The sequence below is a fragment of the Clostridium merdae genome (assembly GCF_900176635.1).
GTDB classification, from domain to species: Bacteria; Bacillota; Clostridia; order Oscillospirales; family Acutalibacteraceae; genus Faecalispora; species Faecalispora merdae.
On sequence record NZ_FXLN01000003.1, the window covers coordinates 576,715 to 692,057 of the forward strand.

Annotated in this window: 110 protein-coding genes, 5 tRNA genes and 1 riboswitch (2 of these 116 only partly in view); of the genes, 36 read left to right on the forward strand and 79 right to left on the reverse strand. The window is 46.7% G+C overall.

All coding sequences use genetic code 11. The annotated features are described in order from the left end of the window. Together CAN90_RS04530 and CAN90_RS04535 are read right to left on the reverse strand one after the other, a co-directional pair. Window positions 1-1,373, reverse strand: partial view of a flotillin family protein gene (locus tag CAN90_RS04530; protein ID WP_085832641.1) — the 5' portion only. Its footprint begins 55 nt before the window's first position; 1,373 of the gene's 1,428 nt are visible here — the first part of the coding sequence; its start codon is at window positions 1,371-1,373; its stop codon lies off the left edge, out of view. A 126-nt stretch (window positions 1,374-1,499) separates the two neighbouring features. Then, complete coding sequence (locus CAN90_RS04535) at window positions 1,500-2,216, reverse strand: hypothetical protein (RefSeq protein ID WP_085832642.1); 717 nt, start codon at window positions 2,214-2,216, stop codon at window positions 1,500-1,502. Between the two features lie 188 nt (window positions 2,217-2,404). Here CAN90_RS04535 and CAN90_RS04540 point away from each other — a divergent pair, with 188 nt between their 5' ends. The 4 genes from CAN90_RS04540 to CAN90_RS04555 all read left to right on the forward strand — a co-directional run bounded on the left by CAN90_RS04540 (window position 2,405) and on the right by CAN90_RS04555 (window position 5,781). Then, complete coding sequence (locus CAN90_RS04540; RefSeq protein WP_085832643.1) at window positions 2,405-2,893, forward strand: helix-turn-helix domain-containing protein; 489 nt, start codon at window positions 2,405-2,407, stop codon at window positions 2,891-2,893. 174 nt (window positions 2,894-3,067) lie between these two features. Then, the gene (locus CAN90_RS04545) at window positions 3,068-4,075 is read left to right on the forward strand and encodes a CPBP family intramembrane glutamic endopeptidase (protein WP_085832644.1); all 1,008 of its coding nucleotides are present in this window, start codon (window positions 3,068-3,070) and stop codon (window positions 4,073-4,075) included. Between the two features lies 1 nt (window position 4,076). Further along, window positions 4,077-4,568 (forward strand): tRNA adenosine(34) deaminase TadA, encoded by a 492-nt coding sequence (gene tadA / locus CAN90_RS04550; protein ID WP_085832645.1) that lies wholly within the window; start codon window positions 4,077-4,079, stop codon window positions 4,566-4,568. Between the two features lie 214 nt (window positions 4,569-4,782). Further along, a complete protein-coding gene (locus CAN90_RS04555; protein WP_085832646.1) occupies window positions 4,783-5,781 on the forward strand; it encodes a linear amide C-N hydrolase in 999 nt (332 codons plus the stop codon). Between the two features lie 181 nt (window positions 5,782-5,962). Here CAN90_RS04555 and ilvD read toward each other — a convergent pair whose 3' ends face one another. The 19 genes from ilvD to CAN90_RS04650 form a co-directional block, all read right to left on the reverse strand. Then, window positions 5,963-7,618, reverse strand: a complete 1,656-nt coding sequence (ilvD, locus tag CAN90_RS04560; protein ID WP_085832647.1) for a dihydroxy-acid dehydratase — start codon at window positions 7,616-7,618, stop codon at window positions 5,963-5,965. Window positions 7,619-7,707: 89 nt separating this feature from the next. After that, window positions 7,708-8,463, reverse strand: a complete 756-nt coding sequence (locus CAN90_RS04565; protein ID WP_085832648.1) for a hypothetical protein — start codon at window positions 8,461-8,463, stop codon at window positions 7,708-7,710. A 6-nt stretch (window positions 8,464-8,469) separates the two neighbouring features. Further along, entirely contained in the window at window positions 8,470-9,975 is a 1,506-nt protein-coding gene (gene lysS, locus CAN90_RS04570) for a lysine--tRNA ligase (RefSeq protein ID WP_085832649.1), read from the reverse strand. A gap of 184 nt (window positions 9,976-10,159) precedes the next feature. Next, entirely contained in the window at window positions 10,160-10,642 is a 483-nt protein-coding gene (greA, locus tag CAN90_RS04575) for a transcription elongation factor GreA (protein WP_085832650.1), read from the reverse strand. Window positions 10,643-10,787: 145 nt separating this feature from the next. Further along, entirely contained in the window at window positions 10,788-12,113 is a 1,326-nt protein-coding gene (locus tag CAN90_RS04580) for a S41 family peptidase (RefSeq protein ID WP_085832651.1), read from the reverse strand. A 122-nt stretch (window positions 12,114-12,235) separates the two neighbouring features. Next, on the reverse strand, window positions 12,236-13,420 hold the full coding sequence (locus CAN90_RS04585; protein WP_085832652.1) for a murein hydrolase activator EnvC family protein: 1,185 nt from the start codon (window positions 13,418-13,420) through the stop codon (window positions 12,236-12,238). Next, complete coding sequence (ftsX, locus tag CAN90_RS04590; RefSeq protein WP_085832653.1) at window positions 13,410-14,318, reverse strand: permease-like cell division protein FtsX; 909 nt, start codon at window positions 14,316-14,318, stop codon at window positions 13,410-13,412. Before ftsX ends, CAN90_RS04585 begins: the two co-directional genes overlap by 11 nt. Next, window positions 14,308-15,000 (reverse strand): cell division ATP-binding protein FtsE, encoded by a 693-nt coding sequence (gene ftsE / locus CAN90_RS04595; RefSeq protein ID WP_085832829.1) that lies wholly within the window; start codon window positions 14,998-15,000, stop codon window positions 14,308-14,310. The genes ftsX and ftsE overlap by 11 nt, the downstream gene beginning before the upstream one ends. A 196-nt stretch (window positions 15,001-15,196) precedes the next feature. Beyond that, window positions 15,197-16,282 (reverse strand): PucR family transcriptional regulator, encoded by a 1,086-nt coding sequence (locus CAN90_RS04600; RefSeq protein ID WP_027103879.1) that lies wholly within the window; start codon window positions 16,280-16,282, stop codon window positions 15,197-15,199. A gap of 207 nt (window positions 16,283-16,489) precedes the next feature. Beyond that, window positions 16,490-17,677 carry a diaminopropionate ammonia-lyase gene (locus CAN90_RS04605; protein ID WP_085832654.1) on the reverse strand — a complete coding sequence of 396 codons (1,188 nt, stop codon included), beginning with the start codon at window positions 17,675-17,677 and terminating at the stop codon, window positions 16,490-16,492. 153 nt (window positions 17,678-17,830) lie between these two features. Beyond that, window positions 17,831-18,493: a formate/nitrite transporter family protein gene (locus tag CAN90_RS04610; RefSeq protein ID WP_085832655.1), complete on the reverse strand. Its 663-nt coding sequence runs from the start codon at window positions 18,491-18,493 to the stop codon at window positions 17,831-17,833. 541 nt (window positions 18,494-19,034) lie between these two features. Next, window positions 19,035-19,919, reverse strand: coding sequence for a cysteine ABC transporter substrate-binding protein (locus CAN90_RS04615; RefSeq protein ID WP_085832656.1), 885 nt, complete (start codon window positions 19,917-19,919; stop codon window positions 19,035-19,037). A 41-nt stretch (window positions 19,920-19,960) separates the two neighbouring features. Then, window positions 19,961-20,710 (reverse strand): amino acid ABC transporter ATP-binding protein, encoded by a 750-nt coding sequence (locus CAN90_RS04620; protein WP_085832657.1) that lies wholly within the window; start codon window positions 20,708-20,710, stop codon window positions 19,961-19,963. Between the two features lie 92 nt (window positions 20,711-20,802). Next, entirely contained in the window at window positions 20,803-21,480 is a 678-nt protein-coding gene (locus tag CAN90_RS04625) for an amino acid ABC transporter permease (RefSeq protein WP_085832658.1), read from the reverse strand. Then, entirely contained in the window at window positions 21,461-22,120 is a 660-nt protein-coding gene (locus CAN90_RS04630; RefSeq protein ID WP_085832659.1) for an amino acid ABC transporter permease, read from the reverse strand. The genes CAN90_RS04625 and CAN90_RS04630 overlap by 20 nt, the downstream gene beginning before the upstream one ends. A gap of 266 nt (window positions 22,121-22,386) precedes the next feature. Then, entirely contained in the window at window positions 22,387-22,851 is a 465-nt protein-coding gene (locus tag CAN90_RS04635) for a GNAT family N-acetyltransferase (RefSeq protein WP_085832660.1), read from the reverse strand. A 339-nt stretch (window positions 22,852-23,190) separates the two neighbouring features. Continuing rightward, complete coding sequence (locus tag CAN90_RS04640; RefSeq protein WP_085832661.1) at window positions 23,191-24,246, reverse strand: hypothetical protein; 1,056 nt, start codon at window positions 24,244-24,246, stop codon at window positions 23,191-23,193. Beyond that, window positions 24,233-24,784, reverse strand: coding sequence for an RNA polymerase sigma factor (locus tag CAN90_RS04645; RefSeq protein WP_085832662.1), 552 nt, complete (start codon window positions 24,782-24,784; stop codon window positions 24,233-24,235). Before CAN90_RS04645 ends, CAN90_RS04640 begins: the two co-directional genes overlap by 14 nt. A gap of 246 nt (window positions 24,785-25,030) precedes the next feature. Further along, the gene (locus CAN90_RS04650) at window positions 25,031-25,435 is read right to left on the reverse strand and encodes a hypothetical protein (protein WP_085832663.1); all 405 of its coding nucleotides are present in this window, start codon (window positions 25,433-25,435) and stop codon (window positions 25,031-25,033) included. A 362-nt stretch (window positions 25,436-25,797) separates the two neighbouring features. Here CAN90_RS04650 and CAN90_RS04655 point away from each other — a divergent pair, with 362 nt between their 5' ends. Both CAN90_RS04655 and CAN90_RS04660 read left to right on the forward strand, forming a co-directional pair. Beyond that, window positions 25,798-26,001, forward strand: a complete 204-nt coding sequence (locus tag CAN90_RS04655; RefSeq protein WP_085832830.1) for a helix-turn-helix domain-containing protein — start codon at window positions 25,798-25,800, stop codon at window positions 25,999-26,001. Window positions 26,002-26,131: 130 nt separating this feature from the next. Next, window positions 26,132-26,371 (forward strand): helix-turn-helix domain-containing protein, encoded by a 240-nt coding sequence (locus CAN90_RS04660; RefSeq protein ID WP_085832664.1) that lies wholly within the window; start codon window positions 26,132-26,134, stop codon window positions 26,369-26,371. A 54-nt stretch (window positions 26,372-26,425) separates the two neighbouring features. On the opposite strand, the gene CAN90_RS04665 is transcribed toward CAN90_RS04660, so the two are convergent. From CAN90_RS04665 to ruvC, 17 genes are all read right to left on the reverse strand, one after another. Further along, window positions 26,426-26,501: transfer RNA gene (locus CAN90_RS04665), tRNA-Gln, on the reverse strand. A 63-nt stretch (window positions 26,502-26,564) separates the two neighbouring features. Beyond that, window positions 26,565-26,641, reverse strand: a tRNA-His gene (locus CAN90_RS04670). 6 nt (window positions 26,642-26,647) lie between these two features. Further along, window positions 26,648-26,724: transfer RNA gene (locus tag CAN90_RS04675), tRNA-Arg, on the reverse strand. A gap of 8 nt (window positions 26,725-26,732) precedes the next feature. Further along, window positions 26,733-26,806: transfer RNA gene (locus tag CAN90_RS04680), tRNA-Gly, on the reverse strand. A 379-nt stretch (window positions 26,807-27,185) separates the two neighbouring features. Further along, window positions 27,186-29,468, reverse strand: a complete 2,283-nt coding sequence (locus tag CAN90_RS04685; protein ID WP_085832665.1) for an ATP-dependent Clp protease ATP-binding subunit — start codon at window positions 29,466-29,468, stop codon at window positions 27,186-27,188. Between the two features lie 82 nt (window positions 29,469-29,550). Next, the gene (locus CAN90_RS04690) at window positions 29,551-30,189 is read right to left on the reverse strand and encodes a CDP-alcohol phosphatidyltransferase family protein (RefSeq protein WP_242953571.1); all 639 of its coding nucleotides are present in this window, start codon (window positions 30,187-30,189) and stop codon (window positions 29,551-29,553) included. Between the two features lie 14 nt (window positions 30,190-30,203). Then, entirely contained in the window at window positions 30,204-30,890 is a 687-nt protein-coding gene (locus CAN90_RS04695) for a CvpA family protein (RefSeq protein WP_085832667.1), read from the reverse strand. 204 nt (window positions 30,891-31,094) lie between these two features. Then, a complete protein-coding gene (locus tag CAN90_RS04700) occupies window positions 31,095-32,393 on the reverse strand; it encodes a DUF5711 family protein (protein ID WP_085832668.1) in 1,299 nt (432 codons plus the stop codon). Beyond that, the gene (gene truA / locus CAN90_RS04705; protein ID WP_242953572.1) at window positions 32,393-33,151 is read right to left on the reverse strand and encodes a tRNA pseudouridine(38-40) synthase TruA; all 759 of its coding nucleotides are present in this window, start codon (window positions 33,149-33,151) and stop codon (window positions 32,393-32,395) included. The genes CAN90_RS04700 and truA overlap by 1 nt, the downstream gene beginning before the upstream one ends. 9 nt (window positions 33,152-33,160) lie before the next feature. Then, on the reverse strand, window positions 33,161-33,973 hold the full coding sequence (locus CAN90_RS04710) for an energy-coupling factor transporter transmembrane component T family protein (protein ID WP_085832670.1): 813 nt from the start codon (window positions 33,971-33,973) through the stop codon (window positions 33,161-33,163). Beyond that, window positions 33,970-34,842 (reverse strand): energy-coupling factor transporter ATPase, encoded by an 873-nt coding sequence (locus CAN90_RS04715; protein ID WP_085832671.1) that lies wholly within the window; start codon window positions 34,840-34,842, stop codon window positions 33,970-33,972. Before CAN90_RS04715 ends, CAN90_RS04710 begins: the two co-directional genes overlap by 4 nt. A gap of 27 nt (window positions 34,843-34,869) precedes the next feature. Then, on the reverse strand, window positions 34,870-35,718 hold the full coding sequence (locus CAN90_RS04720) for an energy-coupling factor transporter ATPase (RefSeq protein WP_085832672.1): 849 nt from the start codon (window positions 35,716-35,718) through the stop codon (window positions 34,870-34,872). A 156-nt stretch (window positions 35,719-35,874) separates the two neighbouring features. Next, window positions 35,875-36,738 (reverse strand): class I SAM-dependent methyltransferase, encoded by an 864-nt coding sequence (locus CAN90_RS04725; protein ID WP_085832673.1) that lies wholly within the window; start codon window positions 36,736-36,738, stop codon window positions 35,875-35,877. A gap of 12 nt (window positions 36,739-36,750) precedes the next feature. Beyond that, window positions 36,751-38,103: a phosphoglucosamine mutase gene (gene glmM, locus CAN90_RS04730; RefSeq protein ID WP_085832674.1), complete on the reverse strand. Its 1,353-nt coding sequence runs from the start codon at window positions 38,101-38,103 to the stop codon at window positions 36,751-36,753. A gap of 108 nt (window positions 38,104-38,211) precedes the next feature. Then, on the reverse strand, window positions 38,212-39,270 hold the full coding sequence (gene ruvB, locus CAN90_RS04735) for a Holliday junction branch migration DNA helicase RuvB (RefSeq protein WP_085832675.1): 1,059 nt from the start codon (window positions 39,268-39,270) through the stop codon (window positions 38,212-38,214). A gap of 3 nt (window positions 39,271-39,273) precedes the next feature. Then, a complete protein-coding gene (ruvA, locus tag CAN90_RS04740; RefSeq protein ID WP_085832676.1) occupies window positions 39,274-39,873 on the reverse strand; it encodes a Holliday junction branch migration protein RuvA in 600 nt (199 codons plus the stop codon). Continuing rightward, complete coding sequence (gene ruvC, locus CAN90_RS04745; RefSeq protein ID WP_085832677.1) at window positions 39,874-40,383, reverse strand: crossover junction endodeoxyribonuclease RuvC; 510 nt, start codon at window positions 40,381-40,383, stop codon at window positions 39,874-39,876. A 335-nt stretch (window positions 40,384-40,718) separates the two neighbouring features. On the opposite strand from ruvC, the gene ypeB reads away from it, so the two are divergent. Continuing rightward, on the forward strand, window positions 40,719-42,056 hold the full coding sequence (gene ypeB / locus CAN90_RS04750; protein ID WP_085832678.1) for a germination protein YpeB: 1,338 nt from the start codon (window positions 40,719-40,721) through the stop codon (window positions 42,054-42,056). A gap of 60 nt (window positions 42,057-42,116) precedes the next feature. Here ypeB and CAN90_RS04755 read toward each other — a convergent pair whose 3' ends face one another. The 5 genes from CAN90_RS04755 to CAN90_RS04775 form a co-directional block, all read right to left on the reverse strand. Next, window positions 42,117-43,118: a DUF4349 domain-containing protein gene (locus CAN90_RS04755; RefSeq protein ID WP_085832679.1), complete on the reverse strand. Its 1,002-nt coding sequence runs from the start codon at window positions 43,116-43,118 to the stop codon at window positions 42,117-42,119. Window positions 43,119-44,075: 957 nt separating this feature from the next. After that, window positions 44,076-44,288 carry a hypothetical protein gene (locus CAN90_RS13455; protein WP_143750797.1) on the reverse strand — a complete coding sequence of 71 codons (213 nt, stop codon included), beginning with the start codon at window positions 44,286-44,288 and terminating at the stop codon, window positions 44,076-44,078. Window positions 44,289-44,489: 201 nt separating this feature from the next. Continuing rightward, complete coding sequence (locus CAN90_RS04765) at window positions 44,490-44,930, reverse strand: Hsp20/alpha crystallin family protein (protein ID WP_085832681.1); 441 nt, start codon at window positions 44,928-44,930, stop codon at window positions 44,490-44,492. A 175-nt stretch (window positions 44,931-45,105) separates the two neighbouring features. Next, the gene (locus CAN90_RS04770; protein WP_085832682.1) at window positions 45,106-46,425 is read right to left on the reverse strand and encodes a YjiH family protein; all 1,320 of its coding nucleotides are present in this window, start codon (window positions 46,423-46,425) and stop codon (window positions 45,106-45,108) included. 223 nt (window positions 46,426-46,648) lie between these two features. After that, window positions 46,649-47,161 (reverse strand): flavin reductase family protein, encoded by a 513-nt coding sequence (locus CAN90_RS04775; protein ID WP_085832683.1) that lies wholly within the window; start codon window positions 47,159-47,161, stop codon window positions 46,649-46,651. 264 nt (window positions 47,162-47,425) lie between these two features. Here CAN90_RS04775 and CAN90_RS04780 point away from each other — a divergent pair, with 264 nt between their 5' ends. The 7 genes from CAN90_RS04780 (at window position 47,426) to argF (ending at window position 55,539) form a co-directional block, all read left to right on the forward strand. Beyond that, the gene (locus CAN90_RS04780; RefSeq protein WP_085832684.1) at window positions 47,426-48,643 is read left to right on the forward strand and encodes an argininosuccinate synthase; all 1,218 of its coding nucleotides are present in this window, start codon (window positions 47,426-47,428) and stop codon (window positions 48,641-48,643) included. Window positions 48,644-48,744: 101 nt separating this feature from the next. Next, complete coding sequence (gene argH, locus CAN90_RS04785; protein WP_085832685.1) at window positions 48,745-50,121, forward strand: argininosuccinate lyase; 1,377 nt, start codon at window positions 48,745-48,747, stop codon at window positions 50,119-50,121. A 107-nt stretch (window positions 50,122-50,228) separates the two neighbouring features. After that, a complete protein-coding gene (gene argC, locus CAN90_RS04790; RefSeq protein ID WP_085832686.1) occupies window positions 50,229-51,263 on the forward strand; it encodes an N-acetyl-gamma-glutamyl-phosphate reductase in 1,035 nt (344 codons plus the stop codon). Between the two features lie 28 nt (window positions 51,264-51,291). Next, on the forward strand, window positions 51,292-52,509 hold the full coding sequence (gene argJ / locus CAN90_RS04795; protein ID WP_085832687.1) for a bifunctional glutamate N-acetyltransferase/amino-acid acetyltransferase ArgJ: 1,218 nt from the start codon (window positions 51,292-51,294) through the stop codon (window positions 52,507-52,509). Between the two features lie 56 nt (window positions 52,510-52,565). Beyond that, complete coding sequence (argB, locus tag CAN90_RS04800; protein WP_085832688.1) at window positions 52,566-53,423, forward strand: acetylglutamate kinase; 858 nt, start codon at window positions 52,566-52,568, stop codon at window positions 53,421-53,423. A 32-nt stretch (window positions 53,424-53,455) separates the two neighbouring features. Beyond that, entirely contained in the window at window positions 53,456-54,640 is a 1,185-nt protein-coding gene (locus CAN90_RS04805; RefSeq protein ID WP_085832689.1) for an aspartate aminotransferase family protein, read from the forward strand. Further along, complete coding sequence (gene argF, locus CAN90_RS04810) at window positions 54,637-55,539, forward strand: ornithine carbamoyltransferase (RefSeq protein WP_085832690.1); 903 nt, start codon at window positions 54,637-54,639, stop codon at window positions 55,537-55,539. Before CAN90_RS04805 ends, argF begins: the two co-directional genes overlap by 4 nt. Window positions 55,540-55,818: 279 nt before the next feature. Here argF and CAN90_RS04815 read toward each other — a convergent pair whose 3' ends face one another. From CAN90_RS04815 to CAN90_RS04830, 4 genes are all read right to left on the reverse strand, one after another. Then, window positions 55,819-56,613: an ABC transporter ATP-binding protein gene (locus CAN90_RS04815; protein ID WP_085832691.1), complete on the reverse strand. Its 795-nt coding sequence runs from the start codon at window positions 56,611-56,613 to the stop codon at window positions 55,819-55,821. Between the two features lie 12 nt (window positions 56,614-56,625). After that, a complete protein-coding gene (locus CAN90_RS04820; RefSeq protein WP_143750798.1) occupies window positions 56,626-57,630 on the reverse strand; it encodes an ABC transporter permease subunit in 1,005 nt (334 codons plus the stop codon). 141 nt (window positions 57,631-57,771) lie between these two features. Then, window positions 57,772-58,815, reverse strand: coding sequence for an ABC transporter substrate-binding protein (locus CAN90_RS04825; RefSeq protein ID WP_085832692.1), 1,044 nt, complete (start codon window positions 58,813-58,815; stop codon window positions 57,772-57,774). Between the two features lie 238 nt (window positions 58,816-59,053). Further along, window positions 59,054-60,076 (reverse strand): ABC transporter substrate-binding protein, encoded by a 1,023-nt coding sequence (locus CAN90_RS04830; protein WP_085832693.1) that lies wholly within the window; start codon window positions 60,074-60,076, stop codon window positions 59,054-59,056. Between the two features lie 279 nt (window positions 60,077-60,355). Here CAN90_RS04830 and trxA point away from each other — a divergent pair, with 279 nt between their 5' ends. The 3 genes from trxA to CAN90_RS04845 all read left to right on the forward strand — a co-directional run bounded on the left by trxA (window position 60,356) and on the right by CAN90_RS04845 (window position 63,260). Further along, entirely contained in the window at window positions 60,356-60,670 is a 315-nt protein-coding gene (gene trxA / locus CAN90_RS04835; protein WP_085832694.1) for a thioredoxin, read from the forward strand. Window positions 60,671-60,715: 45 nt separating this feature from the next. Further along, window positions 60,716-62,410, forward strand: coding sequence for an FAD-dependent oxidoreductase (locus CAN90_RS04840; protein ID WP_085832695.1), 1,695 nt, complete (start codon window positions 60,716-60,718; stop codon window positions 62,408-62,410). A 175-nt stretch (window positions 62,411-62,585) separates the two neighbouring features. Then, window positions 62,586-63,260, forward strand: a complete 675-nt coding sequence (locus tag CAN90_RS04845; protein WP_085832696.1) for a Crp/Fnr family transcriptional regulator — start codon at window positions 62,586-62,588, stop codon at window positions 63,258-63,260. A gap of 108 nt (window positions 63,261-63,368) precedes the next feature. Here the strand turns inward: CAN90_RS04845 and CAN90_RS04850 are convergent, their stop codons facing one another. Genes CAN90_RS04850 through CAN90_RS04865 form a run of 4 tightly spaced genes read right to left on the reverse strand, consistent with a single transcriptional unit; the run spans window position 63,369 to window position 65,214 of the window. Next, window positions 63,369-63,770, reverse strand: coding sequence for a DUF2500 domain-containing protein (locus tag CAN90_RS04850; RefSeq protein ID WP_341456296.1), 402 nt, complete (start codon window positions 63,768-63,770; stop codon window positions 63,369-63,371). Between the two features lie 33 nt (window positions 63,771-63,803). Next, window positions 63,804-64,391, reverse strand: a complete 588-nt coding sequence (locus CAN90_RS04855) for a DJ-1/PfpI family protein (RefSeq protein ID WP_085832697.1) — start codon at window positions 64,389-64,391, stop codon at window positions 63,804-63,806. 41 nt (window positions 64,392-64,432) lie between these two features. Beyond that, window positions 64,433-64,885 carry an N-acetyltransferase gene (locus CAN90_RS04860; RefSeq protein WP_242953573.1) on the reverse strand — a complete coding sequence of 151 codons (453 nt, stop codon included), beginning with the start codon at window positions 64,883-64,885 and terminating at the stop codon, window positions 64,433-64,435. After that, the gene (locus tag CAN90_RS04865; protein ID WP_242953574.1) at window positions 64,882-65,214 is read right to left on the reverse strand and encodes a hypothetical protein; all 333 of its coding nucleotides are present in this window, start codon (window positions 65,212-65,214) and stop codon (window positions 64,882-64,884) included. Before CAN90_RS04865 ends, CAN90_RS04860 begins: the two co-directional genes overlap by 4 nt. A gap of 369 nt (window positions 65,215-65,583) precedes the next feature. Between CAN90_RS04865 and adhE the strand changes: the two genes are divergently transcribed. After that, complete coding sequence (gene adhE / locus CAN90_RS04870) at window positions 65,584-68,226, forward strand: bifunctional acetaldehyde-CoA/alcohol dehydrogenase (protein ID WP_085832699.1); 2,643 nt, start codon at window positions 65,584-65,586, stop codon at window positions 68,224-68,226. 46 nt (window positions 68,227-68,272) lie between these two features. Here adhE and CAN90_RS04875 read toward each other — a convergent pair whose 3' ends face one another. The 6 genes from CAN90_RS04875 to CAN90_RS04905 form a co-directional block, all read right to left on the reverse strand. After that, complete coding sequence (locus tag CAN90_RS04875; RefSeq protein ID WP_085832700.1) at window positions 68,273-68,605, reverse strand: DUF3784 domain-containing protein; 333 nt, start codon at window positions 68,603-68,605, stop codon at window positions 68,273-68,275. A 293-nt stretch (window positions 68,606-68,898) separates the two neighbouring features. Beyond that, window positions 68,899-70,200 (reverse strand): NAD(P)-dependent oxidoreductase, encoded by a 1,302-nt coding sequence (locus CAN90_RS04880; RefSeq protein WP_085832701.1) that lies wholly within the window; start codon window positions 70,198-70,200, stop codon window positions 68,899-68,901. A gap of 627 nt (window positions 70,201-70,827) precedes the next feature. After that, window positions 70,828-71,778: a 2-hydroxyacid dehydrogenase gene (locus tag CAN90_RS04890; RefSeq protein ID WP_085832703.1), complete on the reverse strand. Its 951-nt coding sequence runs from the start codon at window positions 71,776-71,778 to the stop codon at window positions 70,828-70,830. A 321-nt stretch (window positions 71,779-72,099) separates the two neighbouring features. Then, entirely contained in the window at window positions 72,100-72,534 is a 435-nt protein-coding gene (locus CAN90_RS04895; protein WP_085832704.1) for a hypothetical protein, read from the reverse strand. Between the two features lie 229 nt (window positions 72,535-72,763). After that, window positions 72,764-73,576 (reverse strand): saccharopine dehydrogenase NADP-binding domain-containing protein, encoded by an 813-nt coding sequence (locus CAN90_RS04900; protein WP_085832705.1) that lies wholly within the window; start codon window positions 73,574-73,576, stop codon window positions 72,764-72,766. A 575-nt stretch (window positions 73,577-74,151) separates the two neighbouring features. Further along, window positions 74,152-74,228 (reverse strand) — tRNA-Arg (locus CAN90_RS04905). 130 nt (window positions 74,229-74,358) lie between these two features. On the opposite strand from CAN90_RS04905, the gene CAN90_RS04910 reads away from it, so the two are divergent. From CAN90_RS04910 to rbr, 9 genes are all read left to right on the forward strand, one after another. Continuing rightward, on the forward strand, window positions 74,359-75,060 hold the full coding sequence (locus tag CAN90_RS04910) for an HD-GYP domain-containing protein (protein ID WP_085832706.1): 702 nt from the start codon (window positions 74,359-74,361) through the stop codon (window positions 75,058-75,060). 117 nt (window positions 75,061-75,177) lie between these two features. Beyond that, the gene (locus CAN90_RS04915; RefSeq protein WP_085832707.1) at window positions 75,178-76,512 is read left to right on the forward strand and encodes an aminotransferase class I/II-fold pyridoxal phosphate-dependent enzyme; all 1,335 of its coding nucleotides are present in this window, start codon (window positions 75,178-75,180) and stop codon (window positions 76,510-76,512) included. Between the two features lie 59 nt (window positions 76,513-76,571). Then, a complete protein-coding gene (locus CAN90_RS04920) occupies window positions 76,572-76,895 on the forward strand; it encodes a cyclic-di-AMP receptor (protein WP_085832708.1) in 324 nt (107 codons plus the stop codon). Further along, on the forward strand, window positions 76,892-77,764 hold the full coding sequence (locus CAN90_RS04925; protein WP_085832709.1) for a DNA polymerase III subunit: 873 nt from the start codon (window positions 76,892-76,894) through the stop codon (window positions 77,762-77,764). Before CAN90_RS04920 ends, CAN90_RS04925 begins: the two co-directional genes overlap by 4 nt. A gap of 129 nt (window positions 77,765-77,893) precedes the next feature. Next, window positions 77,894-78,763: a PSP1 domain-containing protein gene (locus tag CAN90_RS04930; protein WP_085832710.1), complete on the forward strand. Its 870-nt coding sequence runs from the start codon at window positions 77,894-77,896 to the stop codon at window positions 78,761-78,763. Window positions 78,764-78,860: 97 nt separating this feature from the next. Beyond that, window positions 78,861-79,034 carry a 4Fe-4S binding protein gene (locus CAN90_RS04935; protein ID WP_074432630.1) on the forward strand — a complete coding sequence of 58 codons (174 nt, stop codon included), beginning with the start codon at window positions 78,861-78,863 and terminating at the stop codon, window positions 79,032-79,034. 158 nt (window positions 79,035-79,192) lie between these two features. Beyond that, window positions 79,193-79,966 (forward strand): tRNA1(Val) (adenine(37)-N6)-methyltransferase, encoded by a 774-nt coding sequence (locus CAN90_RS04940; RefSeq protein ID WP_085832711.1) that lies wholly within the window; start codon window positions 79,193-79,195, stop codon window positions 79,964-79,966. A gap of 56 nt (window positions 79,967-80,022) precedes the next feature. Next, complete coding sequence (gene rsmI / locus CAN90_RS04945) at window positions 80,023-80,847, forward strand: 16S rRNA (cytidine(1402)-2'-O)-methyltransferase (protein WP_085832712.1); 825 nt, start codon at window positions 80,023-80,025, stop codon at window positions 80,845-80,847. A 173-nt stretch (window positions 80,848-81,020) separates the two neighbouring features. Continuing rightward, window positions 81,021-81,560, forward strand: a complete 540-nt coding sequence (gene rbr / locus CAN90_RS04950) for a rubrerythrin (protein WP_085832713.1) — start codon at window positions 81,021-81,023, stop codon at window positions 81,558-81,560. Between the two features lie 1,625 nt (window positions 81,561-83,185). Here the strand turns inward: rbr and ychF are convergent. Beyond that, window positions 83,186-84,280, reverse strand: coding sequence for a redox-regulated ATPase YchF (gene ychF, locus CAN90_RS04955; RefSeq protein ID WP_187138305.1), 1,095 nt, complete (start codon window positions 84,278-84,280; stop codon window positions 83,186-83,188). A 77-nt stretch (window positions 84,281-84,357) separates the two neighbouring features. Then, window positions 84,358-85,143, reverse strand: a complete 786-nt coding sequence (locus CAN90_RS04960) for a heparan-alpha-glucosaminide N-acetyltransferase (RefSeq protein ID WP_085832715.1) — start codon at window positions 85,141-85,143, stop codon at window positions 84,358-84,360. A gap of 250 nt (window positions 85,144-85,393) precedes the next feature. Between CAN90_RS04960 and CAN90_RS04965 the strand changes: the two genes are divergently transcribed. From CAN90_RS04965 to thiT, 3 genes are all read left to right on the forward strand, one after another. Next, on the forward strand, window positions 85,394-85,789 hold the full coding sequence (locus CAN90_RS04965; RefSeq protein WP_085832716.1) for a thioesterase family protein: 396 nt from the start codon (window positions 85,394-85,396) through the stop codon (window positions 85,787-85,789). Between the two features lie 23 nt (window positions 85,790-85,812). Continuing rightward, complete coding sequence (locus tag CAN90_RS04970; RefSeq protein ID WP_085832717.1) at window positions 85,813-86,475, forward strand: HAD hydrolase-like protein; 663 nt, start codon at window positions 85,813-85,815, stop codon at window positions 86,473-86,475. Window positions 86,476-86,500: 25 nt separating this feature from the next. Beyond that, window positions 86,501-86,613, forward strand: a riboswitch (TPP riboswitch). A gap of 152 nt (window positions 86,614-86,765) precedes the next feature. Further along, window positions 86,766-87,335, forward strand: a complete 570-nt coding sequence (gene thiT / locus CAN90_RS04975; protein WP_085832718.1) for an energy-coupled thiamine transporter ThiT — start codon at window positions 86,766-86,768, stop codon at window positions 87,333-87,335. Window positions 87,336-87,695: 360 nt separating this feature from the next. On the opposite strand, the gene CAN90_RS04980 is transcribed toward thiT, so the two are convergent. The 12 genes from CAN90_RS04980 to CAN90_RS05035 all read right to left on the reverse strand — a co-directional run bounded on the left by CAN90_RS04980 (window position 87,696) and on the right by CAN90_RS05035 (window position 99,910). After that, window positions 87,696-89,144, reverse strand: a complete 1,449-nt coding sequence (locus tag CAN90_RS04980; protein ID WP_085832719.1) for an MFS transporter — start codon at window positions 89,142-89,144, stop codon at window positions 87,696-87,698. A gap of 154 nt (window positions 89,145-89,298) precedes the next feature. After that, complete coding sequence (locus tag CAN90_RS04985) at window positions 89,299-90,063, reverse strand: DUF975 family protein (protein ID WP_085832720.1); 765 nt, start codon at window positions 90,061-90,063, stop codon at window positions 89,299-89,301. Between the two features lie 360 nt (window positions 90,064-90,423). Beyond that, entirely contained in the window at window positions 90,424-91,431 is a 1,008-nt protein-coding gene (gene ilvC / locus CAN90_RS04990) for a ketol-acid reductoisomerase (RefSeq protein WP_085832721.1), read from the reverse strand. Between the two features lie 67 nt (window positions 91,432-91,498). Next, complete coding sequence (ilvN, locus tag CAN90_RS04995; protein WP_085832722.1) at window positions 91,499-92,002, reverse strand: acetolactate synthase small subunit; 504 nt, start codon at window positions 92,000-92,002, stop codon at window positions 91,499-91,501. 16 nt (window positions 92,003-92,018) lie between these two features. After that, a complete protein-coding gene (gene ilvB, locus CAN90_RS05000) occupies window positions 92,019-93,638 on the reverse strand; it encodes a biosynthetic-type acetolactate synthase large subunit (protein WP_085832723.1) in 1,620 nt (539 codons plus the stop codon). Window positions 93,639-93,941: 303 nt separating this feature from the next. Beyond that, window positions 93,942-94,340 (reverse strand): cupin domain-containing protein, encoded by a 399-nt coding sequence (locus CAN90_RS05005; RefSeq protein WP_085832724.1) that lies wholly within the window; start codon window positions 94,338-94,340, stop codon window positions 93,942-93,944. 15 nt (window positions 94,341-94,355) lie between these two features. Next, entirely contained in the window at window positions 94,356-95,288 is a 933-nt protein-coding gene (locus CAN90_RS05010; RefSeq protein ID WP_085832725.1) for a transketolase family protein, read from the reverse strand. Beyond that, window positions 95,281-96,096 carry a transketolase gene (locus CAN90_RS05015; protein WP_085832726.1) on the reverse strand — a complete coding sequence of 272 codons (816 nt, stop codon included), beginning with the start codon at window positions 96,094-96,096 and terminating at the stop codon, window positions 95,281-95,283. The genes CAN90_RS05010 and CAN90_RS05015 overlap by 8 nt, the downstream gene beginning before the upstream one ends. Before the next feature lie 19 nt (window positions 96,097-96,115). Next, window positions 96,116-96,952, reverse strand: a complete 837-nt coding sequence (locus CAN90_RS05020; RefSeq protein ID WP_085832727.1) for a carbohydrate ABC transporter permease — start codon at window positions 96,950-96,952, stop codon at window positions 96,116-96,118. Window positions 96,953-96,956: 4 nt separating this feature from the next. After that, a complete protein-coding gene (locus CAN90_RS05025; RefSeq protein ID WP_085832728.1) occupies window positions 96,957-97,835 on the reverse strand; it encodes a carbohydrate ABC transporter permease in 879 nt (292 codons plus the stop codon). Window positions 97,836-97,919: 84 nt separating this feature from the next. After that, the gene (locus CAN90_RS05030) at window positions 97,920-99,206 is read right to left on the reverse strand and encodes an extracellular solute-binding protein (RefSeq protein ID WP_085832729.1); all 1,287 of its coding nucleotides are present in this window, start codon (window positions 99,204-99,206) and stop codon (window positions 97,920-97,922) included. Window positions 99,207-99,217: 11 nt separating this feature from the next. Continuing rightward, a complete protein-coding gene (locus tag CAN90_RS05035) occupies window positions 99,218-99,910 on the reverse strand; it encodes a FadR/GntR family transcriptional regulator (RefSeq protein ID WP_085832730.1) in 693 nt (230 codons plus the stop codon). 661 nt (window positions 99,911-100,571) lie between these two features. On the opposite strand from CAN90_RS05035, the gene CAN90_RS05045 reads away from it, so the two are divergent. Both CAN90_RS05045 and CAN90_RS05050 read left to right on the forward strand, forming a co-directional pair. Next, window positions 100,572-101,753: an iron-containing alcohol dehydrogenase gene (locus CAN90_RS05045; RefSeq protein ID WP_085832732.1), complete on the forward strand. Its 1,182-nt coding sequence runs from the start codon at window positions 100,572-100,574 to the stop codon at window positions 101,751-101,753. Window positions 101,754-101,829: 76 nt separating this feature from the next. Further along, window positions 101,830-102,195, forward strand: coding sequence for a VOC family protein (locus tag CAN90_RS05050; protein ID WP_085832733.1), 366 nt, complete (start codon window positions 101,830-101,832; stop codon window positions 102,193-102,195). A gap of 1,213 nt (window positions 102,196-103,408) precedes the next feature. On the opposite strand, the gene CAN90_RS05055 is transcribed toward CAN90_RS05050, so the two are convergent. Genes CAN90_RS05055 through CAN90_RS05065 form a run of 3 tightly spaced genes read right to left on the reverse strand, consistent with a single transcriptional unit; the run spans window position 103,409 to window position 107,123 of the window. After that, a complete protein-coding gene (locus tag CAN90_RS05055) occupies window positions 103,409-104,659 on the reverse strand; it encodes an ABC transporter permease (RefSeq protein WP_085832734.1) in 1,251 nt (416 codons plus the stop codon). Then, window positions 104,656-105,390: an ABC transporter ATP-binding protein gene (locus CAN90_RS05060; RefSeq protein ID WP_085832735.1), complete on the reverse strand. Its 735-nt coding sequence runs from the start codon at window positions 105,388-105,390 to the stop codon at window positions 104,656-104,658. The genes CAN90_RS05055 and CAN90_RS05060 overlap by 4 nt, the downstream gene beginning before the upstream one ends. Then, a complete protein-coding gene (locus CAN90_RS05065) occupies window positions 105,390-107,123 on the reverse strand; it encodes an HlyD family efflux transporter periplasmic adaptor subunit (protein WP_085832736.1) in 1,734 nt (577 codons plus the stop codon). Before CAN90_RS05065 ends, CAN90_RS05060 begins: the two co-directional genes overlap by 1 nt. Window positions 107,124-107,490: 367 nt before the next feature. On the opposite strand from CAN90_RS05065, the gene CAN90_RS05070 reads away from it, so the two are divergent. Beyond that, window positions 107,491-108,234: an MBL fold metallo-hydrolase gene (locus tag CAN90_RS05070; protein ID WP_085832737.1), complete on the forward strand. Its 744-nt coding sequence runs from the start codon at window positions 107,491-107,493 to the stop codon at window positions 108,232-108,234. A 79-nt stretch (window positions 108,235-108,313) separates the two neighbouring features. Here CAN90_RS05070 and CAN90_RS05075 read toward each other — a convergent pair whose 3' ends face one another. From CAN90_RS05075 to CAN90_RS05090, 4 genes are all read right to left on the reverse strand, one after another. Then, window positions 108,314-109,522 carry a cofactor-independent phosphoglycerate mutase gene (locus CAN90_RS05075; RefSeq protein WP_085832738.1) on the reverse strand — a complete coding sequence of 403 codons (1,209 nt, stop codon included), beginning with the start codon at window positions 109,520-109,522 and terminating at the stop codon, window positions 108,314-108,316. Between the two features lie 89 nt (window positions 109,523-109,611). Further along, complete coding sequence (locus CAN90_RS05080; RefSeq protein ID WP_085832739.1) at window positions 109,612-110,100, reverse strand: hypothetical protein; 489 nt, start codon at window positions 110,098-110,100, stop codon at window positions 109,612-109,614. Between the two features lie 1,143 nt (window positions 110,101-111,243). Then, window positions 111,244-112,938, reverse strand: a complete 1,695-nt coding sequence (locus CAN90_RS05085; protein ID WP_085832740.1) for a phospho-sugar mutase — start codon at window positions 112,936-112,938, stop codon at window positions 111,244-111,246. A gap of 133 nt (window positions 112,939-113,071) precedes the next feature. After that, a complete protein-coding gene (locus CAN90_RS05090) occupies window positions 113,072-113,545 on the reverse strand; it encodes a YfcE family phosphodiesterase (protein ID WP_085832741.1) in 474 nt (157 codons plus the stop codon). Between the two features lie 194 nt (window positions 113,546-113,739). Between CAN90_RS05090 and CAN90_RS05095 the strand changes: the two genes are divergently transcribed. The 3 genes from CAN90_RS05095 to CAN90_RS05105 are packed head-to-tail and all read left to right on the forward strand — an operon-like array spanning window position 113,740 to window position 115,001. Next, window positions 113,740-113,985: a hypothetical protein gene (locus CAN90_RS05095; RefSeq protein WP_242953575.1), complete on the forward strand. Its 246-nt coding sequence runs from the start codon at window positions 113,740-113,742 to the stop codon at window positions 113,983-113,985. Window positions 113,986-114,002: 17 nt separating this feature from the next. Then, window positions 114,003-114,608 (forward strand): hypothetical protein, encoded by a 606-nt coding sequence (locus CAN90_RS05100; RefSeq protein WP_085832743.1) that lies wholly within the window; start codon window positions 114,003-114,005, stop codon window positions 114,606-114,608. Window positions 114,609-114,626: 18 nt separating this feature from the next. Continuing rightward, window positions 114,627-115,001, forward strand: coding sequence for a hypothetical protein (locus tag CAN90_RS05105; protein ID WP_085832744.1), 375 nt, complete (start codon window positions 114,627-114,629; stop codon window positions 114,999-115,001). 101 nt (window positions 115,002-115,102) lie between these two features. Here the strand turns inward: CAN90_RS05105 and CAN90_RS05110 are convergent, their stop codons facing one another. Continuing rightward, window positions 115,103-115,343, reverse strand: partial view of a hypothetical protein gene (locus tag CAN90_RS05110; protein ID WP_085832745.1) — the 3' portion only. It continues 884 nt past the right edge of the window; only the last 241 of its 1,125 coding nucleotides appear in the window; the start codon falls outside the window, past its right edge; it ends in the stop codon at window positions 115,103-115,105.

Consider the following 115,343-nt stretch of genomic DNA (forward strand, 5'->3'; position numbering starts at 1 on the left):
GCTTCACCCGCAGATGCATCTGTTCCAAGAAACTCCGGTAAATTCATGCCTGCCTGCTGGAATAGCTCATTCATCGGGGGAATGGATTTGAGCATACCAGAGAGAAAGTTCGCTGTGGTTGGCGTACCATTTTCTCCACCGCCCATGCTGTCCCACACAGTGACCTTGTCAATTTTAATATTCTTAATGGCATCCACCTGAAGCTGAACCAACTGCTCCAGTTTATCTGCAATAATAAATTTGACTGCCGCATCCGGGTCACCGCCTGCCGCATTCACAAGCTGCCTCATACCGGTCGCCTGTCTGGTTAAAATCTCTTCCACGCCTCGTGCCTGTGCTTCCATTTTTGCATAGATTGCATCCGCTTCACCTCTGGCTCTGCGGCGGGTTACCTCTGCTTCTGCCTCAGCAGAAATTTCTTTCTGCTGCTTATCGATTTCAGCGTTAACCACAATATCTGCTCTTTGGGAAGCCCTGACAAGCTCGGCACGTTGCTGCTCGGCACGCTCCTGTGCACCATAAGCCTCCTGCAATGCCATAGCCGCCTGCACCTTTTCAGCTGCGGTTGCCTGCCGCAGTGCCTCGGCTTCCTTTTCACGTCGATTTGCCTCTGATTGTGCCACTTCTATTTTTGCATCATTTTCGCCCTGAATAGCAGTAGCATCTGCCGCTGCCACCTTAATACGCTGATCCATAAGCGCATTTGCATGGCCAATTTCACCATCGCGGTTCTTCTCCGCCACGCTCTTTTTCGCATCGTTAATTGCTTTGGCAGCGGCTTCCTTACCCAGAGCGTCAATATAGCCGGATTCATCGTTAATATCCGTCACGTTTACGTTAATCAGGCGAAGACCGATTTTCTTCAGCTCAATTTCCACGTTGTTTGAAACTGCAAGCAAAAACTTATCACGGTCGGTATTAATCTCTTCTATGTCCATAGTTGCGATGACCAAACGCAGCTGACCAAAAATGATGTCCTTTGCCAGCTCTTGAATTTCAGCCATCTTCAACCCCAGTAGCCGCTCTGCCGCATTTTGCATGATTCCCGGCTCTGTTGAAATACCTACTGTGAATCTAGATGGTACATCGACTCGTATGTTTTGTTTTGATAAGGCGCTTTTCAAATCAACATTGATGGAAATCGGCGTTAAATCCATATATTGATACGCCTGAATAATCGGGATGATGAAAGAGGCACCACCATGAATACATTTTGCAGACTTTGTCTGCCCCGATTTGTCATTGCCAACTCTTCCGTAAATGACCAAAACCTTGTCGGACGGGCACTTGCGGTAGCGCGAAAGTACACCAAGCAAAGCGGCAAACAGCACAACCACAATAATTGTAATTGCTACAATAAGTTCCATTCCCATAAAAAAGCCTCCCATTAATCATTTTATTTCTACTTAAACTGGTTTTTCGCCAAAAAAGAATCCGCTAAAATATTATTAGTTTTCTTAGCGACTGTAAGGTGAAGTAGCATTAAATCTCACACCGTCTTAAATATCCTCTGTGCTTCCTTCATTAACGAAAGAATCTAAGGGTTGTTCCTCCGGTTCCACTACAAGAACATTATCGGCGCGAACATCAATCACACGTACAAACGCGCCACTGGGTATATTCATTAACCCATCTGTAATGGCAGAAGCTTCAATAAAGCGCTCCTGTATGGTTAGGTTTACTTTTCCCTGCCCCGCACCCCGTGCCGGTATCATCAAATAAACCGTTGCCGTCTCCCCGAGAGCGTTGCGCATTTGCAGTGTACCATTAGAGGCAAGGCGTGACGTTAGCTGAATAATCTTCGCAACACCGAACATGGCAGCCGAGCCCAAAACAGCTCCAATCAATACCGCAATTGTACCCGCAGTTCCAGATTGATACGCAAGAATAGCCGTCCAACTGAAAACCGTGAGGAATGCCACGATTCCTTCTAAGGTAAACAGGTGAAGGGCTCCCAAATCACCGGGACTTCCGCCATCCCCTGTGCCAATATCGCTGGAATCGAAGTTTCCATCTCCGCCCAAATCCAAATCAAAATCGGTCGAATCTCCAAAGCTATCAAATCCAGAAAGGTCATCAGGGTTCACCCCCGGACCACTTTGCCCAAAGCCAACAATTGTCATAATAATCTGGATGAATAAAATTAAGCTCGAAGGTACGGCAATACAGTATAATACCTGCGATAATAAATCCAGAGTTCCCCACCACTCCTGCATATTCCTCACCTCAATGTAAATGTAATTTACTTTTAGTATATCACCCCATATGGTCTATGTCAATTGATTTTCCTGTTATTTGTTAAAGATTGCTATTCTCTTTCAAATAGTTTTAGTTGAAAAATAAAACAGAAGTTGCTATACTAGTGTAAATTAAATTTACATAGCAATGCGGAGGTGAATTGGGAATGGATGCACAGAAACTTGGCCGAAAGATACGGGAAGCCCGCCTAGCCAAGCGTTTAACACAAAGTGAGGTGGTCGGCGACTTTATTACACGCAATATGCTAAGTCAAATTGAAAGCGGAACCGCTACCCCCTCTATGAAAACGCTGGAGTATTTATCTAAGGTTCTGTCTATTCCCATGGTTCAGCTTGTTGCGGGAGATGATCCAATTGAAACATTGGTTCAGGCTAAAAATGCGTTGGCGCAAGGCCAGGCTGATTCCGCCATTCTCCTTGCGAGCAACTTAACGCACGACCTGCACGACGAAAGCGATGCGATTGCCGCCCGTGCACACCTAGTGCTGGCACGGCAGTATGCGCAGCAGCAAGAATATGCAAATGCCACCACTCATGCACGTCTCGCGGCGGAGCATGCACAGCGCGGTGTTTACGCATCCGTAGATATTCGCGCCAACGCACTTTTGTTGCTGGATGAAATCGAAAACTCTTGAGGGAATGTGGCAACCGTGCTGCGTTCCCTCAAATTAATTGCTTCGGTTCCCATTTGACTTTTCGTGTGTTATAATTGCTTTAAACTAAGAATTATTCCATTCCATCCGCAGTTTCACGGCAAACACACTCTATAACTTGCCGCAGAGCGTTTTGTATTGAAAAGGAGATTTCGCATGAAGCATCCAGTAACCGGCATACCATCCGATTTTAGCCGGTACCCCGCCGAGCAAGAAAAAAAGGCTCTTCGCTGGGAGGCGAATCGTCTTTGTGTTGTTTTAATCGTAATTCAAGTACTTGTTATGGTACTGTCTCTTTCCTCGCGCCTGTATTTGAAGGAATTGGGGCTTGTGGGTTTCCCTCTGGATGCTTTTCAGGGAATACCGCCCATTCTATACTTTTTTTCTTACTCCTCGGTGTATTTAATTGGGCTAACCCTACCCGTATTTTTTTATATGGGTATCCGCCATATTTCTCCCTCCAACGCGCTTCGGTTCGAACCCGTTCAGCCTCTATTCGCTCTGGGAATCGTAGTATTTGGGGTAGGAATTTGCACAACGGCAAATATTCCGTCTAGCATGCTGGTCTCCTTCTTTCAATCCATGGGGTACAGCGGAAAGGTACCTGAGCTGCCATTAAATGAAGACCCCTTGGTACAGGTGCTCTTTTTTGTGACACTCGCACTCATTCCCGCTTTAACCGAAGAGCTTATCTTTCGTGGCGTAATTTTAAGCGGTCTGCGACAATTTGGAGATACCATTGCCATTTTCAGCTCTGCCTTTTTATTTGCACTCTATCACGGAAATTTCGCGCAGATGCTGTTTGCGTTCCCGTGCGGTTTGGTTCTAGCATTTGCCGTAATCAAAACTGGGAGCCTGTGGGTATCTATCCTCATCCATTTTATTAATAATGGTACTTCCGTTCTCTTCCAGCTATCTCAATTTTACACGGATCAAGCCACTGCCAATTCTGCGTACGTCATTTACTTTTTCGGCTCAGCCATCGCTGGCGTCGTAGCATTGGTTTTGCTTTCCCGCCATAACAAAAACTTATTCGAGCTCAATGAAAATAATTCTCTGTTATCACCCTCGCAAAAATTCATTACTACTCTTTGGAATCCTGCATCCGTTGCTTTGATTCTGATTTCGCTTTCCACCGCAGTTTATACGCTGGAGAATTTTTAATATGAGAAATGCGGAACAAGATGAGAAAATGATGCACCTCGCGCTGGAGCTGGCACAAATTGCTGCTCAGGAGGGTGAAGTTCCCGTTGGTGCCGTCGTGGCAAAAGGCAATGAAATTATTGCAGTAGGTAGAAACCGCCGGGAACAACAAAAGAACGCTCTCTGCCACGCAGAGATTGAGGCGATTAACGCGGCCTGCCAGGCATTGGGCGGTTGGCGGCTTTGGGAATGCGACCTTTATGTTACGTTAGAGCCCTGCCCCATGTGTACCGGGGCAATCATCAACTCTCGCATTGCCCGGGTCGTGTATGGCGCAAGCGATGCAAAGGCGGGCTCGTGCGGCTCTGTGGTGAATTTGTTTGAGCTGCCGTATAACCACCAACCAGAGCTCGTCTCTGGTGTTTTACAGGAGGAATGCGGCGCTGTGCTTACCCAGTTTTTTCAAAGCCTGCGCGACAAACGCTCCAAAAAGAAAAAGGAAGTCGTGGAGTAACCCATTTTATTTTACAATACACCAATTCTCGTATAAGGGATTATAATAGCAACAGGGTTTTCACCGGTTATTATTATAAAACATAACCGCAGCCTGCTAAGCAGGCTGTCCTTTTTTATTCACACGATTTAACTCGAAGAAACCCTGTGCTACGCTTTCATTTCCCTATGGGAAATATAAAATTTATAATAAATGAGAGGATGGGTTCGCCAACATGTGTACATCCATTACACTCCTCAACGCACAAGGGGAAAACTTTTTAGGCCGTACATTAGATTTTTCATATGATATTGAGCCAGAACTCTTTATACTGCCACGCAATTATGTATGGTATGGTGCCTATGGCAGCCAAAAAATGCACAATCTCTACGCAATCATGGGGGTTGGGCAGGAGGAAGGCCCCCTTTTGGCGTTTTTTGATGGTGTAAATGAAAAGGGGCTTGCCGGAGGAGCGTTGTATTTTGCTGGTTATGCAGCGTATGAATCCAAACCTACCCCGGGGAAAATGCCGGTAGCCGCAATGGATTTTCTTCATTTCCTTCTTGCTAACTGTGCCACCGTGGAGGAAGCAGAAAAACTGGTTCCGCAGGTTTCTATTTTAGGATTCACCGACCCGGTTACCGAATCAGAAGCCCCTCTGCACTGGATTATGACAGACCGCAGCGGGAAAAGCATTGTCATTGAACGCACGGTTCAGGGCACTAATGTGTACCAAAATCCCATTGGAGTATTGGCAAACAGCCCGGACTTTCCTTGGCATTTAACCAACCTAAAAACCTACTCACAGGTATCACCCAGACAAACATCAAAAAGCCAGTGGGGCGACCTTACGTTAAAGCCCTTTGGGCAGGGAGCGGGAACCTCCCTACTCCCTGGCGGCTATACTGCCCCGGAGCGCTTTGCACGAACCACATATCTAAAAACACACCTGCCTGTGCCTCAAGCCAAGGATGAAACCGTAATGGCTGGTTTTCATGTGTTAGAAAGCGTCTCCATCCCCAAGGGAGCTGTCATCAGCAACCGGGAAACCTTTGATTACACAAGATACACCATGTTCCTAAACACCAAAACCTGCGAATACTATTTTAAAACCTATGAGAATTCACAGATTCAAACTGCAAATATGTGGGAGAATTATCGCGAGGGGCAATCACCCATTCGCCTTGGCTCCTTAAGCCGTCCTATCCAGTTTGAAAAAATTACTGCCATTTAACTTCCTGTTTATCCGTAATAATCGCCCAATTGAAATACTTGGAGTAAAAATAAAAGTGTTTTCAACAATCAGTTAACAAATTGTTGAAAACACTTTTCATTTATCAGCTAATTAAAATAAACCTCTAAATTGTTAAAAAATGACTGTCCGTTACAACGGACAGTCATTTGCTTATATCTCTTTATTTCTCGAATACTGCGCCGCGTGAACCGGAGGTTACATGCTGTGCATAACGCTTAATGTAGCCAGTAAGCTCCTTTTGCGGTGCTTTCCATTCCTTGCGGCGGCTTTCCAGCTCCGCTTCATCCACATGCAGGTTCAGCACACGATTGGTGATATCCACATCGATCATATCGCCCTCATGAATCAGCGCGATGGGGCCACCGACAGCGGCTTCCGGAGACACATGGCCTACCGCCGCACCACGTGTTGCACCGGAGAAACGTCCATCCGTAATCAGTGCTACGCTTGAACCAAGACCCATACCTGTTAACGCAGAGGTGGGAGTTAGCATTTCACGCATACCGGGGCCGCCTTTCGGGCCCTCATAGCGAATCACAACGACGTCACCCACATGGATTTTACCAGAGAGAATTGCCTCTGAGGCATCCTCTTCGCAATCAAAGCAGCGAGCCGGGCCGGTATGCTGCATCATTTCAGGGGCAACCGCACCTTGCTTTACCACCGCGCCATCCGGTGCGATGTTGCCTTGCAGAACAGCGATGCCGCCATCCTTGCGGAATGGGTCTTCCAACTTGCGGATAATTGTTCCATCCGCTGTGGGAGCATTGCTGATGCGGTCTGCTACCGTACCCAATACCGTTTTGCAATCTGTGTTGAGCTTACCGGCGCGTGCCAGCTCTTTCATCACAGCGGGAATGCCACCCACCTGATTCAGGTCGGTAATAAACACCTCACTGGCGGGGTTCAGCTTGCAAAGCTGCGGGGTATCTTTGCTGATGCGGTCAATATCGGTAATATCAAGCTTTACGCCACGCTCATAGGCAACGGCGGTCAAATGCAGCACCGAATTGGTGGAGCAGCCAAGAGCCATCTCCGAACGAAGCGCGTTCTCAAAGGATTTCTCTGTTAAAATATCGCTAGGACGTAAGTCCTCACGGTACAGTTCCAAAATGCGTTCGCCCGCCGTTTTGGCAAGCTGAATGCGTTCCGACATAACAGCAGGAATACTGCCATTACCGGGCAGCGCCAAACCGATTGCCTCGGTAAGACAGTTCATGGAGTTTGCAGTGTACATTCCAGAGCAGGAGCCACAAGTAGGACATGCGGATTTCTCCAATGCAGTCAGCTCGGCTTCATCAATTTTACCGGCGACGTAGCTGCCAACAGCCTCAAACATTTCAGAAAGGCCAAAGCGAACACCGTTATGTAAGCCCGGCAGCATGGGGCCGCCACTCACAAAAATGCTGGGTAAATTCAGTCGGCAAGCAGCCAAAAGCATGCCCGGTACGACCTTATCGCAGTTGGGGATAAACACGACGGCATCCAGCGGGTGTGCGGTAAGCATTACTTCCACAGAGTCTGCAATCAGCTCGCGCGAGCAGAGCGAATACTTCATTCCCTTGTGGTTCATAGAAAGCCCATCACAAACGCCAATGGTATTGAACTCAAACGGTACACCACCTGCGTTGCGAATACCAGCCTTTACTGCCTCACTAATGTCTTTTAGGTGGCGATGCCCGGGAATGTAGTCACTGGCGGAATTCACTACTGCAATAAAGGGTCTCTTCATTTCGTTTTCTGTTAGACCCAATGCGTAAAGCAAAGAGCGGTGTGGTGCGCGTGCGGCGCCCTCTTTCATTAAATCGCTTCTCATCGTGTTTTTCCCTCCTAATACTGCCTATCGGCTTCACTAAAATGAAACAATTGCCGCCCAAGCGGCATTCTGTTTCACGCTTTCCTCATTTATTTCCCATACACCAAACGGTCAAACAGAGCACGGTTTTTTTCATAATAAGATGCCTTTTCTGTGTTCTGCTCCAGTGGTGTTCCCTGAAATACTCGCATAGAAACGCCAAGGCCATCCAATTGCTCGAGCACCGATTTCCGGCTGTCTGCATCCAAATTACGCAAATCCTCTTCTGTAATCAAAGAAGAAAGGGGCTTTGCGTCCTTCCACGGCACACGCATTTCGGCTTCTTTCTCTTCCCCATGCTTTGGCACTGTGCCATTCAGGTTCGAGAACATTTGCCGTGTTTTTTGGTGCGATTCAAAACTCGCTTGATCTGTTAAAAAGATGATACTGTCTCCCGTTTCCAGGTCAGACAGGAACTTCGCTACACTTGCCATTTGCAGGTTGGGGTCGCTTACCGGCTTATTCTCACCCATCACAATCATGTATGAATTCACACGCACAACTACGCGGCCATCCCCATTTCGGTCTTCCCCGTACTGGGCTAATTTTTTCTCCAGCACCGAGGCGGCATCATCTGAGAACTTTGTTTCTGTCAGAACTCCAATTTGATAATCCGGCTCCACCTTTGTTGACAGCTCATACACAAAGCCTGCAACCAAAGCAAACAGCACCAGAACAATCAATACGTGAAATTTATGGTAATACCAAAAATTTTCCCATTTCCCTTTGGGGCTTTGGGGAGACGCTTCACCATTTGAGTGAATCGAATCATCCCCTGCATTCCACAGATACCGATCTCTTGCCAAGCGAAATCACTCCCTGGGTTTCATAGTGGGGAACAAGAGTACGTCACGAATGGAGGCACTATCTGTGAGTAGCATTACCAAACGGTCAATGCCCATGCCCATTCCTCCGGTTGGCGGCATACCATATTCCAAAGCGGTAATAAAGTCATCATCAATCATATTCGCTTCTTCGTCTCCCGCTTCTCTGAGCTCCATCTGGCGCATAAAGCGTTCACGCTGATCGAGGGGGTCATTGAGCTCTGAGTACGCATTTGCAAATTCACGGCGGGTAGCAAACAGCTCAAAGCGCTCAACCAATTCGGGAACATCCTTTTTGCGCTTTGTCAGCGGAGATACCTCTACCGGGTAATCGTAAATAAAGGTGGGCTGTATCAGCTCGCCCTCCACCTTTTCTTCAAAGAAAAGGTTCATAATGTCGCCCCAGGAGTCGGTTTTCTTTGTTTCGAAATGGAACTTCTTCGCTTCTTCCAGTGCACGGGCGGTATCTCCCTTAAACGAGAGAAAATCAATACCGGTGTACTTTAGAATGGCATCGTTCATTGTCATACGGCAGAAAGGCAGCTTCAAGCTAACCTCTTCCCCTTGGTACGAAATCTCCTCAGTACCGCACACCTCTTTTGCGCAAGCATTAATGAGGCGCTCGGTCAAGTCCATCATACCGTTGTAATCGGTGTAAGCTTCGTACAGCTCAATGGTCGTAAATTCCGGGTTGTGCTTTACGTCCATACCCTCATTACGGAACAAGCGGCCAATTTCATAAACCTTTTCCATGCCACCTACAATGAGGCGCTTCAAATAAAGCTCCGGTGCAATACGCAGGTACAAATCAAGGTCGAGTGTATTGTGGTGGGTAATAAACGGGCGAGCAGAGGCGCCACCGGGAATCAGGTTCAAAACAGGGGTCTCTACCTCAACATAGTTACGTTCATCTAATATACGGCGAATTGTCGCAATGACACGGCTGCGCTTCTCAAAGGTGTTTTTCACTTCAGGATTTACGATCAAATCCACATAGCGCTGGCGGTACCGCAAATCAGTATCCTTTAGGCCGTGGAATTTATCCGGAAGCGGAAGCAACGATTTTGCCAAAAGAGTAATGCTTTTAGCGTGAACCGAGATTTCGCCTCTGCGAGTACGGAATACAAAGCCGCTAACGCTCGCAAGGTCGCCAATATCCCAGTTTTGCAGACCACGGTATGTTTCTTCGCCAATATCATCTATTTTCAGGTAGACCTGAATACGGCCTGTACGATCCTGAATATCCATAAAGCTGGCTTTGCCCATATCGCGCCAGCTCATAATACGGCCGGCAATCACTACATCCTTGTTTTCTAGCTCTTCAAAACGGTCGCGAATGTCTTGTGCAAAGGCATCCCGCTCACAAACTGTAATTTCGAATGGGTCTTTGCCGCTCTCCTGTAATGCAGTGAGCTTGTCCCTACGAATTTGAAGGAGTTCGCTAATATCCTGTTGCTGTTCCTGCTCCACAGGCTCTGTTATCTTATCACTCATAACTAATTCTACTCTCCCTGTTTACTGTATTCCTCCGCAATCGCGGTATATGCTATAAAATGAAATGGTTTTCACCTGCAAAAAGAAAGGCACTCTAAAAATCGTATGCAGTTCTTTTATGTGCAAAAACGGGGCAGGGTGAAAATTTTCACTCCCGCCCCGTGTGTGTACTGTTCCGGAATCCTTATTTCGAAATGGTAAGAATCTCATAATGGATAATTCCTGCCGGAACCTCCACCTCAATTTTATCACCCACACCGTGGCCCAAAAGAGCCTTGCCAACTGCGGATTCATCCGAAATTTTGCCGTTAAGAGGATTCGCTTCGTTGGAACCAACAATTTTATATTCCTTAATAGAAGAATCTCTTCCTTCCGGAGTTACGCGAACCTCAACCTTAGAGCCAATGTGAATATTTTCGTTTCCTAATTCACTTTCGTCAATCACGACTACGTTTTTCAGCATTACCTCAATATCGGCAATACGTGCTTCCATAATCGCCTGGTCGTTTTTCGCTTCATCGTATTCACTGTTTTCGGACAAATCACCGAAAGACAAAGCGACTTTAATTTTTTCGGCTACTTCTTTTCGTTTTACCGATTTTAAATATTCCAACTCCTGCTCAAGGGCTTCTAAGCCTTCTTGGGTTAAAATGACCTGCTTTGCCATCAGTTGTTTACCACCTTTTTCAGAGTGAACTTATTCGCCAGACCTTAACTAGCCAACCAATGCAAAAATACAACGGGTTACCAGCAGTCTGACGGTTCTTCGCAATATATCTATTATAGTGAACAAGTATGAGTCTGTCAACGTATTATTTGGCCTTTGCGGAAGAGGTCGCGGGTGCTTTTGCACCGGTTTGAGCCGCACTGTTGTCTAAGTTACCACTGTCAGTACCGGGAATCTGCTGAACATCTGCTCCTTGCTTTACCAGTGCCGTTACAGAAGCCTGAATTTGCGGGTCTTCCATCATTGTAAGGGAGCGGCGCAGCAGCAAATCCTTTTGTTCGGGGGTCATTTCAACCTCCATGTCTACATTCACGCCGACTCCATGAAAGGTCTTACCATCAATTCGGGTATAGTTACCAACAGAGAGCTGTATTGCAGACCCATCCGACAAAGGAATTACATCTTCCTTCATGCCGCGGCCTGCGGTTTTCTCACCAATCAGTTTTCCCTTCTTATAGTCCTTCATATCCGCAGCAAATATTTCCGCCGCACCGTAGGTGCTGGAATTCACAACAACACTAATGGGCAAATTAATTTCACCAGATTTTGAGCTGTACTCCACCGTAATTTTCCCGGCTCTGTCTGCATAGCTAACAAGGCTAACCGCAGGCAAAAATTCATCCAGCACAGAGGCCATAACCTCTACACTACCACCAGAATTATTACGCAGGTCAACTACAAAGCCGACTACCTTTTTCTCTGTTAAATTATTAATTGCCGCTACAAACTGATTTTTGGTCGTACTTTGGAACTCCGAAATAGCAATGTATCCTACATTCCCATTAATAATCGAGGAAGAGACCGTAATGCGCTGGTATTCCGCGCGGGTAACTGTCACATCCATCTGTTTTGTGGCAGTCTTGCCATTCTCCGTCGTTTTGCGCAGTAAGCCAAGCTTTACCGTAGTACCCACCGTGCCATCCAGCTTATTCACGGCCTCACCGTAGCTCAGGCGAATCACCTCTTTGCCGTCAAGTGAGAGAATAACATCACCCTTTTGCAAACCAGCCTTACTGGCGGAGGAGTTCGGCAAAACCTCAATTACTTCCATATTACCATCCGCATCCTGTACGGTGCGAATTCCAACACCAACCGCCTTTTTCGAATTGGAGCTCAGGTAATTCTTATATTTTTCGGCAGAAAGATATTTCGCACCAGCATCGCCCAGCCCTGCCATATACCCGGCGGCAATGCCGTCGTTTAAATCGGTTTCTCCAATTTTCCCAATATAATCTTGCCGTACCTTTTGGTCGATTTCACTGAGCTTTGTGTACATGGCCTGACGCTCGTTTACATCAGCCACTTTCTCGTTAAAGCGTCCCATCGCATAGGTATACGTCAAAGAAACCGTGATTGTGGCGGCTACCAAGGACATAGCTGCCGCTGCACCGAGCGATATTTTTTTGCTCATATACTTTCTCTCCATCTTTTCATATCGTCAAACTGCTCAACGGTTATTTTCGATAAAAGCAGCAATTTCTTCCCCCACCTGCGGCAAGGGAAGAAATTAAACATCTTGTCTAGTAAGCGGCGTTATTTGCCAAACCACTTCATGGGGTTTTGTGCAACACCATTTACACGAATTTCGAAATGCAGGTGGGGGCCGCTGGAATCTCCCGTGCTGCCCACATAGCCAATAACCTGCCCTTTTTTCACCACATCACCAGTATTCACAACAATTTTGCTCGCATGCCCATAACGGGTGGAATATCCGCCGCCGTGGTCTATGTACGCGCAAAGACCGTAGCCGCCGCCCCAACCGCTGTGGTTGGCAAGAATGACCTTGCCGCTGTCGGCTGCAACAATTGCTTTCCCGTAAATACCAGAACCCGCAATATCAATTCCCTTATGGTTACGGCCGTCACCCCAATACGAAGTGAGCTTAGTATACCCAGGAACCGGCCATGTAAACTGGCCTTTACTCACATAACCGCCGCTGGCCTGATTATTGTTGTTATTATTCTTAATACTGGCGTAGTAATCTTTATACCATTGGTCAACTTCGGCATCCACTTTCTTGCGTTCCGCCGCCAATCGGTTATTCTCGGAATTGGTGGTAACCACATTAGCAGAAATCTCGGTTAATATACGTGAGCTTTCGGATAAGAGACCCGACAGCTCCGTGTTTTTACTGTCCAGCTCTTTTCTGGCCTGAGCGGCACTCTCGCGATTCTCTTCAATCTGCTGTTTTTGTGTTTTAATCGCCGCCATATCCGTTTTCAGTGTGTCAATTACCTGCTTATCGTGCTGTGAAATGGAACGCACGAGCTCAGTTTTATCTAAGAAATCGGTAGCATCCCGCGCACCTAAAATCAGTTCCAGCTGAGAGGATTCCCCCAGCAGGTAGATCGCGCGAACGCGCTGCTTGAGCTGCTCTACGTTGGCATCAATGCTACTTTGCTTTTCTTTAATCTTCGATTCTTTATCCTTTATATCAGCATTCAAAGCCCTTATTTGTTCACCCAACGTGTCAATTTGGCTTTGCACTGTTTGCACCTGAGTGTCCAGTGCGTTTTTGTACTCCTGCTGCTTTGCCCGGTCCGCCTTTAGCTGACGAAGCTTGGCGGCAGTCGCCTCTTGCTGCTTTTTCAGGCTATTTTGCTTATCCTGCAATTGTTTGATGGATGAGCTGGCCTGCACCCCGTACGGTACACTTGAAAAAACGAGAGTGACCGCTAAAACGAGTGCCACAATGGAACGCTTGCCTTTACCAGCCAATGGAACTGCCTCCCTTCAAATATTTACCGATTGATATACCCCCGCCCAGTGCACCAAAAAAGGCACCTGCAGCAATGAATAACAATATAATCTGCCCCATTACACTCCCCAGCGGAAGAGGCTGGAAGAAAGGAACAATTCCCGTAATGGTTTTCAGGGTTTTATCATAAATAAGCGCGAGCAACCCACTCGCCAAAAGACCGGATAACAGACCGATTAAAATACCTTCTACCACAAACGGAACGCGAACAAAGCTATTCGTTGCACCTACCGATTTCATCACGCTTATTTCGCGCCGGCGCGAGAACATGGTAATGCGAATGGTATTTGAAAGAATAAAAATAGAAACCAGGCTAAGAATCAATATAATCCAAGAGCCTGCCGTTGTTACCAGGTGGTCAAGGCTTGTCAGCTTTGCAGCTACATCCGAATAATCGCGAACCTTATAAACACCCTCCAGCGAGCTGATTTTACCTGCTGTCTCTTTGTAATGAGCAAGGTCTTTCATCTTTACCTTGAACACATCATTGAGGGGGTTGTCATCCCCCAACAGGGTGGTAAACACGCTGCCGTCGTCCCCCATTGATTTCATCAGCGCTTCAAGCGCCTCACCTTTAGGAACAAACTCACAGCTTTCTACATTTTCCAGTTTTTTAATCTCTTCCCCTACTTGTACCGATTTCAGGGTAGGGAGGTCGTTTGCCATATATACGGTAATGGAGTTATCGCTTTCCAGCGACTGCATTGCCATATTCAAGTTCATAGAAAAGAGTGTGGCGGCGCCCGTCATCAATAAGCATGCCACCAATACACCAATGGAGGCGAAGGCCATCATTCGGTTTACCCAAATGTTTTTTACACCTTCTTTGAGTAAATATTTGATACTGCTAATTCTCATCGGGTACCTCCAAAGCAAGATTGCAGCTGTCGGCCACAACCAGCCCGTCGTTAATCTCCACCACTCGGCGGCGGAAATGCTTAACTAGCCGGTGTTCATGTGTGACCATCAGTACGGTAGTGCCCCTGCGGTTAATCTCACTTAAAAGGCCAACAATTTCAAACGAAAGCGCGGGGTCTATGTTACCGGTAGGCTCGTCCGCAATAATCATGCTGGGGTTGTTTACCAGCGCGCGTGCAAGCCCCACCCTCTGCTGCTCTCCGCCGGAGAGCTCCTTCGGGCGGCAATTCGATTTTTCTTGCAAACCAACCAAATTCAATATGTAAGGGACTCGCTTCTTTATTTCTCTTTGCGATGCACCAACAACGTGCATTGCAAATGCCACATTATCAAACACCGTCATTTTATCAATCAAGCGAAAATCCTGAAACACCAATCCCATCGTTCGGCGAACATAGGGAATGTCTCTGCGCTTTACCGTAGAAAGCTTTCGCCCATTTACAATAATCTCACCGCTATTCGGCGATTCCTCACAGGTAATCAGCTTTAAAAAGGTACTTTTACCGGCTCCGGAAGAACCAACGATAAAAACAAATTCCCCTTTTTCTACTTTTAAATTCACGCCTCGGAGCGCTTCTGTACCGTTCCCGTAGGTTTTGCAAACATCTATAAATTCTATCAATGTCATCGCTCCAAAAAAATAAATTTCCCCGCTTTTACTGTCTGCGCATACACCAAAGCACACGAAAAATCGACAGTATTTCTCCCTAAAAACCAACACCCACTGGTATGTTTACATAATACCAATGGGCGAAAGATTTATAGTTCTTAAAAAGAATAAATTTGTAATTTTTCTGTAACGTATTTATTCTTTACTATCAAAATTTAACTGGGTTCGAGGAGAGATATTTCTTAACCATTAATGCTACTTTAAATACGATGGCATCCTCGAACTCACGCAAATCCAACCCGGTAATCTTTTTGATTTTTTCCAAACGATACACGAGCGTATTGCGGTGAACAAATAGTTTACGTGAGGTTTCCGAAACGTTCAGGTTATTTTCAAAGAAACGCTGAATGGTAAACAGAGTTTCATGGTCGAGCGATTCAATGGAACCGCGCTTGAATACCTCTTTCAGGAACATTTCGCAAAGAGTTGTGGGAAGCTGATAAATTAGGCGGGCAATACCCAGGTTGTCGTAGCTGACAATGGATTTCTCCGTGTCGAACACCTTGCCAACCTCAAGAGCAACCTGCGCTTCTTTAAAAGAACGTGCCAAATCTTTAATACCAACCACAATGGTACCAATACCAACCACGCAGTGGGTATAGAACTCACTCGAGAGCGTATCCACAATGGAGCTGGCAAGCTTATCCAAATCCTTTGGCTCAATGCCGGTACGAATTTCTTTAATCAATGCAATATCGGTTTCATTGATATTGATGATGAAATCCTTGTTTTTATCGGGGAACAAATTCTGAATCACATCATAAGCAGAAATGTCTGATTTGTTCGAAATCTTAATGAGCATACAAACACGGCTTACGTCCGAGTTAAAATGCAGCTCACGGGCTTTGAGGTAAATGTCTCCCGGCAGAATATTATCGAGAATTACATTCTTAATAAAATTGCTGCGGTCGTATTTCTCATCGTAGTATTGCTTTATGCTGCTCAGCGATATGGAAAGCAGGTTAACATATTTCATCGCTTCGCTGTCGCTGCCCGAAACGAATACAGCGTATTCGGGACGGGGACGGCTGCCAAAAGACTTGTAGGTATAGCCTCCTACCACAAAGGGATTGGGCGAAGCAATGGTGTCCGGAGTAATGCTTTCGTTCACTTCACCGATCCGACCCAGCTCGCTGCAGGCAATAATAACCGAGGTCTCGTCAATGACGCCGATTGTTCTGTCAATCGCGTCGCGCATTTGGTGAATAACTCCCTGAAACAGTCTATTTGACATGATGCTCCCTCACTTTATCAGTTTTCCAGATGAACTGGATAATACAAGTAAAATTAAATTGGTATTGTCCAATATATTTTACACAAATTTTCACTAAATTTCAAGCTTGGAACCGATTATTTGTTAAAAAACTTTCTGCTAAGGAATTGAATAGCGTTTTAAAGTGAAAAATGGCACGCTTGTATGACAAACGTACCATTTTATCATTCATTTTTCCTCACGAATTATACTTTGGTAAGCCTCCGGGTCGGTATCCCCTTCCGTGCTAAACAGCAAAACAGAAGCGTTTTCATCCAGACCCATTTGCAGCCGCTGTTCCCGCATTTCCGGTGAAAGGCATAAATGCACCAACAATCCTAAACCCACCGCACCGGATTCGCCTGAGATAATTGCTTCATCCCCTTGAGCAGGATGTGCCAGTGTCCGCATGCCAAGCTCAGTAACCCAGTCTGGGCATGCGGCATAGCAGGACGCCACATCACGCAAAATAGGCCAAGTAAGTGGGTTTGGCTCTCCACAGTTCAGCCCCGCCATGATAGTTTCGGGATTCCCACCAATCGCTACGGGTGCACCTGCTTTTGCCGATTCAAACACACATGCAACGGTATCCGGTTCCACAACAACCGCATAGGGAGGATTTTTTATCAATTTTTGCTCCAAATAGGCCAGAACCCCACCTGCCATAGACCCCACACCTGCTTGAAGAAACACATGAGTAGGAGCTTCGTTCCCGGCAGTCTTCATCTGCTCCAACGTCTCTGCCGCCATGGTAGTATACCCCAAAGCTATATTGCGGGGTATTTTTGCATACTCTGCAGTACCGGTATCCTGTACCAAGGTTTGGCCATTTTTACTTGCCCAGCTTGCCGCAAGTCGCACCGCATCGTCGTAATTGAGCTCGGTCACTTCAACCGGTGTATCATTGATGCTGCGAATCGCCTGCACGCGGCTCTCTTTTGAGCCTTTTGGCATGTACACCCTCGCTTTACAGCCAAACAAAGCGGATGCCCACGCCACACTTTTGCCGTGGTTGCCATCCGTTGCAGTAACAAATATGCGCTCACGAGCTTTCTCCTTGGCCTCTGGAGCTGTTAACACAGCGTAATCTGGTGCACCAGAAAAACCGGCGTCTTCCCATAAAATCTTAGCAATCGCATAGGAGGCACCCAGCCCTTTAAACGCATTCAGGCCAAACCGCTTGGATTCATCTTTAATAAAGATGTTCCCAAGCCCTAGCTTTTGTGCTAAGTGAGGCAATGAAACGAGTGGTGTTTCTTTATACTGAGGTATGGAGCGGTGAAACGCATGTACAAAAGACAATTCCTCATCCGTAAAATACCTAAAATCTTCATGGTGCACGGGAGCACCTGCCAACAGAGCCACTTCTCGAGCCATAAAAACTCTCCCCTCAACTCAAATCTTTACAAAAAAAGCCGTGCGTAAAAAACGCATGGCTTTTTCTTTTTCCATAGAGGTGCTTAAACTCAAACGGAAAAACTATGTTAAATTGAGTATATCAGCTTACTCCCGCAAATGCAAGGGGGGCGCTTACTCCGCCTTAGCGGGCTGCTGCTCTTCAATTAAACGGCCACCTAACCGGTGCAAAGCAGCACAGCCTGCACCGCCAACAATATTGCCAAGTGAAATTACCACCAAGCTCAACAGGCCTTTTCCAAGTGCGCCTGCCATCCAAAAATAAAACATATCGGCAACGCAGTGCTCAAATCCGCAAAGAATAAAGACCATTACGCTAAAGACGATTCCTAAATACTTTGCAACCGGGTGCGGATTCTCACGGTAGCCATCCACCGCTACATACATAAGCAGGCCGCAGAAGATGCCAAGGATGAAAAGGCTCAAAAGATTGTCACCCAGCTTAATTTCAGCCAGATGCAATGCTTTTTCATGCAGCTTTCCGGCCTGGCGTGTAGCAGACATTGCCACGCTCAATAAAAAGGTTCCCAACAGGTTGCCGAGCCAAATTACAAGCAGCCAAAACACTTTTTTCGGGTCGCGGTACGAAATGTATGCCAGCTTACCGGTAAACAAGTTCCAGCGGAACACGCAAATCGTCATTAATCCAACAGAAAACAGGAAGGAGCCAATAACCGGATTTTCTTGCAGCATGTAAATCACACAGCCTATGCCAATGCTGATTCCCGCCAGAATGGCCAGTACGAACGTTCCCGCCCAAGTTCTAATTCTATCCATTATAAATCCTCTTTTCCCCAGCGGGCCGCACCCGCAACATTAGTTACTAACACCCGCCTATTTTAGCACAGATGCTTTTTCAATCCAACGTCAGCGCGTCTTATATTCGTCTACGCTTCTCTGAATAGCAAGAAACGCAAATCTATAGCTTTTCGGCACAAAAGTGCGACTCTTCCCCACTTACTTTCTAATATCCCATTCATAGTGTAATTGTGTTGATTTTTTTAAAATTAAAAATAGAAAACATATCCACTTATTTATCATTGATTTTCAAAATAACAGATATAAAAAACAAGAAATAACAATGGTGTTTTTGAAAAATATAGCATTTTGAATCTAATTTACAGTCTTTTGTTATAAATTTCCCCAGTTTTTAAGACGATATAAAAGACTCCACTGCCCGAATTAGCAACAAACCAGTCTCTGCTACTCGTGTAAAACGTAGTTAACACTTACTTTTTTTGCAAAGCCGGTATCTTAAATATAAGATGATAAAAAAAGAGGTATGCGGTAAACACCGCATACCTCTCATTACATTCAATTATTTCACTTCTCCGCCTTCGACCACAAGGCTTTCGGGCTTAACGGCATCGCCGTACACAGGTTTTAAGGTCTCTTCAAAGTCCTTATGGAAGAAATTCTCTTTGCCCAGTTCCTTAATCTCATTGTTGAGCCAATCGAGCAGGTCTTTGTTACCCTTCTGTACAGCAGGAGCAATGGTATCTACATTGCCAAGGCTTTCGATTCCTACTTTAAAGCCGGGATTCTTGAGTGCCCAAGCCAAAACCTCTGTATTATCGGTCGAGAAAGCATCGCCGCGACCATCCAAAAGGGCATTGTAGGTTTCGGTATACTGGTCAAACTTCACCAGGTTAATTTCCGGGTGGTTTGCTGTAAAATACGTTTCAGCGGTTGTGCCCTTTGCTACAATCAGCTTCTTACCGGCAAGCTGCTTTGCATCGGTAATCAGGTTCTTCTCGGGGCTTACAACACCCAGAGAGACTTTCATGTAGGGCAGTGCAAAATCAACAGTTTCGGCACGCTCTTTTGTTACGGTAAAGTTTGCTAGCACAATGTCAACCTTACCGGTTTTTGCATATTCCACGCGGCTGGCAGGCTCTAACGACACATACTCCGGCTTTACACCTAAGTCCTTTGCAATTCGTTCCGCAAAGTAAACATCGTAGCCTTGGTATTTGCCGTTGGCATCTACGTAGCCAAAGGGGTTTTTGTCGCTGAATACGCCAATAATGACCTTACCGCTTTTCTTAATCTCTTCTACGGAGCGAGCCGTGCCGGTACCCTGTGCAGGAGTAGATGCCTCTGCGCCGGAGGACGCCGCTTTATTGGAGGAGCAGCCCGCGAGCACCCCAACGGACAATGTAAGAGCAAGAGCAAAAGATAATGCTTTCCATCTGTTTTTCATCAATAATTCCCTCTTTCTAAGCTAATTTACTTTTTGCTAAGTCATTTTTCGAACGTAAAAATATTTAAAAATCTTTGTAGTCGTTCTGTTTCCGGTTTTGTAAAGAATTCTTCCGGTTCACCAGATTCCACAATTTCACCGCGATCCATAAAAACCACTCGGTCCGCTATCGCTCTGGCAAACTGCATTTCGTGTGTTACAATCACCATGGTCATCCCACCCTTGGCAAGCTCGAGCATAACGTCGAGAACCTCGCGTACCATTTCAGGGTCAAGTGCTGCCGTTACTTCATCAAACAGCATAATTTCCGGCTGCATCATCAGTGCGCGCACAATCGCAACCCTCTGCTTTTGGCCACCCGAGAGCTGGCGGGGAAAGGAGCTCTTCTTTTCCAGAAGTCCCACACGCTCCAGCATGCTTTCCGCCATTTTTTCGGCTTCCTCCCGCTTGCGCCCCTGCACCTTAAGGGGGCCAAGGAGTACGTTTTCCATTACCGTCATGTGGGGAAACAGCTCATAGCTTTGAAACACCATTCCAATTTTCTGGCGAATCTGGCTCCAATCGGCGGAACCATCCGTCAGTACCTGCCCGCTGAGCACAATTTCTCCGGACTGGATGGGCTCCAGCCCGTTGATACATCGCAGCAAGGTGCTTTTCCCGCAGCCGGAGGGGCCAATCACCACAACTACCTCACCACGGTTTACGGTAAGAGAAACATCCCGCAATACATCTGCAGAGCCATAATCTTTTTTCAGCTGGCGTATTTCCAGCAGAGTTTCTGTTTTACCCATCTATGTTCTACTCCTTCCAGAGCCTTATTTATTCAAAACATTCAAGTGCTTCTTTCTCTGTCCCGTCACAAAAAAGCGGGACTATGAAAGAATTATTCCTGCCACTTTTTCTCTAGTCTTCCCGCCAAACGAGAGATGGGGAAGCAAACAATAAAATAGAGGAAGAAAATCGCGCCGTAAATCCACAAAGCTGCGCTGGGCGCCGTGTAACGGTTTGCCTCAATAATCTGCTGGCCAACCTTGAGCACCTCTACCACACCAATCAATACGATGAGAGAGGTCGTTTTCACCATACGCGTTGCCAAATTGATGGCAAGTGGTAATAACCGGCGGAACGTTTGCGGAATAATGATATAGCGGTAAATCTGCACACCGGTCAGGCCGATCGCCCGCCCGCTTTCGTATTGATGCTTTGGTATAGAGATGAGCGCACCACGCACCAAATCTCCCATTTCGGCAGTGCCCCAAAATACAAATACAATAATAGCAGATATTTCACCCGAAAGATGAATTCCAAAGGTTTTGGCAACGCCAAAGTACACGAGGAACAACAGCACCAACTGCGGCATAATTCGAACCGTTTCCAAATAAATGCGAGAAAGTGCTTTTGTTATCGGGTTTTTGAGCGTCATCACCATGCCGAGTAAAACGCCCAACACCATCGAAATGGCAACGGAGAGCATTGCAATGCGCACTGTGACCCAAAGGCCCTCCAGTAGGCGCACCATATTGCGCCCGTCTAGCAGTATACTAATTCCCAAATCCGGCATAGCGCAGCCTCCTTTCCAAAAGCGAAGAGGCTATCGAAATCGGCAGCAGGATAATGAGATACGAGGTTACCAGCAAGAACAGTGCTTCATCCGTTTTATAGTATAGGCCGATTAAATCCTTCGCAACGTACATTAGGTCTGCCAGAGCCACCACGCTGAATACCGATGTCTCCTTAATTAAAAAGATAACGTTGGCACACAATGCTGGCACGGAAACAGAAAGTGCCTGCGGCAAAACTACATAGCGAATAATTTGTGAATGTCGCAGCCCAATGCTGAGCCCTGCCTCGAGCTGACTCTTTTCCACTGATTCAAGCCCACTGCGGAATGCTTCTGCCATATAGCTGCCACCCAAAAAAGCCAGGCCTAGAACGGCACAGCTCTCAGAACTGATGACAACACCAAGCTTCGGCAGCCCAAAATACAGAAAAAACAGTTGAACCAACAGCGGCGTATTGCGAGAAAGCTCAATATACACGCCCACAATTCGGCGCATTACGGGTACTTTATAGTATTGAATCAGGCTGCAAAACAGCCCGACAAAAAATGAAAACAAAACGCCCCACAGCGCAATTCGCAGTGTAAGCAGTGCCGCCGTTTGGTACATTGGCACGTTTTGTTGTATAAATTCAAAATCCAAAATCCAGTTCCTTCCTCATATGTGATCTCAGATAGATAAATCATTATTATAAAATACTTTTTCTATGATACGGCGTTCGCAAAAAAGAGTTCCACCTATATCGTAGTAATCATATATGAATTTGTGTTTACATATTACTACATCTGTTCCACCGTGTCAACTATCTGATTTATATTTTTGAAAAGCTGCAAAAATCGCACGAAAGTTGCCCAAATTCGGGAGCGGCAAGTGCTTTTCTTTCGTGCAGCAATACAGTTTTAATCTATTTACAGCTCAAACACCATTGGGGTATAGTGAGACTCCACCTTTTGGAAGCCAAGGTATTCGTATAATTTTTCCCCTTGCTTGGTCGCGTCTAGCTCTACATGGCATAAGCCTCTCTTGCGAGCATCCTCCAACGCCATATTCACAAGCTTTGCGCCCAAACCCAGCTTACGGTACTCAGGGCGAACGTAAACGTTCATCAGAGTGCCTACCTTTCCATTTAAAAACGCCGGGCTTGCCGGTTTATCCGTCATCAGCATGAATACGGTACCCGCCAGGCGACCGTTTTCTTCCGCAACATAAGCAGCCAGAGTATCCCCCAAAATTCGCTGAAAACAGCTGGGTAGCTGTTCTCGAATTGCCGCTTCCTGTTCTTTTGTCAGAGTTCCCCAATCCGCTTTGAGGTATTCCACGCGCATCTCGGTTAGTTCTGCGCAATCGGCGTATTCACCGTTTCGGAATCTCATTTTGTATTCCCCTTTCCTCTTCTGCATCCGCAATAAAAGTGGTACGATTGTGCACTGTTTCTTTTACCGTTTCTGGCTTTATCCCATTCATAAAGACCAGTATATCATAGAATCTGGTTGAAAAAAAGTTTTTAAGAAAAGTACATTTCTATAAATGGAATCGTTCTCCTGCATCGCTCTGTTAGCAAGGCTTTCTTCCGATTATAATCGCAATTTACTTATTCCATTCAATCTCTTTTGCTCTTCCAAATGGCTTTAAAGAGTATAACCTATACGTATAAATATGACAAAAAAAGAAGCCCCTGAACAACAGGCGCTTCTTTTGGTTTATTGTATTACTTATTTATCCGAATGCTTTACTTCATATTCCACGCCGCCAACTACCACTTTCTCAATGGTGGCAGGGTTTATTATACGGGAGAATTGTCCGCTAAGCACAAGCTCCCCATTGGGATTGCGCTCCCCTTGGAATTTACCTACGAGAGGCATATCTTTGGGGTCATCGGTCAAAACCGCTCCGCCACCGCCGCCAACGGTACGGTCACTGGCGGCAAAGCTCATCTCGATTTCTTCCGTTTTCCCGTTTGAGAGCTTTAGCAACATACTAGTTGGGGGTAAGCCACCCTGCGGATTCTTCTCATGACAAATGAGCAGTAGACCCATAGGCGATATTTGCAGCTGTTTGAGCTCTGTATTCTGCACCTGCATGTTTTCCGGGAAATAAACAACGGCATTCCCAAGCTGATTTTCCAAAGAGACGGAAAGTGAAATGGGGGCTACCTGTCTATTTAAGGAAAGTGAGACGTCGGCAGCCGTAAAGTGCTGCTTGCTTACAAGGTCTAAGGCATAGTAGGTCTTACCCGGTACGGTAAATTCCTCCAGAACATGCCAGCCGTTGGAGCGAATGCCGGTATTTGAGGTTACGGTAAATAAGTCTTTGTCATCTGGTTGATTGCCAGTTACAGAAACAACCATATTCGTGACAAAGCCATCGGTTACCATAGCTTCCACCGCCATACTGCGCCCGTTGTCGGTGGCCTTTATTCGCGGCGTCACAATTTCATTTTGAACGGAGGTGGCACTGCTGCCAAAAATGCCTTTCATATAATCCAGCCCGCCCAATGCAACCGTGGCAAACACAGTAACGCTTAACAGGCTTGCAATTACAGCAGCAAGCACGAATCGACTCGAAACTTTTTTCACGCTTTTCTCCTCTTTTCCATACAAGTGTTCCTTGCGCTTTTGAAGCGCAAGAGATTTGATGCGGTCATAGGAGGGGGAAACAGAAGAATCGCCCTGTGGCTCTACCGGCAATATCATGTCTTCGGGTATCTGTGAAGCCATATTCGAGATTATCCAGAACTCTTCTCTCTCGTCCTTTCTATTCACAGTCATATCCCCTTTCCTGTAAAATTACCTTTAATCTGGAACGGGAGCGGTGCAGCTTTGTTTTAGTGGTACTGGCGTTTAATTGGAGCTGTTCAGCAATTGTCTTCAACGGTTCTCCAAAATAATAGAAGCGGATAAAAATTTCTCTTTCCGGTTCACCAAAGCACTCCACAGCCGTTTTTATAATCTCCTCTTGCTCCCGCCGAATCGCTAGTTCATCCAATTGTTCTTGGAACACAACCGGAAGAATATCGTCATCGTAAGAAAGAAATTCATTACCAGATTTTCTGAGCATGTCGATGCTGGTACTTCGCGTCACCTGCGCGATAAACGCTTTCAGGCTTTTTACACGGATTTGATCGCGCTTCAACCATATTTTGAAGAAAACATCTGCGGCTACCTCTTCTATATCGGCATCCGTGAGGGCTCCCCGGGAGATTCCGCTGATGATTGCCGTTACATAACGAGAGTAACGGTCAATTAACGCAGAATACCAAAGCTCCTCGTCATCATTGAGCATAGCCATCATAGTTGTATCATTCAAAATATCCCTCCTTAAGGCACTTTCCGGAAAGCACCTAACAATACGGAAGAAGTTACCATATGGTTTCACGTTTTCCAATTATCATTTATTTTTTTATAATTTACATAAAAGTATGGAATGACTTTTAAACGGCGGAGGCTATTTTCATGCAAACCTGCTCCCAAAACGCAGAAAGCGCACTCCATGAAAAGGAAGCGCGCCCGAAAGTCCTATTTCTTATATAATAAGAGCATTCCCATACTATTTTCATTCTCTAACTTGTTTTGGAAAAGTAAGGGCGAACAAACCACCCATCACAAAATACACCGCGCAATAACCAGTGCCAAAAAGAATGGGTAGCAGAACAATTATGCCAAACCTCTTCAATAAAACAAATACCACATAAACCAAGAGAATGGCAGCAATGAATGGTTTTGATTTACGCGCAAGCCACGGAATTCCACGAAACGGAAACAAAGAGCATAGAAGCGTCACCATAAAAGCGGCCACAAAAAAGTAGAACGCTGGAACTGCTATAAACTCATACAGAAAATCGAGAGCTGTACCAATAGACCGATAATAGAAAACCGTTGTGTAATAATAAACATAGAGTAAGCTTAAGATGCTAAAAAGAGCGAAAATCGATTCTGGACGAACTGCATTTTTTCTCATGGGACTTCCTCCTTACTTCGATTCATCTTCACAACAAGGAGTATCTATGTTCTTTTCTAATATATATTATAGCAGATGATAAGCAAAAATCAAAAGAACTTACTTTCCCTTATTTAGGGCATTTGCACATAGCTCCCCAGCAAATTTATATAGGGTATCCGCAATCACTTGTTCGGGTTTTAGCCCTCCTGCATGTTCTCCAATCTTCTTGTAGAACGTATACAGATAATCTTCCATCCTAATAGTAACCTTTTTCACACAGCTTGTCCTCTCTTTCTATGTATACTCTTATCAAGAGTATACTCAATATATTGGTCATAGTCAATCTATTGAGGCGTGCTATGCTAAATTGGGTGATAAAAATGATAAGCTATGAACCGTTTTATAAAACACTCATTGAGAAAAATATAACTGAGTATTATCTAATTTATAAGCAAGGAATATCCGCCAACATTTTGCACCGGATGAAGCACGGCAAAAATATTACACTAAAAACGCTAGACACCCTGTGCTTTATATTAGATTGCGATGTGTCAGATATTATCGAGTACAAAAAAGATATGTGAAGTAACTAGAATTTCGCTCAGTTTTATTAACTGCATTCTCAATTTGAATCGGTCGCTCCTGATTTTGGGGCAAAAATAACCGACCGAGCTAACAAGCGGCTCGATCTGTTGTAGAATGGACGGCACAATCATGAGCAGTCAAAAGATAAAGCAAGATGATGAGATTCCCATCGGCAAAAACATTCAAGAGATACGGCTGAAAAAGAAAATTGGGCAAACCGAACTCATCCGCCGGCTTCAGCTTGCAGATGTAGAAATGACGAGAGAATCCCTAGTAAAAATCGAACGAGGAATTCAACATATTTACGCAACACAGCTGCGAGCCATTCGAGATGCACTCGAAACCTCTTACGATGAACTGCTCAAATAAAAAGTTTTAGAATAAAATAATAAAAGACCGTCGATATAAATCGACGGTCTTTTATGGCTGGGCTGGATGGATTCGAACCATCGGGATGACGGAGTCAAAGTCCGTTGCCTTACCGCTTGGCTACAGCCCATTAGACATGTGATAACGAATAAGAACGAGGCAAAAATTTTCATCTTTGCCTCGCCTTCTTCAGTGGGGTGGAAGATGGGATTCGAACCCACGATCTCCAGTGCCACAAACTGGCGCTTTAACCGGCTAAGCTACATCCACCATATATGGCGCGCCAAAAGGGATTCGAACCCCTGGCCTACTGCTTAGAAGGCAGTTGCTCTATCCTGCTGAGCTATTGGCGCGAATATCTTGGAGCGGGTGATGGGAATCGAACCCACACGACCAGCTTGGAAGGCTGGAGTTCTACCACTGAACTACACCCGCAATCAAAAGCGACGTTATGAATTATAACATGTCCTCGTGCCAATTGTCAAGATAGGTCACTAAATTATTTGCATTCACGGTAAACTCTTTCTCAATAGAAACACAACCAATATCTAAGCTTTTAAACCGTTTTGCAACTGCTCCATACAATTGATTTCTTCTCTCGCTCAGCTTCTCACTAAATCTTACATTTATTAAGTTCATTATACCCGAATTAAGTTCCAAAAAGCAACCGATATTAGCCTTTGTTAATTAATAAATCAATTTATATATTTAAATTGATATTTAATAAAAGCGCCTTGAATCAGATTACAAAACTGGTTCAAAGCGCTTCTTATTCTGCATGAGCTGGTAACACAAATACATCAAACCATAGTGATTAGATAATATCCAGCTTTATTTCATCATTTTCTTCCGTTACAGCAATACCAGACAACGGCGTATCGCTATGCTCCACAATTTCAGAGGTAATGCGATCCTCTACCTTACGGCGAATCAGGTTGCGCAAATCACGCGCACCACTCTTACCTCCAATGGCATGCTCCGCAAGCCATTTTATCGCCTTTTCATCGTAAGCAAAACGAATTCCACGCTCTGTGAGTGCGGCTATATACTCTTCCAGCATCAATGCGGCAATCCTAATAAAGTCCTCCACCTTGAGCTTGTGGAACACAATCACTTCATCCACACGACTTAAAAACTCCGGCCGCAGGAATTCCGAAAGAGCCTTCATTGTCTTTTCACGGGTTACGTCAGCATCCGTTTTGGCAAAGCCTAAGGCACCCTCACGCTTTTCACTGCCTGCGTTAGAGGTCATGATAATGATCGTATTTTCAAAATTGACCGTGCGCCCCTGTGCGTCTGTAATGCGCCCTTCATCCAAAATTTGAAGAAGGATGTTCATTACATCGGGATGCGCTTTTTCAATTTCATCAAATAGCAAAACAGAATACGGGCGACGGCGCACCTTTTCAGTGACCTGCCCAGCCTCGTCGTACCCCACATAGCCGGGGGGTGAACCAATAATACGCGAAACCGAGTGCTTCTCCATAAACTCAGACATATCGAGTCGGATGAGCGTTTCCGGCGTATCAAACAGCTCTTTTGAGATCACCTTCGCCAACTCCGTTTTACCCACGCCGGTTGGGCCGACAAAGATAAAGGATGCGGGGCGGCGGCGAGGACTAATTTGCACCCTGCTGCGGCGAATGGCTGCCGCTACAGCAGTAACAGCTTCTTCCTGCCCAATTACTTTTTTATTCAAAAGCTCCTCGAGACCAGCAAGCTTTTTCAGCTCACTTTCCTCTACACGGCTGGCGGGAATACCCGTCCACAATTCGATGACATGAGCCAAATCATCAAGCCCCACATCAGCGCCGATTGCTTCGGGCATGAGTACGCGGGTCTTTTCCTCAAGGCTTGCAATTTCATAACGAATTTGCGCTAGCTTCTCATAATCCGGCTCTACACCATCGGCAGTCAGGTCGGTTTCCTCCTGGCGCAGTGTATCTAAGCGGAAGGTTGCAGCATCATAATCCGCCATCTTCTGGTTGCGGAGCGCGGCACTGGCACAGGCCTCATCCAAAAGGTCGATTGCCTTATCCGGCAAAAAGCGGTCGTTAATATAGCGTTCCGACAATACCACCGCACGACGAACCACGTGATCCGGTAAATGCACACGGTGGAAATCCTCATAATAGTTTTTAATTCCAAGCAAAACATTGGTTGTTTGCTCTATGGAAGGCTCTCCAATTTTTACCGGCTGAAATCTTCTTTCCAGCGCACTGTCTTTCTCAATATACTTGCGATACTCGGTAAAGGTGGTCGCACCAATCACCTGAATTTCACCACGTGAAAGAGCGGGCTTTAGAATATTAGCAGCGTTCATGGAGCCCTCTGCATCACCAGTACCAACTAGGTTATGCACCTCGTCCACAAACAGAATCACATCGCCGTCAGCCTTCACTTCATCTACCAAGCCCTTAATACGGCTTTCAAACTGGCCGCGGAACTGTGTACCGGCTACCAGTGCGGTAAGGTCTAGTAAATGAATCTCTTTTTTACGCAATCTTGCGGGTACATCTCCCTGCGCAATGCGAATTGCAAGACCCTCTGCAATGGCGGTTTTACCAACACCCGGCTCACCAATCAAGCACGGGTTGTTTTTGGTTCTGCGACACAGAATCTGAATCACACGGGCAATTTCCTGATCGCGCCCCACAATGCGGTCTATTTCGTTGTTTCTGGCTCTTTTTGTGAGGTCCGTGCAGTAGGTATCAATATTGCGTCGTTTCTTCTTATTCTCGGTCTTCTTATGCTCTACCGTTTGCGTGGCTTCTGTACTGCCGGAGGAAGCCTCCGGTGCAGGCTTATTATTGCCGCCAAACATACTTTGAATGAGCGGGAACGTGGCTGCGCCGCCGGGCACAAAGCCGTCGCCGTCCTCTGTGGTCTCTGCCAGCTCTCCCATCATCTCGTCGAGCTGATCCTCCATTGTCTCCAATTGGTCCTCTGTAATGCCCATCTGGCTCATCATATCCTTAACAGGCTGAATACCCATTTCTCTGGCACATTTGAGGCAATATCCTCTGGCATCCTTTGCGTCTGCACTGGAGGCAACAAACACAACGGCTGGGCGTTTTTTGCATCTTGAACAAATCATCTTGTGAATTCTTTCCTCCGCTGCCGCTACGGGTAAAAATAGGGTGCTGCCCTGCGGCGAAATTGGGGCAAACCGGCACCAGTCAACTCGATTTGCGGTTGATGGTGCGTCTGGCCTTCAACTCTAAATCCACCGTGTCTTTGGGGTCTTCAGAGTGAAGAGTCGACCAGAATATTCCAAAATATCTTAAAAAGGCGTATACCATCATACCGACGGTCGCCGACAAAAGCGTAATTGTTAGGTAAAAGTTCTCGTAGTTAAAAAATCCTTTTAATACATAAATAACGGCAAACGAAACGTAGAACATGGCTGTTGCTACCTTGCCGTACCATTTTGCAGCTGTTGGTCTTTTTTTGCGTTTTAAAAGCACACAGGCCGCTATAATCATCACGGTCTCTTTTACTACAAACACTGCCAAAAAGGGTACCAGCACCGGCTCTACAATTGCCATGCAAACCGCTACCGCAGCTTGCGTTAGCTTATCTGCTAATGGGTCAAGCAGCTTGCCAAGCTCCGTAATTTGGTGAAAGCGGCGGGCAATGTACCCGTCTACCAAATCCGTAAGGCCAGATACCACCAGTACGACTCCCGCTGCCTTCCACTGCTGGCCTAAAAAATACAGCACAAACGGTGGAATTAAAAGAATGCGAAAAACAGAAAGCGCATTCGGAATCGTAATGTTTTTGTTAATGTCCTTCATTTCTCCACTCCCATCAGCCACAGGGCTATCCCCCATTATTCCTCAGGGAACAGGAAATTAACCGGGCTTTTTTCATAAAGCGTTTGGTAAACCCAAGAGGTTTTAAATTCACTCTGTGTAATCCCAAACAACCCATCCTTCATCATGGGCAAAGCAAGCTGAAGCAGCATGCAAACCAGCAGTACAATTGCACAGCCACTGAAAAAACCAACCACACCGCCGGCTGCCATATCAATTTGGTGTAAAATTGGCAGACGAGATAAAGAATTTAGCATGCGCAGTACAATACGCACTACAAAATAGATTGCTGAAAATAAAACGACCGTAACTACCAATCGGGTGAAGCCGATGACGGACGGAGAAAGCAGGTTCGCAATTTGCGGTGCCGCTTTTTCAATGGAACCGTTTAGCGCAGACAAAAAGCCTTCGCCCGAGATATGGCTGCCTAAAAAGGACGGCAAAGAACCTTGCAGTGCCTGCACTTGCTGCTCTGCACCTTGCCCTGCTGTTTTTTGCAGAGTCTCCGTAATTTTGCCCACCATATTGTCGTAAATAAAGTTTTGGTACAATGCGCCTGCCGCCATGCGCCCAATCACCGCCGCCGCTACGGAAGCAACTACATAGCCAACAAACCCAGCCAGGGAACGAATTAACCCCTTTTCACAGCCTACAATCGTAAACCAAGTGAGAATTCCAATTAAAATTAAATCAATAATGGTCACCAGGCAACCTCCCCAATTTCTGAACCCGCCGTGCGGGCATAATAAAATGATACAGGCTGTCGAGCGAGCCTTTCTAATAATATATCACAAAGCAAATAGTACGGCAAGGTAAGAAAAAAAACAAAATGTAAACAATGCGCAACATAGTTACGAACAAAAAACAGCACTTTCCCCTAGTCCAATACCGGTGAAAGCGCCGTTTGTTTACTTGCCGGAAGAGTTAAGCGCAGAAGCGCTTCCTGTTGCTTGCTCCTGCTGTTCACCAAAATTTTCTAAGCGGATTTCATTAAAGCCTAACACATATACCGAGCTTTCGTCCCGTAATGTAATGGCTCGGGCATCCTTTCCGCCACTGCATATTCCCTTTTGTGAACCACTGGATGCAGTATATGCGTGAATGCTTTCGTCACTCAGCAGCACCGCAGCCGTATCACCATATAGTGATACATCTGTCGCAGTCTCCCCCAGCGGCACCGAAGCCACTTGCTTTCCCTTTACATCCAGCAGCACAAGGCTTGCAGAGGCCGCATTGGCGTAAGGCGACAGCAATAGTGCCGTTCGACCATTGTCTACCGAACTGCCAATATAGGTCTGTGAGCCATAGCTGTAATCGGTTTTGCCCCCATTTTCAGAAATCACACTGGTAAGGCGGTCGCCAACAGCAACAACAGCTCCATTTTGCCCATAATTGAGCGATAATATTAAATTATCTTGAAACGTAAGCTGAGAAAGCGGCTTGGGACTGCTAAAGTCAAATAAATAAACAGCTGAAACCATCGCTCCGTTTTTACTGGCTACGCCAGCTACTGCGGCACGGGTACCACTGCGATTCAGGGCTATATGAGTAATGTAATATCCTGAGAAATCGTAAGTATAAAACGGTTTACCGGTCTCACCGTAGACCGAAAGGCGCGAGTAATACCCTTGGCTTTCCGTTGCCAGGGCAACACGTCCGTTACCAGCAATTGCACCGGCAAGAATATCTGCCTCCGCAATGCGTCGTTCTCCCGGCTTGGAAATGCTCTCCACCTGAAAGCCGGTGCCGCCTAGGTTATACACCAGCACGCGCTGACCCCATGCCTTTGCAACGGGGTTCGAAAAGCTGTGCTGTCGGCGCGTGAGCTCTTTTGCAGTGGAGTTTAAAACAGTAATGGAGGTATCGCTCACCACGAACACATTTTTATCTGTGGCAAAAAAATTGCCGGGAGAAATGTTGCGGCCGTTGTTCAACGAAGCCGGGTAGCCGTCCCCCATACCCATGCCCACTACCTTGGACTGAATCCAGCCTCCAATGTTTTGCGGGGTAAGGTTATCGAGATTAAACCACACCAAAAGGCCGGCAACTGATAGAAGCAATATAAGTATCACCCGGTACAGCCAACGGGGCATCTGCGGGAATACGACTCGCTCACGGTGCTCCCGCACATTTGGGTTGCCCTCGCGGTCAAGCTCTTCCAAATCACTTTCGTCATCTGCAAAGCGCTTTCCCTTTCTCTTTGGCATTATCCCATCACTCCCTCATCGTAAAAGACTCGGTTTAAATACAGTCCGCATGCGGGAGCGGTTGGTCCTGCCGCATTGCGGTCACAGCACTCCAATATTTGCGGAATCTGCTCCGGCTCAAATTTCCCCTGGGCGACACGGAGCAGTGTGCCCACCATAATGCGCACCATATTATACAAAAAGCCATCCGCCGCTACGGTAAAGGTGACCATGTCTCCGCTGCGGCTTAGCTCCGCTTTCGTCACAGTACGAACCATGTCACCTCGGTCACGTAAATCCAGTGTACAAAAGGATGTAAAATCGTGTGCACCCACATAATGAGCCGCCGCACGATTCAGCTTCTCCAAATTCATTGGGTACCAGTAATGCAGCGCATATCCATTTAAAAATGGGTTACGAACCTGCGTATTCCAAATTTGGTATACATACTCTTTACCACGGCAAGAATACCGCGCATGAAATTCCATTGGAACCTCCCGGCAGGAAAGCACCGCAATATCTGGCGGTAGAAAATGATTCATCGCTGCCGTCAGGCGCTCCAGTGGAATATCGCGCTCAATGTGTACGCTAATACAAAACTGGCGAGCATGTACACCCGTATCGGTTCGGCTACACGCTTTTAAATCGGGAGTACTGCCCAATACCCGACCCATCGCCTGTTGAAAAACCTCTTGCACAGCAAGGGCATTCTTCTGCACCTGCCAGCCGTGGTATTTAGAACCATCATAGCTGACAATAAAAAGGATATTGCGCATCATTTCCCCTCCTTATAGTAGGCTGGGCATTAAAATAACGCACAAGGTTACACCCATGCACGCTGCGGATGAAATGGCAATTGCCCATCCATCCAGTGCCGTCATGCGAAGGCTCTTCATTTTTGTGCGACCATCTCCGCCACGGTAACAGCGGCATTCCATTGCCATTGCCAGCTCATACGCACGGCGAAAGGACGATACAAACAGAGGGATTAAAATGGGAATGAGGGCTTTTACGCGCTGAATGGCGCCGCCGCTCTCCATATCTGCACCGCGTGCCTTCTGTGCACACATAATCTTATCGGTTTCTTCCAGCAAAGTCGGAACAAACCGCAACGCAATCGTCATCATCATCGCGATTTCATGTACTTTTACATGAAAAATCTTCAGGGGCTTCATAATCCGCTCCAGCGCATCCGTTAAATCGGTTGGAGAGGTAGTAAACGTAAGCACCGAACTGAAAAGAATTAAACTGATGATACGCACCGCAATAAAAATACAGTTAATGACGCCGCCAGTGCGTATCGTTAAAAAGCCCCACTGCACCAGAACATCACCACTGCCATAAAACAGGTTCAGTACCGCCGTTAAGGCCACCACAATAATAACTGCTTTCAGGCTTTTTAAATACTGACGCACCGAAATACCAGAAAGAAGCATGGCGCTAAGCACCATCCCCACCATGAGAAGCATAGCGGGCAAATTATTGGCAACAAAGATAAATATAATAAAAGCAAAGGTCAGTACAATTTTAACGCGGGCATCCATACGGTGTACCACAGATTTCCCCGGAAAATACTGGCCAAGCGTTATATCCCGTATCATCGTACGCATCCCCTCTCCCGCAACAGCGGCATTAAATCGCGCAGAGCTTCTTCAACCGTAAGAGCTCCCTCATTTACCGGGTAACCTTTGGAGCGCAGCAGGCTCATAATTTTTGTAATCTGCGGCACGCGAAGCCCCATTCCCTCAAGCTCCTCTCTGCGAGAAAAAACATGCTGAACTGAATCGAGCATAGCAGCCTTACCATGGTTCATCACCAAGGCACGGTCTGCAACACGAGCAATATCCTCCATGCTGTGCGAAACAAGCAGAACGGTGTTGCCGCGGCGCTCATGGTAGGTGCGAATTTGGTCAAGCAGCTGGTCGCGCCCCTGCGGGTCAAGCCCTGCGGCTGGCTCATCCAAAATTAGAATTTCGGGGTCCATTGCCACCACACCTGCAATGGCTGCACGGCGCTTTTCGCCGCCTGAAAGCTCAAAGGGAGATTTCTCTAACAACTCAGAGCGAAGACCAACAAATTCTGCCGCCCCAAGCGCACGTTCCTTTACTTCCTCTTCCGAAAGCCCCATGTTACGCGGGCCGAAGCAAATATCCCGAAAAACGCTTTCTTCAAATAACTGATACTCCGGATACTGGAATACCAGCCCCACCTGAAAGCGAACTGCGCGTATCTTTTTGGGCTCCGCCCAAATATCTTTCCCATTGAGCAGCACTTGGCCGGAGGTAGGGCGCATAAGGCCGTTGAGCTGCTGAATCAGTGTTGATTTTCCCGAGCCGGTATGGCCGATTACTCCGAGAAACTCCCCTCGGCGAATCGCTATATTTACGTTATCAACTGCAACCTGCTCCATAGGAGTCCCCATACCATAGCGGTACGTTAAGTCTTTTGTTTCCAATATCACTTCGGACATGCCGTTTTGTTCCTCCGTTTCGCCGGGTCAGGCCTTGAGCAGCAGCTCAAGGGCGGCTACACATTCCTCTTCGTTTAAAACACCCTCTGGTACGGTGCAGCCGTTTTGCCCAAGCCGGTACAAAAGCTCCGTTGCCTGGGGAACATCTAGGCGGTGCTGCCGCAAAAGCTCCACATGCGAGAACACCTCGCGTGGCAGCCCCTCTACAAGAATTTCTCCACCATCCATTACAATTACACGATCAGCCTGCACTGCCTCATCCATGTAATGGGTAATGAGTACCACGGTAATACCATGCTCGCGGTTCAGGCGGCGGATGGTCTCCATAACCTCGGTTCTACCGCGGGGGTCCAGCATCGCAGTTGGTTCATCGAGCACAATGCAGTCTGGCTGCATTGCGATGATACCCGCAATGGCGATGCGCTGCTTTTGCCCGCCAGAAAGCTTGTACGCGGAGTGCGAAGCATATTCCGCCATCCCTACGGCTTGTAATGCCGCATCTACCCTTTGGCGTATTTCTTCCGGTGGAATCCCAAGATTCTCCGGCCCAAACGCCACATCTTCTTCTACAATGCTGGCTACCAGCTGATTATCCGGGTTTTGCAGTACCAAACCTACTCGCCGACGAATTTCATATTTTAGGCTTTCGTCTGCGGTATCCAAACTATCCACATAAACATGCCCTCCGCTCGGGAGAAGCATGGCATTAAAATGCTTTGCCATGGTAGATTTTCCGGAGCCATTGTGCCCCAAGAGTGCAACGAACTCGCCTTTTTTTATTTCCATAGAAACATCGCGCAGCACCTGCTGTGCCTGTTGCCCTTCTTCGGTTGAATCGTAAAAAAATGATACGTGTTCCGCCTTGAGATATTCCATACCTGCTCCAATTTAGAAGGCACTGCCTTCTTTTTTAATATTTGCCTGCTCCATAAAGCAGAGCCTCTAAAAGCCTTTATACTAATTCCATAAATCGACAACCTTCGCATAAGGAAGAGTCGATTATTTTATCGATGTAATCAAATGCGAATTGGCTTAATCAGCCTGCCAAATCGCAGTATTGCCGCAAGGCAGCACCATACCGCTTTGTGTAACCGGAAGACCAATTTCATCCGCAGAAACGGAACCGCCGTATTGCACTTTTAACAGTGTTCCCAATAAATACACCATTACCGAAGGAGAAAGCCCCGTGGTATAGGAATTTAAAATAAAGAATAAAGCGTCTTTCGACAGCAACGGGACACAAAGCTGAACAAACGGGTACAACTGCTCTTCCAGCTTCCAAACCTCCCCGCCCGGCCCACGCCCATAGGACGGAGGGTCCATAATAATGCCATCATAGGTGTTGCCGCGGCGCTGTTCGCGCTGTACAAATTTTACGCAGTCATCCACCAGCCAGCGAACGGGCTTGTCCCCCAAACCAGATGCCACCGCGTTTTCTCTAGCCCATGCTACCATGCCCTTTGAGGCATCCACATGGCAAACCTCTGCTCCGGCTGAGGCACAGGCCAGCGTTGCCGCTCCCGTATAGCCGAACAGATTCAGCACTTTTACTGGGCGTTTGGCCTTTCGAATTTTATCTTGAACAAAATCCCAGTTTACCGCCTGCTCGGGGAAAATGCCGGTGTGCTTAAAGCCCATTGTTTTGAGCTGAAAGGTAAGCTCATGGTATTTGATTTTCCACATGCCCGGTACCGCACGGTATTCTTCCCAGCGCCCACCGCCGGTGTTCGAGCGTAGGTAGCGCGCATGGGCACGCTTCCACATCGGGTGCTCCCGCGGAGTCTTCCAAATAATCTGTGGGTCGGGGCGAATTAAAATCACTTCACCCCAGCGTTCCAGCCGCTCCCCGTCGGAAGCGTCCAGCAATTCATAATCGTTCCAGTTAGCTGCTCTCAAATTATTCCTCCGTTAAGACAAGCGCTCGCGTACAACATCGGCTACTTCGTGCGCCAGCTTCGTAATTTCATCGTGGTCTTCTCCCTCAATCATAACACGCAGCAACGGCTCTGTGCCCGAGGGGCGCACTACAACCCGCCCGCCGGAGCCAAGGCGCTCTTTCGCGCGTTCAATTGCCTCGTTTACTTCTGGGTCGGTATAGAAGCGAAGCTTTCCCTCACGGCTTACGGTTACATTCACCATCACCTGCGGGTAACGAGCCATTAACGTTGCCAAGCTGGAAAGATGTGCTTTGCGGCGATTAAGGATGGTTAAAAGTTGCACACCCGTCATTTGACCATCGCCTGTTGTGGCGTAGTCCAGAAAAATGATGTGCCCGCTCTGCTCGCCGCCAAAGTTATAGCCCTCTTGCAGCATTTCTTCCAGCACATAGCGGTCGCCTACCTTGGTCGCAGCAAATTTAATGCCGTTTTCTTCACAGAAGCGGATAAAGCCCATATTGGTCATAATGGTACCAACTGCCGCACTCTTCGATAAACGACCCTGCGATTTTAAATCCAGCGCACAAATCGCCATTAGGAAGTCACCATCTACGAGCTTCCCTTGTTCATCTACTGCGAGGCAGCGGTCTGCATCGCCATCAAATGCCAAGCCAGCATCCATATGATTAGCGACCACATATTCCATGAGTGTTTCCATGTGGGTGGAACCACAGTTATCATTAATATTAACACCGTTGGGCTCATCCGAAAGCATGTGGCACTCCGCACCAAGCTCGGTAAACAGCTCCTTTGCAGTTGTTGCAGCGGAACCGTTGGCGCAGTCTAATGCAACACGCAAACCGCGCAGCGCACCCTCCGGCACCGTGCTTTTCACATGGTCAATATAATCGCGCAGTGCGTTCGGTGCAGAAGAAATCGAGCCAACCTCACCACCTGTGGGGTATTGCGGCTTCTCTTCATGGTCGAGAACGATTGCCTCTATCTGCTCCTCCAGTGCATCGGGCAACTTGTAGCCCGTGCTGCTGAAGATTTTAATCCCATTAAACTCGCACGGATTATGCGAAGCAGAAATCATTACGCCTGCATCCGCACCGTACTTTTTCACCAAATACGCCACTGCAGGGGTAGGAACAACTCCAAGATGCACCACATTCGCACCAATACTGCAAAGGCCTGCCGCCAATGCACTCTCCAGCATATCGGAGGAAATACGGGTATCCTTACCAATTAATATTTTAGGGTGACGGCGGCCGCCCTTGCCCAACACCATTGCTGCGGCACGGCCAATATTCATTGCCAGCTCACAGGTTAAATCCGCATTTGCAACGCCTCTGGCGCCATCGGTTCCAAACAATCTTCCCATGTTGCGTCTCCCATCGATCAATTCAATCGTTAATCTTAACATTTAACTCTTTTATCGCCCAAACATTGCAGAAAAATCTGCCCTGTATGTATTAAATTATAACTTTAATTAAAATAGCTTTTGCTGTGCTCCTGCAATATCTTCCGGGGGAGTAAGCCCCAAATGCAGGTATGCAGCACGTGTGACACAGCGCCCACGAGGAGTACGACTTAAAAAGCCAATTTGAATGAGGTACGGCTCGTAAACGTCCTCGAGCGTAACTGATTCTTCACCAATTGCAGCGGCAATGGTATCGAGCCCCACTGGCCCGCCACGGTAATAATCAATCATGGTGTGGAGCATGCGGCGGTCGTTTGCGTCCAAGCCAATTTCATCCACCTCAAGCCGCTCCAAAGCACCTCGTGCCGCTTCTACGGTAATCACACCATCACTGATTACCTGTGCAAAATCGCGCACACGGCGCAGCAGGCGGTTTGCGATTCGCGGCGTACCGCGCGAGCGAGAAGCCAGCTCCAAGGCGCCTTCCGGCTCAATCGGCATATCCAATATACCCGCACTGCGGGTAACAATCTGTGCAAGCTCCTCTGGTGAGTATAATTCCAAACGTAGCACCACGCCAAAACGGTCACGCAATGGCGCTGAAAGCTGACCCGCTCGGGTCGTTGCACCTACCAGTGTAAACGGCGGGAGCGGCAGGTGGTAAGAAGCCGCCATCTGCCCTTTTCCGGTAATAATGTCCAGGGCAAAATCCTCCATCGCCGGGTATAGAATTTCTTCTACACTGCGGGACAAACGGTGAATCTCATCAATAAACAAAACATCACCCGGAGATAGATTCGTTAAAATCGCCGCTAAGTCTCCCGGTTTTTCGATTGCCGGACCAGATGTAATGCGTACCCCCACACCCATTTCGTTCGCTATAATACCAGCTAGCGTTGTTTTACCAAGGCCGGGCGGGCCGTATAGCAGAACATGGTCGAGTGTTTCTTTTCTCTGTTTTGCCGCTTCCATAAAAATGGCAAGGTTTTCTTTTACTTTTTTCTGGCCAATATATTCAGAAAGCTGGCGAGGCCGCAGTGGGTTTTCCACCTCTGCATCCTCCGGGTTATAATCGGGAGCTACGACACGGTTTTCCAGATCCAGTTCGTTTTCAAAGGAAAATTCCATGCCTTAACGCCCTCCTCCCATAGATTTGAGTGACAGCCGTATGAGCTCCTCCACCGGAAGAGTGCCGTCAAACTTACCAACAATCTGTGCGGCCTCCGTCGGCGACCAGCCAAGCACTGCCAATGCACTTACCGCACCGGCGGCATTGCCAACCGCAGGGTTTACTGCTATATCGCCATCGGCAACCGTAGCAACACCCATTTTCTTCACTTTGTCCTTAAGCTCCAGCGCAATTCGCTGTGCCAGCTTCGGGCCAACACCGCTCGCACGGGACAACGCCTTGCTATCTCCCGATGCCACTGCAAGCGCCACCTGCTCCGGTGACAGCTCCGACAATATAGAAACGCCCACCTTCGCGCCAACACCACTGACCGATGTAAGCATTTTAAAGCAGTTTAGCTCTGTCATGGTGTAAAAGCCGTATAAATCCAAAGCATCTTCCCGCACACTCAAGTGGGTGAATAGGCGTACCTTTTCGCCAATTTGCGGAAGTGAACGCTGTGTACTCATTGAAGTAAAGCACTTAAACCCCACACCGCCACATTCCACAACAGCAAGATTCGGTTCTGCATGTATTAAAATGCCCGATACACTGTAAAACATTTATCTCATTCCTCCCGACAATAAGGCGCGGCGCAAAGGCGAGCCTGCCGCTTGTCCGTGGCAGATTGCCATTGCAAGCGCATCCGCGGTATCATCCGGCTTCGGTAATTCCGTAAGGCACAAAAGCTTACGCGTCATCTCCATCACCTGCGGTTTTTTTGCCTGCCCATAGCCGGTAACTGCCTGCTTTACCTGAAGTGGTGTATATTCAAAAATTGGCACACCAGCCTTTCGAGCCGCAAGCAAAATCACTCCGCGCGCTTCTGCAACACCAATCGCCGTTGTTTTGTTGTTTGTAAAAAACAGCTTCTCAATCGAAACCGCATCTGGTCGGTTATGCGCTAAAACCGCACACACCGAATCGTATATTGAAACAAGGCGGTCTTCAAACACTTCACCCGCCTGTGTTGTTATTGCGCCGTACTCCATTGGGCGGTATTTGCCCGAGCGCGCACTTACAACACCGTACCCCACAATCGCGTACCCGGGGTCAATGCCCATAATTACCATTTCACCGCTCCGCTCTGTTTTCGTTCTCTATTATACCACAGGCGCAAAGCGCCACAACGGCATATAAAACTTTTGGATTTCTTGTAGCCGCTTTGCGGGTATTATACCATAAAACCATGCTTGTGAAAAGCATTTCAGGCTGGGAGACCCATATTCTGAACATTCCAAATCGCAGGGTGTTTTTTCGTATTTTTATTTCCTTATCCAGTATAGCAAAAGGATGCCGATTGTCAATTAAATATGCAGAAAAACAGTCGACAATTAGATCAACATTTTTTAGTTCGTATATTTTTTACCCTCTTGCTCAAAATAAACGAGAAACGGAGGGAACGAAAATGACCCGCAGAAGAAAAATTCAAATCGGCAGCGTAGCCACTGCTCTGGTGCTATTGCTCACCGGCACCGCAATTGGCGGATGGTGGACCGCAAACCGGTACCGAACAGACCTTGAATACAGCTACCGCCGTTCGCTCAGTGATTTGGGGGATTATGTGTCGAGCCTTGAAACAACGCTGACCAAGGCGATTTACACCAATACCGCCACACAACAAAGCGGTATTGCAGCACGCCTGATGCGTGATTCCAGCGGTGCAAAGGCTGCCCTGTCGGCGTTACCCCTCAAAGGGGATGAATTTGACAATATGAGTAAATTCATTTCACAGGTAGGCGACTTCTCAACTTCCCTTTCCGGCAAAATTAATGCCGGTGGGAAAATTAGCGCGGATGAATACGAGCAAATTCAAAGCCTTGGCAATTATGCCACCAAGCTGCGCCAGGGGCTTTCACAGGTTCAGGATGAGCTTACCGCCGGGAATGTTACAATCGGCGAAACAGAATCTTTGGTAAAGGGCCTGCGAGCCTCGCAGCCCGTTTTCAGTGACCGACTGGAGAGCGTCGCCAAAGACTTTGAAGATTACCCCAAGCTGATTTACGATGGTCCGTTCTCCGACCATATTGGCCAGCAAAAGCCTAAACTGATTGATGGCAAAGAGGGAATTAAGCAGGGGAATGCGCAGCTATTGGCCGCAAAATTCTTAAAGGTTGACCAATCCAAGCTCACGCACACCACAGACAACGAAGGCGGACTTCCCACCTACAACTTCATGTATGGCGACATTCGCGTATCCATTACAAAGGCGGGTGGTGTACCTGTACGATTGTTGAACCCTCGCAATATTACCAACGATAAGCTCGATTACCAAGCATCTTTAAAGAAAGCCAAAGAGTTCCTTGAATCCCGTGGATTTACTGGCATGAAAGAAAGCTATTACTTTATGCACGACGGTAAATGCACCATCAACTTTGCTTACGATATTAAAGGAACCGTTTATTACCCAGATTTAATCAAGGTCTCCGTTGCAATGGATAATGGGGAAATTGTTGAGATGGACGCAACCGGCTACGTGATGAACCACACGAACCGTGCTGTACCAAAGGTTGCGCTAACCAAGGCGGAAGCACAAAAGTTTGTTAGCCCTTACCTTACCGTAAAGGAAGGCAAGCTGGCAATCATCCCAACACCCGGTCTAAACGAAGTAACCACCTATGAATTCTTATGCGAAAGTAAGGATAAGAAAAAAGAACAGGTTCTAGTGTATATTGATGCCAACAAAGGCTTTGAGCGCGATATTTTGATTCTGCTCTTCTCCGACAACGGCGTTCTCACTCAATAAGATTATAAAAAAAGGCTTATCGATTCACCACTTTGGCGGATACCGATAAGCCTTTTTTATTTATTCTTGCGGCGGAGTATTGTTATCAAAAACATCTGTGTCGTCGGGAACTTCTTCCCCTTTTATGGAAGCAACCGGAACCGCATGCTTTTTTCTGCGGCGGCGCAATACCAGCCCCAAAACAGCACCAAGTACCACCGCCAACAGTATAATTGGCAGGCCCCCAAGCAATACAATAATAGCGCCCTGCCCCGCTTCAGCCATCCAGCGCAGAGACAACTGGAATTGATGTGATATTTTTTCACCAAGCGTTACGGGCGTTTTGTCTATAATGGTTGCCTTGCTCACTTCGAACAATTCCACAGTAACCGTACTATAATTGATGAGCGAGTCATATTGCCGCAGTGTACCGGTAAGCTGATCCATTTGGTAAGTCACATCTGCCAAAGCCTTTTCCAGCTCTACGATATCAGCCATTTTATCCGCTTTTTTCATGAGCTCTAAAAGGCGGTCTCTCTGCGTTTGCAATGCTTTTAAATGTGCTTCCGTATCATAGTAGCTTTCGGTTATATTTTCACTCGTGCTGCTTACATTCAGAACTGCACCAATGGTTGCGGCTCGTTCTTTCCACAGCTTCAGCTTTTCCTGTGGAATACGCAGTACATAATGAGCGGTTCGGCTTTCGTTCTTTTGCAAGGCGCCGTCGCCATCAATTCCGGATTCCTGAACATAGCCGCCCAGTTCCTCTGTAAGGGATTGCATGGTTTGAACGGATTTATCAAATTCCAGTGTCTCCATGCGATAACTTAGCCGTTCAATTATCTTTTGGTTGGCAAGTGGCGGCTTTTGAGATGCAGGGGCACCGCCCACAGCCTCGGCAACTTTTCCGCTCTCCTGAGAATCCGCAACTGTCATTACCGAAGAAGCCTTTGCCTCTACACTTTGGGCGGCTTTCGCATTGTTGCTTACTCCGACTGCAGCACACCCAGTAAATAGCAGTGAAGTAGAAAGAATGATGGACATTGCCGCAATGGCCACCGTTTTGTTATTTCGAATTTTCACGGGAGCATCTCCTCTCTTGGTTAAAAGGGGGTTGCAGGTATCACCTGCCCGTTTTACCAGATTATAACAGACGATATTATTTCCTGTAAAGAAACAATCCCGTAACCTTGCTTACAATTCTTTTGTTATTTCAAAAATTTTTCTTTTCTTTTCATTCGCCTTACGAGCGGCAAAACGATACCTTACAAATTAGGAAAAGAAATGTTGCAATACATGTTTCTGCGGGAGGGTGCGAGCGTTTAAAAAAAGCAAAAAAGAACGCCGTTCCAATCAAGGAACGGCGTGAGCCGCACGGGCGATAGTGCGGCGTTGCTTGCTTACAGACATTAGCGCGGCGAAGCTGGAAAAAAATCTATTATCCCATATGCTCCAAGAGGTGCTCCCATTTTTTGCTCTTCCACAGGGGAGTGGAAAACACTGCTGATTCAAAAGTTACTTCCTCCATAACCCACACAACTGTGCGGGAATCCACTTCTGTTTAAGTGAATTCCAATTCCAGCCTCGCGTTGCCTTTGTCTGCAAGGCAATAAAAAAGCGCTTGTCACGGAAACCCTCATTGAAAAGGGTACTCCACAACAAGCGATACATTGCATATCGGTTTCAGTCCTCACCTTGCCAAGCTTCGCAATCATAATTCCAAAGGCCCCATTTCTGTCCCCTCTATACAAAAGGGAAATAATGGGTTATAATTGTGTGGCAAAGCGCAGTGAAAACTGTTGTTATGGAGGCTACAGCTCCGTAGCAGGGGGTGGGTGCTGGTACACTCATTCCTGCTTTGCTTTTTAAATTACCTTACGACATAAATATTAACATTATTTACCATATAATGCAAGATAAAAATATAAAAATGGGAAAATATATCACATTATTCATTGTTTCGTTGTATTTCGTCGGATTTTTAATCCGGCTTTTTTTATTTTATTTTTCGATACGGCATATTATGCTAGCTTTTGTTTATTATGTAGTTTTGCGCTCAGGCGCAAGGGCTTCTGCTGGCGCAGGGCTTGCCCTCATGCCGGGGCGGGCACCTACTTTCACGAAAGGGCGAAAGTAGGCAAAGGCCTTCCAAAGGGAGAGTATCGATTCTCTCCCTTTGGATTCCCTCTCAACGACCAAAGGCTCTGCCTTTGGAATCCGACTGAGCTCCCGCTCTGCATCTTGTTTCCGCACAGGGACAAGCCTGCGCGTTGCAGATTGCATGTAAGGTATCGTTTTGCCGCTCGTAAATAAAACAAGTAACCTAGCTACCGAACATGTTTCTGCGAGCGAACGAGAGCGCTCTAAAAGTGACCCAGCGGCTGAGAACACAATCTTTTCATTTAAAAGAGGCTTGCAAAATGCAGGCCTCTTTTGCGTTATAATAGAGAAAGATTATAAAATTGAAATTTCAGTAGACTCTGGTAAAGCCTGCATGCTTTTCTTTGGAAAAGTAAGCTTTAAAATACCATTCTCGTATTTTACCTCAATCTCTTCGGGGCGAACATCTCCTACATAAAAGCTGCGGGAGCATGCGCCGCCATAGCGCTCTTGGCGCAGGTAATGCCCGTCAATATCCTTTTCTTCCTTGCTCATCTCGCGGGATGCGCGAATGATTAGGTAACCGTTACTCAAATCCACATGGATTTCATTCTTTTGAAAGCCGGGTAAATCCATACAGATTTCATATGCGTTAGGCAGCTCTTTTACATCCGCTTTCATTAGGTTTTGCCCCAATGCCCCCAGTAGAGGGAGCTGACCGCCGAAAAGACTGGTCTCAAATGGGTCATCAAACAATCGACTGAAAAAGTTTTCACCAAATAAACTGGGCAGCATGCTTCATTCCTCCATTCCAATCACACAATTTCTATTGCCCGTTTTGCAGCACTTTACAAGGGGGTTAACCTTTGTGCCGTTAATACATAATACGCAGTGTGTGTGCAGAGGGAAAAGAATAGCGCCACCCTTGTATCAATAGGTGACGCTACGTTTTAAAATATTATTTTGTAATTTAGTACACGAACATTGCCACTATTCCAGCAAGAATAACAGACAAGATAACGCGTTCCGCCCAAATGATGACTAGATCCCGTATTTTAAGGGGGATTTTTGTGGAGAGGATGCAAGGCACCACTGCCGAAAAGAAGATGATTTGAGAAATGCAAGTGACCGCAACAACGTAGCGTGCTTGAATGGATGCACCCACAAGGAATGCCGTAGGCAAGAACATTTCAGCAATACCGGTAGCAAGTGCCTGTGCAGTGACCAGTGCTTCCGGAACCTGCACGAGTAGCGTAAAGGGATAGAACAGATAACCCAGCACATTAAAAATAGGAGTAAATAGAGCCAACAACATACCGGCAAGGCCGATAGACATGATGGTCGGTAATATAGTGCTAATCATTCTGCCGCCATCTTTTGCACTTGCTAAAACATTATGGGAAATGGAACCAGAGTTTTCAGACACGGTTAAGGCCTCTTGAACTGCCTTTTGAGCACGACCAGATTGAATAACTTCTTCTGGGTCGGGCGTTACGCCTTCCATGTATTCATTTGGGATTTTTGTAATGGGGAAAAGTCTGGCACCAATTGCAGTAACAATAAAGGTAATCACCAGCGTAGACCAAAAATAAAAATTCCACTGATCCATAAGCCCGAGGGTTCGAGCAACAACAATCATAAATGTAGCGGATACGGTAGAAAACCCGGTTGCGATAATCGCCGCTTCTTTTTTCGTATATCTTCCACTTTGATATACTTTGTCGGTAATCAGCAGCGCCAAAGAATAGCTGCCCACAAAGGATGCTACCGCATCAACTGCGGAACGACCGGGGGTCTTCCAAATTTTACGCATGAGTGGCTGCATAAACACGCCAATAAACTCCATTAGACCGTAGTCAGTTAAAAATGCAAGGAATAGAGAGCCAAGAGGAATTAAAAAAGCTAAAGAACAACAAAGGGTATCGAACAGGAATGGGAATAGGTCTTTATTTTCATAAAGAAAAGCCGGGCCTAATCGCCATATGTACATTACACCGCAAACAACACCTAAGATTTTGAAGATAGTAAAGAATAGGTCGATAGGGCTTTTATTCCAGGTCTTTTTAGCAAATGGAAGAATTGCACCAGCAAGCATAATGAGGAGTACTACGTATTTTTGTGCGTCTCCCAAAAGGGCCCGAATAATGGTAGTTAAATGGTCAAGAGGAATCGAACTTTTTCCATTATAAGGGATTGTAACAAAAAACATGAAAATACCAATAAGACTACAAACAATAAACTTCGTAATGATGACTGCCTTTGATTTTTTAGATAATGTTTCTGTTTGCATAAAAGACTTCCTCCTTTAAATAGCCCCGTTGTTGCGAAAGGTTTACCGCTTTACCATAAAAACGACAAATTTTCGTCTAATTCTTAAAATTAAGAATTATTTTAAAGCTGGAGTCGTTTATTTTTCGTTCATATACTTTTATATAGAAAAGAGACCGCAGAGAAAGATGCTTTCCTGCGGTTTTTTCTATAAGAGTATAAAAAAGTATAAAGTGTGATTACGATTATTCTATCGATTTATTTTTTAGAATCGTAACAATTTCACCCTGGAAAATGTTGTGGTAGTCTTTTTCTGGGTACCATCTTTCATCAATGGTGTCATCCAAAAAGCCTGCGGGGTCGAGCATTTGGCGGTGCAGCTTACGGCAAATTAGCACCAGCTTTGCTTCTTTAAAATAGGGCGCCTTTTCATCAAAAGCAGGGGTAAGGCCGGTTTCTTTCTGTTTGTCGGTATCACGACCAGAATGAGCGCCGCAGAAGGAAAGCGCCTTTTTATAGGAGTCATCAAAGAAGTTCAGGGCATAATATTCCTGCTCATTTACAAATTCTAATGTATACCGCTGTGGGCGAATATAGGTGCTCGCAACGTTTTTACCCCAAAATACGCCAAGGCCACCCCAGCTTGCGGTCATCATATTGTATTTTTGTTCGGTTCCTGCTGAAATCAGCATCCAATCCTTACCGATTAACGAAAATGGATTAAGGGACAAGTCTTCCGGCTTTATTTTTTCCAACATGATTCATAACCTCCATTTATCTTACGTTTCAATTCATGATACCTAGCCAATGGGAAAAAAGCAAGCGGATTTTGCGGTGCAGGGCGGTTCAAAAGGGTATTATTCATTCTACCCCAAACACAGCAAAAAAAGCATCTCTTCTTTGTGACGAATGGATAAATTGAATAATTATGCAATTTGGGGTTGATTTTTTCATCTTTAAGCGTATAATTAAACACAAGACATAGGCGTGGAAATAAGATTAATGAAAAAGGAGTGCTTTAAATGGCAAAGCAAATTAAGAAAATTGTGCTGGCGTATTCCGGCGGCTTAGATACATCTGTCATCATCCCTTGGCTCAAGGAAAGCTATGAGGACTGCGAAGTAATTGCAGTAGCGGCAGATGTTGGCCAAGGTGACGGCGAGCTGGCAGGACTGGAAGAAAAGGCAAGAAAAACCGGTGCCTCGAAGCTGTACATTGCTGACTTGAAAAAGACATTTGTAGAAGATTACATTTGGCCGACCCTGAAAGCCAATGCCGTTTATGAAAGCAAGTATTTGCTCGGCACTTCTTTTGCAAGACCCATTATTGCAAAGAGACTCGTTGAAATTGCTCAGGCAGAAGGTGCTGACGCAATTTGCCACGGCTGCACCGGCAAGGGCAACGACCAGGTTCGGTTTGAGCTTACCATTAAAGCGCTGGCTCCTGAAATGCTTGTTATTGCTCCTTGGAGAGTATGGGATATTAAATCCAGAGAAGAAGAAATTGAATATGCTGAGTCTCACAACATTCCGCTTAGCTTTACCAAAGAGACCAGCTATTCCAAAGATAAAAACCTGTGGCATCTTTCCCACGAGGGTCTGGATTTGGAAGACCCCGCAGGTGAGCCGCACTATAATAAAGAAGGCTTTCTGGAGTTGGGCGTTTCGCCCGAGCAGGCTCCCGATGAACCAACCTACGTTACCGTATCGTTTGAAAAGGGCATTCCCACGAAGCTCAACGGTGAGGCTCTTGATGGAATTCAAATGATTGAGAAGCTCAACGAGATCGGTGGCAAAAACGGAATCGGCATTGTCGATTTGGTCGAGAACCGGTTGGTTGGTATGAAATCCCGCGGTGTGTACGAGACCCCCGGCGGTGCCATTTTGTACCACGCACACAATAAGCTTGAAGAAATTACTCTCGACAAAGAGACCTACCACTACAAGCAAGGCATTGCCCTCAAATTTGCAGACATTGTCTACAACGGCCAGTGGTTCACCCCTCTGCGCCAGGCGCTCTCCGCTTTTGTGGATAGCACCCAGCAGTTTGTAAGCGGCGATGTAAAGCTTAAGCTGTATAAAGGAAACATTATTGATGCCGGCGTAACCTCTCCCTACTCTCTGTATGATGAAGAAGTTGCCACATTCAGTGAGGATCAGGTTTACAACCAAGCGGATGCAACAGGCTTTATTAACCTGTTTGGCCTGCCGCTCAAGGTGCTGGCTCAGAAGAGAAAATAAGAATCCTGCCGGGTTTGGCATGGGATTTGGCGGGAGGCGGACAATGTTTTTTGTTCGCCCCCGTCTGCTTTTTTAGAACAAAATAATGGAGGCAAAACCACATGAAGCTTTGGACAGGACGCTTCCAAAAGGAAGTTGACCCGAAAACGAACGATTTTAACTCTTCCATCTCGTTTGACAGCCGGATGGCAAGAGAAGATATAGAGGGCAGTATTGCGCATGCTACCATGCTGGGCGCAAGCGGCGTGATTGAACAGCATGAGGTTGAGGTCATTTGCGATGGCCTGCAAGGAATTTGGCAGGATATTGAGAGCGGAAAGCTCCCCATTGACCCCAACGCAGAGGATATTCACACCTTTGTGGAAGCAGAGCTGACCGCCCGCGTAGGCGATGCAGGCAAACGCCTGCACACTGCCCGTAGCAGGAACGACCAAGTAGCACTCGATTTGCGCTTATACCTGAAAAAAGAATGCACTGTATTGCAATCACAGCTTCGGCAATTAATTACAGTGTTGTGCAATAAGGCACTGCTCCACAGCGAAGATGTAATGCCGGGCTATACGCATTTGCAGCGTGCACAGCCAATCACCTTTGGTCACCACCTGATGGCATATGCCGAAATGTTCCTGCGGGACATTGACCGCATTGGCGACGCGTACAAGCGCATGGACGTTCTTCCCCTTGGTTCCGGTGCTTTGGCAGGCACCACGTATCCCCTGAACCGGGAGTATACTGCTCAATTGCTGGGGTTCTCCGGTGTAAGCCAAAATAGCCTAGACGGCGTCGCTGACCGCGATTTTTGCGTAGAGCTTGCCGCGGCTGTGTCTCTCGCGATGGTTCACCTTTCTCGCTTTTCCGAGGAAATTATTCTGTGGTGCTCATGGGAATTCAAATTTGTAGAGCTGGATGATGCGTTTTCCACTGGCTCAAGCATCATGCCGCAGAAGAAAAACCCGGACATTGCCGAGCTGGTACGTGGCAAATCGGGCCGTGTGTTTGGCGATTTGATGACTCTATTAACTATGCTCAAGGGCTTGCCGCTTGCTTATAACAAAGATATGCAGGAGGATAAGGAAGCCATTTTTGATGCAGTGGATACCTTAAAGCTTTGCCTCACGCCCTTTATCCCAATGATTGAAACCATGAAGGTACTGCCGCAAAATATGCGCGCGGCGGCGGCAAAGGGCTTTATAAACGCGACGGATTGTGCAGACTATTTGGTAGGCAAGGGACTGCCGTTCCGCGATGCGTATAAAATTACGGGGGCTTTGGTTGCCCAGTGCATCGCCGAAGGGCAAACACTGGAGAGCTTGCCTCTAACGGAATACCAGAAAGCAAGCCCCTTGTTTGACGATGGTGTGTACCATGCTATTTCATTAGAAGCTTGTGTAGCAGATCGTAAGGTAACTGGCGCTCCCGCTCCTGAAAACGTGAGAGCGCAGGCAGAACGGGTATTAAAGCTTTTAGAGCAAGTTTAAGCTAATAATAAGCTTGTTTTCTTAAATCATATTTTTATATAAAAATTTTTCTATTAGCTATATAAGTAGCTAATAGAATGAGAAGTATCCATGAGGAGGAATGAAACATGATAAAAGCGGGAGTCATTGGCGCTACTGGTTATGCGGGGGCAGAGCTTGTTCGTTTGCTGTTGGCGCACCCCGAGGCGGAGCTTACCGCAATCAGTTCCGTTAGTTTTACCGGGCAGGCACTCAGCGAGGTTTACCCGGCATACTTTGGCCAATGTGATATGACCTGCACGAATCAGGAAGAGGTCATAGAAAAATGTGACGTTATTTTTGCCGCGCTTCCTCATGGGCTATCCCAAGAGCTGGCACAGCAGTGCCACGAAAAAGGCCGTGCGTTTATTGATTTAGGCGCAGATTTTCGCTTAGAGGATGAAGCGGAATATACCGAGTGGTACGGCGGCGGTTTTCAAAATAAAGAGCTGCACGAACAGGCGGCATATGGCCTGCCGGAGCTATTCCGTAAAAACATCGTTGGCAAAAAGCTGATTGCAAACCCCGGCTGTTACACCACCGCAGTACCGCTTGCACTGGCTCCTGCCATCCAAAATGGATTGGTAGAGCTTACTGGAATCATTGCAGACTGCAAATCCGGTGTGACGGGTTCGGGAAGAAAGCCCTCTCAAACAACACATTACCCTGAGCTAAATGAAAGCTTTTCCGCTTATAAGGTGGCAAACCACCGCCATACACCCGAAATAGAGCAGACTCTTACACATGTTGCAGGAGATAAGGTTCATGTAACCTTTGTTCCACATTTGCTTCCCATCAATCGTGGTATTTTGGCTACCTGTTACGCGACTCTTAAGCCCGGAGTAACCGAGGAGCAGCTGCGTGAGGTGTACGAGAAGGCATATGCGAATGAACCATTTGTGCGCCTTTTGCCTAAGGGCATGTGTGCAGACATCAAGAACGTGCATTACTCCAATTTTTGTGATGTTTCTTTGTTTACAGACCCACGCTGTGGGCAGCTCATCGCCATTTCAGCCATTGATAATATGGTCAAGGGTGCGGCAGGGCAGGCGGTGCAAAACATGAATTTAATTTTTGGAATACAGGAAACCGCCGGGCTCATGATGATGCCCCCGGCATTTTAATCGGCAGAGCAGGAAGGGGAAATTCAATATGAATTTGGAATGGATTGAGGGCGGCGTAACGGCTGCCAAAGGGTTTACTGCGGGCGGCGTATATTGTGGTATCCGCAAAAACAAAACCAAAAGTGACCTTGCCATGATTTATAGTGCAACCCCCTGCTCCGCAGCGGGAGCATATACTCAAAACCTAGTAAAGGGCGCGCCGGTTGTGGTTACAAAGAAAAACCTGACCAACGGCATTGCACAGGCGGTTATTTGTAACAGTGGTAACGCCAATACCTGCAATGCAGACGGGGAAGAAAAGGCACTACAAATGTGCCAAATCACCGGTGAGGCACTGGGTATTCCCGCAGAAAATGTGATTGTGGCGTCTACGGGCGTTATTGGGCAGGTACTGCCGATTGAACCGATTCTCACCGGTGTGCCCGAGCTGGTAAAGGCACTGTCTGCCACTGGTTCGGATGCAGCAGCAGAAGCAATTATGACGACGGACCTAGCGAAAAAGCAGGTTGCAATAAACGTTGATTACAATGGCTCTGCGTTTGTAATTGGCGGCATTGCAAAAGGCTCCGGCATGATTCACCCCAACATGGCAACCATGCTCGGCTTTTTAACCACAGACGCACAGGTTGCTCCAGAGGTGCTCTCAAAAGCATTGAGCCTTGCGGTGAATGATACGTTTAACATGGTCAGTGTGGATGGTGATACCTCCACCAACGACATGGTTACCATTTTGGCATCCGGTAAATCAGGAGTAACCATAGAATCCGAGGGTGAAAGCTTTGAGTTGTTTACCGAAGCACTCAAAGAGATTTGTACCTCTCTTTCCCGCAAGATTGCAAAGGATGGCGAGGGTGCAACCAAGCTTCTTGTGTGCAATGTAGTGGGCGGCAAGGACGAAGCAAACGCAAAGGCAGTGGCGAAAAGTGTTATTTGCTCCAGCCTTGTAAAGGCAGCCATGTTCGGCTCAGACGCAAACTGGGGCCGTGTATTGTGCGCGATCGGTTATGCGGGTGTTCCGGTAGATATTATGAAGGTAGATGTTGACTTCGAGTCCAAGGCGGGCAGTATTGCAGTTTGCCGCAACGGCGCAGGAATTGTTTTTGATGAAGACGTGGCAAAAACAATTCTGGTTGAGGATGAAATCAACATCAACGTCACCTTACAGGACGGCACTGCAAAGGCCACGGCTTACGGCTGCGATTTAACCTATGATTATGTGAAAATCAATGGAGATTACCGCTCCTAATTGGTGTTGCTTCGTTTCAATACGCCCGTACTCCGGGGGAATAAGGATGTGAAAGAATGAAAATTTCAAACAGCGATAGAGCGCAGGTACTGGTTCGTGCGCTGCCCTATATACAAACCCATAAGGGAAAAACCGTTGTTGTAAAGTACGGCGGCAATGCAATGATTAACAAAGAGCTGAAAGCCGCTGTCATGAGCGACATTGTGCTGATGCAGCTTGTGGGAATCCACGTGGTGCTGGTACACGGCGGCGGTCCTGAAATTAGCTCGATGCTCAAGAAAATCGGCAAAGAAAGCCGTTTTGTAAACGGGATGCGTTACACGGATGAAGAAACGGTAGACGTTGTGCAAATGGTGCTTGCCGGAAAAGTTAATAAAGGGCTGGTTCAGTTCTTGGAGCGCAACAATGGCCGCGCGGTTGGCCTGTGCGGGCTTGACGGCGGGATGATTCAGGTGAAAAAGCTGGAGGCCGAGGAAGACCTTGGCTTTGTAGGCGATATTACCGAGGTGAACACCTCTGTGATTACGGATGTTACTGAGGCCGGTTATGTTCCGATTATCGCGACCATTGGCGCAGATGCAAACGGTACGGTTTATAACATCAATGCAGACGTGGCGGCGTCACGCATTGCCGCTGCCTTGGGTGCTGAAAAACTGATTCTTATGACCGATATTCGCGGCCTGTTGCGCGATAAGAACGACGAAGACACCCTCATTCCGCAGGTGAACGTGAGCGATGTACCCCGACTAAAAAAAGAGGGTATCATCAGCGGTGGTATGATTCCTAAAATTGATTGCTGTGTGGAGGCGGTACGGCGCGGCGTGCCCAGAGCACATATCATTGACGGGCGCACCCCACACTCCATTTTAATCGAGCTGTTCTCCGACGAGGGGATTGGCACCATGTTTTATTAACGACGTTTTATTTAAGATAGGAGGGAAATAAAATGCAAATACAAGAGGTGCAGAGCTGGGAAAAAGAGTTTTTAATGCCTACTTACAACCGTTTTCCGGTGGCGATTGCCAGTGGTTCCGGCGCGAAAGCGGTAGATACCGAGGGCAAGGAGTACATCGATTTTGGCAGTGGCATTGGCGTAAATTCATTGGGGTATTGTGACCCGCAGTGGGTAAAGGCTGTTGCAGAGCAGGCCGCTACTTTACAGCATATCTCGAACCTATACTTTAGCCCCGTGAGCATTCAGCTTGGGGAAAAGCTATGTATGGCAAGCGGGTATTCCAAGGTGTTTTTTGCAAACTCCGGTGCGGAAGCGAACGAGGGCGCAATTAAGCTTGCAAGAAAATACAGCAATGACAAGTACGGCGAGGGGCGCGGTACGGTCATCACGCTCATTCAGTCGTTCCATGGCCGTACCATTACCACACTTACCGCAACCGGGCAAGAGAAGCACCACCAGCATTTTACTCCCTTTACTCCCGGATTTGCTTATGCAAAAGCCAATGACTTAGAGAGCGTAAAGGCGCTTGCAGATAACACGGTGTGTGCCGTAATGCTTGAGATGATTCAAGGCGAGGGCGGTGTTTTACCGCTCGATAAGGAATTTGTACAGGGTGTTGCCGCATTTTGCAAAGAGAACGATATTCTTTTGCTGGTGGATGAGGTGCAAACCGGTGTTGCCCGTACCGGCAGCTTCTTCTGCTTTGAGCAGTTTGGCATTCAGCCGGATGTGGTTTCGTGTGCCAAAGGCCTTGGCGGCGGTTTGCCCATTGGTGCGGTGCTTTGCACCGAAGAGCTAAAAGATGTGCTTGGTGCGGGTCACCACGGCACCACCTTTGGCGGAAACCCCATTTGTGCCGCAGGTGCTCTGGCAGTACTCGAGCGCGTAACGGCTCCCGGGTTCCTGGAAGAGGTTCTGAAAAAGGGAGAATACCTGCGTGAGAAGCTGCACGCTATGCCACAAATCGCCGGGGTACGCGGCATGGGTATGATGCTGGGTGCATCCCTCAAGCAGGGAGAAGCGGGTGTTATCGCAAAAACCTGCGTAAAAAATGGCCTGCTCATTTTAACCGCACATGATGTATTACGGCTGCTGCCGCCGCTCACGATTTCGTATGAAGAAATCGACAAAGGCATGCAAATACTGCAAAAGACGCTCGAGGAGGAGCTTTCATGAAACATTTGCTGAAAATGCTTGATCTTTCCGCCGAGGAGATTACCGACATCCTCAATACGGCAGATCAACTGAAATATGAAAAGAAGCATAACATTCCGCACCCGCGCCTTGCCGGGAAAACATTGGGAATGATTTTCCAAAAGGCATCCACCAGAACGCGTGTGTCGTTTGAGACTGGTATGTATCAGCTTGGTGGTTACCCGCTGTTCTTATCCTCGAACGATTTACAGATTGGGCGTGGCGAGCCGGTGCAGGATACCGCCCGTGTTCTCTCCCGTTACCTTGACGGCATTATGATTCGTACCTTTGAACAATCCGAAGTGGAAGCGTTAGCGGAGTACGGCTCTATTCCGGTTATCAATGGGTTAACGGATTTTGCTCACCCCTGCCAGGTTCTTGCAGATTTAATGACCATTCGCGAAGCGCGCGGCCAGCTGGATGGCCTCAAGATGTGCTTTATTGGTGACGGCAACAATATGCTTAATTCGCTTGCGGTTGGCGGTCTAAAAATGGGCATGAAAGTTTCTGCCGCTTGCCCCAAGGGCTATGAGCCGGACGCGCAGGTGCTGGAGTTTGCAAAGGGCAACCCGGATTTCTTCCTGACCGATAAGCCCGAAGAAGCCATTGCTGGTGCAGATGTTGTGATTACCGACGTTTGGTCCTCCATGGGAATGGAAGGGGAGAAAGAGAAGCGTGAGCACGACTTTGCGGGGTACCAGATTAATTCGGAGAATCTAAAGCTGGCAGCACCCGAGGCGATGGTACTGCATTGCCTGCCCGCTCACCGCGGCGAAGAGATTACCGCAGAGGTATTTGAAGCCCACGCCGATGAAATTTTTGAAGAAGCAGAAAACCGCCTGCATGCGCAGAAAGCGGTTTTGGTAAAGCTTCTGGGTTGATTTTTTTAGTATAATTATAAACTTACTAGCGCTTTGATTTGGTGGAACGCCATTTCAAAGCGTTATTTCTTTAATTGTTATTCTTTGTTGGGCACTTTAAGTTAATTGACTATATTTTAAAAAAGTGTTGCACTATGGCGCAAGGCTTCTTTACCCACAACGGCAATTACTTCCTAAGAATTGTAAAGAAAGCACGCGGCATGAGGGGCGAAGCTCAAAATAGTAAAAAAAAAGAAAGGCTTGCATTTGCAAGCCTTTTCCTGTACTTATAACGATAAATTAAGAAAGCAGCATCCGGTCATTCACCAGAGCATCACCCTGTGCAGACTGGAAGCGTTTGAGAAGCTCTTCTACGGTAAGGTTCTTCTTTTCTTCCCCTTCAATATCAAAGAGGATACGACCAGAATTCATCATAATAATGCGGTTGCCATAGGTCAAGGCGTCCTTCATGTTATGAGTAACCATCAGCGCCGTTAAATTGTCGCGCTTTATAAACTCTTGGGTCAAGTGCAAAACGGTAGCTGCCGTTTTGGGGTCAAGAGCGGCGGTGTGCTCGTCAAGCAGCAACAGCTTCGGCTTTTGCAGTGTTGCCATCAAAAGCGTGAGTGCCTGTCGCTGGCCACCCGAAAGAAGGCCGACCTTACTGTCGAGGCGATCCTCCAGACCAAGCTCCAGTACCTTAAGCTGCTCTTGGTATTGGGCTCTTTCCTCTTTGGTGATGCCCCAGCGCAGTGTGCGGCTTTTGCCACGGCGGTTTGCTAAACCAAGGTTTTCTTCAATCCACATGCTGCCTGCGGTACCACGCATTGGGTCCTGGAACACACGCCCAAGTAGCTTTGCACGTTTATATTCCGGCAAGAAGGTAATGTCTTGCCCATCCAGTTCGATTGTACCGCCGTCACAAGGGAACACGCCGGCAATCAGGTTCAGCAGGGTGCTCTTTCCCGCACCGTTACCACCAATAATGGTAGCAAAATCACCTGGCTTCAAGTGCAGATTCAGGTCTACCAGTGCCTTTTTTTCATTGACCGTGCCCTTGTTGAAGGTACGGCATACATTTGTTAATTTTAGCATTGCCATTCCTCCTTAACCTTGTTGGTTCGGCTCGTCGGGGTCTTTATCCGAATTGTCTATCGCATCTTCCAACGCTTTATCCGGCACCATTCGCTTGGGGCTGTTTGCAGCACGGCGAACCATATAATCCTGGAACATCCGGTTCATCGTAGGCATAAACAACGCCATAGCGACCACAACCGAAGACAACAGCTTCATATCCTGCGATTTCAGGCCGTAGAACAGCACAACAGCAATAATGATGCGGTACAGTACCGAACCGGCAATCATTGCTGCCAAGCGCGGTAAGAAGCCCATAATGCGGCCGAGAAGCACTTCGCCAATAATGACGGATGCCAGACCGATAACAATAGTACCAATACCCATGCTTACATCGCCAAAGCCTTGAACCTGTGCAACCAATGCACCAGAAAGGCCAACCAAGCCATTGGAGAGCACCAATGCCAAAATAACCATGGTATCCGTATTCACGCCAAGGGAACGAACCATGTGAGGGTTATTACCCGTTGCACGGATGGCACTGCCAAGCTCTGTTCCAAAAAACCAGTAGAGGAAGAAAATCATCGCAATGGCAATCACACCGCCCAGCAAAAGCTGCGAGTTGTAGCGGGAGAGCATAGGAACCCATTGGCCCACCTGCATGTCCACCGTATCCACACCCAATAGGGGAACATTTGCCCTGTCGTGCATGACACGCAGGTTGATGGAGTACAGTGCTGTCATAGTCAAAATACCTGCAAGAATCCCCGGTATCTTCATTTTCGTATTTAAAAAGCCGGTTATAAACCCGCAGGCCATACCTCCTGCCATTGCAAAAAGCAAGGTTAGAAAAGGGTTCATGCCACTTTCCGTTAATATAGCGGAAATGGCACCGCCGGTGGCAAACGAACCGTCTACCGTCAAATCGGGGAAATCTAAAATACGAAAGGTAATGTAAACGCCCAGCGTCATAATTCCCCATAAAACGCCCTGAGCAACTGCACCGTGAACGGCTCCCAGTAAATTCATAAGATCCATAACGTTCCTCTATTCCACTGTATTTATAACAAGTTTCAGGCGGTGGGCTTCCCCACCGCCTGAACTCCGCAAATTGCACACACAAAATGCGGGAACATTCAATAAATTATTGTAAACGAATTCAAGAGAGATTGCAACCCTTTATTTCTTGGAAGAAGCTCCCGAGGCAGCTGTATCCTGCCCTGTTTTGGTAATGGTATCCGGGAAAACCAGGCCCATTTTTGCGGCTGCTTCACTATTGTAGATGATGTCGAGCTGGGTCTGGTACTCGATTGGCATTTCGCTAACCTTTGCCTCACCCTTTAACACCTTAATTGCCATTTGGCCGGTCTGGTAACCAAGCTTTTCATAGTTTAGACCCACCGTGCAGGTTCCACCGTCCGACACCATGCCAACCGCACCCGGGATTACGGGGAGTTTATTGGCAGTGGTAACTGCGGTAACATTTCTCATGCTAGAAGCCATGAGATTGTCGGTAGGAATGTAAACACCCTGCACCTTGCCTACCATAGACTGTGTTACCTGCTGTACCTCGTTGGAGTTGGAAGCCGTAAACTCTTGGTATTTCAGGCCAAGCTGTTCGCAGGCAGCCTTTGCCCACTCAATTTGCAGCTTGCTGTTGGTTTCGCTGGAGCTATACAAAAGACCAACCGTTTTTAAATCCGGTACAAGAGTCTTTAGCATTTCCATCTGCTCTTTTACGGGAGTTTTGTCGCTGGTTCCAGAAACATTCTTCCCGGGCTTTTCATTGCTTGCCACAAGCTTTGCGTCGGCTGGGTCGGTTACTGCAGTAACCAGAATCGGAGTATCTGTAATCACCTTTGCCACCGCCTGTGCCGCCGGTGTACCAATTGCCAGAATCATATCTGGCTTTTTGTTGGCAAAGGTATTGGCAATGGTAACGCAGTTCGCTTGCTCGCCCTGTGCGTTCTGCACATCATAAGTAACGTTCTGCCCCTCTGTATAGCCCGCATCCTTCATTGCCTGTTGAAAGCCTTTGAGGGTTGCGTCCAGAGATGGGTGAGTTACAAGCTGAGCCACGCCTATGTTAATGGTTTGTTTGCCGCCTTGCGCAGAGCTCTCCGCCACTGTAGACGAAGCACTTGCCGCATTCCCGCAGGCCGTAACAGACATCGCCATTACTGCGGCCAACGCCGCGGCGGCGATTTTGTTTGTTATTTTCATATTCGTCCTCCTCAAAGACGCTTTATCTAAGTGAAGTGTTCATTGTTTTAAAGCATCAAATCAATAGCTGTATTTTACTCTGTGCCGTAAAAAATGTCAAGTACTGATTTCTGGTTTCTGGCTCAAAATGGGCAAAATCTCCTATTTTCTCTGCTTTCCACAAATCCGTAGGGACAAAAAAGGCAGGTGGAATGCACTTCCACCTGCCTGCACCGATTAATAGCTACCGGATTTTTCTTTATTTTGCCGGGGCAACATCTGTACCCTTTAGAATCTTCTCTGGAAGAGTAATTCCAATTTGCTTCGCCACCGTACCATTGTACGAAATGTCGTACTCGGTTTGGTACTCAATCGGCATATCAGCCGGCTTTGCCTCACCCTTCAGCACCTTTGCCGCCATTAGGCCGGTTTGGTAACCGAGCTTCTCGTAGTTGATGCCAACTGTGCAAAGGCCGCCATTTTGAACCGGGCCAACCTCACCAACAATTAAGGGGAGCTTTGCAGAAGTTGTAACCGCCGCAACGGTCTTCATGCCGGAAGCCAGCATATTATCCGTTGGAATATATACCGCCTGCACCTTTCCTACCATAGACTGCGCCACCTGCTGAATTTCATTGGTGTTTGAAATGGTAAATACCTGCGATTTTAAACCAAGCTCCTCACAAGCTGCTTGTGCCCACTTTGCCTGCAATTGGCTGTTTGTTTCGCTGGAGGTATACAAAATACCAATATTCTGAATATTGGGTACAATCTCTTTGAGTAAAGAAATTTGTTCTTTCACCGGTGTTTTATCGCTCGTACCGCTTACATTACGGCCAGGCTTCTCATTGCTTGCCACAAGCTTCGCTTCGGCTGGATCTGTTACCGCAGTAACCAAAACTGGCGTGTCAGAAATTACCTTTGCCACCGCCTGTGCAGTTGGTGTTGCAATTGCCAGAATCAAATCTGGTTTTTTATTGGCGAAAGTATTCGCAATGGTGATGCAGTTCGACTGCTCCCCTTGCGCATTCTGAATATCATACGAAACATTCTTTCCTTCTTCAAAGCCCTGAGAGGCAAGAGCATCCTTAAATCCTTTTAGAGTTGCATCCAATGCGGGGTGTGTTAATAGCTGAGCGACACCAATGTTCACCATTTTGCCAGTGGAAGCCGCTGGAGCTGCCGCAGATGAAGAAGCCGCACCGCCATTGCCGCATGCGCCCAAAGAAGCCGCCATTGCAACCGTTAAAACTGCCGCAATCACTTTTCGAAATTGTTTCATATTCTCCTCCTTTTGCGGTATGTAATATTCTCCGCAAACGATTTATTGGTTTAAAGCATCAATTGCTAAAAGTAATTGTACTCGCCAAGCGAAAAAAAGTCAACCCCCGAATTCTTCTTTTGCCTGAATTTGGGGTTTCACGCAAAGAAAAAGGCTAAAAATCGGTAACGGAGAGGTTTTTAATCTATTTCTCTTTTTCATTTCCCGAATGTAATTAAGTCACAGACGCATACAAAGAGAACTGCTATACTGTAAAAAACACACAAGGAGGCAATTGAAATGGCAGTAATCCATCTAAATAAAAACAATTACAAAAAGGAAGTATTAGAATCGGAGCAGCCGGTTCTTATCGATTTTTGGGCACCTTGGTGTGGCCCCTGCCGTATGCTAGGCCCAACTGTTGATGAGCTTAGCAAGGACCTTACCGGCAAAGTAAAAATCGCAAAGGTGAATATAGATGAAGAGCAAGAGCTCGCACAGGCATTCCGAGTTATGAGTATTCCCATGCTGGCAGTTATGAGGGGCGGCAAAATGGTTTCATCCAGTGTTGGCCTGCAAAGCAAAGCAAAAATTATGAAGATGCTTGAAAAATAATGCTTATATAAGCAGTTCCATTGAAAACAAGGGGAGGAACATTTTATGAAGGTTGTTATTATTGGCGGAGTGGCCGGTGGTGCGTCCGCCGCGGCCCGCCTGCGCCGGTTGGATGAATCCGCCGAAATCATCATGCTAGAACGCGGGCCATATATTTCGTACGCAAACTGCGGTCTGCCTTATTATGTAGGCGGAGAGATTAATCAAAAAGAGGCACTCACCTTACAAACGCCACAAAGCTTTCATCAAAGGTTTGGCATTGATGTGCGAACCGAGCACGAAGCCGTTGAAATTAACCCAGAGAAAAAAACAGTGCTCATTCGTGAGCTTGCAACCGGCAAGGACTACGAAGAGAGCTACGATAAATTGATTCTATCCCCCGGTGGTGAACCGGCACGTCCACCAATCCCGGGAATTGACAGCCAAAATGTTTTTACACTGAGAACCGTACCGGATTCCATTCGAATTCGCGAATTTATACAGCAAAAACGGCCCCGCAAAGCCGTGATTATGGGCGGTGGTTTTATTGGCCTTGAAATGGCAGAAAACCTAATGCGCGCTGGAGTTGCCGTAACCGTTGTTGAGGCGATGGAGCATGTGATGGCCGCACTCGATTACGATATGGCAAGTGAGGTTCAGCAATACCTGCGCCACCAAGGGGTAGAGCTGGTGCTTTCCCAGCGAGTTACCGCCATCACCCCACAAGAAAACGGGTTGCTGATTGCACTTGAAAATGAAACCACTTTGGATGCCGACCTCCTCCTCCTTTCTGCCGGCATCCGGCCGGAGAGCACGCTGGCGGCAAACGCCGGGCTTTCCGTTAACAAACGAGGAGCCATAAAAACTGACAGCCACATGCGTACCTCCAACAAAGATATTTACGCGGTAGGCGATGCCGTTGAGATTACCAACCTGGTTACCGAGCTTCCCGGTTATGTGCCGCTTGCAGGGCCTGCCAATAAGCAGGGGCGCATTGCGGCAGACCACATCAACGGCCTACCCGCCAAATACCGGGGCACACAAGGTTCCTCCGTAATGAAGCTGTTTGACATGACCGTCGCCTCCACCGGCCTGAACGAAGCCGCCGCTAAGGCCGCCGGGCTGGAATACGATAAAATTCATATCTTCTCCCCCTCTCACGCCACCTATTACCCGGGTGCAGCAAACCTAACGCTCAAGGTGCTGTTCGAGCTGCCAACCGGTCGTATTCTCGGCGGGCAGGTGATTGGGTTTGATGGAGTTGATAAACGCTGCGACGTATTGGCCACCGCAATACGCGCAGAGATGACCGCCTACGACCTCGCCGAACTGGAGTTATGTTACGCACCCCCGTATTCCTCCGCAAAAGACCCGGTCAACATGGCCGGCTTCGCCATTGAAAACATCCTCACAAAGAAAGTTCGCCAGTTCCATTGGAACGATATTCCCCGTATTGTTGATGACCCAAATGCCATCTTGCTGGACGTAAGAACCGATATGGAATGGAGCAACGGCTCGATTCCCGGTGCAATTCACATTCCGCTCGATTCCCTGCGGGATCATTTAAAAGAGCTGGAGCAAGAAAAAGAAATTTATGTTCATTGCCAAAGCGGACTTCGCAGCTACTTAGCATGCCGAATCCTCACCCAAAATGGTTTTTCCTGCTCTAATTTGTCTGGCGGTTACCGGCTGTACAGCCTCATTCGCGGCAACCAGTCTTACGACCAAACCCCCGCCCACCCCTGCGGGCTGCATATTTAAGTTTGTTACACAAATATTTTCATCTCCCTTGAATATAATGAATACAAACCTTATACTGTTATTACAGTATTTGATGAAAGATGGATTTTCTCTCAACCGCCACAAGAGGGGAAATCCTCCCTTTTTTCCATAGATTTACGACGTTCGGATTGTATTCATAAGGGGGGGTGTATTTATGGAGCAAACCGCTCCAATTACATTGGAAGAAATTTTTCCCCAGTGGGAGAAGCTTACACCGCACCAGCAGGAGCTTGTACGCTCACAATCGCAACCCAAGCGGTTTACACGCGGGCAAATTGTGCACCAAGGCCACAACGACTGCTCCGGCCTGCTGCTGGTGCGCGACGGTCAGCTGCGCGTATTTATTGTGTCCTCCGGCGGGAAAGAAGTTACCCTATACCGCTTGTTCTCATGGGATATTTGCCTGTTTACCGCATCTTGCATTATGAAGAATATCAGCTTTGAACTGCACGTACAGGCAGAGCGAGATTCGGATGTATTCATCGTTCCGCCAAAGCTGTATGAAAGCTTGATGAAAGAGTCGCTTGCGGTTGCCGATTACACCAATCAATTGATGGCTTCCCGCTTTTCCGATGTGATGTGGATGATGGAACAGATTTTATTTACCAGCTTCGACAGTCGGCTTTCGGCATTTTTGCTGGAGCAAAGTGAAATTGAAGGCTCGAACGACCTCACCCTCACTCATGAGGAAATTGCCCGTCACCTTGGCAGTGCACGCGAGGTGGTAAGCCGTATGCTCAAATACTTTGCCGATGATGGTCTGGTTCAGCTCTCCCGCGGTAAAATTACACTGGTTGAGCCCAAACGGCTACGCGGCTTGGTACAATAAAACAACCTAACATTTACTTACCGACTATTTAATGATAGAAAAAAGTAAAAGCTCCGCCTCTTTTATTTGAGAAGCGGAGCTTATTTTATTAATTAGCTTATTTTGATATTAGCCTCTGCTTCGTTCAAAGCCTAAGTAACGAGTGCCCTGAAATGTAAGCTTACCGCGGTCACCCTCTGCAAGCAGGCCGTATTCGGTGCTTTTTACATAGAATTCCATACGGTCGCCGCTTTCCACCTCAAAAGTAATATAATAGGAGGTTGAGGTGTTGTCATGAGCCATGTTGGGATCCGTACCATTGGCATAATGCTGTACGCTAGCGCGCTTTGCCACAATATGTGCTTCCACGGTAAGAACCGGAGAAGCATTGTTCTTCTGCCATTGTTTTGCACCTTGTACAATCCGAACCAAAATTAGGATGAAAACAACAACAAACATCGCCGTTACAATGTAAGGAATTACATTGAACATAACACCCTCAATGCCGCCAAACCCCATTACCGATTCCAATTTGCATTCTCCTTTCGGCACCGTACTTTATTTCTACTTTACAGAGAAAGGATCCTCTTCTCTATTTTGGTTCCAAAGGTACTCCGCGCTGGCAGCAGATTCTTCCGCCACGTCCAGGCCAAACTGGTCGCAAAGAAACCCCAACGCCATATCCATTCCGGCAGAAATACCGGAAGAGGTATAGTATTTTCCGTCAATGACCCATCTGGCGGAATACTGCCAGTCAACCTTTGGATTTACCGACACTGCCCAATCCATCGCCCGCTTATTGGAGGTTGCCTTGCGGTCATCCAGCAGGCCGGTTTTCGCCAAAAGACCCGAACCAGTACATACCGTAAGGCAATATTCCGATTTTTCAGCTGCTATGCGAAGCCGCTCCAAAAAACAGCGATCCTCTACAAGAGGACGAGTTCCCTTGCCGCCCGGGATAAGCAAAACCGCCGTTTCGCTAACTGAATCGAGCGAGCAAGTTTCTACCGGCACTCCCTGACGACTGTGAATTGTTCCACCCTTTGATGATACGAAATTAAAATGACATTCACTGTGTCGACCCAACATTTCTACCGGCCCAAACGCATCCAGTGTTTCAAAGTCTGAAAATAACAGTACATTAATTTCCATTTAATTCACCTTTCTCATCGATTACGGCCTGTCATCTATTCTTATGCTCTTACCCATTGCATGCAGTATTCGATTTCGTTATTTTCCTCATCCTGCTGTTTTTGAGTTACCTCAAAGCCCTCTCGCTGATAAAATGCAAACGCTTTTTTGTTTTTTTCATATACACAAAGCGAAAGCTGCGAGTAACGCTTCTTCCACTGCTCAAGTAAAGCCTTGCCAATTCCCCGCGAACGCGCGGCGGAATCTACAAAAATACCGGCAATATGCCCTTGATCCAACCCTGAAAAGCCTAAAATCTTTCCCTGTGCTTCGCAAACAAGCACCTCAGCTTGTGGCAGCAATTGCCCTACCATTGAAAGGTTCCCCTTCCAATACTCTTCGGGTATAAAATCGTGTGCCTGCAAGTTCGCAGAAAGCCAAATCTCCAGCACGGCGGGCAAATCCTGCTCTTGCATCGCACGTATCGTAACGGTTTCCATTTCAAAATAAGTCATTTCTCTTTTATCTTTCTTAATTTAATAATCTGAGTACCAAACACGCCGCCAATTAGGCAGGTTATGGCGAATACAAAGGTATATATCCAAGCCCCCTCATAATACAGAAACGCGGAGGGCAGAAAAATCAAACCCGACAGCAGTGCAAAAAGAAAGCTGCCAAACGGCCGGAACACACTGTAAATGAGTGAGCATAAAAAGCTCACTATAATCATAATTCCAATCTTCGGGAGCACAGCCATCCCAAGCTGGAGCAACGCAAACGGAAAAGCATAATACAATACCGCCATTACTAATAAGAAAGGAAGCATACCTGTAAATCGTTTCATTTTACCCACCTGTACTTTAAAATTTCACTTCGCCGCAATGGAGGAAAACCTCTTGCCACTGCTTTTAAGAATACCATAAAAAGAATGGAAAGGCAAAATACGAATTGCAAATAGATGGCGTCTTTTTCCATTGTTTTTATTATTTTGTTATATTAATAAAGCGTTTTACTGCGCTTGATTCTCCTTGGATTATTGTTAATTAAAATGAGATAAAAAATTTGTCCAAAATAAATCTCAAAAAAGATTGACAAACAATTAACAAATTCGATATAATAGCAATAGAGATGTAAGTTAAAAAAATAACAAACTTATTCCATGCTCTTATTTGCTTAGAAACACCACTGTATAACTTGAATCGGAGGAATCAATATGGCCACAAAAAAAGTGAACGAGATTGCCGTACAGGAACCCGTCGTTGTTGTATACCAGAATACAGCGGCAGAAGCACTTGCCTCTAAAATGAATTCTCTGCGCAGCGCCCAGAAGCTTTTTTCTACCTATTCTCAGGAACAGGTTGACCAGATTTTCCTCGCCGCTGCCATGGCAGCGAACCACCAGCGTATTCCCCTTGCCAAGCTGGCAGTTGCTGAAACCGGCATGGGAATTGTGGAAGATAAGGTCATTAAAAATCATTATGCTTCCGAATACATTTATAATGCTTATAAAGATACAAAAACCTGCGGTGTGCTGAGCGAAGATTCTTCGTTCGGTGTGCAGACCATTGCCGAACCAATTGGCGTGATCACCGCGGTTATTCCCACCACCAACCCAACCTCAACTGCTATATTTAAGATGCTTTTGTGCCTGAAAACCCGCAACGCCATTCTTATTTGCCCGCACCCCCGTGCAAAAGAAAGCACCATTGCGGCTGCAAAGGTCGTTTTGGAAGCGGCGGTTGCCGCAGGCGCACCAAAGGGGATTATTGCATGGGTTGACTCCCCCTCCTTGGAACTAACCAATCAGGCAATGAAAGAAGCTGACCTTACCCTCGCCACCGGTGGCCCCGGTATGGTGCAGGCAGCTTACTCCTCCGGTAAACCCGCCATTGGCGTTGGCGCGGGGAACACACCGGCGATTATTGATGATTCTGCCGATTTGGTTCTTGCCGTAAATTCCATTGTACACTCCAAAACGTTTGACAATGGCATGATTTGCGCTTCGGAACAGTCGGTTATCGTGCTAGACAGCATTTACGACCAAGTGAAAGCCGAGTTTGCCGCACGCGGCTGCTACCTGCTCAACCCGGAAGAAACCGATAAGGTACGCCGCACGATTCTTATTAATGGTGCGTTGAACTCAAAAATTGTTGGTCAGTCCGCCTATACCATTGCAAAGCTTTCTGGTTTTGAAGTACCAGAGAAAGCAAAAATATTAATTGGAGAAGTGGAAAGCGTAGAGCCGCAAGAAGCGTTTGCACACGAAAAACTAAGTCCTGTGCTTGCCATGTACCGTGCCAAAAGCTTTGACGACGCCATTCAAAGGGCGGAGCGCCTTGTGGCAGACGGCGGGTATGGTCACACCTCTTCCCTGTATATTAACACAACCACACAGCCGGAACGGTTTGAGCAGTTTACCAAGGCAATGAAAACCGGCCGCATACTCATTAATACCCCTGCGGCGCAGGGTGGAATTGGAGATTTATATAACTTTAAGCTTTCTCCCTCGCTCACCCTTGGCTGTGGCTCTTGGGGCGGCAACGCTGTTTCTGAGAACGTAGGCGTAAAGCATCTGTTAAACTATAAAACGGTTGCCGAGAGGAAAGAAAATATGCTTTGGTTCCGTGCTCCAGAAAAGGTATATTTTAAGAGGGGCTGCCTGCCGGTCGCTTTGAACGAACTCAAAAATGTTCTTCATAAAAAAAGAGTGTTTTTGGTGACCGATGAATTCTTGTTCCGCAACGGCTATACCAAAGGCATCACAGACCGCCTCGACGAGCTTGGTATCGTACACACCACCTTCTTCCACGTGCAGCCGGACCCCACCCTAAACTGCGCAAAAGAGGGTGCCGCCGCAATGGACGCCTTTCAGCCGGATTGCATTATTGCGCTCGGCGGTGGCTCCGCTATGGATGCGGCAAAGATTATGTGGACGATGTATGAGCACCCTGAGGTAGATTTTATGGATTTGGCCATGCGCTTTATGGATATTCGTAAGCGCGTGTATACGTTCCCAAAAATGGGCGAAAAAGCCTATTTTATTGCAATTCCTACCTCCGCAGGTACCGGCTCTGAGGTCACTCCCTTTGCTGTTATTACCGATGAAGCCACAGGAATTAAATACCCGCTTGCCGATTATGAACTGATGCCCAACATGGCGATTGTAGACGCAGACCTGATGATGAACATGCCAAAGGGGCTTACCTCTGCCTCCGGTATTGATGCCATGACCCACGCACTGGAGGCCTACGCCGCCATGCTGGCAACCGATTATACGGATGGCCTTGCGCTCAAAGCGCTGAAAAACATCTTCACTTACCTGCCAAGGGCCTATGAAAACGGGGCAAACGACCCCATTGCCCGCGAAAAAATGGCGGATGCCTCCACCATGGCGGGTATGGCGTTTGCGAACGCGTTCCTTGGTGTTTGCCACTCGATGGCACATAAGCTGGGTGCATTCCACCACATTCCTCACGGCGTTGCCAATGCACTCATGATTCAGTATGTAATGCGCTACAACGCTGATCCTTGCCCGGCGAAAATGGGAACATTCCCGCAGTACCAGTACCCGCACACTTTGGAGCGGTACTGCGAATGCGCCGATTTCCTTGGTATTCCCGGTAACAATGAAGAAGAGAAGTTTAATGGGCTACTCAATGCAATTGAAGACCTGAAAGCAAAAGTAGGGATACCCAAATCCATTCAGGCGTATGGAGTTAAGGAAGAAGATTTCTTAAAAACGCTGGATGAAATGACCGAGCATGCGTTTGATGACCAGTGCACTGGAGCAAACCCCCGCTACCCGCTGATGAGCGAAATAAAGCAGATGTTTTTGGATGCTTATTATGGAAGATAAAAAAGTAAGCAAAAAGGAGCTGGGCAAATGCCCAGCTCTTTTTATTTTACAGCTTATATTTGTGGAATGCCGTTTCCGTATCAAAATGAACCTCTTTAAAAAAGAGAACTAACCAAACAACAAATGCTAGGATTGTAAAAGTGACGGAGAAAATACTTGTTAGCACTCCGCCAACCGCAAAGAGGAAGAACCAAACAAACAACATATTACGCATATCTTCACTCATTTTCAATTGGTCATACTGTTTGCGCTCATCCTTTGGCAAAGAATTAAAGCCACTGATTAGAACAGCGCCCTTTTCCTTTAACACTGCAAAAATAATTGCCAGCAGAAGAAAAAGTGCCGCCATAATTGTACAAACGATTGTACCAATACTCATCGCTTTCGCCTCCATTGTTCTTCAGTCTTATCATGATACCCCTTATTCTTCACTTCTGTCAAGGAATTATAAGCGTTACCACTAGTTCCGAACAGGGAATATTCTTGTTTATTTGTTTTGCTTAAAAGCTTATTGAGTATATACACAATTAGTATATTTTATTTCATTTATACCATTGGTTTATCAATTGTTTTATTTGCTCTTTTGTTCAACTTGGAAGCTTCCTAGTTAAATTAAGCTCGTAAAAAAGCCCACTGACTCTGCAAATGAGAGTCAGTGGGCTTTTTGTAAAATTATAATTCCAACAGCTTTATAGCATCAACATAAGAGGCAATTCCCTCCGCCACTTTTTTCGCCTCTTTCATTGCCAAAACAACGGTTGCTGGCTCATGAACAACATCTCCACCGGCAAAAACGCCCTTTTTCATTGTCATACCATAGGGCTTGTCCTTTGTAACAACATATCCCTTTTCATTTACAGAGATACCTGTGGTGGTAGATACAATTCGGCTGGCAGGCTTTGAGCCAATCGCAAGCATAACTACATCGGCATCTACATGAACAAGCTCGCCGTTTTGCTTTAGGGTAATTCCGTTTACACTTTCTTCCCCATCAAACTGTACTGGCTCAGAGTGCCACAAAAAGTTTACCCCTTCCTCCAAAGCACTTGTGTATTCCGATTGAAGGGCAGGCATTTCTGCTTCTCCCTTACGGTACACAATGGTAACTGAGCCCGCTCCAGCTCTTAGTGCAGTGCGGGCAGCATCCATTGCCACATTTCCCGCTCCCACAATCACCACTTTATCTCCCTGCCTGAGCGGCACTTCCTCTCTACCCACTTCACCGCTGTTAAACAACGCCACCATACGTAGAAAGTAGATGGCCTGTAAAATGCCAACCTTTTCTCTTCCCGGCAGGTCAATATCTTTGGCTAAAGCAGTCCCGCTGCCAATAAAAACAGCATCAAAATTTCGGGCAAATAAATCATCCACCGTTAAATCTGGGCCTATCATCACATTAGTTAAAAAGGTTACGCCCAAAGCTTCTATCTTTTGAATTTCTTTTCGCACAACTTCTTTGGGAAGCCGAAACTCCGGTATACCGTATATGAGCACTCCCCCAAGTTCAGATTCCTTTTCATAGATGACTACATTAAAGCCCTGCCGGGCGAGATCACCTGCAACCGTTAGCCCGGCTGGCCCCGAACCGATAATTGCGATTTTCCCTCTTGTTTTCTGCACAAGATTTTCTTTTATTAATCCCATTTCCGCATCAAAATCTGCAATAAATTCCTCTAGCTTACCAACCTGAATCGGCGCACCCTTTGCATTGAGAACGCAGTGGCCTACACACTGCTTTTCATGCGGGCATATTCGGCCGCAAACCGCAGGCAAATTGGTTTTTCTGGCTAATATTTCTCTGGCTTCCCCTAAATTCCCTTTCGAGAGCTGGTAGATAAAATCGGGAATATCATTATTAATGGGGCATCCCTTTTGGCAGGAAGGCACCTTACACCTCAAGCAACGTTTTGCTTCTTGAATCGCTTCTTGCATTGCATTGTTATGACACCCCACGTGCTTTTCTAAACTAGACATAAGTACCTCCAAGCATTTAAAATACTTTCATTTTATTCGATATCTGCCATAGAAAAAAGCATCATTATTTTTTTAACGAAAAAAGCACACCATAAATACACAAGTAAGAGCGGTTTAAGCCATGATAGCCTAAACCGCCCTTTTCATTCACAATAAATTTGTTTATATTTTGTATCGAGTACCTATCCTATGTTCCTATTCGCTATCACTCATCTTTAATTAAATTATACAGAGTGACTTATGTAAAAAATCGAAAGATATTTTTCCGTATCTTCCATACCAATTTACGAAATATTTTAGACAAAAATAATAGGACGAGCCAGATAACACCTACATTACCTGCAAATTGTAATGGATTTATAGCCAGTCCGGCCGGGAACTCTGAAATATGTCCGTGCAAAGTTATAAATGAACCGGGAAACCCAAAATAAGAAACCTGCGTAGAACTTCCCTCGCTAATTGTAAAAACTCCTGCAACCAAAGAAATTGCCACTGCAAGAATTAGCAACCTACCCTTTGGTCTTTTTATAAATTTTTTCATTCTTCACTCCGAAATATGCCTGTATTATTTTGCTCATCCAAATGTACCAACGGCATCGCTTCTTTAGGCGTGTATTCTTTTAAAGTTTAATCAACCCGATTAATTGGCTGACCGATGGAAAAGGCCTTAATGTTCTCTTCAATTAATGCGACTAAGCGCTGCCTTGTTTCCAGACCACGCCATCCCATGTGTGGAGTAATGATAACATTGTCCATTGTATACAAGGGGCTTGCATCATCTAATGGCTCCACTTCTTGTACATCTAAACCGGCTCCTGCTATTACATGGTTTTGCAATGCGTCAATCAATGCTTTCTCATCAATTAAAGCTCCTCGAGCCGTATTGATTAAAAATGCGGTGGGTTTCATCATTGCGAGTGTTTCTTTATTTATCATATGTCTTGTAGATTCGTTTAGCGGACAATTCAGAGAAATAAAGTCACTTTGGTTTAACACTTCTTCCATCGTTGTAAAATGAATATTTTCTAAATCTTCTCTGGGCGTTCTGGATGAAACTAAAATTTTCATTCCCAGTGCCGTAGCTACCTTGATTACTTCTTTTGCAATATTACCAAAACCAATAACACCCAATGTTTTACCATTTAACTCTACATGGTCAACCATTAAGTGTTTATGGAAATTATCGCGATTCCCTTGCGAAAGCATACGAATTTGTTTTTGCATGGAGCTTGCCAGATTCATCATGAAAAGAATCGCTGTATGCGCAACTCGTTCACTGCTATAAGCTGGTATGTTACATAATTGAATTCCTTTTTCACGAACTGCATCCAAATCAATATTGTTATATCCGGTTCCAGCTTCACAAATCATCTTTACACTATCCGGGAACTTTCGAATCAGGTCGCCGCTGACTTTCATCTCTTTTGTAACAACAACCGTGAATCCATCCACACGCTCTAAAATTTTATCTTCCGGCGTTTCATTATAAATTACCACATCAGATGCAATCTGTGAGTAATCCACGTTTCCATCGTAATTCACCAGGCCAGCATTCAGCACAACAGTTTTATCATTCATATTTTGGCTCCCTTCATTTGTAACTTTTGTAGCAATATGCCCTCGGCTTGTCTGGGCATTCCAAATTATATTAAAACTATCATAGCACGCTTCACTATATAAAGAAAGACATAGTCTCCTTTAACCCGAGACTATGTCTTTCTTTATTTCACATACCGGGATTTCACAAACAACACGTATGCAAATCGAGTTTTCTGGCCTAAAGTCACTTTCCACTCATTATTGCCTTTTTCCATTCTTGTATCTTTTGGCTAGAGGACTCATATTATCATTACTAATCGGAGTCTTTCTTCTTCACTTTTTATTACTCCAACCGTCTAGTTACCTTCCTGTCATATGCTTGTCTATATATCCGCAATAAAAATACCATCCGAAAGTGATTCCTAATATAAAAATATCAAAAACTGCGACACTTACTCCTAAAACATTTAATCTATTCCGAAAGATAAATGTGAAAAGGAGTAATAATAAATCGGCTACCGTAGAAGTGAAAGCAAGCGTTTTTGCCCATTTACTACGTATAATTAATAAGAACGGAGAGAAAAATCCCCCAAGCAAATTTGTCACCCATAATACTAAGAAATAAATCGGATAATTTGTAAAGTAATCCACGACTTGCTTCCCGTAACCATGAGTTACATAGTAATTCTGATTGTGTGTTAACATCATAAATAAATCATATATTCCCATGCTGTAAAGAAAAAGGACAAAGAATGAAAATAGCCATAAATGCCATGGATTTCTTTTTATAATCATTGTCTTACCCTCATAATTATTTTAAGACTTCATTGACTATAGTCTTTCATTTTTACCACTACTTATAAAGTGTATTACATTTTATTTATGTTTCAACCCTCTCGGGATAATATTCTTCCAAACCATAAGAAAAGAGCAGAAGTTTTGCCCCTGCTCTTTTCTTATGGTTTGCTATTTTGCATTTTCTATCAATTAAAATCCACGCAATTTCAGTCCAAACAACTCATTGTCACCTAAATCTTCTATTCGAATTACATCGGAAATCCCCAGTAGACCATTGTTTAATTTTTTTGTTGCCATCTGCTTTGAACTTCAATAATCGGAGCTTGTTCACTATATAAATAGCCTTTGTTGCAATTGGCTGATCAAAACCCAAATAGGTGGTAAATGTCTTTTCCTTATATTTTAAGTTTAACATGTGCTGATCCACGAAATTAAAATTACATGTCCCTAAGATTTTATGCCCAGTATGAACCGCACTCTTAAGTGTAAAGGGGTGAATCGAACCGAGCGTTTTATGGTTGTAGCTTTTCAGAAAATTATCTAACGTCCACTGAATGGCAGCTTCCCCATGCTTTTCCCCCAACCCTAAAATAACCTCAATATTAATTCTATTTGCTGAAGAATTCATCATGACAAATTTTTCTGCCAGAAGATTCGTAAGTCCAGGTGCCAACCCTATCCCTAACAGTATTTTGCTTGAGCCCTGAAGTTTTAATTGTTGAATTTTTTCAATATACTCCGAGTTTGCAGTTACATCCATATAATCAATTTCGTGGGCGTCACAAAATTCCACTAACTTGGTGTTTTCCTGATCGATACAAACAATCACCCAGCCAACATTTTCAAGCTTTGCAAAGTCTATATTATGAATATCCATGGGGCAAATTTCCGCTTGAATATTTTCCTTTTGCAGAAAGCTTCTCATTTTATCTTCACTGCGTCCAGCTAAAATTAAGTTGTAGTTTTGCAGCTCCTTCGTAATATATTGCCCTACCTTGCCGTGTCCCCCAATAATCATGATTTTGCGTTTGCAATCCATTTGTATTCGCCTCCCTTTCAAAATTGATTTTTTAAGCTGCTATCACTCGTATACACAGGTGACGCTACCCTTGCGAATGTCGTTGCGTACAGCCGCTGCGCTGCTCCTCTCTAAAAACGTGCCACCGGCACGTTTTCTTAACGCTCAGACCCTTTCGGGTTCAAATCCCTCCCGAATATTAAGAATAGAGCAGGAGCGAAGCTCCTGTATTAGTTTTGCCCGCCCAGAGAGACTCAACGGCGATTTCTCGCCTCCCAGCTTGCGGCACAGCCGCTGCGCTGCTCCTCTCTAAAAACGTGCCACCGGCACGTTTTCTTACCGCTCAGGCCCTTTCGGGTTCAAATCCTTCCCGAATATTAAGAATAGAGCAGGAGCGAAGCTCCTGTATTAGTTTTGCCCGCCCAGAGAGACTCAACGGCGATTTCTCGCCTCCCAGCTTGCGGCACAGCCGCTGCGCTGCTCCTCTCTAAAAACGTGCCACCGGCACGTTTTCTTAACGCTCAGACCCTTTCGGGTTCAAATCCCTCCCGAATATTAAGAATAGAGCAGGAGCGAAGCTCCTGCTCTATTCTTAATGGCCCGCCCGGAGGGATTTGAACCCCCGGCCTTCAGAATCGGAATCTGCTGCGATATCCAGCTTCGCCACGGGCGGAAATATTACCATAGTAGTATAGCACACCCATTGCGGTTATGCAATGCTTGCCCTCTAAATTTTGCCCTACTACGCAAACCTAAGCATTTTGGCGCATACAATGGAACAAGCTATGGAAAGGAGAAAGCACATGCAATTTCCAAAACATCCACAATACGCTCAAAATAAAAAAACATTGTATCAGGTAATTGCCGGTTCTCTCGAGGCAGGCTCTAGAAATGGCTGTCATCACAAACTGCAGGAAAAAGCCACTTTACTCGAGCAAGCAATGGATGACACGCTGCTGGTAATGGCACGCATGGTCGAACAAAAAGACCCTTATACTGCAGGGCACCAGCTGCGGGTGAGCTGCCTTGCAAGCGACATTGCTCTACAAATGGGCTGGTCACCGGAACGGTGCGATTTAATACGCCGTGCCGCCATGATTCACGATATTGGCAAAATAGGGATTCCCAGTGACTTACTCACAAAGCCGGCACGCCTCACCCCTCTGGAAATGGAGCTAATCCGAACCCATGCAGAATCAGGCTACCAAATGGTAAAAGATATTTCTTTCTTTACGCCGCTGGCAGAAATAATACGGCAGCACCATGAGCGTTTAGACGGCTCTGGCTACCCACGCGGCCTGACGGGAGATGAAATTTTACCGGAGGCTCGCGTACTTGCTGTGGCAGATGTATTTGAGGCGATGAGCTCTCACCGTCCCTATCGCCCAGCAAACTCTTTAGAGGCCTCCTTGGCAGAGATTTCAAACCGTTTGCTGTATGATGCCGCTCCCGCAAATGCGCTGCAAATTTTAATATGGGAAAAGGATTACCGTCTCCCAACCTAAACTTCAGCAATTGAAAAGAATCACCTAGTAAGATATAATTATTTTAAAATTGACCATTTCTGTATGCTTCTATTTACGTGAAGTGAATAGAAGCACGCAATGTGGAAAGGATTTTCAATGAGCGATACACCGTTATATACTGCTCTATTAGAGCATCAACAAAAAAACCGTGCCTCTTTCCACACACCGGGGCATAAAAATGCAGCAAACAGCTTACCCGCTGACCTACTTTCTTTGGATTTTACGGAGCTGCCAGACACCGACAGCCTTTTTGAAGCCGAGGGAGCTATTCTCAAGGCGGAACAGCGAGCGACTGAGCTGTTTCATTCCGCACGCACATTGTTTTCTGCGGGCGGCTGCACGCTCTGTCTTCAGGCAATGCTTTTTTTGGTGGCTCCTCGCGGTGGCACGGTTCTGTTTGACCGCGTTCTACACCGCAGTGTGGTTCATACCATGGCATTGCTAAACATAACCCCCGTATGGCTTCTTCCCCGCCCAAATTCCGGGCGCGGGCTTCCCGGCAGGGTAGAAAGCGCAGATGTACTCACCGCTTTGCAAAAGCATCCCGATGCCAAGGCTGTGTTTCTTACCAGCCCCGACTATTACGGCGTTCTGGCAGACATCTCTGCAATCTCCGCCGTATGCCGTAAAAATGGTGTTCCTCTTTTGGTGGACAATGCGCACGGAACGCATTTGGCCTTCTTAAAAGAAAACCGACACCCTTTATCTTTGGGAGCGTCCGCAACGGCATGCTCTGCGCATAAAACTCTACCTGTGCTAACCGGCGGCGCATGGCTTAACCTTGCAGAACCGACCTTTGTAGCGGATGCCAAGCATGCCATGTCGCTATTCGGCTCTACTAGCCCCTCTTACCCCATCATGGCTTCGCTGGATATTGCTCGGTCGTGGGTGCAAAATAGCGGTTATACCGCCTTTGCCGAATTGGAAGAGCGCGTTGCCGCTATTCGGAAGCTTGCCGCCAGACTAGGTATTCCTGCCCCAGAAGGAGAATGTGACCCCATTCGCCTTACCTTACGCACTTTAGAAGCCGGAATCACGGGAACAAGTGCTGCAGAGCATTTTCGCAATTGTGGTGTAGAGCCGGAATACGCAGACACCGCTCAGGTTGTACTCATTGCGACTCCGTTTAACAACGAAAGCGATTTTAAGCGCGTGGAAAACGCAATTTGCACACTTCCATTGGGAAAGGAAATGTCTGGTACACTTCCTGCACTTCCCACTCTTCCCCCCATGCTTCTCACCCCAAGAGAAGCATTGTTTTCTACCAGTGAGCAGGTTTCACTGGCGCAATCAGTCGGCAAAATCGCGGCTGAAACCGCTTGCCCTTGCCCGCCCGGAGTACCAATTGTGATGCCCGGCGAAAAAATAACAGACGAAATTGCCGAGTTTTTACGTGGGTATGGCATTTTTTCATTGAAAGTGGTAAAATAACATTATAAAACCATTTCGCTTTTTGAAACGTTCCGCAACCTGTATAGGAGGGATATATTATGAAACTGATCCTTGCCATTGTCAGCAGTGACGACAGTGCCACGGTACAGGCCGCATTAACGAAAAAGCAATTTCCCATTACAAAACTGGCTACCACCGGCGGTTTTTTAAAAGCCGGAAATACCACCTTTATTGTGGGTGTAGAAGACGATAAAGTAGAAGAGGTCATTTCTGAAATCTCTGCTCATAGCAGCCGCCGCACCCAAATCGTGCCCAGCGCTTCAGCGATGGATTTAGGGCTTTATGCCTCTTTCCCCGTAGAGGTCACGGTTGGTGGTTCTACCATCTTTGTTATGAATGTTGAGCGGTATGAAAAAGTATGATTTTTGAAGGTTTTATCGGTAACGAATCCCTGTGCCAGCAGCTTTCGCTTACGCTGGAGCAGGGGCGTTTGCCCCATGCGGTGATTTTAGAAGGCCCCACCGGCAGCGGCAAGCGTACCTTGGCAGGGATACTGGCCAGAGCATGCGTTTGCACCGCGCAGGGTGAGCGCCCCTGTGGAGAGTGCCCTGCCTGCAAAAAGGCCATAGCGGGGTCTCACCCAGATATTATTGTGGAAAGCGGCGGCACTGCCGCACGCTCATTTCATGTAGATGCCGTGCGCCGCATACGCTCCGACGCATATATTAAACCCAATGAGGCTTCCCGAAAAATATACTGCCTGTTTGAGGCTCAAACCATGTCGGATCAAGCGCAGAATGCACTGTTAAAGGTGCTCGAGGAACCGCCAGAGGGGATTTTATTCATCCTCACCTGCCCGTCTGCCTCTGCTCTGCTTCCTACCATACGTTCTCGTTCGCTTATTTTAACGCTTGAACCACCAATAGAGCAGTCTGGGGCAAACCCGGAAGCCGAGGCGTTGGCGTCTCAAATTTTGCGCGAGCTGGTTTTGCCGGATGAATCTGCCGTGCTAAAAACCTGTGCTTCACTCATACAAAACCGCGAAATGCTTCGCCAGGTGCTTGACCGCCTTACCCTGCTATTTCGTGATGCTGCTGTATTGCGTGTTGGCGGTGCATCCCTTACACGCGACCCCTCTGCCAAGGAGCTGGCGCGCCTGCTTACGCGAGACCGCTTGTTAGCGCTGACGGAGCTAAGCATTCAAACGCGCAGGCGAGTCGATTTAAACGCAAACAGCACCCTGCTCGTAACCGTATTTTGCGCACAGCTACGTGCTGTGGCAGGTTTTTAATGCCCCACAACCACACAAAGAGTAATTACAGGCGTGTCTTTCCCGCTCGCTTCGGTAAGGACATGCCTGCTGTAAATTTCTATACATCCGTCTGTAACATCATCTAATTTTATCATAAAGGAGATCGCTATGGCCGAAGTAATTGGCGTACGATTTAAAAACGTGGGCAAAGTGTATTACTTTGACCCCGATGAAAATAATCTGAAAAAAGGCGACATGGTTATCGTAGAAACTTCTCGCGGAGTTGAGTGCGGAGAAGTAGCGATGGAGAATCGTCAGGTAGATGACGAAACCATTGTACAGCCACTGAAGAAGCTGATTCGCATTGCAAATCAGGAGGACCTGAAAAAGCTGGCGGAAAATCAGATTCGGGAAAAAAGTGCTTTTGAAGTCTGCAACAAAAAGATTGCCGCACATAAGCTCGAAATGAAGCTGGTTGACGTAGAGTACACGTTCGATAACAGCAAAATTTTATTTTACTTTACTGCCGATGGTCGTGTGGATTTCCGCGAGCTGGTAAAAGACCTCGCCTCGGTATTCCGCACCCGCATTGAGTTGCGCCAAATTGGTGTGCGCGATGAAGCAAAAATGCTCGGCGGCCTTGGTATTTGCGGCAGGCCGTTCTGCTGCTCCACCTTTTTGGGGAGCTTCCAGCCGGTTTCCATCAAAATGGCAAAGGAACAAAACTTGTCTTTAAACCCGGTGAAAATCTCTGGCACCTGCGGTCGTTTGATGTGCTGCCTGAAGTATGAGCAGGAAGCCTACCTAGACCTTTTGCGAACCACCCCGAAGCTCAATGCCATCGTGATGACTCCCGAGGGGCGTGGTATCGTGGTTGACCAAAACCTGTTGACCGGCGTACTGCAAATTCGGCTCGATAAAGCACCGGATGCAGCACCCACCACCTACAAAGTAAAAGACGTAAAGCTGATTAAAGACGCTCAGCTTCGTGTGAATAAAGCGGAGCTTGAACAGCTCAAAGAGTTGGAAAAGGATTGAGATTCCATTCACGAATTGCGAAAAACCAGTTGCATTTCTGCCATTGTGTGTTAGAATAAGGGGGTAATACTTATACTTATTCTGGAGGTGCTTAACAATGGCATATGTTATTAACAGCGATTGCATTTCCTGCGGTGCTTGCGCAGGTGAGTGTCCCGTAAGCGCTATCTCTGATGGCGCAGACAAGTACGTAATTGATCCCGAGCTCTGCACTGAGTGCGGCGCTTGCGCTTCTGTATGTCCCGTAGGAGCCCCGAACCCCGAGGCTTAAGGTTCCAATGAAGCGATTTAAGGCGGAGCGTTAATTGCTCCGCCTTAAATTTTGGGACATGCACCGCGGGTTTTACCACCCGCTTTTTTATATAACCTAACTCCCCCGCCTGATGCGGGTGATTTTTATAGATACGACATTGCTTTCGGAGGTAACTCATGCAGCCCCATTTGGAGCCACTTTCTCCCCGTATTTCCGTATTCGTTTCAGAGACCCACCGCTTTAATACCGACACCATCCTGCTGGCGCATTTCGCGGCACCCAAACGGGGCGAGAAATGCGCCGATTTCGGCACAGGCTGTGGGGCAATTCCACTTTTGTGGCTTGCACGGTATGCTCCTGCTCGTATTTGTGGCGTAGAGCTTCAGCCGGATGCCTGCGAGCTTGTGCAGCAGTCGATAGCCCATTGCGGAGTCGAAGACCGGCTTCGGGTGATTCAGCAGGATTTACGCCTGCTGCCCGATGCAAAACCGCGTGACCCCTGGCTGGAGGATTGCGATTTAATCTCCTGCAATCCACCCTACAAAGCACAGGGTACGGGAATTGAAAACCCAGAGGAAGGCAAGCGGCTTGCTCGCCACGAAGCAACTTGCACCATGGAGGATGTAGCATCTGCCGCGGCCTCCTGCCTGCGGTATGGGGGACGCCTTTGCATTTGTCAGCGCCCGGAACGCCTGACGGATATTCTGCTGACTCTAAATGCAAACGGCCTTGAGCCAAAGCGCCTGCGGTTCGTACAGGCACGGGAGGGCAAAGCGCCAAAGCTGTTCCTGCTTCAGGCTCGTAAAAATGGGCAGCCCGGTGGCTTGGTGGTAGACCCACCTCTTATCATCCACAATCCCGATGGTACTTTTACCCGGGAAATGCTCGAAATCTACGGGGACTATAAACAGGCTGCAAAAGGTACAGAAAGCGATGATTCCAAAGGGTAAGCCCTTTTCCTCGTTTTTCTCACTTGGTGCACATTCAAAATTTAGGAGGGGCTTAAATGGCCGGAAAACTGTATGTTGTGGGTACGCCTATCGGGAATTTATCGGACTTTTCTCCCCGGGCAGCTCGCACCCTAGAAGAAGTGGACTTTATTGCCGCGGAAGATACCCGCGTTACCATAAAGCTGTTGAATCATCTCGGCATTAAAAAGCAGATGGTCAGCTATTTTGAACACAATAAACAAGAGCGCGGCGGCATGATTACTCGAAGAATCCTTGCAGGTGAGAACTGCGCGCTGGTCTCCGATGCCGGTATGCCCGCAATTTCAGACCCCGGCGAGCTTTTAGTGGCACAATGTGCAGAGTTGGGAATTCAAACCCTCGTCGTACCCGGGCCAAGCGCGGTAATCTCCGCATTGGCAATCTCTGGTCTTCCCACAGGCCGTTTCACATTTGAAGGCTTTTTGAGTGTGAATAAGCGCGCCCGGCGGGAGCACTTGCAGCAAGTGGCTGCGGAAAACCGCACCATGGTATTTTACGAAGCTCCTCACAAGCTCACCTCTACCCTCTCGGATATGCTTGCCGCTTGGGGAGATCGCCGCATCGCTCTCGTTCGCGAACTGACGAAAATCCATGAAGAAGTGATTCGTACCACACTTGCCGAAGCGGTACAGCGCTACACGCAGGAAAGCCCCAAAGGGGAATTTGTTTTGGTGATAGAGGGCGCTCCCGTACCCGTGGAAGAACCACTCACCCTTGAGGATGCCACAGAGCTAGCACGCACTTATTTGGAACAGGGCAGCTCCGTTTCGGAGGCGGCAAAACGTGCGGCAAAGGAAAGTGGACACTCAAAAGCAGAGATTTACAAAATAATTTGCGAATAATTATTATTTTATTGCTCTATCCTCTTGAATTTTTAACAAATTTTAGTATAATAAATAAGAAGCGATCACATCCTATTGCTAAGCGCCCGTATTCCGGCGCTTCGTTCCAGCGTAAAAATGCGTCTGGAGCAGGGTGGCATCCCTTACTGATATTTACAAGGAGGACGTACCGTATGGAACTGAAAGGAAGCAAAACCGAAGCGAATCTGCTGACTGCATTCTCAGGAGAATCTCAGGCCAGAAACAAGTACACATTCTATGCTTCTCAGGCAAAAAAAGAGGGTTACGAGCAAATCGCAGCTATTTTTGAGGAGACCGCTGGTAACGAGAAAGAGCACGCCGAGCTATGGTTTAAATACCTGCATGGCGGAGCGGTAGGTGCCACTAGAGATAACCTGTTGGACGCTGCTCAGGGCGAAAACTATGAGTGGACAGAAATGTACAAAGAGTTCGCCGAGACCGCAGAGCAGGAAGGCTTTAAGGAAATCGCCGCTACCATGAAGATGATAGCATCCGTTGAGAAAACTCACGAAGAGCGTTACCGCAAGCTGCTGAAAAACGTTCAGGAAGACCTTGTTTTCCAGAGCGGCGAGAAAACCGTTTGGGTATGCCGCAACTGCGGATACATTCATATTGGCGAGAAGGCTCCTGGAATCTGTCCCGCCTGCAAACATGCTCAGGCTTACTTTGAGCGCAAGGCTGAAAACTATTAATTTTTCAGCCGTTGCTTGAAGCAAAGCAACAAGGCTGTTTGCATTTGAATAGAAAGGCGGCAGTGCCGCCTTTCAAAAAAGCCACGGAACGTTCTGTTCCGTGGCTTTTTTCGCTCTTTTGTTGGTGATTTCTTTGAGTGATTTTTATTCTCTTGCAGATGCGACCCGCCGCGTTTACTGAAACTAAAATAAAAAAAGCCGGATAAAATCCGACGAAACAGAACGAAATTATCAGTTATGTGATATATTTTCCCATTTTTATATTTTCATCTTGCATTATTTGGTAAATAATGTTAATATTTATCTTGTAAGGTGATTTAAAAAGCAAAGCAGGGATGAGTGTCGTAACCACCCACCCCCTGCTACGGAGATCCAGCCTCCATAACAACAGTTTACACTGCACTTTGCTTCCCAATTATAACCCATAATTTCCCTTTTGTATAGGGGCAAGAATGGTACCCTTTGTGATTGTGAGCCGTGCGTTTAAGTGCAGACTGCATTCGATAGAACTTTTATCGCTTGTTGTGGAGTACCCTTTTCATTGAGGGTTTCCGTGACAAGCGCTTTTTTATTGCCTTGCAGACAAAGGCAACGCGAGGCTGGGTATATAGGTAGTTATTGACCGAAAAAAGACTGCCATGCTTGTGTGGGAAGAAGTCAGCTCTTTGAATCAGCTATGTTTTCCACTCCCCTGGTAAGGCATTTGCAGGAGAGTTGACGCCGAAAGTTGGAGGATAAATAGAACCCAGCTTCGCCGAGCTAATGTCTGTAAGCAAGCAACGCCGCACTATCGCCCGTGCGGCTAACGCCGTTCCTTCATTGGAACGGCGTTCTTTTTTACTCTTTTTAACTAAAAGTTTACTTGTTCATTCATGTTAGAAATTTTAGCTATATTAATAAAAGAAGTTTTGCGCTAAGCGCAAGAGTTTCTGCTGGCGCAGGGCTTTGCCCCTCATGCCGGGGCGGGCACCTACTTTCACGTAAGGGTAAAAGTAGGCAAAGGCCTTCCAAGGGGAGAGTATCGATTCTCTCCCCTTGGATCCCCTCTCAACGACCAAAGGCTCTGCCTTTGGAATCCGACTGAGCTACCGCTCTGCATCTATTTTCCGCACAGGAAACAAGCCTGTGCGTTGCAGACTATGCGTAAGGTTTTGCTTTGCCGCCCGTAAATGGACGAAGTACCTAGCTTCCTTAATATGTCTCTGCGAGCGGACGAGAGCGCTCTAAAAATGACCGCCGACGGAAGATTGCAAATTGCTATCCGTTTGTACTAGCAAAGGAGAGTGGGCATTTTTAATGGAGCGCCCTTACAGTAGCCATTGTTTAACGGATTGGGGTCGTTTCCCAAACGAATTCCAAAGGCAGAGCCTTTGGTGAGTCTTTCCGCCTTTTCTCCTCATCGAGAAAAGGCGAGCCTGCCCCGGCTTGAGGGGCGAATGAAAGAAAAGAAGAAATTACTTGCGGCGGCAGTCGCTTAAAAAATTTTTACAATAAATAGCGCAGAAAGATATAAGTTTATCTTTTGGACTCTATTTTCTTTCGCATATAAGCAACTATAAAAAAGACCCATCTATGTAAAAACACAGATAGGTCTTAAATAACGCTTACTAGAATAGAGCATTAAATTATACGTTGAAACGGAACAGCACCACATCGCCGTCTTTCATCACATATTCCTTGCCCTCTGAACGTACCAGCCCTTTTTCTTTGGCTGCCGTCATCGAACCGCATTCCATTAAATCGTGATACGCAACCACTTCCGCACGAATGAAGCCGCGTTCAAAATCAGTATGGATTTTACCAGCCGCCTGCGGTGCCTTAGTACCAATCGGAATCGTCCAAGCGCGCACCTCCTGCTGGCCAGCAGTCAGGTACGAAATTAGGCCAAGCAACGAGTAGCACTCACGAATCAGGCGGTCAAGCCCAGATTCCGCTAACCCCATGTCCTCCAAGAACATTTGCTTCTCTTCCATCTCCATACCAGAGATTTCGGCCTCAATCTCTGCACAAATTGGCAGCACACCAGAATTTTCTTCTTTTGCCAGCTTCTGAACCACCGCGTAATACGGGTTATTTTCCACGCCATCCTTAAAATCGGTATCGCTCATATTGGCGGCGTATATGACCTGTTTATTGGTGAGCAAAGATACCGTTGCGAGAATCTCTGCCTCTTCCTCAGTGCATTCCACACTGCGAGCGGTATGCCCAGCATCCAGCTCCGCACGTACACGCTCCAAGAACTCGCACTCGGTCTGGTATTTTTTATCTGCCTTAAGCATTTTACGGCTCTTGTCCAAACGGCGGTCAAGAACCTCCATGTCGGAGAGTATCAACTCTACATTAATGGTCTCCACGTCACGTGCAGGGTCTACACTGCCATCAACGTGAATAATATCGTCATTCTCAAAGCATCGTACCACATGAACAATCGCATCTACCTCGCGAATGTTCGCCAAGAACTGGTTGCCAAGGCCCTCACCCTTGGAGGCGCCACGAACCAAGCCCGCAATGTCTACAAACTCGATGGTAGCAGGGGTGTACTTTTCGGGGTGATACATTTCGGCAAGCTTGTCCAAGCGTTTGTCCGGCACAGCAACCACACCAACGTTGGGCTCTATAGTACAAAATGGATAGTTGGCAGACTGCGCTCCGGCGTTGGTAATAGCGTTGAACAATGTGCTTTTTCCAACGTTGGGCAGCCCGACGATTCCCAGCTTCATTTCAATCATCAACCTCTTTCTCTTACAAAAGCATTCAGCTTATTATATTCTTTTTCTGCTTTTCACGCAAGGCTATTTCAGCCAATCAGCCCAAGTCGCTCCAACAGCCATGCCAAAGCGTAAATAAGCGGCTGGTGAGCCATGTAAATAATCAGCGCCCAGCGTCCCATCCAAGAAAAGAACGGAACCCGGCTGGGGTACATCCATTGAGGTGCCAAGCCCTTTGCGACCGGTATACCAATCACCGTGCCCGCTAAGAAAAGAAAGCCCCAAGGCAGCAGCGGAAAATAATCGGATGACCGAAAGGAAGAATCGTAAAACCCGAGTGGAAACAACCCGGGGATATGATAGATTTCACCCGGCAATGGAATCACCGACACCGGTCCAAAGCCCAAATAGCCGGATGGAATGGGTCTGGTAAAAAAATACAGGAAAACAAATAACAATACAATTACCCATGAGAACGGGATTTTTTTCAGGTATCGTCCCAAAAGGCCGTACAGAATCATACACACAGCAAGAAAGTGCAGAATTCCGAACCAAATCGCGTAGTCCGGCGTTACAAGAGCCGTAACCAGTGTAACTGCCAAAGCAATGGCAAGCAGGCGCAGCCCCCTTCGCAAATTTGAGCGAGATAAAAGGGACGAGATTCCCGATATCATGATAAATAACGCTGCAAAAAAAGGCTCTGCCGGGGTAAAGAATTGAAAGAGTATCATCATCCACTTGATTTCATACAAAAAAGCAAATGTATAAAATGCGTGGTAAAAAACCATGCAGAACACTGCAAAACCACGCAGTTCGTCCATTAAGTATAGGCGAGGCCTCTGCCCCGCCGCCGGCGCCTTACTTTCTTCGCTCAAAATCATTCCTCCTGCCATTACCATTGCCGTTTAAATTGGTAATGTTCTTACTAATTGGCATTTTTGTGAAGCGACTATACAAAAATTGCTCGATTTTCACGGGAACATAAGCAAATTTACCGCTTCAAACCTAGGCCGTACCGTGTTATACTAGTTTTAGTGAAGATTGCCCGGATTGCCCGGTGCATGTTTTCACTGCAATTAGATAATTTTCTATTATTTATTATATCGAAGGAAAGGAAGAATTACAATGAATGAACCGAAAATTGGACAAACGCTTTCCCGCGATTACACTGTAACAGCCGCAGATTTAGCCTCCGCTTTTGGCAGCGGTAGCGTTACCGTTTTAGCCACTCCTAAAATTGTTGCATTAATGGAGGGCGTTGCCGCTGAATTGGCACAAGGCTACTTAGAGGATGGAATCACCACCGTAGGAGCCGAAATTAGCGTAAAGCATATGGCACCCACCGCGGAGGGTGTAACAGTGAAAATCACCGCAGAGCTAACCGAGTGCGACGGCCGCAAATTTGCCTTTACTCTTCAGGCATTTGATAACGTAGGCCTAATTGCGACTGGTAATCATGTGCGAGCCAGCATTAAAACGGCAAACTTCCTTAAAAAAGCACAAGAGCGCGCACAGCAATAAACACACCGCAGAAAGGAATACCCATGAAACCTGTTTATCCCCTCGTTTTATTTGATTTGGATGGTACCCTAACGGAATCCGGCCCGGGCATCCTGAGCTGCGTGAGTGAGATTATGCGGCGTTTGGATATTCCCGTACCCCCGCCAGAAGTATTGCGTACCTTTATCGGCCCTCCGCTCTTCCAGAGCTTTTCGCAGACCTGCGGCCTCGATGATGAAGTTTGCGACCAAGCCGTAAAAATGTACCGCGGTTTGTACGAAACGGAAGGCATTCATAAAAATTCCGTTTACCCAAACACCATTGAGCTATTAACAACCTTGCGGAAGGCTGGTGCAAACATTTGCATCGCTACTTCAAAGCCATTGCCGCAGGCAAACCGCGTGGCAGAGATTTTTAGGCTTGCACCACTGGTCGATTTTATTGCAGGCCCCGCGGGAAGCTCCGAGAGGGAAAGCTCAAAGCTAGAGCTTATCAACTCATGCCTTGCGCATTTTTCCGTAGAACCGCAACACGCTGTGATGATTGGGGACACCAAGTTTGACGCTGATGGCGCACAATTGGCAGGCACAGCGTTTATTGGAGTTCTTCACGGCTACGGCACCCGTGAAGAAATGCTCGAATATTACCCAAAGGCTCGCTTTGCTGCAGATTTTTCAGAACTGGAGCACATGCTCTTGACAAACTGATTCAATGCGGATATAGTGAAACTTAGAACTGAATACGGGGTGCTGCGTATACGCGGCTGAGATGAGGCGGATTGACGCCTATGTCCCTTTGACCTGATCTGGATAATGCCAGCGTAGGAAATTTTTGCAGCATAGCAAAACGCATTGTGGTATTTTCTGCAATGCGTTTTTTGTTTGCGGCAGTTTTTCAGGGAGATCGGCAGTTCATACATCGGTTATCCGTTACCGGAACAGCGGAAGTGTCAACACCAAGCAAATAAAAAAATTGGCTGGCACAGAAAGGATCTTTTATGAAAAAAACAAATACCATCGTACTTGTGGAATGTGCGCTTATGATTGCACTCTCCACTGTTCTGAGCATGATTAAGGTGTTTGATTTGCCGCAGGGCGGGTCTATTACCTTGGCGAGCATGGCTCCCCTCGTTCTCGTTTCTTATCGTCACGGTGTGAAATGGGGTTTGGGAACGGCATTTGTTCACAGCCTGCTGCAAATACTGCTTAACTTCACTGCCCCTCCTGCAAAAACGCTGACAGCATTTTTGCTTGTGGTACTGCTGGACTATGTACTTGCTTTCACCGTGCTGGGGAGCGCCGCTTTTTGGGGCAAGCCATTTCATAACCGTTCCGTAAGTATTGTTTTTGGCGTTGCAATTGCTGTTTTTCTGCGCTTTATGTGCAGTTTTCTGTCCGGTATCTTTATTTGGAGCGAATATGCTCCGGATGGCACCCCTGTTTGGCTGTATTCCTTAGTTTATAACGGAAGCTACATGCTGCCCGAACTGGTAATTACCGCTGTGGTTACCCTTACTCTCGTTAAAGTATTAGACAGAACAGGGAACCGCTCCGCGCATGCCGCGTAAAGCGCTCTTACCAAAGGATAGAGGGCTTGTTTGGAGGAAGTCCACAAAGTTGGGACAGACCTGTAAACAAATAGGAGGGCTTGTCATAAAATACATTAGGTGAGCCAAACGCCTTCTTCCAATTCATGTTCCTCCTATTAATATATAGTTCACCTTGCCGTACAGAGGCAAAAGAGGGAAAACCGTGCCGGCGGTTTTCCCTCTTTACTATTTACTTCGCATAAATAAACTCTATGGAAGACAATCTTACCTTTCTTAATGCCTTTATAGTGTCAATCCAGTAAACGCAACATAATAGAACCCAAAACACAAGTAAAAAAGGAAGTCACCGGGTCCACCGGCGGCTTCCTCTTTTTAGAGTTAATGCTTGCAGTCACTTACATTTGGTTTTTCTACCGTACTACGGCTAAATAACCCTCGAACGAACGCAACTAGTTTATTCTGTTGCATTACAGTGGAGTTCTCCGAAAATACAATAAGTGCACAAATCAGGCTGGCAACCAGCAAAAGGAAGAAACAGCCTAAAAGTAAAACCGAACCGTACGATGTGCCCAAAGCAAACTCATAACGCTGCTGAAACGAAGACAAAACTGCCGCCGCTACCGCAGTGGCTACGGAACCAATAAACTGCTGGAGTGTATTAATAATCGCGTTGCCATCCGGCAGCTCTCCTGCTTGCAGAGCACTCAGGCTGCTTGCCATGAGGTTGCTATACGATAGCCCTAAACCAACCATAAACACCAAATGAGAGGCAATGAGTAAAACTACCAAATTGCTGCGCAGCAGCGCGGCAAGCAGTAACATGCCTACACAAGCAATGCTAATGCCTATTAGAATCGGCTTTTTTGCACCCGATTTATCTAAAATTCGGCCGGAGATTGGGGCAAGCAATGCTCCAGCCAGTGCGCCGGGGAACATAAACATTCCCGCCGCGGAGGAATCCAGCCCCGTAACAATTTGCAAGTAATTGGGGAAGACAAAGGAATTCCCTAAAAGCAGGGCCTGATAGATGAGAAAACAAACCATCATAGCAGTAAATCGCTTATTTTTAAGCACACTCAAATGCAAAAGCGGCTTTTGTCGATTAAAATGCATAAACAGCCCACCTGTTATAATACTACCGACAAAAAACAGCGCTGCGTTAATTACCTGGCTGGCACTGAGTGCCATTAAAACAAAGGTAAATGTGGCGGCCAAAAACACGGCGCTCCAAATTGAAATTGGTTCCCGTGCTTGCTTTTGTTCTTTGGGAATAGAACGCAGACCTAAAAACAAAGAGAGAATAATTAGTGGAATTAAAAAAAGGAAAATATCGCGCCAAGTAAAGTAATGAGAAAGGACCCCTCCGTACGTGGGGCCAATCGCAGGGGCTATTGCGGTGGTCAGTGTACCGATTCCCATCATCATACCGCGGCTTGATTCCGGCGCCTTTGTTAGAATGATATGGAACATCAGCGGTAATGCGAGTCCGGTTCCCACCCCCTGTAATAAACGCCCCAATAGCAGGAGAGCGAAGGAAGGTAAAAAATAGTTGACCAACATGCCGGATAAAAAGAATAGGTTCGCACAAACAAACAGGGCCCGAATCGAAAAGTTCCGATTCAAATAAGAGGACAACGGAACAATAACCGAAATAGCCAAAAGGCAAATGGTCGTAACCCACTGCACAGCGGCGGTTGTTACACCAAACTCGTGAATTAAGGTGGGAAAGGTTACGTTCATAGCGGTTTCAATTAATACGCCTGAAAAAGAGAGCAGCCCGGTTGCAATCACCGCCGCAATTAAGTGAAAATTCTTTTGCTTCGCCATAATAACTCCTTTATAAAAACAAAAAAGAGACGAAAATTATTATTTTACAATAATAATTTTCGCCTCTATTATCAGCACAAAACGTGCTCTCTGTACGAAATCCTTTGTATTATACTCGAAAATCTAAGATTTGTCAAATGGGGTATTTTGTTAATCAGCCCATCAAATTTAGCTCTTCCGGCTGTACCATGCCGGTTTGAATGGCGCGGTCACGCAAAAAGATATACAGCTCTGCCATGCTCGCATAAAAGTACGGCAGAACCGAGCACATTGCTAAAGAAGTAAGTATATCAATCACAATCTCAGGTATATGAAGCATCCCCAAAACAATAATTCCCAATAAAATTAGGGCAAACCAGCCAAGGAAAGAGAGGGTTAAAACAAATATAGAGGCCTTTTCCCCGTCCGTCATCATGCGGCTAATTTGCCGTGCTCTGCTACCCGAAAGCTTCGGATTGTCGGACAATAAGAACGGCACCAGAATGTACTGGAAGGCTTTGTAAATACCGGGAATAATCAAAAGCAGCGTCCACAGCCCAATAAATAAGCTCGTCACAAAGCTGGTAAAAACAACATTGCCATACCCATTGCGAAAGCCCATGAATACATCTGTAAATTTACCTGCATGAAAGCGGTTGCGCACAAAAAAGCCGTGCAAACCCACAATAAGAGGCAACATAATAAAAACGTTAAACAAAAAGTATGACAAGCTGTAAGCGGTAAAAACATTTCTATCAACCAAACGAATACCTGCCGCAACGCCATCTACCCATTTTTGATATATTTCCGAATAGCCAGTCACCCACTCCAACAATGGGGGAACGAACATGATCATTGCCGAAACAAGATATGCCACCCAGTACTTTCCACCGCGAATTGCCTCCTTGGCGTTACTTTTTAGAATTGGTCTACTCCACATAAACGAATCCCCTTTCGCTATTTGTTTATCATACGAATAAAGGAACGGCACTATTCCACCGCACTGCCTTCCCCTATTCGAGTTTTTTCGCAGGAATATGGCTCTTTTTGCCACATTATAACATTGTAATGACATCTTTTTATTCTTCCAGCCTGTTTTGCAGGCTTCGAACCAAAACATTTTTATAAAAAATTATATTATAATTAAGAATGGCCTATTGCCATATTATTTTATTTCTTGATACTTATTTCTTTCCCAAATAAAAAAGGAACAAGGGATCAGTTCATCGGCGATTTTCTCCGACCCTGCCTGATCCCTTGTTACCGATTGTAATCTTAAAACAAAAGCAATGTAATTCGCTTATTCAGCGTATTTATCTTCGTCGCTCCAAGAATACATCTTGCGCAGCTCTTTACCCACAGACTCAAGCTGATGCTCGCTTTCGATACGGCGGCAAGCATTAAAGTGTGCGCGGCCATTCTTGTTCTCTGCAATCCACTTGCCGGCAAAGGTACCGTCTTGAATCTCGCTGAGAACCTTCTTCATTTCTTTCTTAGTTTCTTCAGTAATTAGGCGTTTGCCGGTCTCATAATCACCAAATTCCGCTGTGTCAGAAATGGAATATCTCATCATGGAGAAACCGCCCTTATAAATAAGGTCTACAATCAGCTTCATTTCATGAATGCACTCAAAGTAAGCGTTTTCAGGGGCGTAGCCAGCCTCTACCAATGTTTCGAAGCCTGCCTTCATCAGAGCACATACACCGCCGCACAGAACAGCCTGCTCACCGAAGAGGTCTGTTTCTGTTTCATCACGGAAGGTTGTCTCCATAACAGCAGCGCGTGCACCACCAACACCTGCACCATAAGCGAGGGCGACGTCGAGAGCATGGCCAGTGTAGTCTTGCTCAATTGCCACGAGGCAGGGAACACCCTTGCCCTCCTGGAACTCGCTGCGAACGGTATGGCCGGGGCCCTTCGGGGCAATCATGAACACGTCCACAAACTTGGGGGGCTTAATCTGGCCAAAATGAATGTTAAAGCCATGAGCAAATGCAAGAGCCTTGCCATCGGTGAGATTCGGCTCAATGTCATTCTTGTACATCTCTGCCTGACGCTCATCGGGGATAAGAATCATGATAATGTCCGCAGCTTTCGTCGCCTCGGGAACGTTTAGAACCTTAAGGCCCGCCTTCTTTGCGCGCTCTGCGCTTTTGCTGCCTTCATAAAGGCCTACTACAACATCAACTCCACTGTCATGCAGGTTCAGCGCATGAGCGTGACCCTGGCTGCCATAGCCAATAATCGCTACGGTCTTCCCCTTAAGTACGTTAATATCGCAATCGGCTTCATAATAAATCTTTGGCATAACATGTTCCTCCTTCAGCAGGTATAAAATTTATAGACAGAGTTCAAGTTTCATTTGCTAAGTCCGCTTAAACGCTCTGTTTTCTGGTAACCTGGGGTCCTTGCTCCAGTGCAACGGTGCCAGTACGTGCAATTTCTTTTAAGCCGTAGGGCTTAAGTAGGGTAAGCATAGTCTCAATCTTCTCTGCGGTATCTGCAAACTGTATGGTAAGTGAGGTTAAAGAAACATCTACCACACGTGCCCCAAAGAGCTCTGCAATTTGAATAATCTCAGGGCGGTACTGCGGGGTGCAGCTCACCTTAATGAGGGCAAGCTCACAGCTAATAAACGGGCCGGTATCGTCAAGGCGCTTTACCTTGATAATTGGAATCAGCTTATTGAGCTGCTTTTCCACCTGCTCCATCACATATTCATCACCGTTGACGACAATCGTCATGCGGGAAATAGCCGGGTCTTCCGTTACTCCCACGGCAAGGCTGTCAATATTAAACGCACGGCGAGAAAACAAACCAGAAACTTTCGACAATACGCCGGGCTGGTTTTCCACCAAAACGGAGAGTGTATATTTCATAGTAGCGCCCTCCCTCTCAAATAGACGGCAAGGTTGGGTCAACCTTGCATACTAGCAGATATGGCTTATCGGAAGCGAGCATTACCTTGGCAAGCTCTTCTGCTTCGGGGTTATTCTCCGCCTGTGCGGATTCCATTCCGTAAGCTCTTGCCAATGCCACAAAATCGGGGTTCCCGTGCAGCACAGTGGCCATATGCCGCTTGCCGTACATTTTATCTTGAATTTCCCGAACCATGCCGAGGTGACCGTTTTCCATTACAATAATTTTAACGGCTACATCGCTCTGCATGATGGTACCTAACTCGCACATCGACATTTGGAACGAACCATCCCCGCATACGGCAACTACCTGCCTTTTGGGCTTCGCCAGCTTTGCTCCAATCGCCGCGGGAACGGAATACCCCATGGTGCCAAGGCCGCCGGAGGTTAAAAAGCGCCCTTCTTTCACATTAAAGTTGTTAACAGACCAAATCTGGTTCTGTCCAACATCCGCTACGAGGATGGCATCTTCCTCCATCATGGAAGAGAGAGTACGCATAAACGAGCGGGGTTCCACAAAATCCTGAGAAGGCTCGCCATGTGGAACCTCCGACTCCCGAAGCTCGTGAACACGGCTTAACCATTCCTTTGGAACCGCGCAGCTTACTTTATCGGTAAGGCTCTTGAGTACTAAACGAATATCGCCAACAATCGGAATATGCGCGGTAATGTTCTTGCCGATTTCCGCCGGGTCAACATCAATGTGAATAATCTGCGCCTTGCCGCCCAGCATTTCTGGGGCTATAATGGCTCGGTCACCCACACGAGCGCCGCATAAAATGACGACATCTGCGTTGAGCAAAGCCTGATTTGCACTCTTTTTGCCGTGAGAGCCAACCATACCAAGGTAAGAGTCGCTATCCATGGGAATAACACCGATTCCCATCATTGTAGACACCACCGGAATACCTGTTTTCTCTGCCAAGTCCATCATTTCTTTTCTGGCACCAGCCAAAACCACACCACCGCCACAACAAATCAATGGACGTTGAGCTGTGGCAAGCACCTCAATCGCGCGCTTAATTTGCAGGGCATGTCCCTGCGTTCTGGGCTTATATCCAATAATATCCGCATGCTGCGGGTATTTAAATTCTTTAATTTCATTCTGCTGTACATCCACAGGCACATCAATGAGTACCGGGCCGGGTCGGCCGGTAGTTGCAATATGAAACGCTTCCTTAAAAACGCGTGGCAAATCAGCCGTATCCTTTACTAAGTAGCTGTGTTTGGTAAAGGGCTCACACGCACCGGTAATATCCGCTTCTTGGAATACATCGCGGCCAAGCAGTTCCGAACGGACCTGCCCAGTGATGGCAATGAGCGGTACCGAATCCATATACGCAGTTGCAATGCCGGTAATCAGGTTGGTCGCACCGGGGCCAGAGGTGGCAATGCACACACCGGGTTTACTGCTCGAGCGGGCATAGCCGCTCGCAGCGTGAGCTGCGTTTTGCTCTTGCCGTACCAATACATGTTGGATGGAGGACTGCGATAGTAAGTCGTAAAAAGGACAGATTGCCGCACCTGGATAGCCGAATGTAAGGACGACTCCTTCTTCCTCCAGGCATTTCACCATGATTTCCGCTCCGCTTATCATCGTACTCCACCTTCCTAGAATAAAATTTTAATAAAATGTCGGAACTTATCGCTATCTCTGTCTTCAAATTATTCAAAAAAATTATACCCTTTATTTCAACATTGAAATAATCTCTAAAAAAGACATAGAGAAAATCGGTGGTTTTCGATTTGTCTCAACGCAACTGAAAAGCCACCGATTCATAGCTCAACAAGTTAAATTACCTTTAATTATAATATGATACTTCAACCGAGTCAACAAAAAAAGCGGTGTACCGCTCCCCAAAGGAAGGCGATACACCGCGATACTTTTGTGCAATTCTTCTTATTTCACCAAAGATTTCAGTGTTTCAATCTGAGCAGGAGTCAGGTCGATGATGTCACTGTTCTCCATACCGGTAGAAACATCCTCAATCAGAACCATCTTGGTGTCCTTTTGAGTCACAGTATTGTGCCACAGGGACTGAGGGATATTGTAAACCTTGAACGGCTCCATCTCCAGTGCTTCCATCTTCAGCTCGCCGTCAACCTCTTCTGCACTGATGAGAGTGCAGCGGCCGCTGAGCAGCACAAACAGCTCGTCGGTCTTATTGTGGCGCTCTAGGCAGGTGGTACCGGTAATGTCGTTAGCGGGCTTCCAGTTCTTAATGCCGATCGTCCATTTCTCGTTCTCGTAGACTCTCTGCATGCCTTCGCCGTTCATTTCAAAGCTTTGAATTTTCATGGTTGTGTCTCCCTCTTATTTCAGCAGTGCCTTTGCTTTGGCTACAATGTTTTCCGGAGTCAGGCCGTAAATGCGGAACAGGTCTGCCGGCTTGCCGGATTTACCGAATTTATCCATAACACCAACGCGGTCAAACTTCGCGTTAGATTTACCAGCCAATGCCTCTGCAACAGCAGAACCCAAGCCGCCAATGATGGAGTGCTCTTCTACCGATACGATAGCGCCGCACTTCTCAGCCATCTTCAAAATGGTCTCGTCATCGAAAGGCTTAATGGTGTGAACATTCACAACCGCAGCGCTAATTCCATCTGCAGCCAGCATTTCAGCAGCCTTAAGTGCTTCCGGAACCATCAAACCAGTGGCAACGAGGCAAACGTCAGAGCCGTCTTTCATAATGTTTGCTTTACCGGGAATGAAGGGGGTATCATCTTCGGTAATTACATCGCAAACCGGGCGGGCAACGCGAATATAAACAGGGCCGTCAATTTCTGCCGCAGCAAAAACAGCCTTCTTTGTTTCAATGGGGTCGCAGGGAACAAAAATGGTCATGTTCGGAACAACGCGCATCAGAGCCAAATCTTCAATGGACTGATGGCTGCCACCGTCTTCACCAACGCAAAGACCGGAGTGAGACAGACCAAATTTAACATTTGCATTTACATAGGCAACCGAGTTACGAATCTGCTCGTAAGCGCGGCCGGTACCAAACAGAGCAAAGGTGCTTGCAAAGGGAATGAGGCCGGAATGAGCAAAGCCCGCAGCTGCGCAAACCATGTTTGCCTCAGCAATACCAAAGTTAAAGAAACGATCCGGATAGGCATCCAGGAACATGCTGCTCATTGTGGCGTGTGCCAAGTCGGCATCCATAGCCACAACTTTATCATTTTTAGCGCCTAGCTCAACAAGAGCCTCACCATATGCTACTCTTAACGATTTTTTCTCAGCCATTGATCTCAACCCCCAGTTCCTTCATTGCAGCTGCAAAGTCGTCGTTGTTCATCGGCTTGCCGTGCCAGCCGTGGTTATCTTCCATAAAGGAGATACCGTGGCCCTTGTGGGTGTGGCAGCAAATGAACTTCGGCTTACCAACTACCGGCTTATTGATTGCTTCGGTAAGCGCATCAATATCGTGGCCGTCTACTTCCAGGCATTCAAAGCCGAATGCACGGAATTTTTCAATGGGATCACCAACGCTCATAACCTGATCGTTGCTGCCGTCTATCTGAAGGTGGTTAAAGTCGAGAAGTACCGTAAGGTTATCCAGCTTGTAATGAGCAGCAGACATAGCTGCTTCCCAAACCAGGCCTTCCTGCATTTCACCGTCGCCGATGAGAGCAAAAACCCTGTAATCTGCTTTTTTGTATTTTGCTGCCAATGCCATACCGCCGGCAATTGCAATACCCTGGCCCAAAGAGCCGGTGTTGCAGTCAACACCCGGGGTTTTGGTCATGTCGGGGTGACCCTGCAGGTGAGAATCTGCCTGGCGAAGGTGATTAAGGTCTTCCTTCGGGAAAAATCCTTTTTCGGCCAGAACTGCATAAAGCGTGGGGCATGCGTGTCCCTTACTCATTACAAAACGGTCGCGGTTTTCCATGTGAGGATTCTTCGGATCGTACTTCATTACATTCTCGTACAATGCCACCAAAATCTCTACGCATGAGAGGGATCCGCCGGGATGGCCCGACTGGCAAGCATAGAGCGATTTCAAAATATCGACTCGAAGCTGCTTGGCTTTTGCGTTCATTTCGCTGTTCATTTCGATTACTCCTTTACAATTAACCCTTCACGGCCCCCGCGGTCAAGCCTTCCACCAAACGCTTCTGCGCGAAGAAAAACATGATGCAAACGGGGATGATCGTTATGATTCCGCCAGCAGTTAGAAGATCCCACTGGACCCCCAGCTGACCGATCAGATTTTTTAGAGCCACAGGTATTGTGCGGTTCCCCTCATTGGTGAACATCACGGCGAAAGTGTATTCATTCCAGGAGGTCATGAAGATATACACACCCGTAGCAACAAGACAGGGTACCAGCACAGGGAAGATAATGCGGGTAAATGCCTGCGCGCGATTGCAGCCGTCAACCATAGCGGCTTCCTCCAAAGACAAGGGCAGGTCGTTGATAAAGCCATTAAGCAACCATACCGAGAACGGAATGGTGAACGTGGCATAAGAAAGCACCAAAGATGCGGGGGTGTACAAAAGGCCCATACTACGCATGATAGCATAAAGCGGAATCAACAGCAAGACCGTAGGGAACATGTTATTGGTTAAAAATAACACCATAAATGCTTTTCTGCCGGCAAAGCGATAACGAGAAAACGCATAGGAAGCCAGCATTGAAACGGTCAAGGTAATCAGTGTGGTAATAATCGCAACCACAAAGCTGTTGCCCATGGGCTTTAAAAAGTTAAAATCTACAAAAAGCTTTCTGTAAGATTCAAAAGTCACGTCATGAGGCCAGTAGGTAACTACGCTGCCATAAAGCTCAGATTCCGGCTTAATGGAGGTAACAAACGTCCAATAAAACGGGAAGAGCAACAGCAGTAACATTACAAACAGAGGCAAGTAAAGCAAAAGAAAATTTTGCATGGGTGTTCTTTTATGCTGCATAACTTTACGCCTCCTGACTCGCAAACATATTTTTTAAATACGGAATCGCTACCAGCAACAACAAGAAAGTAAGCAGGAGCGACATAGTAGACGAATAACCCAAGTTCAAAGCATTCGCCTTGTTAAACACATAAACGCTCAGGGTCTGCGATGCGTATGCAGGACCACCGCCCGTCATGTTGAAAATCACGTCCACCGAGTTTGCTACCCAAATAATACGCAGCAAGGTGGTGACGAAAATTGTGTTCTTAATCGCAGGTATGGTAATGCGGAAAAGCTTCTGAAAGCTTGTGGCGCCGTCAATATCGGCCGCCTCATACAGTTCACCGGGCACGCCCTGCAAACCGGCCAGAAGCATAAGGGCAAAGAAAGGAATTCCCTGCCAAATAATCGTAAGAATAACGGACGGCATAACCGTAGAATCCTGTGCTAGGAACGGAATGGGTGCCGAAATAAAACCAACCTTCATTAAAAGGTCGTTGAGCACGCCATAGCTGCCGTCGTAAATCCAGCGCCACATTAAACCAATGAGAACGCCGGGGGTAACCCAAGGAATCAAGCTCACCGCACGCACAACACCACGGCCGCGGAAGCTCTTATTCAAAAGATTTGCCAGAATAAAGCCAAAAACAAACTGGAAACCAACACCGAACACAACCCATAGGATTGTCCTCCAAAGGGATGCCCAGAACAGCTTATCCTGCAGCACATCAATGTAATTGGTAAACCCAACAAACCCGATGTCGCTTGGTCTTCTTAAATCATAGCTTTGAAAGCTCATTAGAACCGCATTAACAGCAGGGATTAAAACAACTGCGATAATAATAAGCACCGCAGGCGTGATCAGCAAATACGGCCAAATATTCGTCTTTTTACGCTGCACTGTAATTCACCTCTTTGAAAGATTGGGGCCGCGGCCGAACCAGATTCTCGACCGGCCGCAGCCCACAGAGCCATTGCTTACCGTTTATTTCTTGCCGTACAGGCCTTCCTGCAGGGTCTTCATGGCGTCAGCAGCGCTTTCTTTGCCAGAGAGGGCAGAAGCAACTGTGTTCGGCCAAATGGTGCTGATCCACTCGGTGGTGGTGTCTTTAATCGGGATAATGCCCGCATAGGACTGACCAGCGATGGAAGCCTTCATGAATTTGTTCTCTTGGAACTCGGGAAGAGCCTGAACGGTTTTGCTTACAGGCACGTTGCCAGTAATTTTGCACCATTTCTCTTGGCCTTCGCCTGCTGCCAGGTAAGAAATCCACTCGAAAGCAGCGTCCTTATTTTTGCTGGCCTGGAAGATAACGTTCTCAGTGTCGCCCATAGAGGTCCACTGGCCCTTGCCCTTGGGGAAGGGGAATGCGTCAACGTCATCACCAAAGGTTTCAACCATGCCCTTGGAAGAGCCGGTGTGGTGAATGGTCATTGCTGTTTTGCCAGACTTAAAGTTTGCAATAATTTCATTAAAGCCGTCCTGTGTAGCGGTCGGAGGAACATAACCCTTTTTGTACAGGTCAATGTAGTCCTGCATGCCCTGAATAGATTCAGCGCTGGTCATGTTCTCAAAGCTGCCGCCACGGCCATTGATGAAGCTGCCCCAAGGCTCTTGGCCGCCCTTTGCACCGCGCATACCAAAACCATAAATATCGGTTTTGCCGTCGCCGTTGGTGTCCATGGTGGTCTTTTTGATTGCCTCAAGGAACTCTTCGTAGGTCTTGGGAACTTCTACGCCAGCCTTCTTGAAGATGGACGGGCGATAGTAAACGTACAGAACCTGAATGTTCCAGGGCATGACATACATTTTGTCAGAACCGCCGGCCTGCTTCATAATTTTGTAGATGTTATCATCGATGTCTGTCTTCTTGTCCCAATTTGCAACGTAATCATCCAAGTTTGCAAGCAGGTTGTTTGCTGTAAACAGCGGGGTCGCCGTCAGCTTCCAAGCTGCGGTGTCGGGGCCGCCGCCGCCCATAACAGCGTTAAACAAGTTCTCGCTGTATGCGCCGCCATCCCAGGGGTATTCTTCTGCTTTTACGGTAATGTTCTTTTTGTTGGATTTGTTAAAATCCTCAACCATTTCCTTCATCTTAGCAGAGTACTCGGAGCTGTCTGCCCAGTACCAATGGGTAATGGTAACCGGTTCGCCACTTGCCGCTTTAGACTCTGTTGCGCTGGAAGCAGCGGGTTGTTTGGCGCAGCCGGCAAACGAGGTTGCCGCGATTGCAAGCGCCAGGGTAAGTGCCAGTACTTTTTTCCTTTTCACTTTCATTCCTCCTAATATTTGGGCTGAGAATCGTCCAAGGCCTGCATAATGTGCCGCCGAGTCTCTTCCGCTGCGGCATCCGGGTTTTTATTCCGTATTGCCTCATAAATGCGGATATGAGCCGCGATTGCGCGCTGATGCGTGCCAGGAACATTCATCGTTTCGAGATATCCTTCCCGAATCGATTCACAGATTAAAGGCAAAATGCGCATTAAAACGTCATTCTGCGTGCACTCTGCCACAGCGGTATGAAAGTCTACGTCGCGCGAAGGGTACTCGAGCCCATTAATGAGCTCCGCGGTTTCCATATCTTCTATCGCCTGGCTGAGCCTGTTAAGATTCTCGCTGGTGGCTCTTTGTGCCGCCAGCCTCGCGATTTGCGGTTCTATCAGAAGTCTGCTTTCGAGCAGGTTTTGAAGCAGCTTATTTGGATTTGCAAAGTGCAGGCCTAAGGGGTCATTCTTCAAGCCGGGGCTTTCAGAGATAAAAGTGCCCTTCCCCCTGTGAATTTCAACAACATTATCGGCAATCATCAGCTTGACCGCTTCCCTTACAGTGGAACGCCCTACGCCAAACATGACCGAAAGTTCCCCTTCACTTGGAAGACGGTCGCCGGGTTTCAGATTTTTTTCCACAATCATTTCCTTTAGCTTTTTGGAAATTACGAGCGGAAGCTCTCTGGTCCCAAACAAAATTTGACTCATGTTCACTCTCCTCGGCTTCCCCTGTTCGGTACATCTTGTTCCCTCTGGGCAAGATTTCGCATCAAACTAGGTTTTTGTGCAATAACACAAATTCAACGACTTGATTATACCAAACACAAAATTGAATTTCAAGACTTTTTATAAATATATTTAGTTTATAGAATCAAATTTATAAAATAACACTAAAAAACTACTAGATGTGATGTGACGTCTGACGACTGACATCCGATTAGATTTTGGCACTACTAAAACAAATTCCAATATTTTCCTGATCTTCTCTTCTTACATTTTATTTCATACCGCTCACGCGCCGTAATCTCACCTCCAATCTTATTGTCTGCAAGCAAATTTAAAACATACGGAACTTTCCCATTCGTTTTATGAAAATTACACAACTCCCAAGCATCATTCATCATCAATTTGTAAACGATTTGAAAACCGCATGTTTCTGCTTGATTATACAAGATTCGACTCTGAATGTCTTTATATTTTATGAAAATCGTTTTTTATAACGATTTGTATTTGAATTTTAGAAAACTCCTCATTGCTTTGAAAATAAAGGTATAATGCGCTCTTTGGCTTGACTTTACTACTACCCACATATAGAATAAAAGCAGAAAACGCACAGTTGTAGAATGCGAATCGAGAAAGGGTGTTTGTTTTGGAAAGTTTTGTGTACCAAGTACCAACCAAAGTGATTTTCGGTAGAGATGCAGAGCTGCAAATTGCACCGGAAGCCGTAACCCGCGGTATAAAACGTACGCTTTTGGTATATGGTGGCGGCAGCGTTGTAAAAAGTGGGCTGCTTGACCGAATGGAAAAATCTTTGGCGGAAGCAGGAATTGAAGTGCAAACCCTTGGAGGTGTGCAGCCGAACCCGAGACTACAACTGGCAAGAATAGGCGTACGGCAGGCACTGGATTTTGGCGCAGATTTGATTCTGGCTGTGGGCGGCGGCAGTGTAATTGACACCGCTAAGGCAATTGCCATTGGTGCCGCAAACCCCGAAACCGACATTTGGGAATTTTGGCTGCGCAAGCAAACCGTTACCAAAGCATTGCCCGTAGCCGTAGTACTTACCATTTCCGCAGCAGGCAGTGAAACAAGTGATTCCGCTGTTTTAACCGACGCAGATTCCAACACTAAGCGAGGCCTGAATACCCCGTTTAACCGTCCGGCATTCTCGGCTCTGAATCCGGAATTAACGATGACCCTTCCCAAATTCCAAATCGCCTGCGGAACCGTCGATATGATGATGCACACAATGGACCGCTATTTTAACCCGGTGGTAACCAACCAAGTAACGGACGAGTTATCAGAAGCCTTGCTGCGTGTCATCATTCGCAATGGCCCTATCGCACTCCAGAACCCGAATGACTATAATGCAATGAGCGAGCTGATGTGGGCAGGCAGCCTTTCTCACAATGAATTAACTGGCCTTGGTGGGCAAAAGGATTTTGCCCCGCACCAGTTAAGTCATGAGCTTAGCGGCCGTTTCGACGCAGCACATGGCGCAGCGCTCTCTGCCATTTGGGGCGCGTGGGCCTCCTATACCCGCCGAATAAATCCGGAGCGTTTTGCACAATTTGGCAAAAATGTATGGGGACTTACCGGCACAGATACAGAAGAGCTTTCGAAAGCTGCCATTGACGCTAGCAACCGTTTCTTCCGTTCGCTCGATATGCCAACGAACTTTACAGAACTAGGCATTGGCGTTCAATCTGACAAAGTAATCGAAGAGCTTGCGTGGAACTGCTCCTTTGGTGAAACCCGCACTGTGGGAACCTTCCAAAAGCTCAACAGCAAAGATATGGAAGCAATTTATCATTTGGCGAATCATTAAATCTGGCTCATACACTTGTATTAGAAGATTATGAAGCTTTACAAACGTCTGCTCTATTTATGAAAGGGGATCTACGATGAAATCAACTTTTCTGCATTTTAACTACAACGTGTTTGACTTGGAAAAAAGCCTCGAATTTTATAGCAAAGCATTAGGGCTAACAGAAAAACGCCGCAAAGTCGCTTCAGATGGTTCCTTTATCCTCGTATACTTAACGGATAGCGAGACTGGTTTTGAATTGGAACTGACATGGCTGCGTGACCGTAAGGAACCCTATAATCTAGGTGATAATGAAATTCACCTTGCCGTGCGTGTTCCAGATAAAAAAGAGGCTTATGAGCTACACAAAAGCATGGGCTGCATTTGCTATGAAAACCATGAGATGGACTTGTATTTTATCAATGACCCGGATGGGTACTGGATTGAGATACTCGATCGTTAAGAGATTTTATAAACACATAAACGTACACCCCCTACTGATAAATTGGTAGGGGGTGTTTTATACTTATAAAATTTCTAAGTTTTTCTTTTACTTGCGGGTAGAAAAATGAAACTGTAAGCCGTTATCAATCCATTATTAGAAAACTCTCACCGGCTTTCTAATGAACTGGTAGCTTTCATATTCTACTTCACAATAATATAAAAGCCCTATTTTTAAAAATCCGACGAAACATGACGAAAGCAGTGATTATGTGATATTTTTTCTCATAATACAAATATATCTTGCAATTATTGGTAAATAATGTTAATATTGACCTTGTAAGGTAATGTAAAAGCAAAGCAGGAATGAGTGCCACCAACACCCACCCCCTGCTACGGAGCCAACGCCTCCATAACAACAGTTTTCACTGCGCTTTGCCACACAATTATAACCCATTATTTCCCTTTTGTATAGAGGGGACAAGAAATGGGGCCTTTGGAATTATGATTGCGAAGCTTGGCAATGTGAGGACTGAAACCGATATGCAATGTATCGCTTGTTGTGGAGTACCCTTCTCGATGAGGGTTTCCGTGACAAGCGCTTTTTTATTGCCTTGCAGACAAAGGCAACGCGGAGCTGGAAATGGAATTCACTTACACAGAAGTGGATTCCCGCACAGTTGTGTGGGTTATGGAGGAAGTAACTTTTGAATCAGCAGTGTTTTCCACTCCCCTGTGGAAGAGCAAAAAAATGGGAGCACCTCTTGGAGCATATGGGATAATAGATTTTTTTCCAGCTTCGCTGCGCTAATGTCTGTAAGCAAGCAATGCCGCACTATCGCCCGTGCGGCTCACGCCGTTCCTTTCATGGAACGGCGTTCTTTTTTGCTCTTTTTTCAGCGCTCTCGCCAACTAGCAGAAACATGCTCGGAAGCTAATTTCTTTTTTCATTTGTGAGCAACAAATCAAAGCCTTACTTGCAATCTGCAACGCACAGGCTTGTTCCTGTGCGGAAATAAAATACAGAGCGGGAGCTCACTCGGATTCTAAAGGCAGAGCCTTTGGTCGTTGAGAGGGAATCCAAAGGGAGAGAATCGATACTCTCCCCTTGAAAGGCCTTCGCCATAGCGCAAATTCTTTTTAACGAAGTCATAATATCTAGAAAGATAAAATTTGGCGCCAGGGTCACAACCCTGGCGCCATAGACCTTGCACCGTAGCGCAAAACAATTGATATTATTCGTAACGCAGTGCCTCAATGGGGTCTAGCTTTGCAGCCTTGTTCGCCGGGTAGTAGCCGAAGAACAAACCAATCGCCATTGAGAAGCCAACCGCTACCACAATAGAACTGATGGTAGGCACAACCGGGTGTTTAATTAAAATACCACCCAAATACCCAAGCGCACCGCCGGTTATAATACCCAAAATACCACCTATCACGCATATAATCATTGATTCCACAATGAATTGAATGCGAATAGCACTGTCCTTTGCACCGAGTGCCTTGCGAATACCAATTTCGCGAGTACGCTCTGTAACGGATACCAGCATGATATTCATAACTCCAATACCACCAACTAATAGCGATATTCCTGCAATTACCGCAATAGCAAGAGACATGGTACTTAAAATATTATTCATTTCAGAAAGCTCAGAGTCAAGGCTGACCGCTCGAATCATAACCTTTTCATTTTTGGCGTAATAGGTATTGTTAAAAAAGTCCATGGTGTCTGCCGTAATTTTTGCGTAGTTTGAGCCCATCAACGCACTTACCATAAAGGTGCTGTAGCCGTCGTTGGAATTATTAATTCGGGTTGCTGCGGCAAGGGGTAAATACATGTTGGTTGTATCACTCTGCCCCATCATCATCTGCATGGTGCCGTTTTCCAGGCTAGCATCCTCATAAATACCGATGATGGTTACGGTTTCACGCCCGGTATCAAGCGAAACCTTTATATCCTTTCCCAAGGGATTGGGATCCCCGGGAAATAACAGCACAGCAAGCTTTTCAGAAATAACCGCTAGATTATTACCCCGTTGTGCGTCGCGGTCTGTAATAAACCGACCACTCTTAATTTTAACATTTTTAGTGATGGCGGCACCGGCGTTTACTCCTGAAACATCTACCTTATACGTTTCTCCTCGAAACTTAATCGTTCCCGAACCAACACCTTGAGTAAGACCTATTCCGTTGATTCGGTCACCGTAGCGCTCCACATATCGATCCAGCATTTCATCGGTAATCATGTCTTCTTCATCCATAGACATGCTTCTTGCATTATCCTTGGGAGATACATAAACCTGAATATTGGTAATACCAAACGTCTCAAGCGCCTCAGTTACAGAGCTTGTCATCGCTGTACCAACGGATGAAATGGCAATAACCGAGCCAATACCAATAATGATACCCAGCATGGTAAGCAGTGCACGCATCTTATTTGAGATAAGGCCCGCTACCGCAAGGCGAACATTCTCCATTAGGTTCATACAGCCGCCTCCTCTTCTGGGCGGCGAGCACGCTCCCGGTTATCCACATCGCTTACGATGTATCCGTCACGAATGGTGATGATACGATCGGTTTCTTGCGCTAGTTCTTGGTTATGCGTAATGAGCACAATCGTCTTTTTCTCTTTTTCATGCAAGGTATGGAATAAATCCATAACCAAACGCCCGGTAGCACTATCGAGCGCACCCGTCGGCTCATCCGCCAAAATAAGGGCCGGGTCGTTTGCCATAGCACGGGCAATCGCCACACGCTGTTTTTGTCCACCAGAAAGCTCGTTTGGCATATGCTTCCCGCGTTCGGACATCTCTACCAGCTGCAACAGCTCCTTTGCCCGCTTTATCCGCTGCGAATGGGGCACCCCTGCATACAGCATGGGAAGTTCCACATTGCCAATCGAAGTAGAACGTGGTATGAGGTTAAAGGTTTGGAACACAAAACCAATTTTTCGATTTCGAATATCAGAAAGCTTGTTGCTCGACATATCTCGTATTGGAACGCCGTCTAGCTCATACTCTCCAGAAGTGGGGCGATCCAGCGCGCCAATCAGGTTCATCAATGTAGACTTACCCGAACCGGACGCACCTACAATCGAAACAAACTCACCTTCGTAAACCGTTAAATCAATTCCATGCAGAATTTCCAGCTCATTTGGTGTACCGAGGTAATATGTTTTTACAATGTTGTGCATCTCAATGATGGTATTCCTGCTCATTACGACGCCTCCCCGGATGCCCCGCTCACTGCATCTGCCAAAGCAGAGGCGCCGTTCGTCACTGTAATAAGCATTCCGGGAGACATCGATTTCGCGTCGGTGATAACCGGCATCCCAGCAGTGAGACTCTCACCGGTAATTTCAATGGCCAAATCGGTTTCTACACCTGTTTTAACCGGAATTGCGACTGCCTGGTACGTATTATCGGCTTGCTTCTGCGGGGTATATACAATTGTTTCCCCCTTCTCATTTGTGGTGAGCGCATCGTAGGGTACAGACAGAACACTGGGTCTTTCCTGCGTAATAATCTTTGCTTTGGCCGTCATGCCAATACGCAGGGGAGTGTTCGGTGTTTGAATGAGAACTTCTGCCTCAAACTCTACGTTATTGTTTGTAGTAGCTGTTGCGGCAGCAGCGGTTTTAGATGAGCTAACACCAATTGCCGCAGGGGAGATTTTCTGCACAATGCCTTCATATTCCACACTGCCCGTAGCGTCTGCCGTAATAATTGCCTTCATTCCCTCTTTCACGGAAGGAAGGTCGTATTCTTTTACTTTTACTTTTACCAGCAAGCCCTGTGTATTTTCAATGGTAAACATTAGGCCGGTTGCGGTTGCATTTTCTTCGGCATACACAGCGGTAATGGTACCGGAGGTAGGCGCTGTTACCGTGCATTTTTTCAGGTTGTCATTAAGCGTGCGAATGTCGGCCTGAAGAGATTCCGTGTTTGCCGCAATCTTTTCAGAGGTAACAGCATCCTTTGCGCTGTTAATGGATTGATTAGCAGCCGTTTGGGCGGCCTCCAGAGAGCGAACGGCGCTGTCGTAAGCAAGCTGAGCATCCTCAACTGCTTTCACATAATTCTTCATCTTATCTGTGGATGCGTTCTTCGCGTCAATAGAAGCGGCATTAAGAGACTTTTGCGCATTGTTATACGCAAGCTGGGCATCCTCTTGAGCTTGACGCAGTACCTTCAAAGATTTGAAACCTGTATTTTCATTTGTAATACCGTTTTCTTCCTCAAAGTCGTCAATTTCCTTTTGCTTTGCATCAATTCTTTCTTGATCTGCCTTGCTATTCTTTAAATCTTTCAGATCATCTTTGAGGTCTTTGAGGCGGTCTTTAAACTCTTTCTTGGCGTCGTTGTATTCCTTGTTTGCTCGCTCATAGGCATTTTTCGCTGTATCGAGAGCAGCATTCGCAGACACCAACTGGTTTTTCATCTCTTGATCAACACGAGCCTGATTCACATCTCGGTCATCAATCGCCTTGCTGAGTGTGCGCTGCGTATTTGTCACCTGGTCTTTAGCAGCATTTATCTGGGTGTTCAGCCCTTGATCCAGATTATTTTTCGCATCCTGGTAACTTTTCTCTGCAATTTGAATTCGCTGCTGCGAGCTTTGGGTACCGGTGCGAAGAGCAATTTGCTTTTGCTGTAAGTTGTTATGTAGGTCAGTTTCATCTAGCTTCGCTAGCAGCTGCCCGGCTGTCACTTTATCTCCTACTTTTACCGGCACGCTCTTTATGGGTGCTGATACCTCAGCGTAAACGTAAACGGAATCCGTACTTTGCACATTACCGCTAGCCTCAACGGTACCGCGCAATGTTTGCTGCGCTAAGGTCTCCGTTTGCACGGGTGTTGCCACAGGGCCTTTGGGAGAGAAAAGGGCATACGCAGCCGCAATTCCAACCACTACGACTCCCGCAATAATAAGTATTTTCTTTTTTTTCACGGCGTTATCCTCCAATGGAAAAATGAGAAACCCTACTCAAGTTGTATTATTTTATTAGTACAATAATACACCAATTTTGAAATAAAATCAATCGATTTCATTCCCATAGGCTCTATTCTTCAGAATTTTACAGAATAGTCATAATTCTGCAATTGTTTGAACACAAAATTGTTAATGAAGTTAAATATATAATAAATACAATTTTTTCTAAAGTCAAGATAATTAAACTGGAAAGAATATGAAACAGTAGTTTGTATAAAGGTACGGTTCCACCTTAGGTGTTTTTATGGTAAAATAGCCTCAATTCAATAACTTGGTGGGCAAGACTGCATGCTTTTGCAGAGAAAAGCCAAAAAAGGAGACTTTTATGAAGCTGCAAGGATGGTATTTGTATAACAGTTCCTTTGTTTTAAGAACAGAAAAACAGTGCTTTCTATTTGATTATTACCCATATGCTGGCGAGCCCGAAACAGGTTCTCTGGAATGCGGCAGGCTTGACCTCGAACGTATCCGTGATTTTAGGCTGCCGTTAACGGTATTTGTTTCTCACGCGCATTATGACCATTTCGATAAAAGTATTTTTCTAATTGAGAATAAAATATCAGACGTTCATTTTGTGCTTTCTGACGATGTTCCTGTTCCACACGGCTTTTCAGACGAGCAGGTATTGACGGTACAAGCCGGTAAAGAATACCAGTGGAATGGGCTTATGATACGCACTCTTCTCTCCACCGACGAAGGGGTGGCGTTCTTGATTCGCACACCAGAGGGCACCATTTACCATGCAGGAGATTTAAACTTTTGGGATTGGGAAGGTGAAAGTACTGCATACCGCCGCCAAATGGAGCAAGATTACAAGCAGCAAATCGACTGCATTGCCGGTGAGCACATCGATTTGGCATTTGTTCCACTAGATGGCCGCTTGGAGGGAACGTACTGGAAGGGCTTGGATTATTTTATGCGCTCTACAAACACCCAGTACGTTGTGCCCATGCACTTTCGCGACCAGTACGAGGTATTTGACTGGCTGCGCCAACAACCAGAAGCAAAGAATTACCTTAACAAGGTTGAAATGATCACCCATAGCGGGCAAACATTTTGTCTAGACTAACAAAGAATGATACAAAAAGCGCGTTAGGGAGTTTCCCTTTCGCGCTTTTTTACGCGGGAAAATTTCGCCTGCGGCGAGATTAACCCTTTATAAATTTTTCCATAAGTAAATGGCCTGTATCAATCCGCAAGCCGGTTGCCGCCGCAGATTCCTCCGAGAAGCATTCCACTCCGGTTGTCGGCTGGCTCTTACGGTAGATGAGGAACGGTACGGGGTCGTTGGTATGTGTGCGCAGTGCCAGCGGTGTTGGGTGATCCGGCACCACCAAAATACTGTAATCATCGTACTGCTCTAAATTCTCGAGCAGTCCTTTTAAAATACGGCTGTCAATGTATTCAATGGATTTAACCTTATTTTCAATCTCGTGGCGGTGTCCGCATTCATCCGGTGCCTCTACATGAATGTATACAAAATCCTGCCCATTTGCCAGCTCATCCATTGCTGCCTGCGCTTTTCCTTCAAAATTCGTATCAATATAACCAGTTGCACCCTCAACATGCACTACGTTCATGCCGGAGAACTTACCAATGCCCTTGAGCAAATCCACCGCAGAAATCATAGAGCCCTTGAGCCCGAATTTCTCTTCAAATGCAGAGAGCTGCGCACGAACACCCTCTCCCCACAGCCACATGCTGTTTGCCGGGCGTTGGCCGCGAGCGACTCGCGCCTGATTCACAGGGTGGTCTTTGAGCAGGTCGTATGATTTTACCATCATATCGTACTGCTTTGCCGCATTGGGGTGCGTGGGTATGTACTCGCGAATCGGTTTGCCAGTAATATCGTGCGGAGGGGTTAAAGTACCCAGCTCCAGCGTGCCGCCGTTCCAAATTAGGCAGTGGCGGTAGCTTACACCGCTGTACAGCTTAAATTCCTCATTGTCGAAATGCTCCGCCAAATATGCGATGAGCACCTCAGCCTCTTCGGTAGAAATATCATCGGCACAGTAGTCGAGAATCGTTTTGTCGGCGTACTCCGGTTCCTCCGAAAGGGTAACCAAATTACAGCGGAAAGACACGTCCGTGGGCTTCATATCGATTCCAATACTGCCTGCCTCCAACGGAGAACGGCCGGTATAATACACGGCGGGGTCGTACCCCAAAACCGAGAGGTTTGCAACATCGCTACCGGGCTTTAAGTGGTCCGCTACCGTTTTCACCAAGCCGACCTGCGCCTTCTTTGCAAGAGAATCCATATAGGGCTTATGAGCGGCCTGCATGGGGGTCTTACCGCCCAGCTCCTCCACCGGATAGTCCGCCATTCCATCGCACAACAAAACTACGTATTTCATGGAGAGTATGTCCCTTCTGTATGATGATTTTTCACTTAATTTCATTTAGTCTATTCTAACATAATCCATTTTCGTTTTCAAACGTTTTGTTATTGCAACCAACCGCGAGAGTAAACTCCGCCAACGATTTGAAGAACCAGTGTAACCACATAAATAACAGTACACAGCGGAAGCCTGCTTTTCCCCAAAACAGGAACCGAATGATGAAGTGCAAATATACCTGCTAACAGACCCAAAGCAAACCCCAACACCCCAAACGAAAAAAGGCCGGTTGCCATTAATACCGGTACCATTACCGTAGCCCAAATGGGAATTTGCGCAAGGGAGGTGTACGGCTTCCCTGTTTTTTGATAGACTCCATCCACTGCTACATCCACTCGGTTACCCATTGCTGTAATGTGAATATCGGTTCCATCCACCGAAACATCTTCGTCAATTACTCGTACAAATAGATTTTTACTTTTCGCCGCACGCCGTTTACCATCCACATGCACGGTTGCACGAAAGAGACCAAAGCGAATACCTACCTCATGGGGTTCGCCATTTACCGTAACCGTCCAGTTCCGAAAGCCATCCATTCCTTATTCTCCGTTCTGCTGCGGGTCCTGCTTGCCCACCATATTTGAATCAGCACTTATGCCAATTTTGCTATACTCATTATTATACTACCTGTGGCGCTGCCTCGGCAATAGGAAGGAGCGTTTCCTCTGCTTTAAAACAGCAAAAAGCCCAGATAAAAGAACCCCCCATCGGCGTAAATCGGCGGTGTTTCGGCAGCTATTATGTATTATGAAAGTTCATTGCATCTATATTTTTCTTCACTCAAGCTTCAAAAACAAGAACCAAAGCACTCAGCAAGATTTGTGGTATTCATTATAAATAAAAAAGCAGTTAAGATTTCTCTTAACTGCTAAATCAGCATGTAGATTATACAGACCTTACCGCTTCGGCCAACTGCCGGCTCGGTATGCTTTTGCAGGCGCTAATTCCAATATATCGCGCAGACCTCGTTTGTCTTGTCCTGTATAACTTGTTTATAGTATAGCTCCACTTATCCGATTTGTCAATACCCAGTTTACTATTTTACCTGAATTTAACAAATAAACAATAATCAGTTCTGTTTTAAAGAATCCTTTTGTTTCAACCCTTTAATAACGAAGTACTTGTTCCTAATTATAAATAAAACAAAAAAGCAGCTAAGATTTCTCTTAACTGCTAAATCAGCATGTAGATTATACAGACCTTACCGCTCCGGCCAACTGCCGGCTCGGTATGCTTTTGCAGGCGCTAATTCCAATATATCGCGCAGACTCCGTTTGTCTCGTCCTGTATAACTTGTTTATAGTATAGCTCCACTTATCCGATTTGTCAATACCCAGTTTACTATTTTACCTGAATTTAACAAATAAACAATAATCAGTTCTGTTTTAAAAAAACCTTTTGTTTCAGCCTTTTAATAATGAGGTACTTGTTCCTACTTATAAATAAAACAAGAAAGCAGCTAAGAATCCTCTTAGCTGCTGCATTTTCATTGCATTATACAGGCCTGGCCGTTCCGACCGAATGCCGGCTCGGTATGCTTTCGCATGGCGCTAATTCGAATATATCGCGCAGACTCCGTTTGTCTTGCCCTGTATAACTTGTTTATAGTATAACTCTGCCTATCCGATATGTCAACACATCAGCAAGAATTTTACACAAAATCAACAAAATTGTAACAATTAAATCCCTAGCAGTTTTGGAGCCGCCTCTTTTAGCTTCTCGGTAAGTGCGAGTGCCTCTTCACGGTTTGCACCACAAGCAGAGAGATATACTTTAATCTTTGGCTCTGTACCAGAGGGTCGCACCATCAGCTTGCAGCCGTTTTCCATGCGATATTCCAGTACATTGGATTTTGGTAGGTTAATAGGTGTCTGAGTGTCGCCATCAAAGCAAATGCGGGTTTCATAATCGCTGTGGCCAACTACATCAAAGCCGGCAATTTGGGTGGGGGCTTCTTTTCGCAGAGCATCCATCATAGCGGTCATCTTATTCATACCATCCTGCCCTTCAAATACAAAGTTGAGCAGGTCATTGATATAATAGCCGTGTTTTTGGTATAGATCATTCATCGCATCCACCAGGGTTTTGCCTTTACGTTTGTAATCAAGCGCCATTTCGCATATAAGCAAGCTGGCGTTCACGGCGTCCTTATCACGCACATAGCTGCCAGACATATACCCGTAGCTTTCTTCGTAACCAAAAATGAAGCGGTGCTCTTGCCCCTTGGCCTCCAGCTCCCCAATTTTCTCACCAATAAACTTAAAGCCGGTAAGAACCTTGAACAGCTCAATGCCATATTCCGCGGTAACGGCTTCATTTAAATCGGTGCTTACAATTGTACTGATTGCTGCTGGGTGCTCCGGCATCGTACCATTTTTGCGGCGCATACGGGCGACAAAATCGAGCAGAAGAACGCCCATCTCGTTGCCGTTGATGAGTACAAACTCCCCATTATGGCGCACCGCAACACCTGCGCGGTCACTGTCTGGGTCTGTTGCCAGTAGCAGATCGGGCTGCAAACGCTCACTGAGCTCCAAGCCCTTTTGCAATGCCTCGCGGAACTCCGGGTTCGGGTAAGGGCAAGTCGGGAAGTTCCCATCCGGCTCCGCCTGTTCGGGTACAAGTGTGACATCGTGAAACCCAATTTCACTTAGAACACGTGTAACACACATGCGCCCCGCTCCGTTAAGAGGGGTATACACCACTTTAAGGCCGCCGTCCACATCGTAAAGAAGGCTCTGCCCTTTTACGGCTTCAATGTACGCATCCGTTACCCTTTGCGGGATAATTTGTATCAGGCCGTTTTGAACGCCTTCCTCATAAGAAATATGTTTTACTTCACTGAAAATATCGAGATTATTGATTTCATCAAGCACACGGTCTGCCATTTCCAGTGAAATTTGGCAGCCATCACTGCCATATGTTTTATAACCATTGTATTTTGCGGGGTTATGGCTGGCTGTAATGTTAATGCCGGCATCGCAGTGCAGGTAACGCACTGCAAAGGACAAGGCGGGAGTAGGCATTAGCTCTGGGTAGAGGTGAGCGTTAATGCCACTGGCGGCTAACACGCTTGCCGCTTCCCTTGCAAACAGCTCCGAATTAATACGGCTGTCGTGCGCAATGGCTACCGAGCCACCGGGCTTTTTCTTATTCAAGTAATTTGCCAACCCTTGTGTCGCCTTACGAACCGTGTAAATATTCATCCGGTTTGTACCTGCGCCCAACACGCCGCGCAAGCCAGCCGTACCAAACTCTAAGTTGCGGTAGAACCGGTCGTTAATCTCCTCCGGCTGATCAGAAATTTCTTCCAATTCTTGGGTCAGCTTCGGGTCTTCCAAAGGGGTATTGCGCCATCTCTCATATTCTGTCATATCTGGTACGTTCCTTTCCTTTCGCCCGACTTAAAGACGTTAATTTCTATAACCATAGAGTAGCATCGGCACATCGTTTTGTCAATGTGAAACAAGGCGGATTCCCTGCACGAACGTTCCTCTTCCCAAAAGCTTATTTGTGATTGGCGCGAATCAAATTTGTTACAACGCCTTGCGGTGTAATATCTACAATTCCATAGCTTGCATCTGCCCCTCGCAGGGAACCGGGGTTCATAATATATAGCCCATTTTCGTACTCAGTGTAGGGTATATGTGTATGCCCAAACAGTAAAATGCTTGCTTTTTGCAAACGGGCAGCAAGCTTTATTTCATCCAATGAGTATTTTACATTGTGCAAATTACCGTGTGTATAAAATATTTTGCGGTTCTCCAACTGGATTTCGCCCAGAGGAGGAAGAGCCGAGCACCAATCGCAATTACCGCGAACCTGCAAGAACATTTTATTGGGGTAAAGGTAACGCTCGTCCTCTATATCATCGCATCCGTCCCCCAAATGGATGATTACCTCTGCGTTTGGCTGCGACAAAATCACCCGATGCAGGGTGTGTTGGTCTCCGTGTGTATCTGACATAACTAAGATTCTCATGGTAGCTCCTTCATTTTCTTTGCTGAGTTTGCTGTATTCTGCTTTGTCCGCACTATTTTGGATGCAACTTCTTTGCTTTCAAAGAATAAAATGATAGTACTCGCAGAAAAACCAGCGATTTTAACGTGTCCACACAGTTTTCATTTTCATATCCCGTACCACTGATTCATATGATAGGAAAAGGGGTGATAACAATGCAATCGAATCAATCCAACGATAAGCAGGTCCTGCTGAATATGCTGGCACAGCACCTTGGCAAGAGTCCAGAAGAAATACAACAGCAAGCCGCAAGTGGCAATTTGGCAGGTTTAATGCAGAATATGAACCCGAATGATGCGGCTGCTCTGCAAAAAGTTCTAAATGACCAGCAAGCGATTCAAAAGCTGATTAGCTCACCGCAGGCACAAGATTTAATGCGCCGATTAAACGGTAAGAAATAAGTAAAGGGTGTGAGGGAATGGATGATCTCACCAGCAGAATCAACGAGGTACTCAGCGACCCACAGGCCATGCAGCAAATAAACAGTTTGGCCGCCTCGCTGGGGCTGGGGAATTCCATGCCTAATACCCCCACGCCCCCGGGGCAAAATGCACCTGCTGGTAATAACCCCCTGCAAGGGCTAGATTTAAGTAGCTTAGCCAATCTATTGGGGAACGCCGGTGCTGCTCCCTCGGGCGGCGGGAACATATCACAGTCCCCCGGTGCAGCCGGCGGGCTGGATACCGCAAAAATCGCCTCTCTGCTCTCTAGCCTTGGAGGGGCAAACGGGTTGGGCGCACTTTCGGGGCTATTGGGTGGGAATAACGGCGGTGGGCTGGGCGCTCTTTCTGGCCTGTTAGGCGGCGGTGGCGGTGGAGGCGGATTGGATGGAGATATACTGCAAACCGTAACAAAGATTCTGCCGCTGCTCACCGCATTCCGCCAAGAAGATAACAACACTCGCCTATTGCATGCCTTACGGCCTTTACTTGGGGCAGAACGGCAGAAAAAAGCGGATGAAGCAATTAAAATCCTTTCCATGCTGCGCCTATTGCCAATTCTGCGTGGGCAAGGAATCTTATAACGGAAGGGGGATTATAAAGTGGCAAGCAACGAAACAACCAATATGCAGCAAATGCAGCAGGATGCCATTCGCAGGGTACGCGAGATGCAAAGCCGGGCAAACCAAAGCTTAAACCGCTCTCAGCCGAATGCTTCTCAGGAGCACCCTGCACACGAAGCCGGCCAGCAATCGCAGCAAAACCATTCATCGCCGTCCTCTTCCCGTTCGGCTCCAGCTCCCCCTTCCTTACTGCCTGACCTATCATCTCTCCCGCAGGCAAGCTCACTGAATAGCTTGTTCGACGGCCTGCTGCAAGACGGCGAGCGTACACTGATACTGGTTCTTATCTTGATTCTTGTTTCTGAAAAGGCAGACACCGGCCTTATTTTTGCTTTAATGTACTTAGTTATTTAATATCGGCAAAACATACTTCGTTATAAAATGGAAACTACATGGCAGCAAAATACGTTTCTTTGTAAGTGAGCCCGAGCCGTATGGCTCGGGCTCACTATTTTTTATGTCGCTTTTTCAGCGCGAACAGCCGACACGTATTCGCTTTTGCCATCGGCTGTTTTCTTTAGAATATATTGCATATACTTAACCGGCTCAGGGGAAGCATTTGAGCTTTCGGTGGCATCCTGCCAATCGCCAACCACATAGCCAACGCGGAGCGTAACCGTATCTCCCGATTTTTTACTGCTAATTGTATAGGGAGCAAAGCTGCTTTGCGAGCTGTACGGTGCCACACGGAATACG

Excerpts from the sequence above, each read along its gene's own strand:
- CAN90_RS04535 (WP_085832642.1), bottom strand. The coding sequence starts at position 2,216 with ATGCAGGAGTGGTGGGGAACTCTGGATTTATTATCGCAGGTATTATAC.
- CAN90_RS04540 (WP_085832643.1), top strand. The coding sequence starts at position 2,405 with ATGGATGCACAGAAACTTGGCCGAAAGATACGGGAAGCCCGCCTAGCC.
- CAN90_RS04545 (WP_085832644.1), top strand. The coding sequence starts at position 3,068 with ATGAAGCATCCAGTAACCGGCATACCATCCGATTTTAGCCGGTACCCC.
- tadA (WP_085832645.1), top strand. The coding sequence starts at position 4,077 with ATGAGAAATGCGGAACAAGATGAGAAAATGATGCACCTCGCGCTGGAG.
- CAN90_RS04555 (WP_085832646.1), top strand. The coding sequence starts at position 4,783 with ATGTGTACATCCATTACACTCCTCAACGCACAAGGGGAAAACTTTTTA.
- ilvD (WP_085832647.1), bottom strand. The coding sequence starts at position 7,618 with ATGAGAAGCGATTTAATGAAAGAGGGCGCCGCACGCGCACCACACCGC.
- lysS (WP_085832649.1), bottom strand. The coding sequence starts at position 9,975 with ATGAGTGATAAGATAACAGAGCCTGTGGAGCAGGAACAGCAACAGGAT.
- greA (WP_085832650.1), bottom strand. The coding sequence starts at position 10,642 with ATGGCAAAGCAGGTCATTTTAACCCAAGAAGGCTTAGAAGCCCTTGAG.
- CAN90_RS04580 (WP_085832651.1), bottom strand. The coding sequence starts at position 12,113 with ATGAGCAAAAAAATATCGCTCGGTGCAGCGGCAGCTATGTCCTTGGTA.
- ftsX (WP_085832653.1), bottom strand. The coding sequence starts at position 14,318 with ATGAGAATTAGCAGTATCAAATATTTACTCAAAGAAGGTGTAAAAAAC.
- CAN90_RS04600 (WP_027103879.1), bottom strand. The coding sequence starts at position 16,282 with ATGTCAAATAGACTGTTTCAGGGAGTTATTCACCAAATGCGCGACGCG.
- CAN90_RS04605 (WP_085832654.1), bottom strand. The coding sequence starts at position 17,677 with ATGGCTCGAGAAGTGGCTCTGTTGGCAGGTGCTCCCGTGCACCATGAA.
- CAN90_RS04610 (WP_085832655.1), bottom strand. The coding sequence starts at position 18,493 with ATGGATAGAATTAGAACTTGGGCGGGAACGTTCGTACTGGCCATTCTG.
- CAN90_RS04615 (WP_085832656.1), bottom strand. The coding sequence starts at position 19,919 with ATGAAAAACAGATGGAAAGCATTATCTTTTGCTCTTGCTCTTACATTG.
- CAN90_RS04620 (WP_085832657.1), bottom strand. The coding sequence starts at position 20,710 with ATGGGTAAAACAGAAACTCTGCTGGAAATACGCCAGCTGAAAAAAGAT.
- CAN90_RS04625 (WP_085832658.1), bottom strand. The coding sequence starts at position 21,480 with ATGCCGGATTTGGGAATTAGTATACTGCTAGACGGGCGCAATATGGTG.
- CAN90_RS04635 (WP_085832660.1), bottom strand. The coding sequence starts at position 22,851 with ATGAGATTCCGAAACGGTGAATACGCCGATTGCGCAGAACTAACCGAG.
- CAN90_RS04640 (WP_085832661.1), bottom strand. The coding sequence starts at position 24,246 with ATGACTGTGAATAGAAAGGACGAGAGAGAAGAGTTCTGGATAATCTCG.
- CAN90_RS04650 (WP_085832663.1), bottom strand. The coding sequence starts at position 25,435 with ATGAGAAAAAATGCAGTTCGTCCAGAATCGATTTTCGCTCTTTTTAGC.
- CAN90_RS04655 (WP_085832830.1), top strand. The coding sequence starts at position 25,798 with ATGATAAGCTATGAACCGTTTTATAAAACACTCATTGAGAAAAATATA.
- CAN90_RS04660 (WP_085832664.1), top strand. The coding sequence starts at position 26,132 with ATGAGCAGTCAAAAGATAAAGCAAGATGATGAGATTCCCATCGGCAAA.
- CAN90_RS04685 (WP_085832665.1), bottom strand. The coding sequence starts at position 29,468 with ATGATTTGTTCAAGATGCAAAAAACGCCCAGCCGTTGTGTTTGTTGCC.
- CAN90_RS04700 (WP_085832668.1), bottom strand. The coding sequence starts at position 32,393 with ATGCCAAAGAGAAAGGGAAAGCGCTTTGCAGATGACGAAAGTGATTTG.
- truA (WP_242953572.1), bottom strand. The coding sequence starts at position 33,151 with ATGATGCGCAATATCCTTTTTATTGTCAGCTATGATGGTTCTAAATAC.
- CAN90_RS04710 (WP_085832670.1), bottom strand. The coding sequence starts at position 33,973 with ATGATACGGGATATAACGCTTGGCCAGTATTTTCCGGGGAAATCTGTG.
- CAN90_RS04715 (WP_085832671.1), bottom strand. The coding sequence starts at position 34,842 with ATGTCCGAAGTGATATTGGAAACAAAAGACTTAACGTACCGCTATGGT.
- CAN90_RS04720 (WP_085832672.1), bottom strand. The coding sequence starts at position 35,718 with ATGGAATATCTCAAGGCGGAACACGTATCATTTTTTTACGATTCAACC.
- glmM (WP_085832674.1), bottom strand. The coding sequence starts at position 38,103 with ATGGGAAGATTGTTTGGAACCGATGGCGCCAGAGGCGTTGCAAATGCG.
- ruvB (WP_085832675.1), bottom strand. The coding sequence starts at position 39,270 with ATGGAATTTTCCTTTGAAAACGAACTGGATCTGGAAAACCGTGTCGTA.
- ruvA (WP_085832676.1), bottom strand. The coding sequence starts at position 39,873 with ATGTTTTACAGTGTATCGGGCATTTTAATACATGCAGAACCGAATCTT.
- ruvC (WP_085832677.1), bottom strand. The coding sequence starts at position 40,383 with ATGGTAATTATGGGCATTGACCCCGGGTACGCGATTGTGGGGTACGGT.
- ypeB (WP_085832678.1), top strand. The coding sequence starts at position 40,719 with ATGACCCGCAGAAGAAAAATTCAAATCGGCAGCGTAGCCACTGCTCTG.
- CAN90_RS04765 (WP_085832681.1), bottom strand. The coding sequence starts at position 44,930 with ATGCTGCCCAGTTTATTTGGTGAAAACTTTTTCAGTCGATTGTTTGAT.
- CAN90_RS04770 (WP_085832682.1), bottom strand. The coding sequence starts at position 46,425 with ATGCAAACAGAAACATTATCTAAAAAATCAAAGGCAGTCATCATTACG.
- CAN90_RS04775 (WP_085832683.1), bottom strand. The coding sequence starts at position 47,161 with ATGTTGGAAAAAATAAAGCCGGAAGACTTGTCCCTTAATCCATTTTCG.
- CAN90_RS04780 (WP_085832684.1), top strand. The coding sequence starts at position 47,426 with ATGGCAAAGCAAATTAAGAAAATTGTGCTGGCGTATTCCGGCGGCTTA.
- argH (WP_085832685.1), top strand. The coding sequence starts at position 48,745 with ATGAAGCTTTGGACAGGACGCTTCCAAAAGGAAGTTGACCCGAAAACG.
- argC (WP_085832686.1), top strand. The coding sequence starts at position 50,229 with ATGATAAAAGCGGGAGTCATTGGCGCTACTGGTTATGCGGGGGCAGAG.
- argJ (WP_085832687.1), top strand. The coding sequence starts at position 51,292 with ATGAATTTGGAATGGATTGAGGGCGGCGTAACGGCTGCCAAAGGGTTT.
- argB (WP_085832688.1), top strand. The coding sequence starts at position 52,566 with ATGAAAATTTCAAACAGCGATAGAGCGCAGGTACTGGTTCGTGCGCTG.
- CAN90_RS04805 (WP_085832689.1), top strand. The coding sequence starts at position 53,456 with ATGCAAATACAAGAGGTGCAGAGCTGGGAAAAAGAGTTTTTAATGCCT.
- argF (WP_085832690.1), top strand. The coding sequence starts at position 54,637 with ATGAAACATTTGCTGAAAATGCTTGATCTTTCCGCCGAGGAGATTACC.
- CAN90_RS04815 (WP_085832691.1), bottom strand. The coding sequence starts at position 56,613 with ATGCTAAAATTAACAAATGTATGCCGTACCTTCAACAAGGGCACGGTC.
- CAN90_RS04820 (WP_143750798.1), bottom strand. The coding sequence starts at position 57,630 with ATGGATCTTATGAATTTACTGGGAGCCGTTCACGGTGCAGTTGCTCAG.
- CAN90_RS04825 (WP_085832692.1), bottom strand. The coding sequence starts at position 58,815 with ATGAAAATAACAAACAAAATCGCCGCCGCGGCGTTGGCCGCAGTAATG.
- CAN90_RS04830 (WP_085832693.1), bottom strand. The coding sequence starts at position 60,076 with ATGAAACAATTTCGAAAAGTGATTGCGGCAGTTTTAACGGTTGCAATG.
- trxA (WP_085832694.1), top strand. The coding sequence starts at position 60,356 with ATGGCAGTAATCCATCTAAATAAAAACAATTACAAAAAGGAAGTATTA.
- CAN90_RS04840 (WP_085832695.1), top strand. The coding sequence starts at position 60,716 with ATGAAGGTTGTTATTATTGGCGGAGTGGCCGGTGGTGCGTCCGCCGCG.
- CAN90_RS04845 (WP_085832696.1), top strand. The coding sequence starts at position 62,586 with ATGGAGCAAACCGCTCCAATTACATTGGAAGAAATTTTTCCCCAGTGG.
- CAN90_RS04855 (WP_085832697.1), bottom strand. The coding sequence starts at position 64,391 with ATGGAAATTAATGTACTGTTATTTTCAGACTTTGAAACACTGGATGCG.
- CAN90_RS04860 (WP_242953573.1), bottom strand. The coding sequence starts at position 64,885 with ATGACTTATTTTGAAATGGAAACCGTTACGATACGTGCGATGCAAGAG.
- CAN90_RS04865 (WP_242953574.1), bottom strand. The coding sequence starts at position 65,214 with ATGAAACGATTTACAGGTATGCTTCCTTTCTTATTAGTAATGGCGGTA.
- adhE (WP_085832699.1), top strand. The coding sequence starts at position 65,584 with ATGGCCACAAAAAAAGTGAACGAGATTGCCGTACAGGAACCCGTCGTT.
- CAN90_RS04875 (WP_085832700.1), bottom strand. The coding sequence starts at position 68,605 with ATGAGTATTGGTACAATCGTTTGTACAATTATGGCGGCACTTTTTCTT.
- CAN90_RS04880 (WP_085832701.1), bottom strand. The coding sequence starts at position 70,200 with ATGTCTAGTTTAGAAAAGCACGTGGGGTGTCATAACAATGCAATGCAA.
- CAN90_RS04890 (WP_085832703.1), bottom strand. The coding sequence starts at position 71,778 with ATGAATGATAAAACTGTTGTGCTGAATGCTGGCCTGGTGAATTACGAT.
- CAN90_RS04895 (WP_085832704.1), bottom strand. The coding sequence starts at position 72,534 with ATGATTATAAAAAGAAATCCATGGCATTTATGGCTATTTTCATTCTTT.
- CAN90_RS04900 (WP_085832705.1), bottom strand. The coding sequence starts at position 73,576 with ATGGATTGCAAACGCAAAATCATGATTATTGGGGGACACGGCAAGGTA.
- CAN90_RS04910 (WP_085832706.1), top strand. The coding sequence starts at position 74,359 with ATGCAATTTCCAAAACATCCACAATACGCTCAAAATAAAAAAACATTG.
- CAN90_RS04915 (WP_085832707.1), top strand. The coding sequence starts at position 75,178 with ATGAGCGATACACCGTTATATACTGCTCTATTAGAGCATCAACAAAAA.
- CAN90_RS04920 (WP_085832708.1), top strand. The coding sequence starts at position 76,572 with ATGAAACTGATCCTTGCCATTGTCAGCAGTGACGACAGTGCCACGGTA.
- CAN90_RS04925 (WP_085832709.1), top strand. The coding sequence starts at position 76,892 with ATGATTTTTGAAGGTTTTATCGGTAACGAATCCCTGTGCCAGCAGCTT.
- CAN90_RS04930 (WP_085832710.1), top strand. The coding sequence starts at position 77,894 with ATGGCCGAAGTAATTGGCGTACGATTTAAAAACGTGGGCAAAGTGTAT.
- CAN90_RS04935 (WP_074432630.1), top strand. The coding sequence starts at position 78,861 with ATGGCATATGTTATTAACAGCGATTGCATTTCCTGCGGTGCTTGCGCA.
- CAN90_RS04940 (WP_085832711.1), top strand. The coding sequence starts at position 79,193 with ATGCAGCCCCATTTGGAGCCACTTTCTCCCCGTATTTCCGTATTCGTT.
- rsmI (WP_085832712.1), top strand. The coding sequence starts at position 80,023 with ATGGCCGGAAAACTGTATGTTGTGGGTACGCCTATCGGGAATTTATCG.
- rbr (WP_085832713.1), top strand. The coding sequence starts at position 81,021 with ATGGAACTGAAAGGAAGCAAAACCGAAGCGAATCTGCTGACTGCATTC.
- ychF (WP_187138305.1), bottom strand. The coding sequence starts at position 84,280 with ATGAAGCTGGGAATCGTCGGGCTGCCCAACGTTGGAAAAAGCACATTG.
- CAN90_RS04965 (WP_085832716.1), top strand. The coding sequence starts at position 85,394 with ATGAATGAACCGAAAATTGGACAAACGCTTTCCCGCGATTACACTGTA.
- CAN90_RS04970 (WP_085832717.1), top strand. The coding sequence starts at position 85,813 with ATGAAACCTGTTTATCCCCTCGTTTTATTTGATTTGGATGGTACCCTA.
- thiT (WP_085832718.1), top strand. The coding sequence starts at position 86,766 with ATGAAAAAAACAAATACCATCGTACTTGTGGAATGTGCGCTTATGATT.
- CAN90_RS04980 (WP_085832719.1), bottom strand. The coding sequence starts at position 89,144 with ATGGCGAAGCAAAAGAATTTTCACTTAATTGCGGCGGTGATTGCAACC.
- CAN90_RS04985 (WP_085832720.1), bottom strand. The coding sequence starts at position 90,063 with ATGTGGAGTAGACCAATTCTAAAAAGTAACGCCAAGGAGGCAATTCGC.
- ilvC (WP_085832721.1), bottom strand. The coding sequence starts at position 91,431 with ATGCCAAAGATTTATTATGAAGCCGATTGCGATATTAACGTACTTAAG.
- ilvN (WP_085832722.1), bottom strand. The coding sequence starts at position 92,002 with ATGAAATATACACTCTCCGTTTTGGTGGAAAACCAGCCCGGCGTATTG.
- ilvB (WP_085832723.1), bottom strand. The coding sequence starts at position 93,638 with ATGATAAGCGGAGCGGAAATCATGGTGAAATGCCTGGAGGAAGAAGGA.
- CAN90_RS05005 (WP_085832724.1), bottom strand. The coding sequence starts at position 94,340 with ATGAAAATTCAAAGCTTTGAAATGAACGGCGAAGGCATGCAGAGAGTC.
- CAN90_RS05010 (WP_085832725.1), bottom strand. The coding sequence starts at position 95,288 with ATGGCTGAGAAAAAATCGTTAAGAGTAGCATATGGTGAGGCTCTTGTT.
- CAN90_RS05015 (WP_085832726.1), bottom strand. The coding sequence starts at position 96,096 with ATGAACAGCGAAATGAACGCAAAAGCCAAGCAGCTTCGAGTCGATATT.
- CAN90_RS05020 (WP_085832727.1), bottom strand. The coding sequence starts at position 96,952 with ATGCAGCATAAAAGAACACCCATGCAAAATTTTCTTTTGCTTTACTTG.
- CAN90_RS05035 (WP_085832730.1), bottom strand. The coding sequence starts at position 99,910 with ATGAGTCAAATTTTGTTTGGGACCAGAGAGCTTCCGCTCGTAATTTCC.
- CAN90_RS05050 (WP_085832733.1), top strand. The coding sequence starts at position 101,830 with ATGAAATCAACTTTTCTGCATTTTAACTACAACGTGTTTGACTTGGAA.
- CAN90_RS05055 (WP_085832734.1), bottom strand. The coding sequence starts at position 104,659 with ATGAACCTAATGGAGAATGTTCGCCTTGCGGTAGCGGGCCTTATCTCA.
- CAN90_RS05060 (WP_085832735.1), bottom strand. The coding sequence starts at position 105,390 with ATGAGCAGGAATACCATCATTGAGATGCACAACATTGTAAAAACATAT.
- CAN90_RS05070 (WP_085832737.1), top strand. The coding sequence starts at position 107,491 with ATGAAGCTGCAAGGATGGTATTTGTATAACAGTTCCTTTGTTTTAAGA.
- CAN90_RS05075 (WP_085832738.1), bottom strand. The coding sequence starts at position 109,522 with ATGAAATACGTAGTTTTGTTGTGCGATGGAATGGCGGACTATCCGGTG.
- CAN90_RS05080 (WP_085832739.1), bottom strand. The coding sequence starts at position 110,100 with ATGGATGGCTTTCGGAACTGGACGGTTACGGTAAATGGCGAACCCCAT.
- CAN90_RS05085 (WP_085832740.1), bottom strand. The coding sequence starts at position 112,938 with ATGACAGAATATGAGAGATGGCGCAATACCCCTTTGGAAGACCCGAAG.
- CAN90_RS05090 (WP_085832741.1), bottom strand. The coding sequence starts at position 113,545 with ATGAGAATCTTAGTTATGTCAGATACACACGGAGACCAACACACCCTG.
- CAN90_RS05095 (WP_242953575.1), top strand. The coding sequence starts at position 113,740 with ATGCAATCGAATCAATCCAACGATAAGCAGGTCCTGCTGAATATGCTG.
- CAN90_RS05100 (WP_085832743.1), top strand. The coding sequence starts at position 114,003 with ATGGATGATCTCACCAGCAGAATCAACGAGGTACTCAGCGACCCACAG.